This is a genomic window from Variovorax defluvii, from assembly GCF_039541515.1.
In the GTDB taxonomy this organism is placed as follows: domain Bacteria; phylum Pseudomonadota; class Gammaproteobacteria; order Burkholderiales; family Burkholderiaceae_C; genus Variovorax; species Variovorax defluvii.
In genome coordinates this window covers 55,074-167,756 of record NZ_BAABGJ010000008.1, presented here as the reverse complement: position 1 = coordinate 167,756, position 112,683 = coordinate 55,074, and the positions used below count along the sequence as shown (strand labels likewise).

The following is a 112,683-nucleotide window of genomic DNA, read 5'->3' as shown; positions in this document are numbered from 1 at the left end:
GGCGCGGGTCAAGTCCTCGGCGCAGGGCTCGGTCGGCCTGAAGCTGCGCTGGTGAGGCAGGTTGCCGACGCGAAAGACGCGGGCGGCCGATCCTCGGCGCCGATCGGTTCCAATAGCACCTTGGCGTCCGCCGCGGGCGGGCGCTGCCTCCGCCATCGCAACTGCAAACCATGGGATTCCTTCGCCATTGCCTTTTCGTCCTGTCGTGGCTTGCCGCCACGGCCTCCGCCCAGCAGCCTCCGCCGCAGGAGGCGGCCCAGCGCTTTCCCGAGGCCGCCATGAATTTCCTCGGCGCCGAGTTGCCGCAGATGGAGGCGGCGATCGCTGCCCGCGACCGCGACTACTTCGAAGAGGCCATGGGCCGCATGCTGGATTTCTCCGAGCGCTGGGGCTTCAAGTCGCAGGACAACCCGGCGCTGGGCCGCTACAGCGCGTGCACCGCGGCCGTCTCCGACTTTCTGCCGGTGGGCATGTGCCGCATCATGACCACCAGCAACGCCTGCGATCCGGGCCTGGCGGCGAGCTTCGACGCCAATCTCCGGAAGTGCCGCGAGCTGGCGGCGCGGCGTTAGGCGCGCGCAGGCCTGGACACAGGCTCGGCATCGGCTCGATGCGCGCCGGCCTCGTCGATGTCGCGGCCGGTGAAGTCCCGCAGCCATAGCAGTCCGAGCAGTGACACCAGCGTCATGCCCAGCAGGTACCAGGCCGGCGCCAGCTTGCTGCCGGTGGCGCCCACCAGCCAGGTGCTGACGAAGGGCGAGAAGCCGCCGAACAGGGCCACGCCCACGCTGTAGACCAGCGACATGCCGCTGGCGCGCACATGCTTCGGGAACATCTCGGGCAGCATGGTGATGGCGGGCACGGTCTGCACCACCAGTGCGACGCTCAGCAGGCCGACCACGGTGAAGAGCACGGCCGGGGTCGGCGAAGCGATCATCCAGAGGAAGCCCGGGTAGATCATCAGCATCATCGCCACGCGCCCCCAGACGATCAGCGTCTTGCGCCCGACCCGGTCGGAGGCCAGGCCCACCAGCGGCGAGAGTGCGAAGGACAGCAGGCCGGTCAGCACCGCGCCGAACAGGGCGACCGTGGGCGGCAGCCCGAGCTCGCGCACCGCGTAGGTCGGCATGTAGAAGGTCACCACGTAGGCGGCCGCGGTGCCGCCGAGAACGCTGAGCGTCGCCGCCAGCACCGTGCGGCCATGTTCGCCGCAGACCTCGGCCAGGCTGCTGCGCGCCTCGCGGCGTGCCGGCTGGCCGGCCGTCTCCAGCGACTCGTGCAGTTGTCGGCGGATGTACATGCCCACCGGCGCGATCAGCATGCCGAGTATGAAAGGCACGCGCCAGCCCCATGCCTCCATGGCCTGTGGCCCCAGCGCCGCGGTCAGGCCCCCGGCCACCGCCGCGCCCAGCAGAATGCCCAGGCCCTGGCTGGCGAACTGCCAGCTCGCCATGAAGCCGCGGTTGGCCGGCGTCGCGTGTTCGACCAGCAGGGTGGTGGAGGCGCCGACTTCGCCGCCGGCGGAGAAGCCCTGGATCAGCCGCGCCGCGACGATGAGGATCGGCGCCCAGACGCCGATCTGGGCGTAGGTGGGTGCGAAGCCGATCATGGCGCAGCCCAGCGCCATCAGGAAGATGGTGAGCGTCATCGCCTTCTTGCGCCCCGCGCGGTCGGCGTAGGCGCCGATCACGATGCCGCCCAGCGGCCGCATGATGAAGCCGACGCCGAAGGTGCCGACCGTCAGCAGCAATTGGTTGTAGCTGTCCAGGGCGGGGAAGAACAACTTGCCTATCACCAGTGCGAGGAAGCCGTAGATGGTGAAGTCGAAGAACTCGAGGCCGTTGCCGATGGTGGTGGCGACGATGGTCTTGCGCCGGCTCACCGGATGGCTCGGGGGCGTGCTCTGTTGCGTCATCTGGTTCGTGTCGTTCATTGTTCGGCGGGCGAATTTCGAGTCGGGTGAAAGTGGTCGAGGATACGCGGCGCGCATCTTCCTCTGCCTATCGGCAGCACGGCCGCGAAGCTGAAGGTGCCCAGGGCAGGCCCGCTTTGCGGGATCGGGCAAACTCGGGCCTGCGCGCTCGCAACCCTTCACGCAACCCCGTTCCAAGCATGTCCCTCCCACCCATCGAAATCGAAACCGGCCCCCATCCCACCGCCTCCGTGATCCTGATGCACGGCCTGGGTGCCGATGGCAACGACTTCGTGCCCATCGCCCGCGAGCTCGACCTGTCGGCGGCCGGGCCGGTGCGCTTCGTGTTCCCGCATGCGCCGGTGATTCCGGTCACCATCAACGGCGGCTATCCCATGCCGGCCTGGTACGACATCGCCATGGCCGACCTGGTCAAGCGCGAGGACGAAGCCGGCCTGCGCCGTTCGCAGGCCACCATCGAGGGGCTGATCGCCAAGGAGAAAGAGCGCGGAATCGCGGCCGGCCGCATCGTGGTCGCCGGCTTCTCCCAGGGCTGTGCGATGGCCCTGATGACCGGGCTGCGCCATGCCGAGCGCCTCGGCGGCATCGTCGGGCTGTCGGGCTACCTGCCGCTGGCCGCGACGACCGCCGCCGAGCGCCACGAGGCCAACCGCCAGGTGCCGATCTTCCTGGCCCACGGTACGCGCGACGGCGTGGTGCAGATCGAGCGCGCTGCCGCCTCGCGCGATGCGCTGGCCGCGCTGGGCTATCAGGTCGAGTGGCACGCGTACCCGATGGAGCACTCGGTGTGCATGGAGGAAATCGCCGACCTCAACGCCTTTCTCCTGCGCGTGCTGGCCTGAGCGCCCCGGACCGGCGCCGGGTGCGGCGCTGTTGCCATAGGGACTGGCGCTATAGCAGAAACGGGCGGCCCGGCAAAAATACCGCTGCGAGCATGCCGTCCGCGGCCGTGCTACCTTCCGCCCCACAAATTCACGGGTCATCACGAAATGAGCAAATTGCAGGAGCGCCTGGGAGCGCTGACACCCGCGCGCCTGAAAGGAGTTCGTCGAGGGATCGAGAAAGAGAGCCTGCGCGCGCAACCCGACGGCCAGCTCGCGCCCACGCCGCACCCGGCCGCGCTGGGTTCGGCCTTGACCCATCCGCACATCACCACCGATTTCAGCGAGTCGCAGCTGGAGCTGATCACCGGCGTCCACACCGACGTCGAGGCCTGCCTGGCGGAACTCACGCGCATCCACCAGTACACCTACCGGGTGCTGGCCGAGGCGGGCGACGAGCGGCTGTGGGTGTCGAGCATGCCCTGCCGCCTGCCGACCGACGAGACCATCCCGATCGGCCGCTACGGCTCGTCCAACGTGGGCCGAGCCAAGAGCGTCTACCGCATGGGCCTGAGCCACCGCTACGGGCGTCGCATGCAGACCATCTCGGGCATCCACTACAACTGGTCGCTGCCGGAGGTTTCGAGCGAGCAGTACTTCGCGCTGATCCGCAATTTCCGCCGCCACGCCTTCCTGCTGCTGTACCTGTTCGGCGCCTCGCCGGCGCTGTGCGGGAGCTTCGTGGCGGGCCGCCAGCACGAGCTGCTGCCGCTGGGCGAGGGCACCATGCACATGCCGTACGGCACCTCGCTGCGGATGGGCCGGCTGGGCTACCAGAGCGAAGCCCAGGCCTCGCTGGCGGTGAGCTACAACAGCCTCGACGGCTATGCCGCCTCGCTGCAGGACGCGCTCACGCGGCCCTGGCCGGCCTACGAGGCCATCGGCATCCGGAACCTGGGCGGCGATTACAACCAGCTCGCCACCACCCTGCTTCAGATCGAGAACGAGTTCTACGGCACCATCCGCCCGAAGCGGGTGATCTTCCCCGGCGAGCGGCCGCTGCATGCCCTGCGCGAGCGCGGCGTGGAATACGTGGAGGTGCGGCTGATGGACCTCGACCCCTTCGAGACCATCGGCATCAACGCCTCCACCATCCGCCTGCTGGACGTGTTCCTGCTGCATTGCCTGCTGGCCGACAGTCCGCCCGATACCCGCGACGAGATCGCCGAGCTGGCCCACAACCAGCACCTGACCGCCGCGCGCGGCCGCGAGCCGGGCCTGCGCCTGCTGCGCGGCGGGCGCGAGGTGGGGCTGACCGACTGGGGCGGCGAACTGCTCGAGGCCTTCGAGCCGATCGCGGCCGCGCTCGATGCGGCCCATGGCGTCGGGCACCATGCCGAGGCCGTGCGTGCCGCGAAGAAGGCGCTGGCCGACCCGGCCATCCTGCCTTCGGCCCGCGTGCTGGAGGCGACGCGCGCGCACGGCGACTCCTTCCTCGGCTTCGTGTCCGCTCGTTCCGAGGCCACGCGTGCCGCCCTGCTGGCGCTGCCGTTCTCGGCCGAACAGCAGGCCGAATTCGAGCGCATGACGCAGGCCTCGATCCAGGCGCAGAAGCAGATCGAGGCCGCCGACACCTTGCCCTTCGAGGTGTATCGCGAGGAATACGTCTCGCCGTCGCGGCTGGGGTTCAGGAAGCACTGGATCGACGCGCCCAGCACGCCGCTCAGCCAGCCGGCGGCCTTGTAAGGCGGAACAGATCCTTGGGATCGCCGTCGGCCGGCGCGAGCGCGATGTCCTGTCCGATGCCGTGTTCCATCGCGAGGCGGTGCAACAGGCGCAGCGCGGAGTAGTCCTCCAGCGCGAAGCCCACCGAGTCGAAGACCGTCACCTGGCCCGGGTCCTCGCGGCCGGGCAACTCGCCGGCCAGCACCCGCCACAGTTCGACCGCGGGGAAGTCGGGCGGCATCTGCTGCAGCTCGCCCTCGATGCGGGTCTGCGGCTCGTACTCCACGAACACGCGCGCGGCCGCCAGCACGTCGTGGTGCAGCTCGGTCTTGCCCGGGCAGTCGCCGCCGACGGCATTGACGTGCAGGCCGGGCGTCAGCATGTCCGGCGTCAGCAGGGTGGCGCGTGCCTTGCGCGCCGTCAGCGTGCTGACGATGTCCGCGCCTCGCACCGCGTCGGCGATGTCGGCCGCGCGGTGGACGCGCAGTGCGGGCCAGGGTGCGAGGTTGCGGACCAGCTTGTCGGTGGCAGCGGGGTCGAGATCGTAGGCCCGCAGTTCGTTGACGCCCAGCAGTGCATGGAAGGCCAGCGCCTGGAATTCGCCCTGGGCGCCGTTGCCGATCAGCGCCATGCTGCGCGCACCGGGATTCGCCAGCGCCTGTGCCGCCAGCGCCGACATCGCGGCGGTGCGCAGCGCGGTGGTCAGGGTGAGCTCGGCCAGCAGCAGCGGAAGGCCCGTCTCGACCTCGGCCAGCACGCCGAAGGCCATGACGGTGGGCAGGCCGCGCGCCGTGTTGCCGGGGTGGCCGTTGACGTACTTGAAGGCGAAATGCTCCCCGTCCGACACCGGCATCAGCTCGATCACGCCCACCGGCGAATGGCTGGCCAGGCGGGCGGACTTTTCGAACGCGGGCCAGCGCAGGAAGTCCTCGCGGATCGACTCGACCAGCGCCTGCAGAAAGGTCGGAGGGCCGAGGGTGCGGACCAGGTCCGCCACCGCGTGGATGTCGACGAAGCGTGTCAATGCCATGGCTGCCAGGGTGCGTGCTCGATATTTCTTCCGTTGTAGGGAGGTAGGCGTTCACCTACCCACGATGACCGCGATGGCTCACCGTGCGGCATCTGTCCCCCTGGACATGATCGCATCAAGCCTTCAGCCGATCCATCGATCCATGATCCACGGTCACCCCAACCCTAGCTCATTCCCTGCGCCATGACTTTCAAGACTTACCTGGTGGAGGACAACCCGGTGATCCGCGAGAACCTCGCCGGATTTCTGGAGGACCTCGCGGACGCCACCGTCGTGGCCCACGCGGCCGGCGAGCGCGAGGCCGTGGCATGGCTGGCGGGACACCGCGACGCGTGGGACGTCGCGATCGTCGACCTCTTCCTCAAGGACGGCAACGGTCTCGCCGTGATCGACGCCTGCCGACGCCGGGCGGCGCACCAGAAGGTGGTCGTGCTGAGCAACTACGCCACGCCCGACATGCGCGAGCGATCCAAGGCGCTGGGGGCGGACGCCTTCTTCGACAAGTCGGCGGAGATCGAACTGCTGCTCGACTTCTGCGAGCGGCTGAGCCACCGGGACCATCCGGGCCACTGAACCGGGCCGGGCGGCTGCGGCTTGAGCCCGAAGAGGAGCCGCAGCCAGCCGATGCGGCGGATCAGCCCGTCGGTCAGGAGCCAGCACCCGGCGACGGTGAAGGCCAGCAGCGCCGGCGGCTCCACCGCCGGTCCGAGCCCCCACGGGGCCAGCAGCATCGCGCCGGCCACGATCAGCGTCTGGTGCAGCACGTACCAGGGGTAGACCGACTCGTTCGCCCAGCGCAGCCAGGGCCAGGGGCGATCCAGGTAGCGGCGCGCGAAGCCCAGGATCGCCGCGAGTGCGGCCCAGAGGTAGAAGGCACGCAGCGTGCGCAGCAGCCAGGCCTGCGCCCCGGCGGCCCGCAGCGCCAGGTAGACCGCCACCAGCGCCACGGCCAGCGCCACGGCCCAGCGGCGCAGGCGCATCAGTGCGCCCCACAGGCCGGCGTCGGTGCCCATCCAGTAACCGTAGACGAACACCGTGAAGTACAGCGCGTGCAGGTAGCCATCGTGGAGCAGGTCGTGCGTGGCCGGAAAGCGCGGCGCCAGCACCAGCCCGTAGAGCAGCAGGGGCAGGGCGGGCAGCACCAGCAGCCGCCAGCACCGCAGCCCGGTGAAGGCGGCGCGCAGCCGCGGCGCTGCGCCCGAGGCGAGCAAGGGCTGGAGCAGCGCCACCAGCGCGCTGTAGACGAAGAGGTAGGGCAGGTACCACAAATGGTTCCAGGTCATGCCGAAGTCCGAGCCCGCGAAGGCACCGCGCGGCCAGGGCCCCATGGACCAGTAGCGCAGCAGGAAGGTGCCGAAGCCCCTCTCCACCGCCCCGCCGTGCAGGGCCTCGGCATAGGCCTGGTAGGGAACGACCACGGCCATGCCGAAGGCCAGCGGCAGCAGCAGCCGCAGCGCCCGCTCCCCCACCGCCGCCAGCGGGCGGCGCCCCCGCAGCAGGAAGCCCAGCGCCACGCCCGAGACCAGGAACACCAGGTCCATGCGCCAGATGTTCACCACCTGCATGGGGGCCTGCAGCCAGGCCGCCGCATGCGGGCTCTTCAGGTGCCAGGGCCAGGCGGCCACGTAGTACATCGCCACGTGGTACAGGATCAGCAGGCCGAAGGCCAGCGCGCGAAGCGCGTCGATGTCGTGGCGTCGGGAGTCGTCGGGGTGCATGGGAACTCCGGGGGGTAAGGGAGGCGCCCATGCTGGTCGCCGGCCGTGCCGCGGAGGCCGCCGAAGTGACGAGCCACCGGGCGCCAGGGACGAACGGCGGCCCGCCGGGACGAAATCCGGCCCGGATTCGGGAGAATGCCGCCATGCCCGCGCCCTCCGGCCCTTCCTCGACCGACCCGAAGAACCTGTTCGAGCGCTACCAACCCTACCGGCGCCGCGCCGAGGTCGGCTTCTGGGTGCTGGTGATGGCGTTGCAGGCCGCCTTCAACAGCGTGGTCGCCGTGATCGACGCCGACCGCGCCGGGCGCGCGCTGCCGGCCTGGCAGCCGGTGACCTGGGAGCTGTCCAGCCACCTGGTGTTGCTGGCGCTGGTGCCGGCCGTGCTCGCCTTCGAGCGGCGTTTTCCGCTCGGGGCTGCCGGCTTCCTGCGCCACCTGCCCTGGCACCTGGCGGCCAGCGTGGCCTTCAGCCTGCTCCACGTGGCGGGCATGGTGGGGCTGCGCAAGGCGGTCTACGCGCTGGCGGGCAGCCACTACGACTTCGGCGGGGCCGAGCAGTGGCTGTACGAATACCTGAAGGACGTGCGCGTCTACGCGCTGTTCCTGATCGCGATCCTGAGCTATCGCCTCTTCATGCTGCGCCTGCAGGGGGAGGCGCGGGTGCTCGATCCACCGGAAGCGCCTGCCGGGACGGTGTCTGCGCCCGTGCAGGAGGCGCAGACGCCGGCGCGGCCCGAGCGCTTCCTGGTGCGCAAGCTGCGGCGCGAGTTCCTGATCGCGGCCAGCGACATCGACTGGCTGCAGGCGCAGGGCAACTACGTCGGCCTGCGCGTCAAGGGCCACGACTACCTGCTGCGCGCCACCCTGACCGACTTCCTGGCCCAACTCGACCCCGCGCGCTACGCACGCGTGCACCGCAGCTATGCCGCCAACCTCGACCGGGTGGCCGAGATCGAGCCGCTGGAGGGCGGCGACGCGCGCCTGCACATGCAGGACGGCACGCAGATCCCCTGCAGCCGGCGCTACCGCGAGGCGCTGCGCGTCTGAGCAACGGCAGCGGCGACAATCCCCGCCTCCCCCGTCACCCCGCAGAGAGAAAGAAGTCACGATGGCCATCCAGTGGTTCCCCGGCCACATGCACCTCACACGGAAGGCCATTGCCGAGCGCGTCGCGGAGATCGATGTGGTCATCGAACTCCTCGATGCGCGCCTGCCCGGCTCCAGCGCCAACCCGATGCTGGCCGAGCTCACCGGCCACAAGCCCGGGCTCAAGGTGCTCAACAAGCAGGACCTGGCCGATCCGGAACGCACCCCGGCCTGGCTGGCGCACTACAACGCGCAGCCGGCCACCCGCGCCATCGGGCTGGACGCCAGCCAGGCCGCACCCGCGCGCCGTCTCATCGACGCCTGCCGCGAACTGGCGCCGCAGCGCGGCGGGCTGGCCAAGCCGATGCGGGTGCTGATCTGCGGCATTCCCAACGTCGGCAAGTCCACGCTGATCAACACCCTGGTCGGCACTCGCAAGGCCAGGACCGGCGACGAAGCCGGCATCACCAAGCTGGAGCAGCGCATCGTCCTGGCCGACGACTTCTACCTCTGGGACACGCCCGGCGTGCTATGGCCGCGCATCATCGTGGCGCAGAGCGGCTACAACCTCGCGGCCAGCGGCGCCATCGGCCGCAATGCCTTCGACGAGGAGATCGTGGCGCTGGAACTGCTGGGCTACCTGAAGCGCCACTACGCCGGACTGCTGGAGGCACGTTTCCGCATCGAAGGCGCCGCCGGCCTGGCCGACGAGGCGCTGCTCGAGGCCATCGGCCGCCAGCGCGGCGCGCTGCTGGGCAAGGGCCGCGTCAACCTGCAGAAGGCGGCCGAGATCGTGATGAACGAGTTCCGCAGCGGCACGCTCGGGCGCATCACCCTGGAGACGCCGGAGGAATTCGCGCAGTGGCTGGCGGCGGGGCAGCTGCTGGATGCGCAGCGCCAGGCGAAGAAGGAGGCGCGGGCCGGCAAGCGGGGGCCAAGGCGCGAGGGCGCGCCGCCGGCCGGCGCTTGAGCGCTGCTGCTGGCGCCGCCGTCCCGCCCGTGCTGCCAGCCCGGCACGGACAGGTCGTCGCGTACGGCCTTTCCAGCCCCCATCTCCCGCTTCTAGGTGTTGCGGCTCATTTCTTGAGCCGATTCACACGGTTTCCGGCTCACCGCGGCCGGCGGTGATGCCGCCGCCATGGACGAAGTGGACATCGAAGACCTTGGCCTCCATGGCCTCGAAAGTCGACTTGCTCACGGCCAACGCATCGTCGTGTTGCACGGACAGCGCCTGCAGGCCCGCCATCCGCCGGGCGAAAGCTTCCTGCAGGTGGATGGGCGGCAGCATCACCTTCAGCGTACGCAGACGCTCCTTGGAGATGTTGGGCATCGACGCGGCCGTGCCGCTGGCCAGCACCCGCAGGCGCTGCCGCACGGCCGGTGTCCGCAGCAGCGCCCACAGGTAGAGCGGATTCAGGCCGGCTTCGGGGCGGGGGCGCAACCGGAAGATCAGATCCGGCATCAGGATGCGGCCGCGGGTGTGCCAGACATAGGCCGGCGTGCCGACGAACTCCGGTGCGTTCTTGCGCACGAACAACAGGTCGCCGGCGCGCACCTCCCAGCGCGCGTCCGGCGCCTCGCCGGGCGGCAGGGTCTTGTGTTCGGACTCGTTGTAGAGCCCGTTGCGCAGGGCGCTCAGACGCAGCACCGCCCATTCGTCCTCGGTCTTGGGCCGATCGAGGCAGCGCGGGCTCTTGCCGCTGTCGATGCCTTCGAGCAACTCGCCCAGGGTGAACACCGGCCAGCCCTTGGGGTTGCCGGCCGGATCGCCGAACATCTCGAGCATCAGGCCCGGGCTGTACCGGTCCAGCAGCGCACGCGAACGGCGCCGCAGCCGCACCGCGCTGTCGGTGCAGCTCAGCATCTCGACCATGCGCTGCTGATGAGCCAGGTCGGGCACCGGGATGAGCGCCGCGGCCAGGTCCGCGACCGGCACGCGCTGCTGTCCGGCCGTGCCGGTCATGAAGCGCCGCATCTGGTTGCGCAAGCGCTTGCGGCGCAGGAAGTAGTAGACCCACTCCGGCAGCACCTGGGGGCCGGCGCGCAGCACGTGGAACTCGGTGGAGCCGAAGCCCAGGCCGCCGGGCAGGTCGCGCGCGATGGCCACCTTGCCGTTCTCCATGCAGGGCGTGATCTTCGCGAACAACACGTCGTTCTCGGCGAACGGCGTGTAGCCCTTGCGCACTTCCGCGAAGGGCCGGGGTCGGCACTCCCGGATGGTGCCCGAGACTTCATCCACCGCGGCCATCGGCACGAAGCCGACCTCGGTGTCGTCCCCGAGGCCGTGGGGCCGCGGCAGACGCGGATTGATCTCGCAAACTTCGCCCAGGCGGGCCAGACGTACAGGTTCCTTCATTCATCATCCTCCGCTAACAGACCGCGCAACGTCTCCAGCTCTTTCACGATCTCTGCTTCGATCGCGGCCAGTTCGTCCAGCAAGGTGCGCGGGTCTTGATGTTCCATCTGGGACTGACTCATCGGCCGGTATCGGCTGGCCGACAGGCTGAAGTCGTTGGTACGCAGCGCCGCTGCGTCGGCAAACCACCATTTCTCGTTCCATTCCTCGGCGGTGTCGCGTGCCACCCACCGTGCCCAGGCCTCGTCGCGACGGATGAAGACCTGGGACAGCTTGGGCAGGTCGTCGGCCGCGATGGGCGTGTCGTGGTTGGCATCGAGCTTGTAGCCGTCGTTCTCCACGTGCAGGAACAGCACGCGGTCGGTTCGGCCGTCGCGGCGGAAGAAGAGCACCGAGGTCTTCACGCCCGAGTAGGGCTGGAACACGCCGCCGGGCAGGCTCATCACCGCGTCGACCCGGTGCCGGTCGATCAGGTGCCGGCGCAGCTCGCGGTGCGCCACGGTCGAGCCGAACAGCACGCCTTCGGGCACCACCACCGCGGCGCGGCCGCCGGACTGCAGGCTGTCGAGCATGTACTTGAGAAACATCAGTTCGGTCGCGCTGGTGGCGCCGACCTTCACCGAGTCGACGATGCGGTCCTTGTCGATGCGGCCGGAGAAGGGCGGGTTTGCGAGCACGATGTGGAAGCCCTCGGCCGGCTGTCCCAGCTCGGCCCGGATGCGCTCGTCGAGCTGCGTGGTCAGCACGTTGCGTTGCAGGATGCGCACGTTTCCCAGGCCCCGCAGCGACAGGTTCATGGTGGCCAGGCGCACCATCTTCGGGTCGACGTCGTTGCCGAAGAAGCTCTTGTCATGCAGCGTGGCGAGCTGGCCGTCCGTGAGCCGGTCGCCGAGGCCGCGGCGGTGGACCTTGCCCTCCATTTCTGCCTCCACGATCTTGTCCGGCGAGGAGTGGGTCAGGCGCATGTGGTTGTAGGCCGCCACCAAAAAGCCGGCAGTCCCGGCGGCCGGGTCGTAGACGGTCTCGCCGACCTTCGGGTCCACCATCTCGACGATGGTGCGAATGATGTGGCGCGGCGTGCGGAACTGGCCCAGCTCGCCGGCCTGCTTCATCTGGCGCAGCACGTGCTCGAACAGATCGCCCTTGGTGTCGGCGTCGGCCTGGTCCAGCCGCAGGCCGGTCACCAGGCGCACCACCTGCGTCAGCACGGTCGGCTCGTCGATGCCCAGGCGGGCCCCATGCATGAAGTCGTGCGCCAGGGCCTCGCTGATCTCCGCGAAGAAGGGAAAGACCTCGTCGCGCACGAAGCGCACCAGCGCATCGCCCGACAGTTCTTCCGCCCACACCGACCAGCGGAAGCGGCTGCGCGGAATGTAGTGCGCGCCGGTGTGCAGTGCGGCCGAGGGCAGCCAGCCCTCGCGTGTGCCCGGCACCATCGCGTTGGCGGGGTTGCGCAGCTCCCACTCGCCTTCGAACACGCTGCGGATCGAGAGATGCAGCAAACGGGCGCGCTCGGTCGCTTCCGTGTCCAGGACCTGGATCAGGTAGAAGTAGAAGAGGAAGGAGAGCTGCTCCGTGTTGCTGACGGGGTCCGGGTAGCCGCCTCCGAACAGGTAATCGCGGATCTGGTCGATCGACCGTCGCATCTCGGCAGTCAGGGGCATGGGGGGAGGCGCTCTTCGGATATTTTGGTTGTGGCCCGCGAGTCTAAGAGGCAAACGGGGGGTATTCGCCGCCTTCAGACTCTGCAGACCCCGGGCGCAACGCCCATGCTGCAAACTAAAGGTCTCTTGCAACTGCGGGCCGCCGTGCCCTTGCGCCATGCCATCCACTCCCACGCGCCTCGAAGTCGTTCAGGCAGATCTCTCCCCCTATCGCCAAGGCAACACGGGGGTCGACTACGTGCATCGCTTCGAATCGGGCCGCCCGGGCCCGCACGTGCTCATCAATGCCCTGACCCACGGCAACGAGATTTGCGGCATGGTGGCGGCGCGGCACCTGCTGGACCAGGGCGTGCGGCCGAAGATCGGCACGCTGACCGTGAGCTTCGCTCACGTGGAAGCCTACGACGCCTTCGATGCGGACAAGCCCTTCGAGAACCGGCAACTGGTGCACAACCTCAACCGCATCTGGTCGGACGAATGGCTGGACGGTCCGGAGTACAGCCCCGAGTTGCGCCGCGCCCGCGAACTGCGGCCGGCGGTGGCTGCGGCCGACCACATCCTCGACCTGCACTCCACCAGCCAGGACGTCGAGCCCTTCTGGGTCTACCCCGGCTTCGCCCGCAATGCCGCCGTGGCGCTGGCGATCGGGCGCCCGGCGGTGCACCTGCTCATGCCGAAGGGCTTGGGCTCGGGCACGCCCCTGATCCAGCATGGCCGGCACGGGGAGGACGAGAGCACGGCCGGCGCGGCCCTGGTGGCCGAATGCGGCCAGCACTTCCTGCAGGCCACGGCGGACATGGCCGTGGCAGTGACGCTGGATTTCCTGGGGCACTTCGGCCTGATCGAGCGCGAGCCCCAGCCCGCGCCGGCGCCGCAGCGGCGCCTCGAGCTGCTGCAAACGCGGATGGTGAAGACGCCGGAGTTCCGCTTCGTGCGCCCGCTGGTGGGATTCGAGGTGTTCGCGAAGGACGCGCTGATCGCGGTCGATGGCGACGAAGAGATTCGCTCGCCCTGCGATGACTGCACCGTGCTGATGCCGGCGCGCGTGCCGATCGTGGGGCGGGAGGCCGTGTACCTGACGCGGCCCTTGCCCTTGTAGTCCTGCCCGGGGCTATTTGCCCCAGCTGTCCTTCATCCCGGCCGCCCGGTTGAACACCAGGCGCCCGCCCGCGCCCTGGCGGCTGTCCGGCACGAAGTACCCGTGCCGCTCGAACTGGAAGGCGCTGCCGGTCGCGGCCTGCGCCAATGCCGGTTCCACGTAGCCTTGGGTGACGACGAGGCTGTTGGGGTTGAGCTCTTCCTGAACCTCGCCGGCGCCCGGCTGGGCGGCCGCGAACAAGCGCTCGTACAGGCGCAGCTCGGCCGGAACCGCGTCCGCCGCCGCCACCCAGGTGATATTGCCCTTGACCTTGATCGCGTCCGCCCCCGGCGTGCCGCTCTTGGTGTCCGGCACCAGCCGGGCCTGCACCTCGACCAGCTTGCCGCCGGCATCGCGCGTGCCGCCGGTGCACTCGATGACGTGGCCGTACTTCAGCCGCACCTTGTTGCCCGGGAACAGGCGGAAGAAGCCCTTGGGCTGCACGTCCTCGTAGTCGGTGCGCTCGATCCAGACTTCGCGGCCCAGCTTGAAGCTGCGCTTGCCCATCTCGGGGTGGTGCGGGTGGACCGGGGCCGTGCATTCGTCGAGGAAGCCGGCGCCCATCCGTTCGTCCCAATCCGTGATGACCAGCCTGACCGGGTCCAGCACGGCCATGGCGCGCGGGGCGATCGGGTCCAGCGTGTCGCGCAAGGCCGCTTCGAGGCTGGCGTATTCGATCCAGCCGCCGGACTTGGTGACGCCGGATCGCTCGCAGAAGAGCTTCAGGGCCTCGGGCGTGTAGCCGCGTCGGCGCAGGCCGGCCAGGGTCGGCATGCGGGGGTCGTCCCAGCCGTCCACGTGGCCTTCCTCGACCAGTTGGCGCAGGCGGCGCTTGCTGGTGATCACATGGGTCACGTTGAGCCGCGCGAACTCGTACTGGCGCGGGTGGGGCGAGGCGATCAGCCCCCCCTCGGCCAGGCGGTCGAGCAGCCAGTCGTAGAAGGGGCGCTGGTCCTCGAACTCGAGCGTGCAGATGCTGTGGGTGATCTGCTCCAGCGCGTCCTCGATCGGGTGGGCGAAGGTGTACATCGGGTAGATGCACCAGCGGTCGCCCGTGTTGTGGTGCGTCGCCCGGCGGATGCGGTAGAGCGCCGGGTCGCGCATGTTGATGTTGGGACTGGCCATGTCGATCTTCGCGCGCAGCACGGCGGCGCCGTCGGGCAGTTGGCCATCGCGCATGGCGCGGAAGCGGGCGAGGTTTTCTTCGGGCGTGCGGTTGCGGTAGGGACTGTCGGTGCCGGGGGTGTTGAAGTCGCCGCGCGTGGCGCGGATCTGCTCCGCGCTCTGCTCGTCGACGTAGGCCAGGCCGGCGCCGATCAGGTACTCGGCCGCCCGATACATGAAGTCGAAGTAGTTGCTGGCGAAGTAGACGTGCTCGCTGGGCTGCCCCGGATGTGCCGGGTCGTCGGCCAGGGTGACGTCGTAGCCCATCCAGCGCACGGCGTCGCGGATGGCGTCGACGTATTCCTGTTCTTCCTTTTCGGGGTTGGTGTCGTCGAAGCGCAGGTGGCACACGCCGCCGTATTCGCGCGCCAGTTCGAAGTTGAGCCAGATGCTCTTGGCATGGCCGATGTGCAGGTAGCCGTTGGGCTCCGGCGGGAAGCGCAGCCGCACGCGGGCCGGGTCCTGCATGCCCTGCGCGTGGTGGGCGGCATCCCCCGGCGAACCGCCCCAACGGCGGGTGGCGTAGTGGCCCTGTTGGAGGTCGTTTTCGATGACGTGGCGCAGGAAATGGCTGGGTTTGGCGGTGTCGTGATCGGCGGCGGAAGTCATTTCTTCATTCTAGGTGGCGCTGCCACGGTGTTACTTTTAGAAGCTTTCTTCACAGAGGAAGGTGAACCTCGTTGACACTTGGCGCGTTCAATAACGCCATGGGTGCATCGCGCCCCCTCCCAAGGAGCCCTACACCATGAATCTCACCCGTTCCACCTTTTTCAAATGGGCTGCCGCCGGTGCCGTTGCGGCAGGTGCGCTTTTCACCGCCGCCTCGGCCAACGCCCGTGGCGACGTCAGTTGGTCCGTCGGCATCAGCGCACCCGGCGTGGCCGTCGGCGTTGCGGCACCCCCGGTGTATTACGCCCCGCCGCCGCCGGTCTACTACCGTCCGGCCGCTCCGGTGTACTACGCCCCGCCGCCGCCCGTCTACTATCGTCCGGCCCCGGTTTACTACGGTCCGCCGCCCGCTTACTATGGTCCGCCGCGCGGTTACTACCGCCACCATCACCACGGCTACGGCCATTGGCGCTGATCGCCGGCAGCCACGATTGCCTGCTGTCACATGACGAAGCCGGCCCCGTCGAACGGGCCGGCTTTTTCATGGGCGTCGAGGCTTCGGGCGGCTCGCTACATGGCCTTGAACAGGTGGGCGTAAAGGCGGCTGACCGGGATCTTCTCCGGGCGGCCGCGCAGAACCAGGTGCAATTTGCCGGCCTCGTCGCGATGCACCGACTCGATGCCGTCGCTGCGGACCACGGTGGCGCGATGCACCTGCCAGAACTGCCGGGGGTCGAGCTGCGGCAGCAATTGCTTGAGCGGGGTCCGGATCAGGTACTCGCGGTCGGTGGCGAGCACCCGCACGTACTTGTCGGCCGCTTCGAAATACAGCACCTCGTCGATCGGCACCATGCGCACGGTGTTGCCGGCGCTGCCGGCCTCGCTGGCGGCGATCAGCTTGAGGGGCGCCGTGCCGGTGAGGCCGGCGCTGCCGGCCGGGCTGCCTGGTCCGGCCCCGGCTGCGGCAAGCAACTGGCGCCACTGGGCGAGCGTGGCGGCCAGCGCCTCGTCGGGTGCGGCGGGCGCGGCGTCGTTGTGCGCCGGCGCCAGCGCCTGCTGCAGCCGCGCCACAGTGCGCCGCAGGCGCTCGGGCTGCACCGGCTTCAGCACGTAGTCGATGGCCTGGGCGTCGAAAGCCCGGACCGCGTATTCGTCGTAGGCGGTCACGAAGACCAGTTGCGGCATCGGCGCCTCGTCGGCCGGCCAGGCGTCGGCCAGTTCGGCGGCGGCGGCCAGTCCATCCTGGCCCGGCATGCGGATGTCGAAGAAGAGCACCTGGGGCAGCAGGCGCAGCGCCTCGCGCACCGCGCTGACGCCATCGGCCACGGTGGCCAGCAGTTCCAGTTCGGGCCAGGCGGCGGCCAACTCGGCGCGCAGGGCCTGGGCCAGCAGCGGTTCGTCTTCGGCGATGAGGGCGGTGGCTTTCATGAGGACAAGGGCAGGGTGAGGAGGGCGACGGTGCCGCCGGCCGGGCCCGGGGCCAGGCGCAGGCTCGCCTCGGAGCCGTAGACGGTGCTCAGGCGCTCGCGCACCTGGGCCAGGCCGAAGCCGCCGTCCTTCGACGACGGCGGACCGGGATCGGTGTCGATGCCCACGCCGGTGTCGCGCACTTCGATGAACAGCCGGCCTTCCTCGCGGCGGGCGGCGATCACGATCTCCCCGCCCTCGATCTGCGGCTCCAGGCCGTGGCGGATTGCGTTCTCCACCAGGGGCTGCAGCAGCAGCGGCGGCACCGGCAGCTCGCGCAGGGCGTCGGGCAGTTCGAGCCGGAAGCGCAGCCGTGGGCCCATGCGCACCGCCATCAGCGCAAGGTAGTCGCCCAGGCGCTGAAACTCCGACGCAAGCGGATGGGCCAGGGCGAGCGAACCGGCGAGCGTCACGCGCAGGTAGCTGTTCAGGCGGTCCAGCATGTCCACCGCACGCGGCGGATCGGTGGCGATCAGCACGCGCAGGTTGGCCAGGGTGTTGAAGAGCATGTGCGGCTCGAGCTGGGTTTCGAGCAGCTTGAGCCGGGCGTCGGTGGCGTCGCGCTGGGCCAGCGCGATCTCGCCTTCGAGGTACTTGCTCTTGCCGCGGGCGTAGAAGAAGTAGCACATGGCGACACTCGCCCCGATCGTGATCAGCAGGGTGGAGGCGAACTGGTCGGCCGGGAAGCGCAGGAAGTCGAGCATCGGCTTGCCGCTCCAGGCGTTGCCGATGGCATTGCCGCCCACGAAGCCGCCCACGATGCCCCCGGCGATCAGCGCCACGCCGCGCCAGCCCGGCGGCCAGGAGGTGGCGCTGCGGCCGGCGAGCAGCACGCGGCCGATGTCGATGATCAGCCAGGCGACCAGTCCGATGGATAGCGAATAGACCAGGTGCGAGCGCCACGGGCCTCGCCCCGAGAGCGTCAGCGCCGTGGCGATGAGGCAGCAGAAGACCGCGGTGAACACCCCGTGCTGCAGCACGCTGCGCACGTTGCGCGCCGATAACCTGCGCGGCAGGCCAGGGTCCACCGTGTCGCTCACCTGCGTCCTTCGTCGCGCATGGCCCGGCGCTCGCGCTCGAGCAGGCGGTCGTACAGGTGGCCGCCGGGCGCGACGAAGAACACCACTGCGCCATGGATCAGCAGGCCCAGCCCCCAGCCGAGCAAGGGATACATCGCCCAGTTCTGGCCGCGCGAGCTGGCCAGCAGCACGAGGAAGAGGTTGACCAGCAGGTAGACGGTCGCGTGGATGTACCAGCCCATCTTGGCGCCGGCGCGGCGGCGCGCGAGTCGCTCGATGCGGTCGCCCTCGGGGTGGATCTTGTCGTTCATGGTGTGGTCCTCGGAGAGTGGGATTCTTGCGGAAGAAGGCATCCAGCCCCTTTGCGGGGCAACGCGACCCCTTGCATAGCGTTAACAGGCCCTAGCGGCCGGCAGGGCGGCGCGGTCCTCGCGGATGGCCAGCTTCCACAGCCGCAGCGCACGGGCCGCGAAGCAGCCGCTGAAGGCGCCGTAGAGCAGCCCGACGGCGAGCGCGAAGCCGGTGTGCTGGTGCAGGGACGGGTGCATCGTCATCAGCACGGCCACCGCGTACTTCGTGAAAAAGATGCCCATCATCAGCGCCAGCGGCACGGCGCTGCCGGGCCGGTGGAAGACCCGGGTGGCGGGGTCGAAGCGCACAGCCGCCGGCAGCGGCCGGTGCTGCACCATCATCAGCAGCGCCGTCGCGGCGCCGGCCCAGCCGAGCAGGGCGACCGGCGAATCGCCGAAGGCCGAGAGCATGCCGTAGAAGGACAGGCCGGTCATCGCCAGCGGCATCACCGTCACCCGGGTCAGGCTGACGGTGCCGGCCAGCATCTGCTTGATGCCCAGCCAGACGAGCAGGGCGAAGAGCACGAACACCCAGCGCGGGGTGTGGAGGAGGATCTGGGACAGCATCTGCATCTTGTTTCTCCGACAGGGGTTGGAAGGTGGATCGATGGACCGGACTGTGCCGGCCGGACCCCGCGCCCGCCATGCGCTTGCGACGAACTGCCGTCCGGTGGCGCCAGTTGCAGTCCGCGAGCGCCGGATGCATGGCTCAACGCGTGCTTTACCGTGGCTTTACGGTTCGTCGGGACGGGGCGCTACGATTCCTCGCTCCACTACAGGCTGCCGCCGGCGCCGTGCCCCAGCCTCCAAGAAATGACAACCGCCACTTCCGAGCCGACCGCTTCCCTGACCGAGCCTCCCGCACCCCGGCCGCCGTCGCGCCGCCGGATCTGGCTCGGCAGCCTGGTGGCGCTGCTGGTGGTGCTGGCGCTCGGCGGCGGTGCCTGGTACCTCATCCAACGAACGAACGAGCCTGCCGCCGGCCGCCCTGGCTTCGGCGGACCCGGCTCGACGGTCGGCCATGCGGTCGTTCGGCAGCACCCGCTTGCCGTGACCATCGATGCCCTGGGCACCGTCACGCCGCTGGCCACCATCACGCTGAAGCCGCAGGTCGGCGGTGTATTGACCGAGGTGCTCTACACCGAGGGCCAGACCGTGACCAAGGGCCAGCTGCTGGCGCGCATCGACCCGCGCCCCTACGAGCAGGCGCTCGCCCAGGCGCAGGGCACGCGCGTGCGCGACGAGGCGCAACTGGAGGCCGCCCGCGTCACGCTGGCCCGCTACCGCACCCTGCTGGGCCAGGATTCGATCGCGCGGCAGGATGTCGACACCCAGGCCGCGCTGGTCAAGCAGCTCGAGGGCACGGTGATCACCGACCGCGCCGCCGAGGCCGCGGCCCGGCTGAACGTCGAGTACACCCGCATCACGGCCCCGGTGGCCGGGCGCATCGGCCTGCGCACGGTCGACCCCGGCAACACGGTCACGGCCAATGCCGCCACCGGCATCGCGGTGATCACGCAGATGAACCCGATCGACGTGCAATTCGCCGTGCCGCAGGACCGCCTGCCCGACATCCAGGCCCAGCTCGCCAAGGGCGAGGCCCTGCCGGTGAAGGCCCTGGACCGTACCCGCACCACCGAGCTGGACGCGGGCACCTTTTCCACGCTCGACAACGTGGTGGACACCGGCACCGGCACGGTGAAGGGCAAGGCGCGTTTCGCCAACGCCAGGACCACGCTGTTCCCCAACCAGTTCGTCAACATCCAGATGACGTTGCGCACCATCGACGCGCTGGTGGTGCCGGTCACCGCGGTGCGCACCGGGCCCGAGGGCAGCTTCGTGTACGTGATCAACGAGGACCGCAAGGTCTCGATGCGTCCGGTCAAGCGCGGCGAGGCGACCGTCGAGCTGGTCGCGATCACCGAGGGCCTGCAAGCCGGCGAGCTGGTGGTGACCGAGGGCGGCGACCGCCTGAAGGACGGTGCGCCGGTGATCCTGCAGGGCGAGAAGCCGGTCGCCGGCCCGCGGCCGGGCGCCTCCGGCCCGCGCGCGGCCCAGGGCGAGCGCCGGCGCCGCCCGCCGCCGCAATGAGGGCGTCAAGGCCATGATGAGCCCGTCGCGCCCCTTCATCGAGCGGCCGGTGGCCACGGCCTTGCTGATGCTCGCGATCGTGCTCGCGGGGCTGGTGGGCTTCCGCTTCCTGCCGCTGGCGGCGCTGCCGCAGGTGGACTACCCGACCATCCAGGTGCAGACCCTCTATCCGGGCGCCAGCCCCGAGGTGATGAGCCGCACCGTCACCGCGCCGCTGGAGCGCCAGTTCGGCCAGATGGCGGGGCTGGACCGCATGAGCTCGGTGAGTTCCAGCGGCGTGTCCATCGTCACGCTGCAGTTCGCGCTGGACCAGACGCTGGACGTCGCCGAGCAGCAGGTGCAGGCCGCCATCAACGCCGGCGGCTCGCTGCTGCCGGCCGACCTGCCCGCGCCGCCGGTGTACGCCAAGGTCAACCCGGCCGACGCACCCATCCTGACGCTGGCGGTGAGCAGCCGGACCATGCCGCTGACCGAGGTGCAGAACCTGGTCAACACGCGGCTCGCGCAGAAGATCAGCCAGGTGGGCGGCGTCGGCCTGGTCTCGCTCTCGGGCGGGCAGCGCCCGGCGGTGCGCATCCAGGCCGACACCAATGCGCTGGCCTCGGTGGGCATCGGCCTGGACACGCTGCGCACCGCGATCGCGGCGGCCAACGCCAACAGCGCCAAGGGCAGCTTCGACGGGCCCCAGCGCGCCTACACCATCAACGCCAACGACCAGTTGCTCACGGCGGCCGAGTACAAGAACCTCATCATCGCCTGGAAGAACGGCGCGCCGGTGCGCATGAGCGACGTGGCGCGCGTGGTCGACGGGGCCGAGAACACGCAGCTGGGGGCCTGGGCCGCGGCGCGGGCCGAGTCGCGCGAGGACCAGGGCGCCGATCTGTATCCGGCCATCATCCTGAACGTCCAGCGACAGCCCGGCGCCAACGTGATCGGCACGGTCGACGCCATCAAGAAGCAACTGCCCGAGCTGGAAGCCTCGCTGCCCGGCGCGCTCAAGGTGGAGGTGCTGAGCGACCGCACCACCGGCATCCGCGCCTCGGTGCGCCACGTGCAGATGGAGCTCGCGCTGGCGGTGCTGCTGGTGGTGCTGGTGATCTTCTTCTTCCTGCACAGCCTGCGCGCCACGGTGATCGCGAGCATCGCGGTGCCGATCTCGCTGATCGGCACGCTGGGGCTGATGTACCTGCTGGGCTACAGCCTGAACAACCTGAGCCTGATGGCGCTGACCATCGCCACCGGCTTCGTGGTGGACGACGCGATCGTCATGATCGAGAACATCGCGCGCTACCTCGAGGAGGGCGATCCGCCCTTCAAGGCGGCGCTCAAGGGGGCGACGCAGATCGGCTTCACCATCATCTCGTTGACGGTGTCGCTGGTCGCGGTGCTGATTCCGCTGCTCTTCATGGGCGACGTGGTGGGGCGGCTGTTCCGCGAGTTCGCGGTGACGCTGGCCATCACCATCCTGATCTCGGCCGTGGTGTCGCTGACGCTGGTGCCGATGATGTCGGCGCGCTGGCTCAAGCCGCAGGCGGAGGAGGGGGGGCGTTTCGGCGCGCGCGTGCACGCCTTCTTCGAGCGCGTGATCGCCCGCTACGACGGCTGGCTGCAATGGGTGCTGCGCCACCAGGGCGCCACGCTGGTGGTGGCGATGCTGACGCTGGCGCTCACGGTGCTGCTCTACGTCGCCATACCAAAGGGCCTGTTCCCGACGCAGGACACGGGCCAGCTGCAGGCCCGCATCGAGGCCGCGCAGGACGTGTCCTATCTGCGCATGGCCGAGCTGCAGAAGGCGGCGGCCGAGGCCATCCTTGCCGACCCCGAGGTGCGCAGCCTGAGTTCGGTGGTCGGCGTGGACGCGGCCAACAACACCGCCCTAAACACCGGGCGCATGCTGATCAACCTGCGCTCGGGCCGTGGCGATCAGGCAAGCGTGATGCAGCGCCTGCGCGAGCGCGTGCGCGCCGTGGCCGGCGTGACGCTCTACCTGCAGCCCACGCAGGACCTGACCATCGACGCCGAGACCGGCCCCACCGAGTTCCGCGTCGCGCTGGAAGGCGTGGACACGACGGTGGTGAACGACTGGGCAAAGAAGCTGGTGGAGCGGCTGCGCAGCGTCCCGCAGGTGCGCAACGCCACCACCGACGCCGGGGCCCAGGGCCTGGCCGCCTACGTGGACGTCGACCGCAACACCGCCTCGCGCCTGTCGGTCACCGCCAGCTCGGTGGACGACGCGCTCTACAGCGCATTCGGCCAGCGCATCGTCTCCACCATCTTCACCGAGACCAACCAGTACCGCGTGATCCTGGAGGCGCAGCGCGAGGCGCTCGCCTCGCCGCAGGCGCTGGGCAACCTGCAGCTGCGCACCGGGTCGGGGGCGCCCACGCCGCTGGCCTCCATTGCCACCATCCGCGAACAGCTGGCGCCGCTGGCGATCACGCGCGTGGCGCAGTACCCGTCGGCCACCGTGGGCTTCGACACGGCGCCCGGCGTGGCGCTGGGCAAGTCGGTGGCTGCGATCCGCGAGGCGGCCAAGGAGATCGGATTGCCGGCCAGCGTGCGGCTGAACTTCCTCGGGGCCGCGGGGGCCTACGAGAAGTCGCTGACCAACCAGCTGTGGCTGATCCTGGCGGCGGTGGTGTGCGTGTACATCGTGCTGGGGGTGCTCTACGAGAGCTACATCCATCCGCTCACGATCCTCTCGACGCTGCCCTCGGCAGGGGTGGGGGCGCTGCTGGCGCTGATGCTGACAGGCCACGACCTGGGGGTGATCGGGATCATCGGGATCATCCTGCTGATCGGCATCGTGAAGAAGAACGCGATCATGATGATCGACTTCGCGATCGATGCGGAGCGGAATGAAGGCAAAGCGCCGCAGGAGGCGATTCACCAGGCGGCGCTGCTGCGCTTCCGGCCCATTCTGATGACCACGCTGGCCGCGCTGTTCGCGGCGCTGCCCTTGATGTTCGGGTGGGGCGAGGGGGCGGAACTGCGCAGGCCACTGGGGCTGGCGATCTTCGGCGGGCTGGTGGTGAGCCAGGTCTTGACGCTGTTCACCACGCCGGTGATCTACCTGGCCTTCGATCGGGTGGGGCGGCGGTTCGGGGGAAGAGCATGAAGCGAGGCATGTCCCATGAGGGAACCGGAGTGGCCGCCCCGTTGGAAAATCAGTTGATTTTCTTCAATTCGTTTTTCAGCGCTTTCTGGATTATTTCGACATCGTTTGTTTTCTTGGCACTTTCAAATGCCGTGTCGAGGATGTTTTGTTGGCGTGGAGATAGGTTTTCTTTCAGCTTGCCGTACAAGCCTTCCAGATACTCAAATCTGTCGGTCAATGAAAGCAGTCCTTGCAGATGACCGCCAAAAGCCACAACCTCTGGATAGGTTTCCTCGTCAAGCCGGCTTTTGCTGCCGGTGGCGCAATAAAGAATGTTCAGCATTCTCTTTGGCGGACTGGCGGCAAAATGTTCTTTTGTTGTTGTGATTATTTTCTCGATCGTATTCACCGCCAGGTAGGCTGCCTTGTTGTGGTCAACTCCTGAGGTGAAATGGCTTGTTCTTTGAAGGCGCGGTCTTGCTGAGGGATTTTGAGGTTGACCAGGATTTCTCAATTCAATCGTGACACGATCGTTTTGTTTCTGTATTTGAGCGTTGAGTGATTCATTCAAAGCGACTGCAGCGGAGGAGCTGATTGTTTTTGTACTTGTGGGCTGCGTTGATGTCGATTGGATTCTTCCTCTTGGGCTGATTATCTTTGCGATCTTCTTTTTATTTGCTCGGGATGGCTTGGAGTTGGATCGTGGTGATTTTGGATAGACGATGGTTGTCGTTTCGTCGCCAAACTCAACCGCCTTGTTCCTTCTTCCTCCCTGCAGTCGGGGAGACGTCACTGCCGCGTCGCCGACTTCAGGTGCTGGATTGATGGACACCGTTTGCACATGGTGCACTTCAACAAGCGTGATCTTGCGCGGCGCGGGTAGTCTTTCTGATAATTCTCCAGTCGAGGCTCGCCGAACCGGAACCAGTTCAAAAAGATTTTTGCTTGGATCTTGACTGTCCTTGAAGTGCGTGTCTTCTCTTTTCAAGGCAATCGAAATGTCTGGATTCCGCAGTGATGCAGATGCGGGTGTGCTTCTGGATAGAGAGTTGGTCATTGGATGATTTCCTTTGTGCGTGCCATTTATCCACTATTGGTATCGGCGCGCGCGTACTGTGTGGACTTTTTTTGTGGATGGTTCCATGGCAAATCTTAAATCTGTGTGCAGCCTCGGAATTCCGCTTGCGGCCAATTTCTGGCCCGGGCGGCGCTCGCGAACCCTTTGAACGTAGCGGCATGATCCGGCGTCCGCGGCTCGAGGTTTTGCACCGACCCTCTCCCAAAGGGAGAGGGAAAGAGGCGCGCGCATGAATCTTTCCCGCCCCTTCGTCGACCGCCCCATCGCCACGGTCCTCCTGACCATCGGCCTGGCCCTGTCCGGCATCGTCGCCTTCTTCGTCCTGCCGGTCTCCCCGCTCCCCCAGGTCGACTACCCCACCATCTCCGTCCAGGCCACGCTGGCCGGCGCGAGCCCGAGCACGATGGCCTCGAGCGTCGCGACCCCGCTGGAGCGCAGGCTGGGCATCATCCCCGGCGTCAACGAGCTCACCTCGACCAGCTCCAACGGCTCGACCCGGGTCACGCTGCAGTTCGACCTCAGCCGCAACATCGACAGCGCCGCGCGCGAGGTGCAGGCCGCCATCAACGCAGCCCGCGCCGACCTGCCCGCCACGCTGCGCAGCAACCCCACCTACCGCAAGCGCAACCCGGCCTCGGCGCCGGTCATGATCCTGGCGCTGACCTCCAAGACGCGTACGCCCGGCCAGATCTACGAGGCGGTGTCGAACATCGTCAGCCAGCGCCTGTCGCAGGTCGAAGGCGTGGGTGAGGTGGAGATCGGTGGCGGCTCGCTGCCGGCCGTGCGGGTGGAGCTCGAGCCGTTTTCGCTCAACCGCATGGGCATCAGCACCGAGGACGTGCGCGCCGCCATCCAGGCCAACAACGCGAACCGGCCCAAGGGCGCGATCGAGAGCGAGGGCCGCCGGCTGCAGATCTACACCCCCGCGCCCGGCCGCCGCGCCGCCGACTACCGCGATCTGGTGATCGCCTGGCGCAATGGCGCGGCGGTGCGGCTGGGCGACGTGGCGCGCGTGATCGACAGCGTGGAGAACACCCGCACCCTGGGCCTGTTCAATGGCGAACCGGCGGTGGTGGTGCTGGTGACGCAGGCGCCGGGCGCGAACATCATCGAGACGGTGGACGGCGTGCGCGACCTCCTGCCCGAACTGCGCGCGCAGCTGCCGCAGGACATCGGCATCCAGATCGCCTCCGACCGCACCAACTCCATCCGTGCCTCGCTGCGCGAGATCGAGACCACGCTGATGATCTCGATCGTGCTGGTGGTGCTGGTGGTGGGCCTGTTCCTGCGCAAGCCGCGCGCCACCATCATCCCGGCGGTGGCGACGGTGGTGTCGCTGCTCGGCACCTTCGGCGTCATGAAGCTGCTGGGCTTCAGCCTCAACAACCTGAGCCTGATGGCGCTGACCGTGGCCACCGGCTTCGTGGTGGACGACGCAATCGTGGTGCTGGAAAACACCGCCCGCCATGTCGAGGCCGGCATGAAGCGCGTGGAGGCGGCGCTGCGCGGCGCGCGCGAGGTGGGCTTCACCGTGCTGTCGATCAGCCTGTCGCTGGTGGCCGTGTTCATTCCGCTGCTGTTCATGGGCGGACAGGTCGGCCGGCTGTTCCGCGAGTTCGCGGTCACGCTCTCGGCCGCGGTGCTGATCTCGCTGGTGATCTCGCTGACCACCACGCCCATGATGTGCGCCCTGCTCCTGCGCAGCGAGGCGGAAGAGGGCGGCGCGAAGAAGAGGCCGGGCCGCCTGCGCGCCTGGCTCGGTGGCAGCCTCGACCGCGCCTGGCGCTGGACGCTGCGCGGCTATGCCCACAGCCTGGACTGGGCGCTGGCCAGCAAGGCCGTGGTCATGGCCGTGCTGCTCGCGGTGATCGGTCTGAACGTCTACCTGTTCAACGCCATCCCCAAGGGCTACTTCCCGCAGCAGGACAACGGCCAGCTCAACGCCGGCATCCGCGCCGACCAGAGCATCTCCTCCGCCGCGGTGGGAGAGAAGCTGCGCCAGGCGGTGGAGATCATCCGCAAGGACCCGGCGGTGGACAGCGTGGTCGGCTTCTCCGGCGGCGGGCGGGCCGGCGGCGGCTTCATGTACGTCAACCTCAAGCCGCGCAGCCAGCGCAGCGAGAAGACCCAGGCCGTCATCGATCGCCTGCGGCCGCAGCTCAGCCAACTGGTCGGCCTGCGCGTCTTCCTGTTCCCCGTGCAGGACCTGCGCATGGGCGGGCGCTCCGGCAATTCCAGCTACCAGTACACGCTGAGCAGCGACAACCTGGGGGACCTGCGCAGATGGAGCGCCCGCCTCGCCGAGCGCCTGCGCCAGGAGACCGCGCTGACCGACATCGACAGCGACGATTCGGCCAATGGCGTGGAGACCTTCGTCGAGGTCGACCGCGATGCGGCCGCGCGCCTGGGCGTCAGCTCGAGCGCGGTCGACAGCGCGCTCTACAACGCCTACGGCCAGCGCTCCGTCGCCACCATCTACGACGAGCTCAACCAGTACTCGGTGATCATGGAGTGGGCCCCGCGCTTCCAGCGTGCGCCGATCGCGCTGAAGGACCTGTACGTCCCCTCGACCCTGAACACCGCGACCACCGCGAGCGGTGCGACGGTCACCAGCTCGCTGCAGCAGAAGACCGACACGGCGACCGGCACCTCCACCGCCACCTCGGCGAACCCGGGCTCGCGCACGTCGTCGGCCGGCCAGCAGATCGCGACGGCCGCTACGCCGATGGTGCCCTTGTCGGCCTTCGTGAAAATCAGCGAGCGCGCGGTGCCCAGCTCCATCGACCACCAGGACACCGAGCTGGCCAGCACCATCTCCTTCAGCCTGGCCGAAGGCGTGAGCCTGGCCGACGCGCGCCGCATCGTGGCGCAGGCCGAGGCCGACATCGCGATGCCCATCAACGTGCGCGGCAGCTTCCAGGGCACGGCGCTGGCGGCCCAGCAGTCGCAGGCGCAGCAGCTCATGCTGATCCTGGCGGCGCTGGTGGTGATCTACATCGTGCTGGGCGTGCTCTACGAGAGCCTGGTGCATCCGGTCACGGTGCTGACCACGCTGCCCTCGGCGGGCGTCGGCGCGGTGCTGGCGCTGCTGATGTTCCGGATGGAGTTTTCCATCATCGCGCTGATCGGCGTGTTCCTGCTGATCGGCATCGTCAAGAAGAACGCGATCCTCATCATCGACTTCGCGCTCGAGGCCGAGCGCGCCCGCGGCCTGTCCGCCGTCGAAGCCGTGCGCGAGGCCTGCCTGCTGCGCTTCCGCCCGATCCTCATGACCACGCTCGCCGCAGCCCTTGGCGCACTGCCGCTGGCCATCGGCTTCGGCGAGGGCGCCGAACTGCGCCAGCCGCTGGGCGTGGCGATCATCGGCGGCCTGATCGCCAGCCAGTTGCTGACGCTGCTGACCACGCCCGTGGTCTACGTGCTGCTCGACAAGCTGCGCCGCCGCCCCGCCAACGAGAAATACCTGAGCCGCGCCGCAAGCGACCCCGAGCACGCGCCCTCGCCAACCTCGCAGGGGCTGTTGTGACCGGGGTTCGCGCAGCCATGACCGCAGAGACCATGAAGCTTACGAATCTCACCTACCCCCGGCGCGCGGGCCTGGCCGCCACCATGGCCCTGGCCTGCCTGCTGGCCGGCTGCGCGGTCGGACCGGCCTACGAGCGTCCTTCCTCCGCGATGCCGGCCGCCTGGAAGGAAGCGCCCCCCGCCGAGGGCTGGCTGCCCGCCGCGCCGGCCGATGCCCTGGACCGCGGCGAATGGTGGAAGCTCTTCGGCGATCCGGTGCTCGATCGCCTGGCCGATCGCGTCCGGATCTCCAACCAGAACATCGCCGCCGCCGTCGCGAACTATGCGCAGGCCCAGGCCGTGGTGCGCGAGCAGCGCGCGGCGCTGTTCCCCTCGGTCTCGGCCAGCGGCAGCGTGCGCCGCTCCGGCGCGCGCAACACCACGCCTGCGACCAGCGCCGGCGCCGGCCTGCAGGCCGACTGGGCACCCGATGTCTGGGGCCGGCTGCGACAGGCGGTGAGCGGGGCACAGGCCAGCGCGCAGGCCAGCGAGGCCGACCTGGCCTCGGCGCGTTTGTCGGCGGTGGGCGAACTCGCGACCAACTACTTCTCGCTGCGCGAGGCCGACGCCGAGCTTCGCATCCTCGATGTCACCCTGGAGGGCTACCAGCGCAGCCTGGAGATCGCGCGCAACCGCTACAACGCCGGCATCGCGGCACAGACCGACGTGCTGCAGGCGCAGACGCTGTACGTCAACACCCAGGCCGAGCGCGTGGCCCTCCGGCGCAACCGCGACACGCTGGAGCATGCGATCGCGGTGCTGGTGGGGGCCACCCCGGCAGAGTTCGAATTGCCCGCGGCCGAATGGACACCCGTGGTGCCCGGCATTCCCACCGGCGTGCCCTCGTCCTTGCTGCAGCGCCGGCCCGACATCGCCGCGGCCGAGCGCGACGTGGCCGCTGCCAATGCGCAGATCGGCGTCGCACGCTCGGCGTACTTTCCCAACTTCGGCCTGAGCGCCGCGCTCGACAGCAGCGCGAGCCGCGTCGGCGACCTCTTCAAGGCCTCGAGCACGCTGTGGTCGCTGAGGCTCTCGGTGGCGCAAACGGTCTTCGATGCCGGCGCCATCGGCGCGCGTGTCGACCAGGCCAGGGCCAGGCAGGAGGCAGCCGTCGCGCGCTATCGGCAGACGGTGCTCGGTGCCTTCCAGGACGTCGAGGACCAGCTGACCGCCGGAGCCAGCCTGGCGCAGCAGGAGCGCCTGCGGCGGGAGGCCTCCTTGGCGGCGGACCGGACCGAGCAGCAGTTCCTCAATCGGTACCGGCAGGGGCAGGTGGATTTCACCGACGTGGTGACGGCGCAGGTCTCGGCGCTGAACGCACGCCGCGCCCTGCTGCAGTTGCAGGTGAATCGCCAGAACGCGGCCGTGGCCCTGATCCAGGCGCTCGGCGGGGGATGGCAGGCCGGGGCCATGGACGGCTGACATCGTCACAGCGGAATCCCGCTTTTTATCGCGCCGCACCGACGGTGCGATCCGTCGTTACTAGGATTTGGCGGCCGCGAGCCCTCGGGCTCCACGCGCTGGAGCCCGCATTCCCGGCCTTCACGCAGCGCGCCCGCCAGGCGGCCTTGCCCCTCTCCGCGCGCGCTGCGTGCGGGGGTTCGTGAATGACCCGAAGTCCTTTCCATGAACAGAACGCATCGCAGCCTCTGGAATCCCGCCCTCGAAGCCTGGGTGGCCGTCCCGGAGAACATTCATCTGCGAGGCAAACGCGGCAGCATCGCCAGGCATGGCCTGCCCCAACTTCGCTTGCTTGCGAGTGCCTGAATGCTCGCCTGGGCAGCACCCTCGGCTTTCGCCTGCGATGCCGGCGACGCCGCCTCGTTGGCCCGCTGCGTTGCGAACGTCTCCAGTGACAGCACCATCAATCTCACCGGCAACATCACGCTCGACCGAAACATCGGCGTGCTCGCCGGCAACGCCACGATCAACGGCGGCAACAACTACACCCTGGATGGCGCCAACACCTACCGCGGATTCTTCATCGAGTCCGGCACGGTGACCATCAGCAACCTGACCTTGCAGAACCTGAAGGCCGCAGGTGGCGATGGCGGTACGGACACGATCTCGGGGGGTGGCGGCATGGGCGCAGGGGGCGCCGTGTTTGCGCGTAGCGGTGTGCAGTTGACCTTGAACAACGTGTCGCTGGTCTCCAATGCGGCGGTGGGGGGCAACAGCGTATTGGGTAGCACCGGCTTTGTTCATGGCGGCGGTGGAGGTGGCCTGGGTGGCGCAGGTGGGGGGGCGCCCGCAGGATCACCAGGCAGCGCGGGGCAAGGGGGTGGCGGACTGTATGCGTCGGGGAATTTCAGCATCACGTCAGACGGTGCGGCGGGCGGCGGGCCGTATGGCGGCGCCGGGGGCAGGGCAGTCCCCGGTGCGGCGTCAGGTTCCCCGGGGCTCGACTACAGCGGTGGGGGTGGTGCGGGCACTGCTGGCCAATTCGACGGCAGCGCCTTTGGAGGCGCCGGCGGCTTTGGTGGCGGAGGTGGTGGTAGCGACGGCGGATGGTGCTCTTTGACCCATGGGGGTGGTGCCGGCGGCTTTGGCGGTGGCGGCGGTGGCGCATGCGGACCGGGTGGCGCAGGCGGCTTCGGTGGCGGCGGTGGCGGCAGCGGCACGGACGTCGCAGGCGCTGGCGGTTTCGGCGGTGCCGCTGGTGGGCGCAATGGCGGAGGCGGCGGCGCAGGGATGGGCGGCGCGGTCTTCGTGATGGATGGCGCCACCGTCACGATCACCGGCTCGCTCGCGATCAACGGGAATACCGTGGCCGGTGGCGTCGGCACCGTCGAGGTCCCCGGTGGGACCGAAGCTCATCGTGGATCGGCATTCGGTTCAGGCATTTTTCTTCAGGGCAACAACGCGGTGCTGAAGTTCGCCATCACCGGCCGCCACACTGTCGCCGATGTGATCGCCGATCAAACCGGCTCCGGAGGCACCGGTGCCGACGCCGCCAGCGCAGGCATCATCATGGACGGCAACGGTTGGCTGGTTCTCACTGGCAACAATACGTACAGCGGGACGACCACCATCAACGCCGGCCTGTTGCAGATCGGCGCTGCCGGCACGAGCGGCACGCTGGGAAGCGGCGCCGTGTCGATTGCCGAGGGAGCCGCCTTGATATTCAACCGCAGCGATCTCCTCGGTGTGGCCAACGATATCAGTGGTGCGGGCGCCATCTGGCATCCCGGAACGGGCACGACCATCCTGACCGGTGCCAATTCTTACACCGGCATGACGGACGTCCTGGCCGGGAGGCTGCAGGCGGGACGTCCCACCAACGCCTTCGGCATCGGCAGCGCCGTGAGGGTGTCCAATCGCGGGACGCTGGATCTGAACGGCTTCGATCAGACCATCGGCAGTCTTGCCGGGGCCGGGCTCGTCAACTTGGGCAGCGGCACGTTGACGGCCGGGACGGACAACAGCAGCACCGTCTTCAGCGGCGTGATCGGCGGCGCCGGCGGGTTGATCAAGAGGGGCTTGGGCACCATGAGCCTGTCCGGGGCGAACACCTATGGCGGTGGCACTTCCGTGACGGCGGGGACGCTGGCATTGACAGATGCAGGGACACTCGGCAGGGAGACGGGCACGACCACCGTCTCCGGCGGCACCCTCGACCTCGGCGGGACGACGCAGACCCAGTTGGCCCTTTACCAATCGGATGGCATCGTCCAGAAGGGCATCTTCAACGTCGATACCTACCAACTCACCGGAGGCACGCTGGCGAGCGATGCGACGGTTTCTGCGCGAACCCATTTCGATCTTCAAGCAGGCACGGTGAACGGGGTGCTGACCGGAGGGGCGCCACTGACCAAGACCACGCTCGGCACGGTCGTTCTCGGGGGCACCAACAGCTACATCGACACCCGCCTGAACGCCGGCACGCTGGTCGTCTCGGCCGATGCCAACCTGGGACATGCATCGGGAACATTGAACTTCAATGGCGGCACCCTCCGCGCGATCGGGGCCTTCAACACCGCGCGCAACGTCAGCCTCGGCGCGGACGGCGGCACCTGGCAGACCGATGCCGATATCGGCTCGACCGGTGCCATCTCGGGCGCAGGCGCTTTGACCAAGACGGGCGCCGGCACCTTGACTCTCAGCGGCGAGAACAGCTTCACTGGAGGTACCGACCTCAAGCAAGGGCGGCTGGCCGTGACGAACAACAAGGCCCTGGGCACCGGCGCGCTGGCCATGCACGAAGGCACCACCTTGCGCTTCGCCGCCGATGGCCTGAGCCTGGCCAACCCGATCGTCTTCACCGACGCTGTCGATCCCACCATCGATACGGGCGCCTTCACATCGACGCTGACGGGCGCCATCACGGGCCCTGGCGACCTCAGCAAGATCGGAAGCGGCACGCTCGTGCTGTCGGGCGCCAACAGCTACACCGGTGCCACCACCGTGACCGAAGGCACCCTGCGCGCAGGAGACGCCAACACCTTCAGCCCGGCCTCGGCCCACAGCGTCGCTGCAGGGGCTGTTCTCGACCTGGCCGGTTTCAATCAACGCATCGCCGGCCTGAACAACGCCGGCACCGTGTCCCTCCTCGGCAACGCGCCCGGCACCACCCTTACGGTGACGGGCCGCTATGTCGGCAACAACGGCCTGCTGCGCCTGGGTGCCGTCCTGGGCGACGGCGCCGGCGCGAGCGATCGCCTGGTCTTGAGCGGCCCCACGGCCACGGCGAGCGGGCGCACCACCGTGCAGGTCGTCAATGTCGGCGGCCTGGGTGCCTTGACCATGGGCAACGGCATCGAACTGGTGAGTGCGCTCAATGGCGCCAGCACCACGGCCCAGAGCACCAAGGATGCCTTCGCCCTGCAGGGTGGCCATGTGGATGCAGGCGCCTACGAATACCGCCTGCAGCCCGGCGATGCCCAGGGCGCCGGGGAGAACTGGTACCTGCGCTCGACCAGCACGGTGGTGATCCCGCCCCTCGTCCCTGGACCTCCTGCGCCTTCTCCGTCTCCTGCACCTCCTGCACCACCCGTACCCGACGTCCCTGCGCCGGCGCCTGCATCGGCCTCCGCACCGCCACCCGCGACGCTCCAGGTCCCCACTTACCGCGCCGAGGTGCCGCTGTTCGCGGCGCTGCCCGAGCAGTTGCGACAGGGCAATCTGGCCATGCTGGGCAACCTGCACCAGCGCATCGGTGAGGACGATGCGAAGGCAGGCGGCGCGGCCACGCCTGCCGCCGGCGAGCGTCGTGCGTGGGGCCGCGTGCTCAGCACCGGCCGCGACATCCGGCAAGGCGGCACCGTCAGCCCGCGCAGCGAAGGGCGCCTCGGCGGCCTGCAAGCGGGCACCGATCTGTGGACAGATGCGCACTGGCGTGCCGGCGTTTACGTCGGACAGCTCGACGGCGACATGCAAGTCAAAGGCTTTGCCCGTGGCGTTGCCAACCTCGCCGTGGGCAGCAACGAGCTGCGCAACCAGTTCCTCGGCGGCTATGCCACTTACGGAGATGACAGCGGCTTCTACGCCGATGGCGTGCTGCAGGCGGGTCGCCATCGCTACGAAGTCAAGCCGCAGGCCGCAACCCGTGCCAAGCGCGAGGAAGCCGTGCTGCGCGCCGGACAGCCTCTCGACGAGTTCGATCTCCGGGTGGGCCCGCGGGCCAAGGGCAAGGCCGGCAGCCTGAGTGCTTCCCTGGAACTGGGCCAATCCTTCGACCTCGGCCAGGGCTGGCAGATCCAGCCGCAGGCGCAACTCGTGCACCAGCGCCTGGACGTGGACGATGTCGACATCGCCGGTGCGCGCGTGCAGCAGGCGCGCGAGGGCAACTGGCTCGCCCGGCTGGGCGTTCGGATCAAGGGCGACATCGCCACCTCTGCAGGCCGTCTGCAGCCCTATGCACGGATGAACCTGTATCGCAGTTCGAGCGGCAACGACCGCACGCGCTTCATCAACCCGGCGGCCAGCACGTCGATCGTCAGCAGCACAGGCGGCCGCTCTACCGAACTGGCCGCGGGCTTCACATTGGCGATCAACGACGCGACCAGCCTCTACGGTGAAGCGGGAACGCTGTGGGCTTCGGGCGGGGACCAGCAAGTGAAGTCGCAGCTCAACGCCTCGGCGGGCTTGCGGGTGCGCTGGTAGGCATTCGACCAACCCTCCGCATCCCAAGCATAGGGGGTCTGCATGAATCGGGCGGAGTTTTTCATGAACAGAACACGTCGCAGCCTTCGGAGGGGGGCTACCTCTGCTGCGCCAACTGACCGGCACGTCGGGCGCCAGTGGCTTGGACTCATCCCTGGCTCCGGAGGCACCGGTGTCATACCGACCGGCAACAGCGCATTGCCGCACTGACCCATGCCGGCACTGGTCGAGTCGGCCGCAAGCTTCACATTGACGATCAGCGTGCCGAACCGAGACTGACCGGCGTCCTCGCGATAATCGGCGCTCTTCAAAGGAGCGCGCGTGGATATCGTTTTGCTGGCCAAGGCCGCCGTCATGGGCATCGTCGAGGGCCTGACGGAGTTTCTTCCCATCTCGTCGACCGGCCACCTGATCCTGGCAGGGGCACTGCTCGGGTTCGATGACGACAAGGCCAAGGTCTTCGACATCGCGATCCAGACCGGCGCGATCCTGGCGGTGATCATCGTCTACTGGCAGAAGATCCATTCGACGCTGGTGGCCCTGCCCCGCCAGCACAAGGCGCAGCGTTTCGCGCTCAACGTCCTCATCGGCTTCCTGCCGGCCGTGGTGCTCGGCCTGCTGTTCGGCAAGCTGATCAAGGCGCACCTGTTCAACGCGGTGGTGGTCGCCAGCACGTTCATCATCGGCGGCTTCATCATTCTCTGGGCCGAGAAGCGCCCGCCCGGCGCCGTGCGCATCGAGCACGTGGACGACATGACCCCCTGGGACGCGCTCAAGGTCGGGCTGGTGCAGTGCTTCGCGATGATCCCGGGCACCAGCCGCAGCGGCGCCACCATCATCGGCGGCATGCTCCTGGGGCTGTCGCGCAAGGCGGCCACCGACTTTTCCTTCTTCCTCGCCATCCCGACGTTGATCGGTGCAGGCGCCTACAGCCTCTACAAGGAGCGGGCGCTGCTGTCGGTGGCGGACATCCCGATGTTCGCGGTCGGCCTGCTGTTCTCCTTCGTGAGCGCCTGGCTCTGTGTGCGCTGGCTGCTGAAGTACATCAGCAGCCACAGCTTCGTGCCCTTTGCCTGGTACCGCATCGTCTTCGGGATCGTGGTGCTGGCCACTGCGTGGAGCGGGGCGGTGGTCTGGGCCGAGTAGCGCCGCAGGATGCACCCTGGCCCAAGCCGGGGCCCTGCGTCATGCGCCAAGAAAAAGGCCCCTCGAAAGGGGCCTTGCTTCCGGCTTCTGTACTGCGTGCGCTCAGGGGACGTTGGCAGTCAGCGCATGCACCGGCTTGCCCGATGTCGAGAGCGAGCCGTAGTACTCGACGGCGACGCCATTGGTTCCTTGCACCGGCGTGCTCTGCGGCCAGGCGGTCCAGCTGCCGTTGTGGAACAAGGTGTCGGTACGGTAGGTCGCCACCTTCCGGTCGTTGTGACACATGAGCAACTGCGCGTTCGTGACGTTGCTGTAGTTGTCGATGTCCGCCAACCCGACCGGGTCGGCGCACTGCTCGGGATGGGTCTTGTACTGGAGACCGATGGCACCCCCCGCGCCGCTGGCGTTCAAGCGCACGAAGCCCACGTCGCGACCCGGACGGCCGACGAACCAGAAGCCCGTGTTCAGGTCGACGTTGCCGGTGCGCTTCATCCCCAGCATCGTGGCGATGGAAGACACGTACGGGAGGCCCCCGACGGTGGAGCGCTCGGAGATGTCGCCGGCCGCGCAGCTCTTGTTGTTGGCTGTTCCCGGCAGACAGCCACCCACGCCCATCACGTGCACCGTGCCCTGGCCCGCGGCGCTGTTGGTCACCACCCAGTTGAACGGCTCGCCGGGCGTTTGCGGCGCCGGCCGTGTGCCCGTGAACTTGATGGCAGCGACCTGGTCTGCAAATGGCACGGTCTTCACCACCGGCAGGGTGACGCCCGACAGCGCCATCGTCTGCGGCCACTGGCTGTCACCGAGGCCGAGGTTCGCGCGCTCACCGCGGGTGTGGTCGGCCCCGAAGTAGCTGTCGTACACCCAGGTGAACAGTGGCTTCAGGTCGAAGTACACGACCTTCTTCTCGCTCTTGCTGCCGACGGCCAGCAGGCCGCCACGGGCGATACGCCCTCCGTTGACGCCGCCGTCGCGCAGCTGAAGGTAGTGGTCCTTGATCGGGGAGCTGGCATAGCCGATGGCGCGAGCATCGGCGCCGAGCATCTGCCAGGGGTGCATGCCGGTGTTCACCGCCACCGAGGTCGGCGCCGACATGCCTGGGATGTCCACGTAGCCCAGCACTTTCAGGAAGGCGGTGTTGCCCTGGTTCGGCAGGCCGGGGTAGGCTTCGCGCCATTCCTCCCACCAGCGGTAGGCCAGGTTCGTGTCCGTCCATGGCACACCTTCCGCCATGCCGGCGGTGATGATCACCGCGACCTGCCCCTTGCGGGTGGCCTTGTCCCACACCGGGACGAACAGGAATTCCGCCTTGTTGGTCATCGCCCCTGCGACCGGCAGCTTGCCTGGCGCCAGTTTGACGCTCACCTTGTTGGCGGCCGTGTTGGAACCTACGCCGAAGATCGTGCCGTCGGCGGTGCCGATCAGGCGAGACGTGCCGTTCTCGCTGCTGATGTCGTTGCTGGAGGCCACGAACATCGGCTTGACGTTGCCGGCGGGAAGGACGCCCGAAGAGCGATAGCTGCCGAAGTTCGCATGCTCGACCTCGTAGCCGCGCTGCCACTGGGGCTGCGGCTTCAACTGCCCGGTGTTGTTGGTGTACGCCGAAGTCTGGAGCGACACCACGCCGGAGCCTGAAGTCGCCCCGAAGGTGACGACGTCCGCCTGGGAGGTGGAATAGGAGCCGCCGTCCTGGCCGGTTGCGCTGCCGTGCTCGTAGATGCCCCCGATCTGGCCGAGGTTCTGAGTTCCGCCCCGCTGGATCGTGAAGTGCGGACGCTCATAAAGCTTCACGCCGCCGGCGTCGGTAGCGGCCTTGCCGCGTGTGTAGTCGATCCACGCATCCGTGCCGGCGGCGGCATACAGCGCATCCCAGTTGGCGGCGTTCAGGCTGCCATCCGCGTTGACGACATCTCCGGCCACGGGCGCGGGCGCGGGCGCGGGCGCGGGCGCTGGAGCTGGCGCGGGAGTCGGCGCTGGCGCTGGAGCGGGTGCCGTGGCAGTGCCATCGGCATAACAGGCTTTGACGACAAAAGGCGCCGGATCGCGGCCGAAAAAGGCGTTGGTGCACTGGCCGGTACCGCTCACTGTCATGCTGACCCAGGCGCTGTTGGCGCCGTAGCGCACCAGCGTCGGTGATGCAACGGCGAACGACGCGCCTTCCGCAGCCAGGCGGGCGCCAGACGAAGGAGCAGGAGCAGGGCCGGGCGCGGGGGCAGGGGCTGTCGCCACCCCTGTCTGTACATAGCATGCCTTGACCACGTACGGCAGCGGATCGCCGAAAGTGGTGTTGCTGCAGTTCAGCGAACCCGACAGCGTCTTGCTCGCATACGTATCGTTGGCACCGAAGCGGACCTCCTTCGCGGACGCGAGCGTGAAGCCTTGGCCCTCGTTGGCGACTTGGGTCCAGGATGAATCGAGCTTGTTGGCCGACCCGGCCTCCTTCGTGCTGCCCGCAGGTCCCGTTGATGACAAGACAGTTGCCGCCGCCGAGTCTGCCGACTCGCCCCCCAGGCTTGAAGCGGCAAATCCGCCACCATTGCTGCCACCTCCACCACAACCGGCGAGTGCGCCAGCTGCCACAAACAGCAGAAGCGCGCTTTTATCGACCACTTTCACTCAAATCTTTCAAATAGTGAAGAAGTCGAGGGTTATAGGTGTTAACCCTTTGTAGGACAACGCCTATTGCATTCTCTTTCTGTTGTGCCTAAACGTTTCCTGCGGCTTGTTACTAAGGTTGTGTTCACTAACGATTGCAACTGGCTGACATGCAAAAGGAAAAGCCCCGGCCGGAGCCGGGGCGTTTGCTTCGCTGAACTCAGCCGCGCATCAAGGCACGTTCGAGCTGTGCACGGACGTCGGCTTGAAGGGCAATGCGAACTTGCCGGCGAATTCGCCTTGGGCGGTGAGCGTCGGGCAGGCCCCGGCCTGGGTGCAGAAGTTGCTGCTCGGGTCCGGGTAGATCACGTCGCCGAAGCGGTAGTTGGCAATGCTCGCACCCGCGTAGTCCGCGACACTCAGGACATCGCCCTGGGTCGAGTAGTTGTCGGCCATGGTCACCATGATCGGGTCGACCCGCGAATCCTCCATCGTGCGCACGATGCTGCCGGTCGATTGGGTGTCGCCGGTGTTCGTGAGCTTGACCCAGCCCCACCGGCGGTTGGCCCGGTCGGTGAAGAGGATCATGTCGTTGATCGGATCCGCCACGCCCTGGTAGTCCTTCGCGGCCGCCAGGTGCGTGATGTTGCCGCCCAGGCCGGTGACCGTGCCGACCTGCTGGATGTCGGTGGGTGCGGGTGTCGTCGGCTTGATGCCGGCGGCATAGCGGCCCAGCGAGAACAGTTGCAGCTCGCCGCCCTCGGTGGCGATGGCCGCGCGAGAGTAGTGCGGGTCGGCGACCCAGTACGGGTAGGCGGAGATCCGCGCCTGGTCGTCCTTGCTCCAGTAGCTCCGGTTGGCGGTGGTCCACACGGCGGTGGGGCGATTGGCGAGCGTGGCGGTCTTCACCACCACCGGCATGGCCTGCGGCTTGTCCGTCAGCAGGTAGGGCCACTGGCTGGCGGCCAGCCCGACGTTCTGCGTCTCCAGGTTGGACGCGGCACTGCCCAGGTACATGTCGTTGGTGTACTTGAACAGCGGGCCGAGGTCGATGAATGCGGCGCGCTTCTCGCTCTTGGAGACCACGACTGCGACCCCGCCCTTGGCATACCGCTCGTAGTCCTCGCCGCCGGGCAGCATCTTCGCCCGGTTGTTCGCCATGGGCGAGTCGAGGTACTGGAAGCTGGAGATGTTTCCGCTCGCGTCGTACTTCAGCAGCGTGGTGTAGGGATGGATGCCCGTGGTTGCGGCGATGCCGGTCGGGGCCTTCATGTCCGAAGGCAGATCGACATAGCCGATGACCTTCATGAAGACGTAATTGCCCTGGTCGACGAAGCCCGGGTGCATCATGTCCATCCAGCCGTGCCACCAGTCGTAGCGCGCCTGGCCCGGTTTCCAGTCCTGCGGGGCTGCGCCGAGGGAGACGATGGCGACCTGGCCCTTGGTGTTCGTCACGTCCCATCCCGAGACCAGCGCGAATTCACCGCCGCCGGTGACGGCGACCGCGGTCGGGACGAAGCCGAGCTTGAAGGACGTCGATGCGCGGTTCTGTGCCGTCAGGGTGCCGACGGTGAACATCTTCGCGGGCTTGGTCGGGCTGCCCTGCGTCGCCACCAGCGACAGGCGTGTGGCCGGGGAGTCGGCGGCGTTCTCGCCGCGGTGCTCGGCCACCGGCAGATCGGCCGGGTCGTTCGTGGCCAGTACACCCTGCGCCAAGTAGTCATCGATGGAGGTGGGCAGCAGTCGGGGCTGTTGCCATAGCAACTGCGGGCGCTGCTGGAAGGTGCGCCGGTCGGTGGCCGAGTTCTGCAGCCAGCCCACCGCGGCGGTGACGCTCTGGTTCGAGGCCGGCACGCCGATGGTGGCGGCGTGGATCGAGACGAACATGTTGTTCGTCGGGTCCTCGTGGCCAAGTTGGTAGACCGAGCCGATGCCGGACATGACGCCGACGTCCGCCCGCTCGGGCAGGGTGGCCACGCCGCTCTTGCTGGCGGGAGCGCCGTACTTGTAGGTCACGCCCGCGTCGGAGTTGAACTTGTAGGCCATGGCGGCGTAGGCGCTGGGCACCACGGTGCCGGCGCTGTCCACGATGTCGCCGGTCAGGGCCGTTCCGGGTGCCGGAGCGGGTGCCGGAGCGGGTGCAGGTGCAGGTGCAGGTGCAGGTGCAGGTGCAGGAGCAGGTGCAGGCGCAGGAGCAGGAGCAGGTGCAGGTGCGGGTGCGGGTGCAGGTGCAGGTGCAGGTGCAGGTGCAGGTGCAGGTGCAGGTGCAGGTGCGGGTGCAGGTGCAGGTGCAGGTGCGGGTGCGGGTGCGGGTGCAGGACCGGCCGACACGCACGACTTCATCGTCATGAATGCCGGGTCAGTGCCGAAGAAAGCATTGGTGCACGCCGCCGTACCTGAGACTGTTTTCGTTGTCCAACGCGTGTCCGCGCCGTACTTCACCAGCGTCGGGGCGGCCACGGTGAACGAGGCGCCTTCTGTCGCGAGCACGGTGCCCGCCGGAGGGGCTGTTGCCGGTGCAGGAGCCGGCGCAGGCGCAGGCGCAGGTGCGGGCGCAGGCGCGGGCGCAGGTGCAGGTGCAGGTGCAACCTGCACATAGCAAGCCTTCGCCACATACGGCAACGGGTCACCGAAGGTGGCGTTGCTGCAAACCACTTTGCCGGAGAGCTTCTTGCTGGTCCAGGAGGAGTTCGCGCCGTACTGCACCACCGTCGTCGTGGCGAGGGTGAAGCTCTGGTCTTCGTTGGCGACTTTGACCCAGCTCGAGTCAAGCTTGCTCAGCGACTCGACTTCCTTGCCCGCGACGGTCGGTTCGGCAGTCGATGGAGCCCCTGCCGCCGTGGAGGAAGAAGCCTTTCCGTCTGTACCTTGCGCAGCCCCGAAGCTGCCGCCTGACCCACTTCCGCCGCCGCCGCAACCGGCGAGTGCGCCTGCTGCGACAAACAGCAGAAGAGCGCTTTTTTCGATCTTTCTCACACTGACTCCTCATTGACCTGAAAAAGTTGAGAAAAAGGAAATCCCTGCGCCGCAGAAAATGCGCATGGAATCCGGTGAAGAACTGAAGGGCGAAAAGGACTGGCCCGTGCAGGGGCCAGCGCGGACTCAGCACGTCAGGCGTGCCGGATCCGGTGCGGGTGTGGGCCTGGTGCGGCCGGGGATGCGGGCTGCGTCAGGCAGCGGCGGGATGGATCAGACTTCTGAGCATCGTCTTGACTCTCGTGCCAACCGGCGTGCGGCGTGGCCGTGCCGGCATGACACGGGGCGTGCAGGGCTGCGTCGGAGCCCAGGCTTCTTCATGACGCCCCGAGGCCGCGAGGCGGGTCTCGGGATTGGCCAGCATGATCGAGGCCATGAATGCGGACTGGCCCGCCGCCTTGGAAACTTCACTCAACTTGGCCCAGCCGAGCCAATGGCCCTCGGTGGGACTGACGTCGAGTTGCTGCATCAAGGATCGGCTGACCTCGAGCAACGCACTTGCAGACGTCAGGCAGAAGTACACGGCCGACGGTGCTGGATGTTCCCGGTAATCCGTTTGCTGGAACGGCAGTGCAGTGAACTCGTCCCCTGGCAGGCACTGTTGATGCGTGGCCTGGTACTGCAACCCCGTCAGCATCTGCTCGATGCTCTGCAGGGCACGTTGCATCAGTTCCGTTTCGAGTGGCGTACAAGGCATCACGAGTCTCCTGATCAAATCCGATTCAATCTGTTTAAAAGATCGTTTCTTCTGTTGTCAGTGTTGTCGGTGAAGAAGAATTCGAATAGATCCGGAGGAGCCAAGTGGCCCGATCGCGATGGGCCAACTGTTTTTGGGCCCCGGTGCGCAGGCGAATAGCCCGGCCGGCCGCGTGGCGCGGCCTGCGTTGGCGCTGCGGCGCAATGGACCAGGTGGCTCGGTGGGGGTGTGGCCGGATTGGCGCTTCCGGCGGGCGGCGGCGCAGTGGCCCGCCGCGGGTGCTCAGATGAGCTTTTCTTCGGGCGTCGAGATCTTGCGCAGCGGGCTGTGCCGCGTCGCGGGCATCTTCAGGGGATGCTCCGCATAGGTGTCGTCCCAGACGGGGTCTTCGATGCTGTCGAACACCTCGCGCAGCTTCTGGCCCCAGCTGTTGTGCACCATGCGGTAGTAGGGGTTGTCGGCGTCGATGCAGACCACCTTGTCGGTCTCCAGGCGGTTGGCCTCGTAGACCACCAGGTCCAGCGGCAGGCCGACCGAGAGGTTGGACTTCATGGTCGAGTCCATCGACACCAGTGCGCACTTGGCAGCTTCGTCCAGCGGCGTGTCGGGCGTGAGCACGCGGTCGAGTACCGGCTTGCCGTACTTGGATTCGCCGACCTGGAAGTAAGGCGTCTCGCTGGTCGCCTCGATGAAGTTGCCGGCCGCATAGACGAGGAACAGGCGCATGCCCTCGCCCTTGACCTGCCCGCCGAAGATGAAGGAGACGTTGAACTCCAGCCCGGCATGCTTGAGCGCCTCGGCGTCGCGGTCGTAGACATGGCGCACGGCCGAGCCGAGCACGCGCGCGGCGTCGAACATGCTCTTGGCGTTCCAGATGGTGATGGGCTCGCTGTCGTCGCCGTCTTCCCGGGCCTCGTGGAGCTCCTCGATCTGCAGGATCTCCCGCACCGACTGCGAGATGCTCAGGTTGCCGGCCGACAGCAGCACCATGACGCGGTCGCCCGGCTGCTCGTAGACGATCATCTTGCGGAAGGTGCTGATGTGGTCCACGCCCGCATTGGTGCGGGAGTCGGAGAGGAACACCAGCCCGGCGTTGAGTTTGATGCCTACGCAGTACGTCATGATGTCGTCTCGCACGAATCGGGCCATCGGTATCAGCCGTGATCGCGCGTCTGGAGTTTTTTGAGTGTGTAGAGCGCTTCGAGTGCTTCGCGCGGGCTCATGGCATCCGGGTCGAGCGCAGTCAGCGCGGATTCTACGGCGCTGACCGGCGACGCCTCGGCCACCGGCGCAGGCGCGAACAGATCGACCTGGGCGCGCGCTTGCTGCTGCTGGCTCTCGAGCGCCTCCAGCGCCTGCCGCGCGTGGTTGACGACCGCGGCGGGCATGCCGGCCAGCCGCGCGACCTGGATGCCGTAGCTCTTGCTGGCCGGGCCGGGCTGCATCTCGTGCAGGAACACGATGTCGCGGCCTGCCTCGGTCGCGCTCACATGCATGTTGACCGCGGCGTGGTGCGTCGCGGGAAACTCCGTCAGCTCGAAGTAGTGCGTCGCGAACAGGGTGAAGGCACGCGTGCGGTCATGCAACTGGGCGGCGATGCCCGCTGCCAGCGCCAGGCCGTCGAAGGTGCTGGTGCCGCGGCCGATCTCGTCCATCAGCACCAGCGAGTGGGCCGTGGCGCCGTGCAGGATCTGCGCGGCCTCGGTCATCTCCAGCATGAAGGTGGACTGCGCATTGGCCAGATCGTCGGCCGCGCCGATGCGGGTGTGGATGGCGTCGATGGGCCCGAGGCGGCAGGCAGCGGCCGGCACGTGCGAGCCGATGGAGGCCAGCAGCACGATGATCGCGACCTGGCGCATGTAGGTGGACTTGCCGCCCATGTTGGGGCCGGTGATCACTTGCATGCGCTGCTGAGGCCCCAGGCGCGTGTCGTTGGCGATGAAGGCGCCCGATGACTTCTCGGCCAGCCGCGCCTCCACGACCGGATGGCGGCCTTTTTCGATGTCGATGCAGGGGTGGCTCACGAAGGTCGGTGCGCGCCAGTGCAGGGTGTGGGAGCGCTCGGCCAGGGCGCAGAGCGCATCGAGCGTGGCCAGCGCACCGGCCAGGCGGGTCAGCGCGGGGACCGAGGCCTGCAGGCCGTCGAGCAACTGCTCGTAGAGCCACTTCTCGCGTGCCAGGGCGCGGTCCTGCGCAGAGAGCGCCTTGTCCTCGAAAGCCTTGAGCTCAGGTGTGATGAAGCGCTCGGCGTTCTTCAGCGTCTGGCGGCGGCGGTAGTTGTCCGGCACTTTCGACAACGCGCTCTGCGTGACTTCGATGTAGAAGCCGTGCACGCGGTTGAATTGCACCCGCAGGTTGGTGATACCGGTGCGCTCGCGCTCGCTGGCCTCCATCTGCAGCAGGAAAGCGTCGCTGTTCTCGCTGATGGCGCGCAGCTCGTCGAGCTCGGCATCGTGGCCGTTGGCGATCACGCCGCCGTCGCGCACCAGCGCGGAAGGCTCGGGGTGGATGGCTGCCACCAGCAGTTCGACGCACCCGGGCGGCGGCGAGAGCTGCGACGCCATCTGGGCCAGCAGCGCCGAATCTGCCGTGGCGAGGGCGGGCGCCAGCGCCTCGGCCTTGGCCAGCGCCATGCGCAGGGCGACCAGCTCGCGCGGCCGCACCTGGCGCAGCGCGATGCGCGCCGCGATGCGCTCCACGTCGCTGGTGTTCTTCAGCCGTTCGCGCAGCGCGCGCCAGGGCGCCACGGTCGCGCCGGACGGTGTGGTCTGCAGCGCCGCGATGGCTTCCAGGCGCGCCTGTGCATCGCTGCGGTCCCGCCGTGGTGCCAGCAGCCAGCGCTTGAGCGCGCGGCTGCCCATGCCGGTCATGCAGGTGTCGAGCAGGGAGAAGAGCGTGGGTGCCTCCTCGCCGCGCAGGGTCTGCACCAGCTCCAGGTTGCGCCGCGTGGTGGGCGGCAGCTCGATCAGTTCGCCGTCGCGCTCGACCGCGAGTCGCTGAACGTGCGAGAGCGAGCGGCCCTGCGTGTGTTCCGCGTAGCCCAGCAGCGCGGCGGCGGCTGCATGCGCGTTCGCGAGCGACTCGGCACCCCAGGCCGTGAGGCTGCTGCTGCCCATCTGCTCGCACAGCTTGCGTTCGCCCAGACCGCCGTCGAACTGCCAGGCCGGCCGCACCGAGAGCGTGAACGCGGCGCCGTTGCGTGCGGCCTTGAGACGCTGTTCGAAGCCGGGCGTGACCTCGGCGCTGTAGAGCAGTTCGCTGGGGGAAATGCGTGCGATCCAGGCTTCCAGCGCATCGGCCGGGCATTCTGCGAGGCGCAGTTCGGCGCCGGTGACGCTGAGCCAGGCCAGGCCGCAGAAATTGCGCGTGCCGGCATGCACGGCCAGCAGCAGCGAATCGCTCTTGTCCTGCAGCAGTTCGGCATCGGTCAGCGTGCCCGGCGTGACCACCCGCACCACCTTGCGCTCCACCGGCCCCTTGGCCGCACCGACCTCGCCCACCTGCTCGCAGATGGCCACCGATTCGCCCAGCTTGATCAACCGCGCCAGGTAGGTGTCCACGGAGTGGAAGGGCACCCCGCACATGACGACCGGCTGCCCGGCCGACTGGCCGCGCTGCGTGAGCGTGATGTCCAGCAGGCGTGCGGCCTTTTCGGCGTCGGCGTAGAACAGCTCGTAGAAGTCACCCATCCGGTAGAACAGCAGGGTGTCGGGGTGGTGCGCTTTCAGGCTCAGGTACTGAGCCATCATCGGCGTGTGAGGGGCTGTCGCGGGGGAGGTCATCAGGCAGGGGAGGGCGAATGCGCCGCCGGTGAAGCAGCGGGCCCCGCATCATAAAGAAGGCGCTCGTCGCCAGGACGCGCACCTGGCCGGCAGCCAGCCTGGCCCCCGATCAGCCCCCTCGGGCGGCCACCGACACCGCCTCAGACCTGTCCGCGCCGTCGCCGCGCGACCCGCACGGCGTCCACCCAGGTGTCGACGTTGAAGCGCTGGCCCGATTCCGCGATGCGGGCCCCGGTGATGGCGTGCAGCGGGATCCGGTACATGTCGCCCGGCATCTCGCCATGCCCGGTCAGCAGTTTTTTCTGGATGTCCAGGTGTGAGACCTGCATCGTGCACTCCGCCTTGCGGCCGCTCGGATCGACATAGCGCACCCGGATGCGCGGCTGCTCGTCGACCACGGAATGCTCGCCCTTGCCCTGGATGAACCACTCGGGCAGGGTGTCGGGGGCGGCGTCACTGGCATGGGCCATGCCGCCGCGCACTGTCGGAATTTCCAGCGGCACGTGCCCCGAACGCACCCGCGCCGCAGCAATGCGGCGTCCAACTTCGCGCCGTTGCGCGATCCGACCCCAGGTGATCCACATCACCAGGAAAAGTACCAGCGCGCCTGCCGCCAGCGCCAGCAACTGCCAGCGCGCAAAGCCTCCAACCATGGCGGAATTCCCTTGTCGTCAATTGCCAAGATAGTCACTAAGTACTCAGGCCAAGCGCAAATTCTCGTGGCGAGGTCCGGGGGTGTCAAACCACCGCGGGGCATAGCGCGTTCGGACAGTTGCGGGCGGCGTCGTTCTTCGTCGGCACGGGCCCCAGCCAGCCGGATCTTGCGGCACCTCTGTGGAGCGCGGAACCGGCAGCGCCACGCGGTGACTGAAGTGTCACCGCAACAGCACTCAAGGAAAGCGCACCATGCTGCCCAAAATCGGGGGATCGGCGGTTCCACCCCATTTTTTCAAGATCGACACGTCCGGCGCCGGCGTGCCGGCTGCAACACTCGACAAGCGCTATTGGACAGCCGTGGCGCAGAAGGTGAAGGCGGAGTTCAGACAGATTTATTTTCTCAAGCTGGCGCAAGTCCGTGATTTGATAAAGGAATCCATTCCTCCTGATCTTCTGCCCGTCAAGGAGCCGGGTCTGCATCAGATCGATGCAATTCTGTCCGCCGCCAGAGGTTGCGATGACGTCGACATGCCAGACGTCGCGAGACGGCTTGCCGATTTCACATCAGTCATCGTCAAAGAACTCAACTCCAAGAACAGAGACGAAATTATTTCGCACTATGGCGGGCCGCTGGGGAACCGTATTTATCAGGTGCTCACGCAAGATTACATGATCCCGATGCTCTCGTCGTTCTGGGCGCAATTCAATAGCACGGCGAACCATTGCGATCATGGCGAACGGCTGCTTGCCATGGAGGGATGTCTGAGTGCGTATTTTCAGCTCGCCGGAGAGGCCCGAGGCCAGATTGCAATGCTGACTGGCAGCGACCTTTGCCACGATTTTGGGGAGTTCACCGATTGCCATGCGGTAATGATGGACCCTGTCCCTAGATGGCCGAAATGGCAGAACCATCTCATCGAAAAAATGACGGGGGTCTTCACTCCTCGCTATCTGGATTTCAAGAAAAAAAACCCGAATGCGTCCCCGCACGATTTTATTTCGGCGGACGGAATTGTTTGCAAGAAAGTCAATGCCAGGCTGGCTCTTTTCTATTATTACGGCCAGAGAGTGGGTCGATTTTATGAAAAGGACGATTGCGAGGAGAGGGTGTGTTACAGGTTCAAGTGGTCTATGGAGGGGCCGCCTCAGGCGCCGCTGGTAATCAGCGATTTGACGTGCCATCATCCGAGTCAATATCATCATTCGCCTGCATCGGTGCTGCCCAAGGATTTTTCTGCGGCGCTCCTCTTGAAAGACAACCACGACGAACTCGAAGACACGCTCGCGTCCATCTTCTTCGAATGTTCGCAAATGACCCTATTCAGACGAGGGCAAGCATCGATCGACGAAATGACCGTGAAGGCGCTCGCGAATTGCCTGGGCTATGCCTTCGAGTTTTCCTATCCTGCGCACTTCCCCTCGCCAGACCAGGTCGCGCTGGTCAAGTTCGACGATCGCCCGGGGTTCATTGACGAGGCGCGTGCGTACTTCACCCTGCGGCCGTTGGAGGGGTAGTCTTCCGTGACGGGGTCAGCGCTGGGGCATATTCTTGACCGAGTACCCCAGGCTCACCGTCGCATCCTCCGGAATGGCCGGCATGCTCCCGTTCCATGCCTCCCAGGCGGCCCGCATCGCCGCCAGCCGGTCCGGTTCGCGCTCCGCCTGGTTCGCGCGCTCGCGCTCGTCGGCCGGGATGTTGAACAGGTACTCGTTGCCGTCGACTTGCAGGTACTTCCAGTCGCCGTCGCGCAGCGCACGTTGGCCGCGGTGGTTCATGCGCCAGTGCAGCGGTCGGTGGAAGCCCGCCGACGCATCGCGCAGCACCGGCATCAGCGACCGGCCGTCGAGCGGATAGTCCGGATCGGCCTCCGCCCCGGCTGCGTCGAGCATCGTGGCGGACCAGTCCATGGTCATGCAGTGCTGCGCGCTCTCGCCGCCCGCGCGGATCACGGCCGGCCAATGCGCGATCCAGGGCACGCGGATGCCGCCTTCGGTCAGGTCCATCTTGCCGCCCACCAGCGGCCAGTTGTCGGAAAAGCGTTCGCCGCCGTTGTCGCTGGTGAAGACCACCAGCGTGTTCTCGGCCAGGCCCTGCTTCTCGAGCGCGTCCATGATCCAGCCGATGCCCTCGTCCATGTGGTGGATCATGCGGCGGTAGATGTGGATGTTGCCGCCGGCGAGGTCGAACAGGTTGTTCTTCACCGCCGGCGCGCGGCCCGCGTCCTCGCGCGTTTCCCAGGGCCAGTGCGGCGCGGTGTAGTGCAGGCTCAGGAAGAAGGGCGCTTCCTGCGCGGCCATGCGCTCCACGTAGTCGACGGCGCGGCGCGAGAGCAGGTCGGTGAGGTAGCCCTCTTCCTGCCGGTCCTCCTCGCCCGACCAGAGGTCGTGCCGGCCGCTCGAGTCGCAGTGGGTGAAGTAGTCGACCCCGCCCGACATCGGCCCGAGGAACTCCTCGTAGCCCGAGCGCAGCGGCCCGAAGGCCGGCGGGAAGCCCAGGTGCCACTTGCCGATCAGCGCCGTGCGGTAGCCCGCATCGCGCAGCAGCGAGGGCAGCGTCGGGTGCTCCGGCGGCAGGCCCAGGGTCGTGCTGCCGCGGCTCCTGCTGTTGATCGGCTCCTCGGCCGCGCCGCGCAGTCGGTACTGGTAGCGCGCGGTCATCAGCGCGAAGCGGGTTGGCGAGCACACCGGCGAGTTCGCGTAGCCCTGCGTGAAGCGGATGCCGTTCGCGGCCAGCCGGTCGAGCACCGGCGAGACCGGGCCGAAGGCGGCATCGCGGCCGCCATAGCAGCCGAGGTCGGCGAAGCCGAGGTCGTCGGCGACGATGAAGATGATGTTGGGTCGTTGCATGGATCTCAGGGCTGGTAGCCGGATTTCTGCACCACCGGCGCCCACTGCGCGCGGTAGGCCTTGAGCATGGCGGCGGTCTGCTCCGGCGTGCTGACCACCGGGGTCATCATGGATTCCTTGAAGCGACGCTGGGTCTCCGGGTCCTGCATCACTTCGCGGATGGCCTGCGCGAGGCGCGCGACCTTGTCGCGCGGCATGCTCGCCGGCGCGAAGAAGGCGTTCCAGCCCAGGGCCGTCAGGTCGAGCCCGGCTTCCTTGAAGGTCGGCACATCCGGCGCGAATGCCGAGCGCTTGGCGCCCGACATGGCGAGGATGCGCACCTTGCCGGCCTGGTACTGCGGGATCGCCACGTCGAGCGTGTCGACCGCGATCGGCACCTGCCCGCCGATCAGGTCCGTCAGCAGCGGTGCGGAGCCGCGGTAGCCGATCACCTGCGTCCGCACCTTGGCCTTCTCCCCCACCATGAGGCCGAAGAAATGCGGCAGGCTGCCGGTCGCGGGCACGCCGACGTTGGCCTTGTCGGGGTTGGCGCGCATCCACGCCAGCAGGTGCGGCAGCTCGCGCACCGGCACCGCGGTCGACACCGACAGCGCGAACTCGTAGTCGTTGACGTGCGAGACCGGCACGAAGTCCCGATCGGGGTCGTAGCCGTTGTCCTTGAAGACCAGGGGTGCCACCACCATCACGGCGGGGTTGGCCACCATCAGCACGTTCTGCCCGGCCGGCACGGCCTTGGCCTGCTGGGCGGCGAGGCGGCCCCCGGCGCCGGTCTTGTTGTCGATGACGACCGGCACGCCCAGCTTGGGGCCGAGCTTGTCGCCCACGATGCGGGCCACGCGGTCGGTGGCGCCGCCGGGCGCGTAGCCCACGATGATGCGCAGCGGGCCGTCCAGCGGCTGGGCCGGCGCGGAGGCCTGGGCGTGCGCGAGCGGGGCGAGCGCGATGCCGCCGAGCAGGGCCAGGACGCCACGGCGGTCGAGTGTGAGGTGGGTCATGAGGGATGTCTCCGGGTGTCGTCGTTGGGTGCGGTGCGTTGCAATCGGGCGGCGCCCGGCGGGACCGCAGCCCGATCCACTTTAGAGTCGCGGCATTCGATTGATCAAATCAACCGTTCCCCGGACTTACCCCAATGACATCCTCCCCGCCAAGAACGCTGGACGAGATGCCGAGGAAGCGGCCTGCCTGGACGACGCGCTGCGGCGGCTGCAGGCGCGCGCCGGGCAGCTGTCGGGTGAAGCCGTGCTGCCCGATCGTCGACGGCGCGGGGGCGGGCGCCTTTGAAGTGCAGCAGACACGTTAGCCTCAATCGACCTTCATGCCCGTGGCCTTGACGATCTGCCCATAGCGCGCATGGCTCGTGGCCAGGCGCTGGACTGCGGCAGGTCCGGTCTCGCCGAGCGGCACCATGTCCAGCGTGGACAGGCGCGAGCGGATGTCGGGCTGTGCCAGCGCCGACGACAGGGCGGTGCGCAACGTCTGCATCACCGGCTCGGGGGTGGCGGCGGGGACCATCGCGAGGTACAGGACCTCGAACTCCAGGTCCTTCAGGCCCAGTTCGCCGACGGTCGGCACCTGCGGCAGCAGCGGCGAGCGCTGGCGGCCGGTCACGGCCAGTGGCCGCAGCTTGCCGGCCTGGAGTTGCGGCAGCAGGCCGGGCGTGGCGACGATGCCGGCCTGCACCTCGCCCGACAGCATCGCCATCACGGCCGGCGCGTTGCCCTTGTAGGGCACGTGCGTGATCTTCGCGCCGGTGGCGTTCGAGAAAATCTCGGCCGCGATGTGGCCCGGGCTGCCGTTGCCGGCCGAGGCGAAGGTGGCGGCTTGCGCTTTGCTTGCCGCAACGAAGTCCTGCAGCGTCTTCGCACCCACGGAGGGGCCGACACCGAAAGTGAGCCCCGAGGAGCTGAAGATCATCAGCGGCTTCAGGTCCTTGGCCGCAAAGGGCATCGATGCGTAGAGATGCGGGTTGATGGTGAAAGTGGTGTCGATCGACAGCAGCACCGTATAGCCGTCGGCCGGGCTCTTGGCCACCACGTCGGCGCCGATGTTGCCGCCGGCGCCCGGCCGGTTGTCGACCACGAAGGGTTGCTTGAGTTCCTTCTGCAGCACGTCGCCCAGGGCGCGGCCCAGGATGTCCAGCGGGCCGCCGGCCGGGAAGTTGGTGATGAACTTGACCGGCTTGGCCGGATATGCCGCGTCGGCATGGGCGGCGGGGCCGAAGGCCAGCGCAGCGCAGGTGGCCCCCAGGCCGAGGCGGCGCAGGGCGTCGAAGAAGGTGGGCAGGGTCATGGTGGCTTGTCTCCGGATTCAGAGTCGACTCTAGGGGGCTGCCCGCCACGGCACAACTGAAAGCTCTTCTGCCAGCTATTCCGGACGGTTATATTTCTGCAGGCATGCCATAGGGAGAGTCTGTTGTCAGCCATGAACTTTGCTCGACTCAAGCTTCGGCATCTGCAATGCCTGGCGATGGTGGCGCAGGAGCGCAACCTGGTCCGCGCAGCCAAGGCGCTCGCGCTCACGCAGCCGGCGGTGTCCAAGACCATCGCCGAGCTGGAAGACATCGTCGGCCGACGGCTTCTGCTGCGCCGGCGCCGCGGCGTGGAACTGACGCCGGCCGCGGAGGTGCTGGTGCGTCACGCGGTGGCAGCCTTGCGCGGCCTGCGCGAGGGCCTCGGCCTCGCGCTCGAACAGCCCGAGCTCGACCAGTTGCAGGTGGCGGTCGGCGCACTGCCGAACATGGCGGCCCACCTGTTGCCGGTGGCCGTCGCGGCATTGCACGACAGGGCGCCCGCGCTGCGCGTGCGCGTGGCCAGTGGCACCAACGCACAGCTCATGACGCAACTGCGCCAGGGCGAGATCGACCTCGTGCTCGGCCGCCTTGCGCAAGCCTCGGCGATGGCCGACCTGGCGTTCGAGCAGCTTTACAGCGAGCCGCTGCTGCTGGTGACGCGGGCGGGCCATCCGCTCTCTGCGCAGCGCCGCCCGAAGCTCGATGCCCTGGCCGGCTATCCGATGGTGATGCCGGTGTCGGGCACCTCGATCCGCCACACCGCCGATGCTTTCCTGTTCGCGCAGGGCATCGCGCTGCCACGCTGCCTGGTGGAGGCGACCGACACCAGCTTCGCGGTGGGCCTGCTGCAGTGTGCGGACGCGGTCTGGTTCGCGCCCCAGGGCGCGGTCGAAGGCTTTCTGGCGCGGGGCGAGCTGCGCCGCCTGGCCATCGATACCGCGAGCACCGAGGGGCCGGTGGGCCTGACGGTGCGGCGCGGTGGCGACGTGGGGGAGGGGGCACGCCTCCTGATCGAGGCGATTCATGAGGCGGTACGCCGGCGCGGCGCCTGAAGTGCGCCTTCAGGCCGGCGCGGGTTCCCCGCGCACCGCGGGCGCGCCGGCCGCCTCGGGCGCGGCAGGTGCCGCCTCGCCCTCGATGCGCAACCGCGGCAGATGCTGCGGGTACTCGCGCTGCATGAAATCGATCAGCCCTTCGCGCACCGTGCAGCGCAGGTCGAAGGCCTGCGAGGACGAGGCCGCGGTGCACAGCACGCGGATCTGCATCGTGCGCTCGCTGGCATCGGTCACGCGCAGGTTGAAGAAGCGGCCGTCGAACTCGGGCGCCGACTTCACGATGCGCTCCACCTCCGCACGCAGCGGCGCCAGCGGCATGCCGTAGTCGGCGTAGATGAACACCGAGCCCAGCAGCTGCGAACTGCTGCGGGTCCAGTTCTGGAAGGGCTTCTCGATGAAGTAGGACAGCGGCAGGATCAGCCGCCGGTCGTCCCAGATGCGCAGCACGACGAAGGTCCCGGTGATCTCCTCGACGCGGCCCCACTCGCCCTCCACCACCAGCACGTCGTCGATGCGGATGGGCTGCGCCAGCGCGATCTGCAGGCCGGCGATCAGGTTGCTGAACACCGGCTTGGCGGCCAGGCCGGCCACGATGCCGATCACGCCGGCCGAGGCCAGCAGGCTGGCGCCGACCTGGCGCGCGCCCGGGAAGGTCATGAGCATCAAGGAAGCGCCCGCCACCAGGAGGATGGTGGCCGCGGTGCGCGAGAGCACGCGCGTCTGGGTGAGCACGCGCCGGGCTTGCAGGTTGTCTGCGACGTCGTGCGGATGCTTGGCCAGCACGCCGTCGGCGATGCCATTGACGGCGCGGATCGCGAGCCAGGTCACGGCCGCGATCAGCAGCAGGCCGTTGAGGTGGCGCACGCCGGCGATGAAGCGCAGGTCGTCCGGTGCGGCCTGCCACACCATCTGCAGCGCGATCAGCGGCAACACGAAGCGCGCGGGGGCCTGGATCTTGACCAGCATGGTGTGCAGGACCGGCATGGGCCGCGCCAGGCGCCGAAGCACCATGCCGCCGATGCGGTGAACGAGAAGGGCCAGCGGCACGGCGATCAGTGCGGCCAGGCAGGGAGCGAACCAAGGTTGGGTGAGCAGGATGTCCAAATTCATGACCCCGACCTTAAGCAGTCAGGGCCGCTTCCTGTGTAGGCGCTTGAAGGATTCGGGCCGCGTCGTCGCGCAATTGCGCCGAGATGCCGATCGCCATGTCGAGTCGGCGCAGCAGCCAGGGACTGACGTCGTTCTCGAAGGGGTCCGGCAGGGGAATCGATTCGGCCACGGTGGTGGCGGCGACGCTCTCGGGCATCGAGGGGCCGGTGGTCGGCGTGCTGCCGATGAGAGCCTCGATGCGCGCCGCGGCGCGCTGCAGCGGGCCCTCGATCTCCGCCGGCGTGAGCCGGTCGCGCCGCAGCACCAGCATGGACTTGACGGCGCTCAACTGGGCCAGCAGCTGGTAGCTGTGCGCCTGCAGGTGCTCCAGTGGCTCCAGCGGCGGCTGCACGGCGCGCGGCTCGGAGAGCGAGCGCTGCGTGGCCTGCACCAGCGCCGAGAGGCTGTCGAAGGCCTCTCGGCGTGCCAGGCGCCATTCGAGTTCCGGGCTGCTCTGCACGGCGCGCAACTGGCCCAGGCCGAGCGCGAGCCGTGCATGGCGGGCCTGCGCCGTGAGGCAGCGCGCCACCAGCGAGGGGATCTGGCTGCGCTCCCACGAGGGCAGGACGTAGCAGAAGGCCCAGGCCACGCCGGCACCGATCAGCGTGTCGGCGATGCGCTCGAACAGGGCGAAGGTGGGGCTCATGCCCACGTTGAGCTGGTGGGCCTGCAGCAGGCCGAGCACCGTGGCAGCCACCGAGGTAATCAGGTACTTGCGTACGGCAAAGCCGTGCGCCACGGCCTGCGCCAGGGTCATGGCGACCAGCGTCGCCAGCGCCCCGGGGTGCGCCGACAGGAGGGCCACTGCGACCACGCAGCCCAGCAGCGTGCCGGCCACGCGGCTGTTGCGCCGCTCCAGCGTCTGCGACAGGCTGCCGCGCAGCACCACCACGATGGTCAGCAGGATCCAGTAGTCGTGCGAACCCCAGGGCATCAACACCGCGATGGCGTAGCCGGTGGCGATGGCCAGGGCGGCGCGAATCGCGTGCCGCAGCGGCGGCGCGTCCCAGCGCCAGAGCGTGAGGAAGGGCATGAGCGACCACTCCGTCGGGCTCACGAACATCTGCCAGTTGGCGCGCACCACCGCGAGGTCGGGCTCCTGTTCGCCGCGCGCCAGGGCGACCAGGCGCAGCACCTCGTCGTTGATGTGGCCGATGCGGTTGGCCAGCCCGCGCGCGAGCATGGCCGGCGTCGGGCCGCCAGGGGCCGTCGCGGGATGAGCCGGATCGTCCTCCAGGCGAATCGCCGCCAGCTCGGGACGGCGGTCGGGCGCGGGATCGGGCAGGCGCCCCAGCAGCATCGCGTCGGCGAGCGAGGCGGTCTGGTCGGCCAGCGCCTCGAGGATGCGCTGCATCTCGCACAGCGCCGCCGCATGGCCGGGGTGGGATTTGAGCGCGTCCACGTCCAGCTCGGAGGCCAGCAGCATGTCGCGCAGCTCCAGCACCATCACCAGCATGCCGGCAATGCGCTGCCGGCGCGGGGTGCGCGGCGATTCCAGCACGATGTCGCGCGTGGCCTGCAGCTGGTCGGCCAGCGCCGCCTGCGCGCCCAGCAGGCGGCCCAGCAGCGGGGCGGGCACCTCGCGCACGTCGCCGGCCTCGTCCCGCGGCGTGAACTGCCGGGCCTCGGTGCGCATCAGCGCGGCGAGGGACAGCAGGAGGTCCGCCATCGCCTGCACCCGGTAGCGCGCGTTGAGCAGATGGTTGGCCAGTACCGCGTAAAGCACGTAGAGCGCTGCACCCAGGCCGAGGTGCAGGGTGCGCTCGAGGGCCTCGTGCATGCCGCTGGGGGCGGGCGTGGCCATCGAAAAGATCATCGAGAACATGATCGCGATGGCGATCGGGATGCCGCGCTTGCCCCAGGCCATCGCCACGAAGGCCAGGAAGGTGGCGGGCACCAGCAGCAGGCCGAGCCGCAGCGGGTCCGAATGCAGCAACTGCACCAGGAAGAAAAGCGGCAGGCCGATCAGGGGCGACGGCACCATCTGCCAGAACTTGCCGCGCCGCGGACCGGGCAGGTCGGGCGGTGCGGTGACGATGACGCCGACGCCGGCCGCGGACGCCGCCGCGGTACCCAGTACCAGGTGCACGCCGCCGGAGATCAGCAGCAGCCCCAGCGCGACCGACACGCCGTTGGCGACGTAGAAGGACAGCGCCGCGCGCAGCGCGGCCTTGCCGCGTTCGGTGGCGGCGGCGGTGGCCGTGAGGGCGCCGCGCTGCGCCTGCATCATTCGCTGGAGGCGTCGCCCGGGGCGGGCGCCGCGGCAGCGGGCGCCTCGCGGCGCAGGCGCGTGAGCTTGCGCGGGGCCGGGGTCTCGGCCGTGGATTCGGCTGGCTCCGACAGACCCACCGTGCTGCGGGCATACACGCTGCCCACGGAGGGGTCGACCGCCCGCACGCGCTCGCTGGCGGCGAGCTTGTCGTCCACGCTGGCGAACTTGGAGTACTTGGCCAGCAGCGGCACCAGCTGGCCGTAGATGCGCGGCGAGCCCGCCAGGCATTCGCGTTGTTCGAGGAAGTCGGGCTCGCCCGTGAAGTTGCCGACCAGCCCGCCGGCCTCGGTCACCAGCAGCGAGCCGGCCGCCACGTCCCAGATGTTGAGGCCGGTCTCGAAGAAGGCGTCGCTGAAGCCGGCCGCGACGTACGCCAGGTCCAGTGCCGCCGCACCGGGCCGGCGCAGGCCGGCGGCGCGCGGCATCAGGTCGGCCATGATGGCCAGGTACTGCTTGAAGTTGTCGCCGGTGCGGAACGGGAAGCCGGTGGAGACCAGGCACTCGGTCAGGCGCGTGCGCTTGCTCACGCGGATGCGCCGCTCGTTCATGAAGGCACCGCGGCCGCGCGTGGCGGTGAACAGGTCGTTGCGGGTCGGGTCGTAGATGACGGCGTGCTCGATCTTGCCCTTGATCGCCAGGGCGATCGAGACGCAGTAGACCGGGAAGCCGTGGATGAAGTTGGTGGTGCCGTCCAGGGGGTCGATGATCCAGACGTAGTCCGAGTCCCTGGCGCCGTGCTCGGTGCCGGATTCCTCGGCGAGGATGCCGTGTCCAGGGTAGGCGCCGAGCAGGGTGTCGATGATCACCCGCTCGCTGGCGTGATCGACCTCGGTGACGAAGTCGTTGACCTGCTTCTGCGAGATGCGCACCGCCTCGATGTCGAGCGCGGCCCGGTTGATGATGGCGCCGGCGGCGCGGGCGGCCTTGACGGCCACGTTGAGCATGGGGTGCAGGTTGGGAGACGGCATCGGATGGGGGGAAGAACGGCGGGCGGTGCCCATGGAGGCTGCCCGGCGATGCAGGCGGCGAGAATCGTGGATTTTACCGGGTCGGGTCTTGATCCCCCGGCTCTTCGCTCCCTGGCCCTTCCATGCGTACCCGCTTCATCCTGATCCAGACCAGCCATGCCGGCAATGTCGGCGCCGCCGCGCGCGCCATGCGGACCATGGGCTTCGACGACCTGGTGCTGGTGGCGCCGCGCTGGGCCAACGTGCTTCGGCGGGAGGAGACCATCCAGCGCGCCAGCGGGGCGCTCGACGTGCTGGCCCGGGCGCGCATCGTCGACACGCTGGACGAGGCACTCGACGGCATCACCCACCTGTGCGCCACCGCGATGGTCCCGCGCGACTTCGGGCCGCCCACGCGCAGCCCGCGCGAGCACCTGGGGCCGCTGGCGCAGCAGCAGGACCAGCACGTGGCCTTCCTGTTCGGCTCGGAGCGCTTCGGCATGCGCAACGAAGACGTCTACCGTTGCCACGTGGCGCTCAGCATTCCCACGGACCCGGATTTCGGCTCGCTCAACCTGGGTGCCGCCATCCAGGTGATCGCCTACGAATGGCGGATGGCGCTGGGCGGCTTCGCGGTGCGCGAGGCCACGGCGCCGGCGCAGTTGGCCGACGCGCGGGCGGTCGCGGGAATGCTCGAACACTGGGAGCGCTCGCTGGTGAAGGTCGGCTTCCTGGACCCGGACGCGCCCAAGAAGCTGATGCCCAGGCTTGCGCAGCTCTTCAACCGCGCGCAGCCGACGCCGGAGGAGATCCACATCCTTCGCGGCATCGCCAAGGCCATGGCCGACGCGGCGCAGGGCGGGACATACAAGAAAACCCCATCGCCGGTACGCGATGAGGGCAGCCCTTAGACTGCGCAGCCCATATCGTTATCACAAGAACATTGATGTTCTCGCGCCTGCGCTCCGATATCCAGTGCATCCTCGACCGCGATCCGGCGGCCCGCTCGCGCTGGGAAGTGCTGACCTTGTACCCGGGACTGCATGCCCTGGTTCTTCACCGCGTGGCCCACTGGTGTTGGAAGCGTGGCCTGAAGTGGATCGGTCGCCTGGTGTCTTACGTCTCCCGCTGGTTGACCGGCATCGAGATCCATCCGGGGGCCGTCATCGGCGACTGCGTGTTCTTCGACCACGCCATGGGCGTGGTGGTCGGCGAGACGGCCGAGATCGGCGATGGCTGCACCATCTACCAGGGCGTGACGCTGGGCGGCACCTCCCTGTACAAGGGCGCGAAGCGGCATCCGACGCTGGGCAAGAACGTGGTGGTCAGCGCCGGCGCCAAGGTGCTGGGTGGCTTCGTGGTCGGCGACGGCGCCAAGATCGGCAGCAACGCCGTGGTGATCAAGCCGGTGCCGGCGGGCGCCACGGCCGTCGGCATCCCGGCGCGCATCATCCCGCCCAAGACGGCGGCCGCTGCGGACGCGAACGAGGCCGGCGGAAAATTCGCCGCCTACGGCATCACCCAGCAGGACGATCCGCTGTCGCTCGCCATGCGCGGGCTGATCGACAACGCGGCCAGCCAGGAGCACCAGATCGCGCTGCTGTGGCAGGCGATCGAAACGCTGTCGATGCAGGGTCAGGGCAGCCGGGACTGCGTCCCGGAAGATGCCGCCACCACGAAGTGCTTCGAGAAGCAGCGGCTCACCGAACTGGTCGGGAAGTGACGGGCACGGCCCGCCGTCTCAGCGGGCCCGGATCGCGGACTTGGGCCTGAAGGCCTTGCACACGGCCTCGTCCGTTTCCAGGTAGGGCCCGCCGATGAGGTCGATGCAGTAGGGCACCGCCGCGAAGATGCCCGGCACGACCTGCGTGCCATCCGGGTTCTTCAGCCCCTCCAGCGTCTCGGAGATGGACTTGGGCTGCCCCGGCAGGTTGATGATCAGGCTCTTGTCGCGGATCACCGCCACCTGCCTCGACAGGATGGCCGTGGGAACGAAGCGAAGGCTGATCTGCCGCATCTGCTCGCCGAAACCCGGCATTTCCTTGTGCGCGACCGCCAGCGTGGCCTCGGGCGTCACGTCGCGCAGGGCGGGCCCGGTGCCGCCGGTGGTGAGCACCAGCGAACAGCCCGCATCCACCAGCTCGATCAATGCGGCGCTGATGCGGTCCTGCTCGTCGGGGATCAGGCGTGGCTCGAAGTTGATGGGATTGCGCAGCGCCCGCTGCAGCCAGTCCTGCAGCGCGGGCAGGCCCTTGTCCTCGTAGACGCCGCTCGAAGCGCGGTCGCTGACGGAGACGATGCCGATGCGAACGGGGTCGAAGGCGGGTACTGTCATGCGTCTTCCTCGCGGGCCTGGGCGGCGGCTTCGGCCGCATGGTCTTCGGTACCGTGCACCTCGAGCTGCGCGCGCAGCAGCTGGAACAGTTCGCGGTAGGCCTTGCCCTGGCGCTGCGCCTCGCCGGGCGGGCCGTCCTTGAAGTCCTTGCGGGCCTGGCGCACCAGCGCACGCAGCTGCTGGGCGTCGGTGCCCGGGTGGGTCTCGATCCAGCCGCCGAGCGCGTCGTCGTCGGCGATCAGGCGGTCGCGCCAGCGTTCGGCGTCGTGCAGGACGGCCGCCTCGATGGCAGGACCGCGGGCCTGCTCGTCCAGGGCCGCGCGGATGGCATCGAGCGTGGAGGCATCGAGGCCGCGCATGAGCTTGCCGATGAACTGCATCTGGCGGCGCTTGCCTTCGAAGTTGGTGATGCGCCGGGCCTGCTCGATCGCTTCGACCAGCCGATCCTCGAGGCCCAGCTTGTCGAACAGGCCGGCGCGCAAGTTCAGCAGCGCCTCGCCGAGGGACTGCAGTTCGGCGCTTTCGCGCTTGAGTTCGGTCTTGCTGGCGGTCTCGCTGCCCTTGAGTTCGCGCTTGAGTTCGAGGTCGAGGTCGCTGCCTTCGGCCACGAAGGTGCCGCGGACGAAGTAGCCTTTCTTGGGTTTTCGGGGCATGGGATGGGGCCTGTGGGTGCTATTGGAAGGGGTCGCGTCAATAGACCTCGTTTGTCGCTCCCTCGGGGTCAGAAGCTGTGAATGAATCCGGCGCGCCCGAGCAGCCCGTCCAGGCGGCTCCAGTCAAGGCGCAAAGCGCAGCCGCAGCTCGGGCTACGGCGAGCATTTGCAACGCAGAGTGGGGCCGCCTGGGCGGGTTGAGCGGGCGTGGCGGATTCGTTCACAGCTTCTCAGGGGGGCGCAAGTATCATAGCCCTCCACATGAGCACATCCTCCTCGCGCGCCGATGCCGCCGCCGGCTTCGCCTACAGCCGTTCATTCTTCGAAAACCTGGTCGACACCGCCCTGGCGCATGCCAGGAAGCTCGGTGCCACGGACGCCGGCGCGGAGGCCTCCGAGGGCTGCGGCCTGAGCGTCTCGGTGCGCAAGGGCGAGCTGGAAAACGTGGAGCGCAACCGCGACAAGTCGCTCGGCGTCACGGTCTACGTGGGCCACCGCCGCGGCAATGCCAGCACCTCCGACTTCTCCGAGGCGGCCATCGCCCAGACCGTGCAGGCCGCCTTCGACATCGCGCGCTTCACGGCCGAGGACCCGGTCAGCGGCCTCCCGGACGAAGCCGACATCGCCACCGAACAGCCTGACCTGGACCTGTTCCACCCCTGGGACATCAGCAGCGAGCAGGCCGCCGCGCTGGCCCTGGAATGCGAGGCCGCGGCGCTGTCGACCGACAAGCGCATCACCAACAGCGAGGGCGCCGGCGTCTCGGCCCAGCAGAGCCACTTCTTCAGCGCCCACACGCGCGGCTTCCGCGGCGGCTACGCGAGTTCGCGCCATTCGATCTCGGTGGCGCCCATCGCCGGCAAGGGCGATGACATGCAGCGCGACGCCTGGTACAGCTCGATGCGTTCGGCCAAGGAGCTGGCCAGCCCCAAGGCGGTCGGCCGCTATGCCGCCGAGCGGTCGCTCAGCCGCCTCAAGGCGCGCAAGATCAAGACCACCGAATGCCCTGTGCTGTTCGAGTCGCCGCTGGCGGCGGGCCTGCTGGGTGCGCTGGTGCAGGCCACCAGCGGCGGTGCGCTCTACCGCAAGAGCAGCTTCCTGCTTGATTCGCTGGGCAAGCCGGTGCTGGCACCGCACCTCGACGTGGCGGAGGACCCGCACATCCCGCGCGGCAAGGGCAGCTCCGCCTTCGACGACGAGGGCGTGGCCACCCGCAAGCGCAAGGTGGTCGACGGTGGCCGGCTGGAGGGCTACTTCCTCAGCACCTACTCGGCCCGCAAGCTGGGCATGAAGACCACGGGCAATGCCGGCGGTTCGCACAACCTCACGCTGAGCTCGCGCCTGACGAAGGCGGGCGACGACCTTGACGCCATGCTCGCCAAGCTGGGCACCGGCCTCTTCGTGATCGAGCTGATGGGCCAGGGCGTCAACTACGTGACCGGCGACTACTCGCGCGGCGCCAGCGGCTTCTGGGTCGAGAACGGCAGGATCGCCTACCCCGTGCAGGAGATCACCATCGCCGGCAACCTCAAGACCATGTTCATGGGCATCGAGGCGGTGGGCGCCGATGCCTACAACTACGGCGCCAAGACGACTGGCTCCGTGCTGGTCAACCGGATGAAGGTGGCGGGCAGCTAGTTGCCTTCTAGTCCCGCCCGGCCTCGATCATCTTGCGCCCCAGCAGTGCAGGGTCGGTGAAGCACAGCTCGTGGCTGCCGGGGCACTCGACCAGCCTGTACAAGCCCAGGCGCTCCGACAGGCGCGGATGCCAGGGCAGGCTGTGGGGCAGGGCGATGTCCTGCTGGCAGTTCAGGTAAGACTTGCCGACCTGGAGCGCCGCCAGTTCGGCGCGCAGCGTCGCGGGCTCGGTGAAGGTGCGATAGGGGTGCGGGTTGAGCAGGCCGTAGGCACGCTCGGCCGTCGTCAGGTCGGCGTCATTGATGAAGGCGTCGCGCCAGATCGGGAAGGGCAGCGTGATGGCGCCGCCGTTCTGTGCTGCGATGGCGTCGAACATGGCTTTGTACTGGGGCGGCACCAGGTCGACCAGGGACTGGCCGGCCAGCGGCACGAAGGCGTTCCAGTAGACCAGCCGGCGCACGCGCTCCGGCACCAGGTCCATCACGCCGGAGATCACCATGCCGCCATAGCTGTGACCGACCAGCCGCACGTCGCGAAGGTCGCGCTCGCGGATGAAGTCGGCCAGCGATTGCACGGCGTCCGCCAGGCCGGTGGTCGCGCGCGAGTCTCCGGGCCGGTTGCCGGCCAGCGTCGGGCAGTGGACGGTGTGGCCCTGGGCCCGGATGGTCTCGGCCACGGGTTCGAGCAACTCGCCCGTGTGCCATGCGCCGTGAACGAGAACGTAGGTGTCCGCCATGTTCGTCTCCTCGAGTGGTCGGGGCCAGGCCAGCGGCCCCAGGGGTCCGGCCCCGGACTATAGAGGAGCGCTGACGCGGCGGAAAGCCGTGCCGGCGGTGCCGCACGCAGCACGGCGATGGCGCGCACATACGGCGGCGCGAAGCCGTTGCTGCGCACGCATCAGGAACAGATGCCAGCGCTGGGCGTGGCGCTCCACTTGCCCTCGATGAGGGACCGGCGACGGTGACACGCTCAGCCGCCCGACAAGGCGGCCTTGACGGCAGCGCTGACCTGGCCCATGTCGGCCTTGCCGGCCAGGCGGGACTTCACGGCGCCCATCACCTTGCCCATGTCGCCCGGGCCCTTGGCGCCCAGTTCCGCGACGATGGCCTTGACTTCCGCGGTGATTTCCTCGACGCCCATGCGCTGCGGCAGGTAGACCTCCAGCACCTTGATCTCGGCCGATTCCTTGTCGGCCAGGTCGGCGCGGCCGCCCTGGGTGAAGGCGGCGACCGAGTCCTTGCGCTGCTTCACCATCTTGTCGATGACGCCGACGATCATGGCGTCGTCCAGTTCCACGCGCTCGTCGACCTCCTTCTGCTTCATCGCGGCCATCAGCAGGCGGATGGTGGCCAGGCGTTCCGAGTCCTTGGCGCGCATCGCGGTCTTCATGTCTTCGGTGATCTGGTCCTTGAGGCTCATGGCGTTCTCTTTCTCGGTGGGCGGAAATGACAAGAGCCGCGGCAGGATGTCCCTGGCGCGGCTCGAAACTGGTTCCGGCGTGGTGGCCGGTTCAGCGTGCCAGCTGCTTAGTACAGCTTCTTGGGCAGCTGCATGCTGCGCACGCGCTTGTAGTGGCGCTTGACCGCGGCGGCCTTCTTGCGCTTGCGCTCGGCGGTGGGCTTTTCGTAGAACTCGCGGGCGCGCAGGTCGGTCAGCAGGCCGAGCTTTTCGATGGTGCGCTTGAAGCGGCGCAGGGCGACGTCGAAGGGCTCGTTTTCTTTAACGCGGATGGTGGTCATTGATGAATCGGTTGCTTGAATGTTGGCCTGGGGAAGATCGGGCCCCGGGCCGGGTTTCCTCAACACGAAAAGGGGGTGGGCCGTTGAGGGGTGGCCAAAGTTAGCCCGGCATTATAGCGTCAGAACCGGGCTTGGCCGCCAGGGCCTGGGCGCAGGCATGGGCACTGGCCCAGGCCCACTGGAAGTTGTAACCGCCCAGCCAGCCAGTCACGTCCACCACCTCGCCGATGAAGTACAGGCCGGGCTGCTGCTTCGACTCCAGCGTCTGGGACGACAGGTCGCGGGTGTCCACGCCGCCGGCCGTGGCTTCGGCCTTCTTGTAGCCCTCTGTGCCGCTGGGGGTGATCTGCCAGCGGGCGATGCGCTCGGCCAGCGCGGCGAGCGCGCGGTCGGCCGCTTCGTTGATCGGGCGCTGCAGTGCGGCGTCCTCGCCCACCCAGGCATCGGCCAGCCGCGCCGGCACCAGGCCGGCCAGCTCGTTGGCGATGCGCTTGCGGGAGCGCTGCTTGGCCTCGGCCAGCGCGGCGGTCACGTCCACCCCGGGCGCGAAGTCGATGGTGAGCGGGGCGCCGGGCTGCCAGTAGCTGGAGATCTGCAGCACGGCCGGGCCCGAAAGGCCGCGGTGCGTGAACAGCAGGTCTTCCAGGAAGGCGATGCGCTCCTTCTTGCTGCCGGTCGCGATCTCCACCGGCAGGGCCAGGCCGGCCAGGTCGGCGTAAGGGGCCCAGGCCTCGCCGCCGAAGGTCAGCGGCACCAGGGCCGGGCGCGGCGTGACCACGCGCAGGCCGAACTGCGTGGCGATCCGGTAGCCGAAGTCGCTGGCGCCGATCTGGGGAATGGACAGCCCGCCGGTCGCCACCACCACGCGGGGCGTGCGCACCTCGCCGCGGCGGGTCCGGAGGCGATAGCCCTCGCCGGGTGCGAAGCCGACCTCGTCCACGCCGCACGGTTGCCAGTGCGTCACGCCGCCGGCCGCGCACTCGGCCAGCAGCATGTCGATGATCTGCTGCGAGGAACCGTCGCAAAAGAGTTGTCCCTTGTGCTTCTCGTGATAGGCGATGCCATGCCGCTCGACCAGCGCGATGAACTGCTGCGGCGTGTAGCGCGCCAGCGCCGAGCGGCAGAAGTGCGGGTTGTCGCCGATGAAGTGGCGGTGCGGCGCGCGCACGTCCAGGTCGCGGTTGGTGAAGTTGGCACGGCCGCCGCCGGAGATGCGGATCTTCTCGGCGATGCGCTCCGCGTGGTCCAGCAGCAGCACCTTCAGGCCGCGCTGGCCGGCCAGTCCCGCACAGAAAAGGCCCGCGGCACCGGCGCCGATGACGACCGCGTCGAACGCGCCCGCCGCCTGCATCAGCCCTTGCACACGCAGAGAAGCAACATGCGCTGGCGGACCTTGGTTGAAAACGCTACTGACTTCCTCATGGCTCATGCTCTCAAAGATCGGGGCCTTTTCAAAGCCCCGGGGGGATCCAGTCCGGATGCAGGCCTGACGCCGACGAGACGCCGAGCTCGCTGCTGTATTCCGGCAGGGGCTTGTCTCTCCCCGCGGACTTAAGGTGAGATTTGCATTCAGCCGGGCTGCGGTGGCGAAGGCCAAATAAGACGCTAGGAGTGTGTCAATGACGATGCGATATCTTCGATCGCGGCATCCAAATTCGACACGTACTCGCTTGCAGCTTTCGACCAAGTCGATTTGCGCACGGTCACTTCTTCTTCGTCGGCGCTGCCCTCTTCATTGGCGCACGCTTGTCCGCATGCGGCTTCGTCTTCGTTCTGTGTGGGCGGCCGAGGCTGCTTTTGAGGTGTGGTCATGAATGCTTCGGTTTTTTCGGCACTGGTTGGCGCGGCAGCCCGAGTTCTGCGCGAATCTGGCTTTCTATGGTGCGAATCGTCGGTAGAGCGCGGATTGGCTCGTCAGCTTCTGGAAACGGCTTTGGCGTGTGCGCCATCAAACAACGAAGATTTACAAGCTTCTGAGTCAATTTGTGAAACTCAAGTTTTGAGCCGACAACGTCACGAAGAAATAGCGAACCGCTCGGAGGCTTCTCGCCATCCCGATGAATGAGTTTCCCGTCTTTCTGAAGGAACGGCGTGATCGCGAATCGTTGCCCGGATAGCCGGTGAAGGTACGGATGATGCCAACCATGCGCCAACTTATCCCGCTTGGAGGATAGGCGCGCGCATTCGTCGTACACGTTGTTCCAATACGATAGGATGGCCTGCCGATTGATCTTCGCCTTAAGAAGGTTATCCGCGAAAGTTAACTTTGATCGGAAGTTTTCTATAGACAAGAACGCTGCTGCAATGGAGTCGCCATCGCCCATCGTGCAGTGGCTCACTACGTCAAGTAGTCGTCCCTCAACATGACCCCATTGGGCAATTGCTTGGCCTAAAGCATTGTTGAAGGCCAACCATTCCATGGACGGGATCATGTTGAATTCCTACGCGTCAATCCGCCGATAAGTAAGGCGCTTGCCCCCGAGTGTTCTTGATGGTCAGTGCGCGCCACATCGGTGAAGACCGACAACACAGCGCGCGAACATCTCGAATCGCTGCGGGGAATCCTTTTGGTTGTCATCTTCGAGCTTCGAGCGCTACATGCAAGGAAGCGTGCAAATGTTCACACAGGTGTCGCCCTGCGTTGGGGAAGAAGGTGCCCGATCCTTGCTGCCCTCTGGCCCATCCTTAGACGATCCATACTGTATCGCGCCATACGCCTCGCGGCATTCAATGAAACGATGCCTGATAGAGGGCAGCGCTGAGAAGAGACCGGCGGCAGCGATGGCTTGCTTCGCAAACTCCGAACACGACACGTCGCCATGGTGCACGCGATGCGCGCAAGCATAGCCCTTGCGGGGTGATATCCATCGCTGGTAGACACCGATCAGACTGACAGCCGAAGCCGTTCCTAGTTGCATTGCCGCTTCTCCTCGCAAGATTTCACGCAAGCATGCTTGTCAATGGCCTTGCACGCCAGCGTCACCGGAATCCCAGGCACACCCATGAGCTTGCCAAACTGAGAAATTGCCGCACACGCAAGTGCGCGTCCATTTGCATCATCCGAGCCCATGCCGCATTGCATCTCGCAAGCCGTCGGATTCGCCTTCAATGTTGGCAACAGCCCTGCGGCACACTCTGGCGTCGCGCACCTTGATGTATCGGTCATGGGGCCGAACCAATGGTCAAGCTGGCGCTGCGCCTCGTAGTTAAGGAGGCCACTGGGATCGCTGTACCTCAGCGGATTGCCCCGCACATGCTCAATTCGATGAAGCCCGCCGCCCAGCCCAAGCGGGTCAGGCTGCGTATAGCGCCCAATGTCTATCAGGCTGCGGAAGTAGTTGTACCGCAGCCCTGATTCCACATCGAAATACTGGCCTGCTCCCCGCAGGTTGAAGACGAGCTCAGCAAAGCTTGTGACGCCAGGATTTGGCGTGACAGCGAGGTCGGCGAACCGGTTGTGGGCCGTCATGGGCTTGGTGTCGCCAAACGCGCTGTAAGACCATTGCCAGATCCAGGCGGTGGGGGTCCAGGTGAGGGTGTCGGCACTGTTGGTCGGACTCCATGAGGATGCACCTGCGGGCTGGGTGAAGGTGCGAACTTAGCCTTCGGCGCTGGTGAGGGTGACGGCGGTGAAGGTGGTGGCGGAGGTGGTGCGCAGGCTGGCGCTGTGGGTGTGGGTCCAGCCGAAGCTGAGGGCTCCGGCAGGACGCGTAGCATCGGCACCCCAGGTGCTGCGGTAGAAGCGACCGAAGGACAGCGGGGCGGACCCGGCGTCGGTGAAGTCGGTCTCGGACTGGAACTTCTCGGCGGTGGCCGGGAGGATGGGGTTGCCGACCGCCAGGCCGACGACGGCGGTGGCGGAATGTGACGAAGAGGGCGCGGGCTCGACGACTGCAGTGGGCGCTGCATGCGCAGGGCCAAGCAGCAGGGACTGGACGAGCGGCAGCAGGACGCACCGCCGGAAGAAGGGCTTCCAGTGCCTGCGCGTGGCCTTGTGGGTGCTTGAAGCGGCGCAATCGAACACTGCGCATGCGCGCTCCTGCTGGAGCGCCGTTCCCTGACTCATTCTTTGATCCCTGATCGCTTGTTTTTAGGAGCCGCGAATGTAAGAGGATGAAAGCAGATCTGTCAATTGCGCTGGGCCTCTGGTTCGGCACCGGCCCACGCCCGCTGGGGGCGCTGCCATCAGCCCTTCCACACGAAGGGAAACTTCAGTTGCCTGAAGAAGCCGTTCGGGACGTAGTCGCCCACCACGCCATAGCGCTCCGGCCAGAGCTTGGTGCTCTTCACCGCGGTGCCGAAGAGGTAGTCGAGGAAGGCGTAGTGCGCCGCATAGTTCCTGTCGATCGCCTCGTCGTCCTGGCTGTGGTGCCAGTGGTGGAAGTTGGGTGTGACGATCACGTAGCGCAGCGGCCCGAGGCGCACGCTCACGTTGGCATGGTTGAAGACGGCCTGGAAGCCCACCACCACGATGTAGGCGTCGATCACCTCCTTGCTGAAGCCCAGCACGTAGATCGGGGCCAGTACGAGGGTGCGCGTGATCAGCAGCTCCAAAATGTGCTGGCGCGAGCCGGCCAGCCAGTCCATGCTCTTCACGCTGTGATGCACCGCATGCAGGCGCCACAGCAGCGGCACCTCGTGGTAGGCCCGGTGCGTCCAGTACTGCACCAGGTCGGCCACCAGGATGATCAGGAACAGCGCCACCCAGAAATTGAGCCCCGCCACCCAGCCGCGGATGCCGTCGTTGGCGGCCCAGCCGAAGAGCTTGTGCACCAGCAGGTTGGTGGCCAGCAGCACGAAGCCCACGATCATGTGATTGACCACGAAGTGGTGGAAGTCGGTCTGCCACTCCGCGCGGAAGACCGGCTGGTCCTTGCGGTGGGCGAACAGCTTCTCGATGAAGATGAAGATCAGCGAGGAGCCCAGCAGGTCGAGAATGAACCAGTCCAGCCCGATGTAGGGCGTGTTGTCCGCGAAATCGTTGACCGGCACCTTGTGGCCGCCGAGCAGCGCGGCCGCCGCCACCAGCAGGAAGGCGAAGGAGGACAGCCAGCGCGAGCGATTGAAGATGATGTTGACCAGCGACAGCCCGCCCGCGATCACCAACGCCGCCAACAGCACCATGCGCATCACGTCGACGCTGTAGCTGCGGCGCAGTTCGGGTGTGCTCAGGTACTGCGGAAAGTGGAAGACCAGCACGCCCAGGAAGCAGAGGATGGCCAGCGAGAGGGCGATGGTGCCGGTGACCAGTCCCCGGCCGCGCTGCAGCTCGCCGTGGCTGTCGACGAATTCGTTGAGTTTCTCGAGCTCCAGCATGCCCCTTCTCCGGTGTTGTTATTCCGGGCGAGGATTTTAGGTCGCACGCTCGCGCACGACGACCGGCCGAAAGGCAGAGCGGCAGAGCGGCAGCGTGCCGGTCGGCTCAGGTGCCGAAACGCGTGGCGGGAAGGCCCGCCGCGGCGAGGCCGCGCAGCACGTCGCCGACCACGATCACGGCCGGGCTGCCCAGGCCGGCGCTCGCCAGGTCGAGGGGCAGGCGCGACAGGGTCGTCGAGACGTGGCGTTGCTGCGGAAGGCTGGCGTGCTGGATCACCGCGACCGGCGTCTCGCCCGGCAGGCCGTGCAGCAACTGCGTCTGGATGTGGGCCACGCCCGAGACGCCCATGTAGATCACCAGCGTGAGCCGCGCATCGCGCGCCGTGGCCGCGAGCAGGCGCCAGTCGGTCGGGTGCTCGGCGGCGGCATGGCCCGTCTTGGCATGGCCGGTGATGAAGACCACGCCCTGCGCGTGGTCGCGGTGGGTGAGCGGCACGCCCAGGCTCGTCACGGCGGCCAGCCCGGCGGTGATGCCGTTGATGACCCGCACCTCGATGCCTTCTTCGCGCAGGTGCTCCACTTCCTCGCCGCCGCGCCCGAAGATGAAGGGGTCGCCGCCCTTGAGGCGCACCACCGTTTCGCCCTCGTGCACCGCGGTGATCATCAGCCGCTCGATGAAGGCCTGCGGCGTGCTCTTGCAGCCGCCGCGCTTGCCCACGTGGATGATGCGCGCGCCGGGCCGTGCGTAGGCCTGCAGGATCTCCTCGCTCACCAGGTCGTCGACCAGCAGCACCGTGGCGGACTGGATCGCCTTGACGGCCTTGACGGTCAGCAATTCCGGGTCGCCCGGGCCGGCACCGACCAGGGTGCAACGGCCGTGATGGCCGTGATGGGACGGGTCGTTCATGCGCTCTCCAGCTCGTGGGTCAGTTGCAGGACCTGGCGGACCTGCTGTGCGATGGCGTCGGGCACCGGCGCCTGGCCCGCCAGCACGCGGCGGGTGTAGTCGGCGGTGGTGGCGATGTCGATCTCGGCCGGCAGGCCGGGCACCTCGGACAGGGTGCCGGGCTGCTGCGCCTGCAGGGCGATGCGGCGCCCGCGCACGAAGCCGTCCACCTGGGCGGTGCGGCGCGGATCGGCCGCGCTCTCGCCTTCGAGGCCGCGGGAGAGCAGGGCGGTCATGCCCATCAATTCGAAGGTGGCGGCCATGGATTCGGCGTAGGCCGGATGGGTGTAGCTGCCGACCACGACGGCCTCGCCCTCGCAGGGCTGCATCAGCTTGACCACGCTGTGGCCGGGGTTGCGCAGGCCGACCACGCGGCGCACGTCGAGCAGGCGCTTGAGGCCGGGGCTGAGCAGCTCGGTGGGTGCGAACACCACTTCGCCATCGGCGATGGATCGGACCGCGCGCAGCGGCGCCACGCCGAGCGCCGCCAGCACGTTGGACGCGAGCACGCGCGCCGATTCGGTGGCCGCGCCGTGCACCAGCACCGGCAAGCCCTCGCGCGCCAGCAGCAGCGCCAGCAGGGGGGTGAGCACCGGCAGCTTGCGTGCGCCGTTGTAGCTGGGCAGCACCACCGCCGGGCGGCTCGCGGACGGGATGCGCGCCAGGCGTGCGTGGGTGGCATCGAGGAAGCCGGCCATTTCTTCGGGCGTCTCGCCCTTGATGCGCATCGCCAGGCAGAAGGCGCCCATCTCGAGGTCGCTGATGCTGCCGTCCAGCACCTGGCCGAAGAGGTCGCGGGCCTGTTCGCGATCGAGCGGCTTGGCGCCGCGCGCGCCGCGCCCGATCTCCTTGATGTAGTGGCTGATTCCCATGGGTGCCCGGATTGTCCCGCAAGGCTTATGCCGGATCGGGAGGCCGCTTATGCCCCGGCCGGCCGCAAGTGCACTGGCCCTCATGGTTGCAGCACCAGGGCCGATGTGCCCAGGGGGCCGGCTGTGCCGACGGGTGCGGCCCGCACCATGCGCTTGAGCTCGGGCAGGCAGGAGCCGCAGTGGGTGCCGCACTTGAGCGCGCCCTGCAGCGCGGCGAGGCGCTGCGCCTCGGTGCCCGAGGTGCCTGCCAGGGTGTCGGCGATGGCGGTCTGCGTCACGCCGAAACAGCTGCACACCACCTTGCCGCGCGTGGCCACGCCGACAGGTGCGGCCGCGCCCGGCTTGAGCAGCTGGCGGCCATAGGACTGGGCCGGCAGGCGCTCCTGCAGCAGGGCCTTGATCCAGGCCTCGGCGCGGGTGTCGCCAGCCAGCAGGAAGGCCTCCAGGCGGGCATCCTGGCCTTCGCGCACCAGGCGTGCCGTGCGGCGCTGGCCATGCTTGCGATCGACGTAGCGCAGGCTGTCGTGGCCCGCCAGTCCGAGCAGCCGCTCGACACGGACCAGGAGTTCCTCGGGCGGTGCCTCGTAGGCGGCGGCGCGGAACAGCACGCCGACGCGCTGCGGCGCGCCGTCCTGCAGCGTGCCCGCGGCGCCGAAAGGCACGCAGCTCGCGAAGGGAAACGCAGCCATCAGCGCGCGCAGGGCCTCGCGCGCCTCCAGCGCCGTCTCCTGCGGCAGCCAGGCGACGGCCAGCAGAGACCAGGGCATCTCGGCCTTGAGGATCTTCACCGCCGCGTGCTTGAGCTCGGGCTGTTTCGAATCGGGGCAGAAGGCGGAGGTGGTCAGCGCGTTCACGCCGGCCAGCGGCTCGCCGGTGCTGGCGCTGCCGCCGATGAACTCGCTGCCCCAGTGCATGGCGATGAAGGCCTGGCTCAGGCCCAGCTCGGTGCTGCTCGAAACCGGCAGCAGGATCGAGCCCCGGCGCGAGGTGACGTGCACCAGGTCGCCGTCCTTCAGCTGGCGGCGTGCCATGTCCTGCGGATGGATCTGCACCGTCGGCTCGGGCACGTGGCCGAACAGGCGGCCCAGGGTTCCGGTGCGGCTCATGCCGTGCCACTGGTCACGCAGCCGGCCGGTGTTCAGCGAGAAGGGATAACGGGCCTCGCGCGCCTCGGCCGCCGGCTTGTAGGCCACGTCGGCGAAGCGGGCGCGGCCGTCGGGCGTGGGAAACACGCCGTCTTCGTAGAGGCGGGTGCGGCCGCTGGGCGCGCCCTCGGGCAGCGGCCACTGCTGCGGCGCGGCCTCGAGCATGGCGTAGCTCATGCCGGTGATGTCGAGGTCGCGGCCGCGCGTGCTGTCGCGGTGTTCGTTCCAGACCGACTCGGCGTCGGCGTACGGGAAGAGCGTGCCCGCGCGTCCGAGCCGGGCTTCCAGGCGTCGCGCGAACTGGACCCCGATCACCCAGTCGTCGCGCGTCTCGCCGGGACGCGGCACCGCGTTGCGCACGCGCGAGATGCGCCGCTCGCTGTTGGTGACGGTGCCGTCCTTCTCGCCCCAGGTGGTGGCCGGCAGCAGCAGGTCGGCGAAGCCGCAGGTGGCGGTGGTGGAGAAGGCCTCCTGCACCACCACGAATTCGCAGCGCTGCAGCGCCCGGCGCACCGTGGCCTGGTCCGGCATCGACTGTGCCGGATTGGTGCAGGCGATCCACAGCGCGCGGATCTCGCCGTCGGCGGCGGCCTGGAACATCTCGACCGCGGTCTTGCCCGGCTTCTCCGGCACCGAGGGCACGCCCCAGAAGGCGGCGACCTCGGCCCGGTGGGCCGGATTGGCCAGGTCGCGGTGCGCCGACAGCAGGTTGGCCAGGCCGCCGACCTCACGCCCGCCCATCGCGTTGGGCTGGCCGGTCAGCGAGAAGGGGCCGGCGCCCGGCTTGCCGATCTGCCCGGTGGCCAGGTGCAGGTTGACCAGCGCCGCGTTCTTGGCGGTGCCGGAGGCGGACTGGTTCAGGCCCTGGCAGTACAGGCTCAGCGTCGCGGCCGAGGTGGCGAAGAGGCGCGCGGCCTCCAGCAGGTCTTCCCTGGCGATGCCGCAGGCCTGCGCCACCCGCTCGGGCGTGCATTCGCGCACGGTGGCCTTCAGGGCGTCGAAACCGCTGGTGTGGGCCGCGATGTAGGCGGCATCGGTCCAACCCTCCCACAACATCAGGTGCAGCATGCCGTGGAAGAGCATCACGTCGGTGCCCGGCTGCAGCGCCAGATGCAGGTCGGCGATCTCGCAGGTGTCGGTGCGGCGCGGATCGGCCACGATGATCTTCATCGCGGGGTTGGCGGCCTTGGCATCCTCGATGCGGCGGAACAGGATCGGATGCGCCCAGGCCGTGTTGCTGCCGGCGATGAAGAGGCACTGCGCGTGCTGGAAGTCCTCGTAGCAGACCGGTGGCGCATCGGCGCCCAGCGTCTTCTTGTAGCCGGCCACCGCGCTGCTCATGCACAGGCGCGAGTTGGTGTCGATGTTGTTGGTGCCGATCAGGCCCTTGGCCAGCTTGTTGAAGACGTAGTAGTCCTCGGTCAGCAACTGGCCGGAGACGTAGAAGCCGACGGCGTCGGGGCCGTGCTCGCGGATCACCTGGGCGAAGCGGTCGGCGGCGCTGTCCAGCGCTTCGTCCCAGGCCACCGCCTCGAGGGAGGCGCCGCGGGTTGGGCGACGCATCGGCTGGAGCAGGCGCGTCTGGCGCGTCACGGCAGCCGCGGCAGTCAGGTGCAGCGTCGAACCCTTGGTGCACAGCCGGCCGAAGTTGGCCGGGTGATCGGGGTCGCCGCGCACGCCGGTGATGTGCGCGCCATCGGATTCGATGAGCACGCCGCAACCCACACCACAGTATGGGCAGGTGGAGCGTGTCTCTTGTTTCATCAGGCGGCGACCTTGCGCGAAACCGGCCCTGCGATCGGCCGCTCCAGATCCGTGGCGTGGCTCGCGAGCTCCTCGCCGTCCAGGTGCACCACGCCGTCCACCACCTTGACCGCGAAGCGCGGCGTGCAGCCTTCGTCAGGCGCTTTCGCGCAGCCGTCGTCCAGCCCGATGGACCAGTTGTGCAGCGGGCAGGCCACGCTGGTGCCGAACACGATGCCCTGCGACAGCGGCCCGCCTTTGTGCGGGCAGCGGTCGAGCAGGGCGAAGACCTGGTTTTCGGCATTGCGGAACACCGCCACTTCCAGGCCCGCGGGCCGGGCGACGCGCCGGGCGCCGAGCACGGGGATGTCGTCGATGCGGCAGATGGCTTTCCATTCGCTCATGGCTGCTTCTCCTTTCAGGCGGCTTGGGGGGTGGCGGCTTCGACGGCGGCGACGGGCTGGAACTGGCGCACGTCGACCGCGGCCTGGCTGGACTCGAACCACGGGTCGGGCTCGCCGTCCAGCGCGAACTGCAGGCGCTCCCACAGGGTCCGGCGGCCTTCGGCGTCTTCCAGGATGCGCTTCTTCACGTAGTCCAGGCCCACGCGGCCGATGTAGTGCACCGTACGCTCCAGGTACCAGCCCTCCTCGCGGTAGAGCTGCAGAAAGGCGCCCGAGTACTCCATCACTTCCTCGGCCGTCTTCACCTTGACCAGGAACTGCGCCACCTCGGTCTTGATGCCGCCGTTGCCGCCGACATAGAGCTCCCAGCCCGAGTCGACGCCGATCACGCCCACGTCCTTGATGCCGGCCTCGGCGCAGTTGCGCGGGCAGCCCGAGACGGCCAGCTTGACCTTGTGCGGCGAGTACATGGCCCACAGCGCGCGCTCCAGGTCCTTGCCCATCTGCGTCGAGTCCTGTGTGCCGAAGCGGCACCACTCGCTGCCCACGCAGGTCTTCACCGTGCGCAGCGACTTGGCGTAGGCGAAGCCCGAGGGCATGCCGATGTCCTGCCAGACGTTCGCCAGGTCTTCCTTCTTGACGCCCAGCAGGTCGATGCGCTGGCCGCCGGTCACCTTGACGGTCGGGATCTTGTACTTGTCCACCGCGTCCGCGATGCGCCGCAGTTCGTCGGCGGTGGTGTGGCCGCCCCACATGCGCGGGATCACCGAGTAGGTGCCGTCGCGCTGGATGTTGGCGTGGCTGCGCTCGTTGATGAAGCGGCTCTGCGGATCGTCCTTCGCCTCCTTGGGCCAGGTCGAGATCAGGTAGTAGTTGATGGCCGGGCGGCAGCTGGAGCAGCCGTTGGGCGTGCGCCACCCCATGCCGCGGTAGACCTCGGCGTGGGTGAGCCAGTGCTCCTTGCGGATCGCCTCGCGGACGTCCTGGTGGCTGGCGTCGCTGCATCCGCAGATGGCCTTCTTCTTCGGCGCGGCCGAGTAGTCGCCGCCGGCGGTGAACATCAGGATCTGCTCCACCAGGCCGGTGCAGGAGCCGCAGGAGGCGCTCGCCTTGGTGTGCTTCTTGACCTCCTCCAGCGTGAACAGGCCCTTGTCCTTGATCGCCTTGCAGATGGTGCCCTTGCTCACGCCGTTGCAGCCGCAGACCTCGGCGTCGTCGGGCATGCTCGCGGCCTTGCTGTGGCCCTCGTGGCCGGTGTCGCCGATGTTCGATTCGCCGAACATCAGCTTGTCGCGGATGTCGTGCACGCTGCGGCCGTCGCGCAGCAGCTTGAAGTACCAGCTGCCGTCCACCGTGTCGCCGTAAAGGCAGGCGCCGACCAGCTTGTCGTCCTTGATCACCAGCTTCTTGTAGACGCCGCCGAAGGGGTCGCTCATCACGATCTCCTCGCAGCCCTCGCCGCCCATGAAGTCGCCGGCGGAGAACAGGTCGATGCCCGTGACCTTGAGCTTGGTGGAGGTGAGCGAGCCCGAATAGCGGCCGATGCCGAACTGCGCCAGGTGGTTGGCCGCCACCTTGGCCTGCTCGAACAGCGGCGCCACCAGGCCGTAGGCGATGCCGCGGTGCGCGGCGCATTCGCCCACCGAGTAGATGCGCGCGTCGGTCACGGTCTGCATGGTGTCGTTGACCACGATCCCGCGCTCACAGTGCAGGCGCATCTTCTGTGCCAGCTCCACGTTCGGGCGGATGCCCACGGCCATCACCACCAGGTCGGCGGCGAGCTCGGTGCCGTCCTTGAAGCGGATGGCCCTGACGCGTCCGTCCTCGCCACCCACCAGCGCCTGCGTGTGCGCGCCGATCGCGAACTTCAGGCCGCGGTCCTCCAGCGACTTCTGCAGCAGCTTGCCGGCCACGTCGTCGAGCTGGCGCTCCATCAGCCAGGGCATGACGTGCACCACGGTCACGTTCATGCCGCGCAGCATCAGGCCGTTGGCGGCTTCCAGGCCCAGCAGGCCGCCGCCGATCACCACCGCGTTCCTGTGCGTGCGGGCGGTCTCGATCATGTAGTCGGTGTCGGCGATGTCGCGGTAGGCGATCACGCCCTTCAGGTCCTTGCCGGGCACCGGCAGCATGAAAGGGTTGGAGCCGGTGCACATCAGCAGCCGGTCGTACTCTGCCTCGGTACCGTCCTCGGCGCGCACGATGCGCTTCACGCGGTCGACCTCCACCACCTTCTTGCCGGCGTGCAGGGTGATGTTGTTCTCGGCGTACCACTCCCAGCTGTTGAGGATGATCTCGTCCACCGTCTGCTCGCCGGCCAGCACCGGCGACAGCAGGATGCGGTTGTAGTTGGGGTGCGGCTCGGCGCCGAAGACGGTGATGTCGTAGAGCTCGGGCTCGATCTTGAGCAGCTCCTCGATGGTGCGCACGCCGGCCATGCCGTTGCCGACCATCACGAGTTTCATCTTCTTCATGGGGTGGACCTTTCTGGACTCAAGCAAAGTGGGGAGGCATCGCGGCGGGCGTGGACAATCGCGCGCCATGAGCTTCGAGGTGGAGATCGGCTACAGCAGCCATCGCGGGCCGCGCCCGCAGAACGAGGACTTCGCCGGCGCGGTGCATGCGCCGCGCGGCGAGGAGTCGCGCGGGCTGATCGCCGCCATCGCCGATGGCGTGTCCACCGGCGGCCAGGGCCTGGAGGCGGCGCAGACCACGGTGATCGGCCTTCTGGGTGATTACTTCGCCACGCCCGACACCTGGGAGCCGACGGTCGCCATGGACCGCCTCATCGCCGCCCAGAACGCCTGGCTGGCCGACCACAACCGGCGGCGCCGCCACGACAGCGCCATGACCACGCTGACTGCGCTGGCCCTGCACGGGCAGAGCTACACGCTGGCCCATGTGGGCGACACGCGCGCCTGGCGCGTGCGCCAGGGGGAAGGCGCGGCCACGCCGCTGACCGTGGACCACGCGCTGGACCATCCGGACCTGCGCAGCCGCCTGACGCGCGCCGTGGGGCTGGACGACCACGTGCGCGTCGACTACATGCAGGGCGAACTGCGCGTCGGGGACTGCTTCGTGCTGAGCACCGACGGGGTGCACGGCGTGCTCAAGCCGGCGCGCGTGGCCGAGCTGGCGCTGGCCGGCAACGCGCAGCAGGCCAGCGACGCGCTGGTCGCTGCCGCGATCGCCGCCGGCACCCGCGACAACGCCACCGCGCTGGTGATCCGCGTGCTCGGACTGGACGCGCGCCAGCTGCAGGACGAGCTGGGCGACGCGCGCCGTCTCGCGCCGCCCGCGGCGCTCAAGGTGGGGGACGTGCTGGACGGCTACCAGATCACCGCACGGGTCGCCGACACCGGCGTGCACCGGCTCTACCAGGCCCGCGACGCGAAGACGCGCGCCCTGGTGGCGATCAAGACACTGCACCCGTCGCGCGCCAGCGATCCCGAGGAGCGGGCGATGCTGGCCCACGAGGCCTGGCTGGGGCAGCGTGTGGGCGCCGCCCGGCCGCCCGAGGGCGCCCGTGCCGGAGCCCGCCAGGGCGCAGGCCTTCCGATGAATTCGCAGGGCGAGGGCTTCGTGCGCGTCCACCCCCGCGCCGGCGACGCCAGTGCGCTTTACATCGTGTTCGACTGGCATGGTGGCCGCACCCTCGAGCAGATGACGCAGGGCGGTGCGCGGCCCACGGTCGCGCAGGTGGTCGCAGCCGCGGTCCAGGTCTGCAAGGCCCTCGGCCGGCTGCATCGCCATGGCGTGGTGCATCGCGACATCAAGCCCGGCAACCTGCACCTCGGCGACGACGGCCAGTGGCGCATCCTCGACCTCGGCGTGGCACTGTCCGGCCGCGAGAGCGCGGCGCAGCGCGAACTGCATGCGGGCACGCCCAGCTACATGAACCCCGAGCAATGGGAGGGCGCCTTGCCCGACGCCGGCAGCGACCTGTTCGCGCTCGGCGTGGTGCTCTACCAGTGGCTGTGCGGGCGCCTGCCCTACGGCGAGATCGAGCCCTACCAGGGTGCCCGCTACCGGCGCGACCCGGTGGCCCTGTCGCGCATCCGGCCCGACGTGCCCATGTGGCTCGACCACCTGGTGCGCAAGGCCGTGGCGCGCGATGCGCGGCAGCGCTTCGAAACCGCCGAAGAGATGCTGCTCGCGCTGGAGCGCGGCGCGGCCCGCCCGATCGGGGCCCCGGGCGCCACGCCGCTGATCCGGCGCGATCCGGCCTCGCTGTGGAAGATTGCGCTGGCCATCTCGTTGTTGTTCAACGCCCTGCTGATCTTCTGGCTGCTGTTCCTGCCGCGCTGAGCGGGGGGAGGGAAGGCGGCGGTGCATGGCGCTCAGCCTCCGACGCCGCGGCGCATCGGCCGGCCGCGTTCGACCGCCGGTGCCGCGGGCGCGGTGCGCGCACGGCCGCCCTTTTCGGCCCAGGTGCGGGTCCAGCGGATCTGCATGAAGCGCATCACGCCCAGCATCACCAGCGCCAGCACCGCGAACAGCAGAAAGCCCCAGAGGTAGGTGCCGGAATACTGCTTCGACAGGCCCATCGCGTTGGGCACCAGGCCGCCGCCGAGCGCGCCGATCTCGCCGATCATCGAGCCGGCCACCGCGGTGGTGGTGGGCCAGCGCAGCGGCACCAGTTGGAACAGGGCGCCGTTGCCCGCGCCCAGCGCCGCGAAGCAGACGATCAGCAGCAGCGTGGTGACGGCCAGCGAGCCGGAGCTCAAGCCGATCAACGCCAGCGACACGGCCGCCACGAGCAGCACCACGGTCAGCGTGTTCACACCGCCCCAGCGGTCGGAGATCCAGCCGCCCATCACGCGCACCGCCGCGGCCATGAAGGCGGCCAACATCGTCAACTGGCCCGCCTGCACCTTGCTGACGCCGAACTGGTCGTAGTAGTAGGAGGGCAAGAAGGTCGTGAGGCCGATGAAGCCGCCGAAGGTAATGCCGTAGATCAGGCTGAAGGCCCAGCCGTCCTTCTCGAACAGGCAGGCCACGTGCTCGCGCAGGCTGGCATGGCTGTCGACGTCCGGCGGCTCCTGTGCGAACAGCACCATCACGACCATCGGCACCAGGATCGCCACCGCCGCCACGCCGTAGACCGCCTGCCAGCCCAGCCACTGCGCCAGCGGCGGCGCCACCAGCACCGACAGCGCGGTGCCCACGTTGCCCGCCCCCACCAGGCCCATCGCGAGGCCCTTGTTCTGCGGCGGGAACGAGCCCGAGCCCAGCGACAGCGCCACGCCGAAGCTGGCGCCGGCGATGCCCAGCAGCACGCCCATGGCCAGCAGGTCGTTGAAGCTGTGCACCATGAAGAAGCCGAACAGCATCGCGACCGCGATCAGCCCCATCTCGACCAGCGTGGCGTTCTTGCGGCCGATGTACTGCGCCAGGATGCCCAGCGGGAAGCGCATCAGCGCGCCCGCGATGATGGGGATCGACAGCATCAGGCCCTTCTGTGCCGGGGTCAGCTGGAAGGTCTCGCTGATGAAGGGGGCCATGGCGCCGTTGAGCACCCAGATGCAGCACGAGAACGTGAAGTACAGGAAGGCTGCGAAGAGGGTGGGCGAGTGCCCCGAGTTCAGGAAGGTCTTGAAGCGGGTGGACATGGCGGTGGTTCGTCAATGCGGCATGCCGCCGCGCGGCGATGGCGCGACCGCGCGGACAGACATGGCAAGGGGAGGTGTCCGCCGGGAACCGGCGGCGCTGGAGGCGGTGAGGTGCCGGCGCTGCGGCCGGGTTGCTTCACCAAAGCGGTGCTTCGTTACACCGCGCCGTTCCTGACGCAAGACCCATGCCCACCCGGCTTGGCCTATGCTGCGCGCGCACCCTCCGCCCGCTTTTCGCCTCCGATGATCCGCCTGCTGCTTGTTTTGCCCGACGCCGAGACCGAGCCCGAGCCGCTGCTGCGCCTGCTGGCGCAGGCCGATGCGGTGGCCATCGGCACCACCACCTGCGACATGCTGGTGCAGCAGGCTTCGATGCGGGTGCCCGAGCAGCTGCTGGCCTGCCAGCCGCGGTCGATCGCCGCGCTGCGCACGGCCTTGCGGGGCGCCTGGGCCGGGGCGCCGCCCCATCCGGTCAGCCTGGTGAGCGGTCCATTGGCGCCTTCCCAGCACGAGGAATTGGTGGAGGCCGGCGTGCATGCGTGGTCGCTCGCCGCCACGCTGGATGCGCCGGCTCTGCGCGCCCTGCTGGCGCGCGCCCAGGCACGCTGGCGGCGCGAAGCCGCGCTGCGCGACACGCTGGCGCGCTCGCTCGCGCACCTGGACGAGCGCAAATGGGTGGACCGTGCCAAGGGCCTCTTGATGGCTGCGCGCGGCATCGGCGAGGACGCTGCCTTCGGCTTGCTGCGCGGCGCGGCCATGCATGCGAACCTGCGCGTGGGCGAGCTGTCGCGCTCGGTGGTGGAGGCGGCGCAGTGGGCCGAAGCCATCAACCGCGCGGGACAGCTTCGCATGCTCTCGCAGCGGCTGGCGCGGCTGGCCGCGCAGTCGCTGGCCGGCGTCGACGCGCGCCGCGGCCGTGCCTTGCGCAGCGAATCGGCGACGCGTGTGCAGGACAACCTCGCTCATCTCGCGGCCCTTCCGCTGGACGAACTGAGCAAGATGGCGCTGGCCACCGTGCGCACGGCCTGGGACAGCCTGGACGCCGCGCTCGACGCGCGCCTGTCGCCGGCGGCCCTGGTCACGATCGACGGGAGCGCGGAGGCCCTGCTGGGTGCCGCCGAGGCGCTGACCGATGCGCTCGAAACATCGGGCGGGCGGCGGGCGCTTCGGATCGTCAACCTGTGCGGGCGGCAGCGCATGCGCGCGCAGCGGCTGGCCAAGGACGCGCTGCTGGCGTCATTGCTCGGTGGGGACGAATGGCGCTCGCGCCTCGCCCCCACGATGGACGCCTTCGAAGCTTCGCTGCTCGAACTGGAGCGCGCGCCGCTGAGCTCGCCCGAGATCCGCGGGGCCCTCAGCGGCGCGCGCGACGAATGGCTGCGGCTGGTGCGCGGCGTGCGCGAGGCCGACCGGGCCGAAGGGCGCGCCGACCTGGTGCGCGCCAGCGAAGTGCTGGCCGAGACTTTCGACCGGCTCACTGCCTCGTACGAACATAGTCTGCAAGTGATCATGTCCTGAGCGCTTCGAATCAGCGGCCGGCGAAGCCTGGGGGAGAGTCAATCCATTCAGGCGACAGCCTTTTCGACGTGCGCCTGGCGGGTGTAGAGGAAGTCGATCACCGCCTTGCGCGCGTGCACGTAGACCGGATCCTCGGCCAGCGCCACGCGGTCGCGCGGGCGTGGCAGGTCGACCGCGAGGATTTCGCCGATGGTGGCGGCCGGGCCGTTGGTCAGCATCACGATGCGGTCGGACAGCAGCACCGCCTCGTCGACGTCGTGCGTGACCATCACCACCGTGCTGTGCGTCTTCTGCACGATGGCCAGCAGTTCGTCCTGCAGCCTGGCACGGGTGAGGGCGTCGAGGGCGCCGAAGGGCTCGTCCATCAGCAGCACCTTGGGCTCCATCGACAGGGCGCGGGCGATGCCGACGCGCTGCTTCATGCCGCCGGAGATCTCGCCGGGGCGCTTCTGCGCGGCCGCTGTGAGGCCGACCAGGCCCAGCGCGGCGTCGGTGCGCGCCCTGAGCTGGGCCTTGCTCTCGGTCGCCGCGAACACCCGTTCGACCGCGAGGTACACGTTGTCGAAGCAACTGAGCCAGGGCAGCAGGGAATGGTTCTGGAACACCACCGCGCGCTCGGGGCCGGGGCCCTTGATCTCGCGGTTGGCGCACAGGAGCACGCCCTGCGTGGGCGTGGTCAGGCCGGCGATCAGGTTGAGCAGCGTGGATTTGCCGCAGCCCGAATGGCCGATGAGCGTGATGAACTCGCCCTTGGCCACGTGCAGGTCGATGTCGCGCAGGGCCAGGAAGCTGCCCTTGGGGGTCTTGAAGCGCTGCTCGACGCCTTCGATCTGGATGTACTTCGCATCGGCCATCGCGCTCATGCTGTTCGTGTTGCTCACTGCAGTACCTTCGCCTTCGGCTGCGGTGCCATTCGCCTTCGGAGCGGCCGTGCGGCTCATGCCTTCACCTCTTCGAACGTGAATGCGGTGGCGATGCGGATCAGCGTGAACTCGAGCACGAGGCCCACGATGCCGATCACGAAGATCGCGATGATGATGTTGGCGACATTGAGGTTGTTCCACTCGTCCCAGACCCAGAAGCCGATGCCGACGCCGCCGGTCAGCATCTCGGCCGCCACGATCACCAGCCAGGCGGTGCCGACCGCCAGGCGCACGCCGGTCAGCATGTAGGGCAGCACGGCGGGGAAGAGGATCCTGGTGAGGATCTTCCACTCGGACAGGTTGAGCACGCGCGCCACGTTCATGTAGTCGCTGGGCACGCGCTGCACACCCACGGCGGTGTTGATGATCATGGGCCAGATCGAGCAGATGAAGATGGTCCAGATCGCGGCCGGGTTGGCCCCCTTGAAGACCAGCAGGCCGATCGGCAGCCAGGCCAGCGGCGACACCGGGCGCAGCAGGCTGATCAGCGGATTGAACATGCGCGCGAGGAAGCCGAAGCGCCCGATGGCGAAGCCGGCCGGGATGCCGACCGCGGCCGCCAGGCCGAAGCCAAGCGCCACCCGCTGAAGCGAGGACAGCACGTTCCAGCCCACGCCCTGATCGTTCGGGCCCTTGCTGTAGAAGGGGTCGCTGAAGACGGTGACCGCCTGCTGCCAGACGGCGGCCGGTGCGGGGAAGCCGTTGCTGCTGTTCAGCGCGACCAGCTCCCAGACCAGGACCAGCAGCGCCAGCCCGAGCACCGGCGGCAGCACGCGCAGCCAGACCCAGCCGAAGTCGCGCGGTGCGCGCTCCTCCGGCTCCTTGCGCACCGGCTGCGCGGCCAAGGCCGCGGCGGGCGCCACGTGGCGGGCGAGGACCGGGGCTGCCACCTGCCCCGTGGCCGCGTCGAGCGGCGAGTGAAAGACGGCACTGACCATGGGGCGCTCCTCAGACATGCAGCTTGAAGGAATCGGCGTACTGCTTCGGGTTCTTCCCGTCCCACACCACGCCGTCGATGAGCTTGCTGGTGCGCAGAACGTCCTTGGGCACCGAGGTCTTGGTGGCCGCCGCGGCCTGCTTGTAGATGTCGATGCGGTTGATCTCGGTGGCGACCTTGAGGTAGTCGGGGTGTTCCTTGATCAGGCCCCAGCGCTTGTGCTGGGTGAGGAACCACATGCCGTCCGACAGGTACGGGAAGTTCACCGCGCCATCGTTGAAGAACTTCATGTGGTTCGGATCGTCCCAGTTCTTGCCCAGGCCGTTGGTGTAGCGGCCCAGGATGCGCTGGTTGATCGCGTCCACGCTGGTGTTGACGTAGCTCTTGTCGGCGATGGTCTCGGCCATCTTGTTCTTGTTCTGCAGGCCGGTGTCGATCCACTTGCCGGCTTCCAGGATGGCGGCCGTCACCGCACGCGCGGTGTTGGGGTACTTCCTGACGAAGTCGCTGGTGGTGCCCAGCACCTTTTCGGGGTGGTCGCGCCAGACGTCCTGCGTGGTCACCGCGGTGACGCCGATGTTGTCCATGATCGCGCGCTGGTTCCATGGCTCCCCGACGCAGAAGCCGTCCATGTTGCCCACGCGCATGTTGGCCACCATCTGGGGCGGCGGCACCACGATGTTCTTGACGTCCTTGAAGGGGTCGATGCCCGCCGAGGCCAGCCAGTAGTAAAGCCACATGGCGTGGGTGCCGGTGGGGAAGGTCTGGGCGAAGGTGTATTCGCGCTTCTCGCTGGCGATCAGCTTGGCCAGCGAAGCGGCGTCGACGGCGCCCTTGTCGGCCAGCTTCTTCGACAGGGTGATGGCCTGGCCGTTGTTGTTGAGGGTCATGAGCACAGCCATGTCCTTCTTCGGGCCGCTGATGCCCAGGTGCACGCCGTAGACGAGCCCGTAGAGCACATGGGCCATGTCGAGTTCGCCGTTGACCAGCTTGTCGCGCACGCCGGCCCAGCTGGCTTCCTTGCTGGGCACGATCTTCACGCCGTATTTCTTGTCGATGCCCAGCACCGAGGCCATGACGACGCTGGCGCAGTCGGTCAGGGGGATGAAGCCGATCTTGACTTCCTCCTTCTCGGGCTTGTCCGAGCCCTGGGCCCAGACCGCGGCGCGCAGGGCCGGATCGATGCCGATCGCGCCCACGGCGGCGGCTTGCAGCACGCGGCGTCGGCTCAGTTTCGGTTTCAGCAGGTCGTTCATGGGGCGGGCTCCGGTTTCAAAGACAAATCAAAAACAAGAAAGGCGTCCACACCGCGCAAGGGCTGCTCGTGCACGAGCCCCTGCGGGTGAGGACGCCTTTGTCCGGGTCGGTTGAGGCCACATCCGCCGTTGGATGCAGCCCGGCTGAGTTACGCAAGCGGCGTGCCAGTCCGGATTGCTACGAATTTCATAGCGATTCGCCATGATTTGGCGCGGGGATGCGCCCGATCCGGGCCGCGCCCCGTGACGGGCACCCTTGTTGTGCGGTGCACCAATCGAGAACGGAACGCTCAGCGCGCGGGCCCGCCCGGGAGGTATTCGGCCATGGCCAGCACCGATTCGGCGACCTCGACCAGCCGCCGTCCCTGGCTCATCGCCGTGCGCCGCAGCATCTTGTGCGCCTCCTCCTCGCTCAGACGGCGGTGCGCCATCAGCAGGCCCTTGGCGCGCTCGACCAGCTTGCGCTCGTTGAGGGCGGCGCGCACCGTGTCGAGCTCCTCGCTCATGGCCTGCAGGCGATGCGACTGGTCCTGCACCATCTCGAGGATCGAACGTTCCAGCTGGCGGCCATAGGTCGCGGGGGTCTCCAGCGCCCGAGGCTGGCGCTCCTGGATCGGCGGCTCGTCGAAGAAGGCCGGCGAGGCCGTGCCGTCGGCGGCGGGCAGGCGTGCGAGCAGGGCCTCGTGCGCCTCCAGTTCGGCGCGGGCCTGCGCGATCCTGCGCTCGCAGATCCGGCGCAGGTCGGCGGCCAGGCGTTCCTCGATGGACTGCATGGCGTCGATGCGGCGGCTGCAGCAGTCGAACCAGGCGGTGCTCAGCTCGGGGTCCAGGACCACGCCGGCCGGTGCGGCGCAGGCGACGCGGCGCAGGCGCTCCTGCTCGGCCAGTTGGGCCGCGGGCTGGCTGCCGTGCCAGAGCGCGGCCATGCCCTCGCCGGCGAACTCGACGAAGACCTGAAAGCAGCGCTCCTGCGACTCGATCAAGTGCAGCCATTGCTGCTGACGGTCCGCGTCGTTGCGGCCCGAGGCAAAAGCGGCGCCGCCGCAGGCCCGCTCCTGGCCGGCGAACTCCTTGCCCTGCATGAAGTTGAACATCGCCACCAGCAGGCGCGAGACCTCGGGGTCGGTGGCGCCGTCCGCCGCCTCGAAGACCACCGCCAGCAGGCCCGCGATCAGCTTGACGAAGGCCGCCGTCGCCTCGGCGGCCGTGAGCTCGCCGGCGCTGATGCGGCGGCGCAGGGCGGGGAGGGCGTCCAGGCCGGGCAGGACCCAGGCGATGCGGCTGAACAGCCGCGCGCCATTGCCCACGCCGCCGGCATCCGCCTCGAGCCGGTCGAAGCAGGCGCGCACCGCTTCCTCCTCGCGCAGGCCGGCGGCGGCCTGTTCGGCGCGCTCCTCCGCGTAGCGCTGGCCGGCCGAGGCGAGGAACACGTTCGAGAGGCCGCGTTCGCGCTGCAGCGCGTGGACCAGGCGGCCGATGGTGGCGACGAGCGCACTGGTGCGTGCGAGTTGATCGAGTTCATCGATCTCGCAACGCAGGGCGGCGATCAGGAAGCTCAGGCCGGATTTCATCGTGGTGGCGGCGGGTCATCGCCCCCCGTACGGGCATGCAGCAACATTCGTGCCCCGGTTCGGCCGGGCTTCTACACTCGCCGGATGCTTCTATTGGGAATCGAGTCTTCTTGCGACGAAACCGGCGTGGCGCTCGTCGAGGGTGGCCGGGACGGATTGCCGCGTCTGGCCGCGCACGCGCTGCACAGCCAGATCGCGATGCACCAGGCCTATGGCGGCGTGGTGCCGGAACTGGCGAGCCGCGACCATATCCGGCGCGTGCTGCCGCTGGCGCAGTCGGTGCTGGCGGAAGCGGGGCGCGACCTGGGCGAGGTCGACGTGGTCGCCTACACGCGCGGGCCCGGCCTGGCAGGCGCGCTGCTGGTCGGGGCGGGTGTCGCCTGCGCGCTGGCCGCCGCGCTCGGCAGGCCGGTGATGGGCGTGCACCATCTCGAGGGCCATCTCCTGTCGCCCTTCCTCGGCGCCGACCCGCCCGAATTTCCCTTCGTCGCCTTGCTGGTGTCCGGCGGCCACACGCAGCTGATGCGCGTGGACGGCGTGGGGCGCTACGAGCTGATGGGCGAGACCATCGACGACGCCGCCGGCGAGGCCTTCGACAAGAGTGCCAAGCTGATGGGCCTGCCTTACCCCGGCGGCCCCTGGCTGGCGAAGCTGGCCGAGGCGGGCGATCCGGCGGCTTTCAAGCTGCCGCGGCCCTTGCTGCACAGTGGTGACCTCGACTTCTCCTTCGCCGGGCTCAAGACGGCGGTGCTGACGCAGACGCGCAAACTCGGCGCGGCGCTGGAGGCACGCAAGGCCGACCTGGCGGCCTCCACGCAGGCGGCGATCGTCGAGGTGCTGCTGAAGAAATCCCTGCGCGCCATCGAGGACAGCGGACTGAAGCGGCTGGTGGTGGCGGGCGGGGTCGGTGCCAATCGCGAGTTGCGGGCGCAACTGGATGCCGCCTGTGCCAAGCGCGGCGTGCGGGTGCACTACCCCGAGCTGCACCTGTGCACCGACAACGGCGCCATGATCGCCATGGCCGCTGCCATGCGCCTGCAGGCCGGCCTGCAGCAGCCGACCGGGCGCTACGCCTTCGACGTCAAGCCGCGATGGCCACTGGCGTCGCTCGGAACGCCGGAGCCGCAGTTCGGCTAGGCGTGCTCTTCCTGCCCGTGGCGGCCAGCGTCGGCAGGGGCAGCACGTCCAGCATCTTGCGCCACAGTCGAGACCACTGCGGCCAGTCGTGGCCGCCCTCGGTGGTGAACACCCGGCCGGCAGGCAGGGCGTCGGCCAGGAGCTGGTGGTTGGCGGCAAAGCGATCGGCCAGGCCGAAGCCCAGGTAGAGGGGCGGCAGGTGCCGGGCCGTCTTGTCGTCGGCGTACTGCTGCAGCCATGGCCAGAGCTTGCGGTCGACTTCTTCGTCGGGCGGTGGACCCTCGGGCGCCTTCCAGGCACGCAGGCCACCTGCCTTGTGGATTTCCGCGCCGACCGGCCGGCGTCCCAGGTAAGGCGCCAGCGTGACGATGCCGTCGACCAGGCCTGGACGGGCCAGCTCGTGGATCAATGCGCCGAAGCCGCCGATCGAGATGCCCACCAGCCAGATGGTCTTGTAGCCCAGGGCGCGCTGCGGCTGGAGCACGTCGTCGTGAAGCCGCTCGACGAAGCTCTGGTCGTAGTAGTAGGAGACGTCGGCATCGACCAGCAGGGCGTCGGCCGCCAAGTCACGCTCCCGGACGGCACTGACGAAACCTTCGCGCTCGAATTCTTCGGGCTTCAGGAAAGCCCCGGGCAGGAACACCAGCAAGGTGTCCGAGCGGGAATGGTCGGAGGCGGGCTTCAGGTGCGTGTTCATGTCGCTCCGTCAGTCGCCCGCCAACCGGCGCGGAGAACCCGGCCAAAGCTCAGCAGGCAAAAAACAGCAAAAATATGTAGGAAAAAACGCCGCTTAATGTGACGTTATTGGCACATATTGTGAGACCGCCACGAAAAAGGCCGGCAACAAAAAGTTACCGACCTGTAGCACCTCTTGCGTATTCACTACTTCTGAAACAAGGGGCCCACCTCGAAAGCGGCCCGCTTGAGGGCGGGTGGATGGTCAGTTGATGGTCAACTGTGCCACGTTGCTGACCGGCACCAGCTTGCCCAGCTTGAGAGTGAGGACGCCGTTTTCGAGCCTGGCTTCGCTGGCGGCGACGTCGATGTCCTGCGGCAGCTCGTAGGCCGCCTTGAACTGGCGCTTGGTGTCGGCCTTGCTCTCGATGCGGACCACGGCACCTTCGATGCCGATGGTGAGGTCTTCGCGGGCGAAACCGGGGACGTCCAGCGTCACGGTCCAGCTCTTGTCGTCCTGCTCGACGTTGAGCGAGCGGCGCGCGGTGAAGAAGGCATCGTTCACGAAGCATTCGAAGCTGCGGTCGAAGGTGCGCGGCGAGCGAAGGGCGGGTGCGAAAAACAAGGACATGGTCGGTACTCCTGAATCAACACAATGGGGACGAGGAATGTGCGTCCCTTACACTGCGCGGCCTGTCAGAGTGCCGCTTGCCAACCATCTTGGCGCGGCGGGAGGCCTTTCAAGATGCATTCATCCAGCTTTATTTGCCGTCGCCACGCCTTGAAATTCGCGGCCTCGGTGCTATGTGCCGCGGCCTGGCCGGCCGTGCATGCGCAGACCGTGGCGCCGATCCGGCTGGCGCTGATCGAGAGCATGAGCGGGCCCTTCGCCAACACGGGCGAGGCCGTGTTCCGCAACCTGCTGTGGGCGGTGGAGCGCGTGAATGCGCGCGGTGGCATCAAGCTGCCGGGTGGTGCCCGCTTCCTCCAGCTGGACCGTTACGACAGCAAGGGCCAGAACGAGGAGGCCTTGTCCGCGCTGCGTGCGGCGATCGACGACGGCGCGCGTATCGTCTTGCAGGGCAATTCGTCGGCCACTGCCGCGGCGCTGGTGGATGCCATCGAGAAGAACAACGAGCGCGACATCGCGCGGCGGGTGCTCTATCTCAACTACTCCGCAGTCGACCCGGCGCTCACCAACGAACGCTGCAGCTTCTGGCACTTCCGCTTCGATGCGCATGCGGACATGCGCGTGACGGCGCTCATGGAAGTCATGAAGAGCGATGCCTCGCTCAAGCGCGCCTACCTGATCGGGCAGGACTACAGCTTCGGCCAGGCGGTGCTGCGCGAGTCGAAGCGCCAGCTCGCCCAATTGCGGCCTGACGTGCAGATCGTCGGCGAGGAGCTGCACCCCATGGGTCGGGTGAAGGATTTCGCGCCCTACGCGAGCAAGATCCTGGCCAGCGGTGCGCAGGCCGTCGTCACCGGCAACTGGGGGAACGACCTCACGCTGTTGGTGAAGGCGGCGCGCGAGGCCGGCTTCACCGGCAGCTTCTACACTTTTTATGGCAATGCCCTGGGCGCGCCGGCCGCGATCGGCGACGCCGGCATCGGCCGCGTGATCGCCGTGGCCGACTGGCTGCCCAACGTGCAGACGCGCGAGTCGGAGGCGTTCTACCGGGCCTTCCGCGAGCGCTTCCCCAAGCCGGCCGACGACTACGTGCACATGCGGATGCAACTCCTGGTCGAGGCGCTGGCGCAGGCCCTGGAGCGTGCCGGCAGCACCGACGCCGTGGCGGTGGCGCGCGCGCTGGAAAAAGCCGAGGTCAGCCTGGCGGGGCAGGGCGGCCGCATGCGCGCGGCGGATCACCAGTTCCAGCAATCCCTTGTCGTCGGGGTAATGGACCGGCAGGGCAGCCCTGGCGTGAAGTTCGACGTCGAAGGTTCCGGCTACGGGTTCCGCGTGGTGCGGACCATTCCCGCCGAGCGTGCCGAGATGCCCACCAGCTGCAGAATGCAGCGCCCCTGATCGAGCCCCTGAAAGACACTGCATGCGCGAAGGCATCCGGAACCTCGAAGCCTCCAAGATCCGTGAGGTCGCCAATGCCGGGATGGGCCGGTCCGACGTGCTGGCCTTCTGGTTCGGCGAGGGCGACGAAGTGACGCCGGAGCCGATCCGCCAGGCGGCGATCGAATCCCTGCAGCGTGGCGAGACTTTTTACGCCCACAACCTCGGGCTGGCCGAGTTGCGCGAGGCCATCGCGCGCTACATGAGCGAATTGCATCCCGCCGTCGATGCGGGGCGCATCGCCGTGACTTCCGGCGGCGTGAGCGCGCTGATGCTGGCGGTCCAGGCGCTGGTGGATGCGGGCGACGAGGTGGTCGCGGTCACGCCGGTGTGGCCCAACCTGACGGCCCAGCCGGCCATCCTGGGCGCGCGGGTGCGCGGCGTGCCGCTGGTGCCGACGGCGGGGCAGTGGACGCTCGACCTGGACGCCCTTCGCGCGGCGGTGACGCCGGCCACGAAGCTGCTGGTCATCAACGCACCGAACAACCCGACCGGCTGGACGCTCACCAGCGAGGAGCAGCAGGCCATCCTCGGGCATTGCCGGCGCACCGGGACGTGGATCCTGGCCGACGAGGTCTACGAGCGGCTCTACTACGAGCCCTCGGCCAACGGCTGCGCACCCAGCTTCCTGGATCTGTCGGCACCGGACGACCGGCTGGTGGTGGTCCACAGCTTCTCCAAGAGCTTCCTCATGACCGGCTGGCGCCTGGGCTGGCTGGTGCTTCCGCCGGCCCTGGTCGATGCGATGGGCAAGCTGATCGAGTTCAACACCTCCTGTACCAGCGTGTTCACCCAGCGCGCGGGCATCGCCGCGCTGGAGCTGAGCCACGAGGTCACCCCTCGGGTGGTCTCGCACCTGAAGGCCTGCCGCGATCGCCTGGTGCCCTTGCTGGCGGCACTGCCCGGGGTCCAGGTCGCGCCGGCGCGCGGCGGCATGTACGCCTTCTTCCGGCTGGAGGGTTTCGACGATTCGCTGGCGCTCGCCAAGCGCCTGGTGGCCGAAGCCGGTCTCGGCCTGGCGCCGGGCAACGCCTTCGCGCCCGAGGCGCAGGGCTGGTTGCGCTGGTGCTTCGCCTCGAAGGACCTCGATCGCCTGTCGCAGGGCGTCGAGCGGCTGCGCGCCTGGCTGGCTTCGATCTCGCGCGCCTGAATCCCCGGCCCGGGCGGCGCGGGGGCGGCTATGTATAATCCCAAGGCTTTGCATGCCGCAAGGCGCACGGCGGGCTCAGTTCCAGTGCCCGCCGCAAGTCAAACATCCCGGAACAAGGAAATCACCCAATGATCGCAGCCTCCATCAAGGCCGAAGTCGTCAAGGACAACGCCCGCGGTGCCAACGACACCGGCAGTCCCGAAGTGCAGGTCGCACTGCTGACCGCCCGTATCAACGAACTCACCCCGCACTTCAAGACGCATGCCAAGGACCACCATGGTCGCCGCGGCCTGCTGCGCCTGGTGAGCCGCCGCCGCAAGCTCCTGGACTACCTCAAGTCCAAGGACGTCAACCGCTACGCTGCGCTGATCGCCAAGCTGGGTCTGCGCAAGTAAACCGATTTGCATGAAGAAACGCCTGGGTTAGTCCGCTAGCTCAGGCGTTTTTTGTTCGCGAATCATCCAGGAGTGCCATACAGAGCGAAGCTGTGTCATTCCAATGAAGCTTGACGCCGAGCTTCCCTGGAATGGCATCGTGTTCTGAAGGCGCTCTCCTCCGGCGGAGCCTGCGGACGACTGCAGGGCCACCCGTCAACAAAAACAGGAGCAAGACATGAGCCTCTTCAACAAAGTCAGCAAGACCTTCCAATGGGGCGGCAAGACCGTCGTCATGGAAACCGGCGAAATCGCTCGCCAGGCCACCGGCGCCGTGCTCGTCGACATCGAAGGTACCGTGGTGCTTGCCACCGTGGTCGCTTCGAAGACCGCCAAGCCGGGCCAGGACTTCTTCCCTCTGACGGTCGATTACATCGAGAAGACCTACGCCGCGGGCAAGATCCCCGGCAGCTTCTTCAAGCGCGAAGCCAAGCCCAGCGAGCTCGAGACCCTGACCTCGCGCCTGATCGACCGCCCGATCCGCCCGCTCTTCCCCGAGGGCTTCCTGAACGAAGTGCACGTGGTGGTTCACACCCTGTCGCTGAACCCCGAGGTCGACGCGGACATCGCCGCCATGATCGGCGTGAGCGCCGCGCTGTCCATCTCCGGCATTCCCTTCAACGGCCCGATCGGTGCCGCCCGCGTGGGCTACATCAACGGCCAGTACGTGCTGAACCCGGGCCAGACCGCGCGCAAGGACTCGCAGATGGACCTGGTCGTGGCCGGTACCGAAGCGGCCGTGCTGATGGTCGAGTCCGAAGCCTTGCAACTGAGCGAGGAAGTCATGCTCGGCGGTGTGGTGTTCGGCCATGAGCAGGCCGGCATCGCGATCAACGCGATCCACGAGCTGGTGCGTGACGCCGGCAAGCCGGTGTGGGACTGGCAGCCGCCGGCGGAAGACGAAGCTTTCGTCGCCAAGGTCAAGGGCCTGGCCGAGGAAAAGTTGCGCGCCGCCTACCAGATCCGCAGCAAGCAGGCGCGCACGCAGGCCCTGCGTGAAGCCAACGCCAGCGTGATGGAGTCGCTCAAGGAAAGTGGCGAAGCCTTCGATGCCGGCAAGGTCAGCGACCTGCTGTTCGCCATCGAATCGAAGATCGTGCGCAGCCAGATCCTCGCGGGCGAGCCGCGCATCGACGGTCGCGACACCCGCACCGTGCGGCCCATCGAGATCCGCAACGGCGTGCTGCCCCGCACTCACGGCTCGGCGCTGTTCACCCGCGGCGAGACGCAGGCGATGGTCGTGACCACCCTGGGCACCGAACGCGACGCACAGCGCATCGACGCGCTGGCGGGCGAATACGAAGACCGCTTCCTGTTCCACTACAACATGCCTCCCTTCGCGACCGGCGAAGTGGGTCGGATGGGCTCGACCAAGCGCCGCGAAGTGGGCCATGGCCGCCTGGCCAAGCGTGCCCTCGTGGCCTGCCTGCCGAGCAAGGAAGAGTTTCCCTACACCATCCGCGTGGTCTCGGAAATCACCGAGTCCAATGGCTCCTCGTCGATGGCCTCCGTCTGTGGCGGCTGCCTTTCGATGATGGACGCCGGCGTGCCCATGAAGGCGCACGTGGCCGGCATCGCCATGGGCCTGATCAAGGAAGACAACCGCTTCGCGGTGCTGACCGACATCCTCGGTGACGAGGACCATCTGGGCGACATGGACTTCAAGGTGGCCGGCACGACCAACGGCATCACCGCGCTGCAGATGGACATCAAGATCCAGGGCATCACCAAGGAAATCATGCAGGTCGCACTGGCGCAGGCCAAGGAAGCGCGCATGCACATCCTGGGCAAGATGCAGGAAGCGATGGGCGAAGCCAAGGCCGAGGTGTCCAGCTTCGCGCCGCGCCTGTTCACGATGAAGATCAATCCCGAGAAGATCCGCGACGTCATCGGCAAGGGCGGCTCGGTGATCCGCGCGCTGACCGAAGAAACCGGCACGCAGATCAACATCGACGAAGACGGCACCATCACCATCGCCTCCACCGATCCAGCCAAGGCGGACGAGGCCAAGAAGCGCATCGAGCAGATCACGGCGGAAGTCGAGATCGGCAAGGTGTACGAGGGCCCGGTCACCAAGATCCTTGACTTCGGCGCCCTGATCAACCTGCTTCCCGGCAAGGACGGCCTGCTGCACATCAGCCAGATTGCGCACGAGCGTGTCGAGAAGGTCACGGATTACCTGAGCGAAGGCCAGATCGTGAAGGTCAAGGTGCTCGAGACCGACGACAAGGGTCGCGTCAAGCTGTCCATGAAGGCGCTGGCCGAGCGTCCGGCCGGCATGGAATTCAACGACCGTCCCCCGCGTGAGGAGCGCGGCGAACGCCGCGAGCGTGCCGACCGCCCGCCTCGCGGTGAGCGCGCGCCGCGTGCCGACCACGTTGCCGAGGCTTCCGGCGAGCAGGCTGTGGCGGTCGAGCAGGACGCACGTCCGCAAGAGCCTGCCGGCGGCGACCGCCAGGCTTGAGAGGCGAGGGCGCTGGCGCCTTTGTCGTCATTGCAACCTGCGCCCGTTCGTGAGGATGGGCGCTCAGCCGAGAGATGCATGAAAGCCATTGAAATCACTTCCTTCGGCGCGCCCGAGGTGCTGCGCCAGGCCGAGCGGCCGGCGCCGGTGGCCGGCGCCGGCGAACTGCTGATCCGCGTGGCCGCCAGCGGCGTCAACCGGCCCGACGTTCTGCAGCGCACCGGCAACTACCCGGTGCCGCCGGGCGCCTCGGACCTGCCGGGCCTCGAGGTCGCGGGTGAGATCGTCTCGGGCGACGCCGCGGCCATGAAGGAAGCCGGCTTTGCGGTCGGCGACCGCGTGTGTGCGCTGATCGCCGGCGGCGGCTATGCGGAACTTTGCGTGGCACCGGTGGCGCAGTGCCTGCCGGTGCCCAAGGGTTGGAGCGATGCCGAGGCGGCTTCGCTGCCCGAGACCTTCTTCACCGTGTGGAGCAACGTTTTCGACCGCGGCCGACTGCAGAAGGGCGAAACCCTGCTGGTCCAGGGCGGCACCAGCGGCATCGGCGTCACCGCGATCCAACTCGGCAAGGCCTTCGGCGCGACCGTGATCGCGACCGCAGGCAGTGACGACAAATGCGACGCCTGCCTCAAGCTCGGCGCCGACCATGCCATCAACTACAGGACGGCCGATTTCGCCGAGGAAGCCAAGCGGCTGACCGGCGGCAAGGGCGTCGACGTGATCCTCGACATGGTGGCCGGCGACTACGTGGCGCGCGAGATCCAGTGCCTGGCCGAGGATGGCCGTCTGGTGATCATCGCGGTACAAGGCGGGACCAAGACCGAAGTCAACGCGGGCCTGGTGCTGCGCCGCCGCTTGACCATCACCGGCTCCACCCTGCGGCCGCGGCCGGTCGCCTTCAAGGGCGCGATCGCGAAGTCGCTGCGCGAGAAGGTGTGGCCGCTGCTCGAGAGCGGCGCCGTCAAGCCCGTCATCCACAGCGTCTTCGCTGCCGGTGGCGAGCCCACCGGTGCTGCGCAGGCCCACACCCTCATGGAATCGAACCAGCACATCGGCAAGATCGTGCTGACCTGGTGAACGACGACAGCATGACCACGAAAAAGAAACTCATCGCCGGCAACTGGAAGATGAACGGAAGCCTGGCTGCCAACGAAGCCCTGGTGACCGCACTGCGCCAAGGCATCGGCACGCCGGCCTGCGAGGTCGCGGTGTGCGTGCCGGCGCCGTACCTGTCGCAGGTGCAGCAACTGGTGGCCGGTTCGCCGATCGCGCTGGGCGCGCAGGACGTGTCGGCTCATGCGCAGGGTGCCTTCACCGGCGAGCAGTCGGCTGCCATGCTGAAGGACTTCGGCGTGCGCTACGCGATCGTCGGCCACTCGGAGCGTCGCCAGTACCACGGCGAGAGCGACGAGACCGTGGCGGCCAAGACCGCCGAGGCGCTGCGCAACGGCATCACCCCCATCGTCTGCGTGGGCGAGACGCTGGCCGAGCGCGAGGGCGGCCGCACGGAGGAGGTGGTCAAGCGCCAGCTCGCCGCGGTGATCCATGTCAACGGCCATTGCATCAGCGAGATCGTGGTCGCTTACGAGCCGGTCTGGGCCATCGGCACCGGCAAGACCGCCACGCCGGAGCAGGCGCAGGCAGTGCATTCGGTGCTGCGCGCGCAATTGCACCATGCAGCGAACGAACATGCCGCAGGCATCCGCATCCTCTACGGCGGCAGCATGAATGCCACCAACGCCGCCGAGCTGCTGGTTCAGCCGGACATCGACGGCGGCCTCATCGGCGGCGCCTCCCTGAAGGCCCCCGACTTCCTGCAGATCATCGCCGCGGCCCGCTGACGGGCCCGGTCTCCAAAGCATCCCGGAGCAAGAACAATGAACGTGGTCTTCAACATCCTCGTAGGCGTGCAGATGGTTTCGGCGCTCGCGATGATCGGCCTGATCCTGATCCAGCACGGCAAGGGCGCCGACATGGGCGCGGCCTTCGGCAGCGGCAGCGCCGGCAGCCTCTTCGGTGCCAGTGGCAGCGCGAACTTCCTGTCGCGCAGCACGGCCGTGCTGGCGGCGGTGTTCTTCGCCTGTACCCTTTTGCTGGCCTACTTCAGCCACAGCCGGCCCACCGCCGGCGGGAGCCTGATCGAGCGCGCCGCGATCGGTGCCTCGGCCCCCGCGCCCGCTCCCGCGCCTGCCGCGCCGAGCCCCGCCTCGCAGATCCCGACCGGCAATGCACCCGCTGCGCCGGCCAACAGCGTGCCTGCGCCGGCTGCGCCAGCCGCTCCCGCATCGGGCGCCGGGCAGATCCCCACGAAGTGAACGCGTCAGTCGTTTTCGCTTCTGCACCCGGCGAAAACGACCTCATTTCAGGGTAAACTCTAAAGCTGTCCGGAAAGCCAAAACCTCTTCAGGCTCCTCATGCCATCCGGACATACAAAACCGCCGTCGTGGTGAAATTGGTAGACACGCTATCTTGAGGGGGTAGTGGCGAAAGCTGTGCGAGTTCGAGTCTCGCCGACGGCACCAAATCTCGCCGACAGGAGTCTTCGCCCTCCTGTCGGCGACAAGCGGTAAAAGACCCCCGATGAACCTCGAAACCTACCTCCCCGTCCTGTTGTTCATCCTGGTCGGAGTCGGTGTCGGCGTAGCACCTCAGGTTCTCGGATACATCCTCGGCCCCCACCGGCCCGACACCCAAAAGAATTCGCCCTACGAATGCGGCTTCGAGGCCTTCGAAGACGCGCGCATGAAGTTCGACGTGCGCTACTACCTCGTGGCGATTCTTTTCATTCTTTTCGACCTCGAGATCGCCTTTCTCTTTCCGTGGGCGATCGCCCTCAAGCAGATCGGTCCGGTCGGCTTCTGGGCCATGATGATTTTTCTCGCCATCCTCGTCGTGGGCTTCGTCTACGAATGGAAAAAGGGTGCGCTCGACTGGGAATGACAAGGAATCCGAACAATGGCCATTGAAGGCGTCATGAAGGAAGGCTTCGTCACCACGACCTACGATTCGGTGGTGAACTGGGCCAAGACGGGGTCGCTCTGGCCGATGACTTTCGGTCTGGCCTGCTGTGCCGTGGAAATGATGCACGCGGGCGCTGCCCGCTACGACATCGACCGTTTCGGCATGCTGTTCCGCCCGAGTCCGCGCCAGTCCGATCTGATGATCGTGGCAGGCACGTTGTGCAACAAGATGGCGCCTGCGCTGCGCAAGGTGTATGACCAGATGCCCGAGCCGCGCTGGGTGCTCTCGATGGGCTCCTGTGCCAACGGCGGCGGCTACTACCACTACAGCTATTCGGTGGTGCGCGGTTGCGACCGCATCGTGCCAGTCGACGTTTACGTTCCTGGTTGCCCACCCACAGCGGAGGCGCTGCTGTACGGGATCATCCAGCTGCAGCAGAAGATTCGCCGCACGAACACCATTGCGCGTGCCTGAAATGAAGCTCTCCCCCAGGCTCCCCCACCTCATGTGGTTCGCCGACCCCTCCACCGGGGGCAGCGCCAGCGGCCCGGCAAAGCCGGCTCCGCGGTGTTCCCCGACTGGCCTGCAAGGCTTGACGAGACGATGACCGACTTTGCGATTTCTCCCGAGGCACTGCAGGCCCAGATCACCGAGACGCTCGGCGGCAAGGCCAAGAGCGTGACCGTCGCGCTTGGCGAGGTGACCGTCATCGTGGCGGCGGCCGACTACCTCGAGGCCGCGCGCCTGCTGCGCGATGCGCCGGGCTGCCGCTTCGAGCAATTGATCGACCTCTGCGGCATGGACTATTCCAGCTACCGCGAGGGCGAGTGGGAAGGCGAACGCTTTGGCGTGGTCTCGCACCTGCTGTCGGTGAGCCTCAACCAGCGCGTCCGGCTCAAGGTCTTCGCACCCAGCGAGGACCTTCCGGTGATCGATTCGCTGACGGGCGTCTGGAGCTCCGCGGGCTGGTTCGAGCGCGAGGCCTTCGACCTCTACGGCATCGTGTTCGAGGGACACGATGATCTTCGGAGAATTCTCACCGACTACGGCTTCATCGGCCATCCATTCCGCAAGGATTTCCCCGTCTCCGGCCACGTCGAGATGCGCTTCGATCCGGAGCAGAAGCGCGTGATCTACCAGCCTGTGACCATCGAGCCGCGTGAGATCACCCCGCGCGTGATTCGCGAAGACAACTACGGCGGCGGACTGCACTGACATGGCGGAAATCAAGAACTACACGCTCAACTTCGGCCCCCAGCACCCCGCGGCACACGGCGTGCTGCGCCTGGTGCTCGAGCTCGATGGGGAGGTCATCCAGCGCGCGGACCCGCACATCGGCCTGTTGCACCGTGCCACCGAAAAGCTGGCCGAGACGCGCACCTACATCCAGTCGCTGCCCTACATGGACCGGCTGGACTACGTCTCGATGATGAGCAACGAGCATGCGTACTGCCTGGCCATCGAGCGGCTGCTCGGGCTGGAAGTGCCGCTGCGCGCCCAGTACATCCGAGTCATGTTCGCCGAGATCACGCGACTGCTGAACCACCTGCTCTGGCTGGGTGCGCACGGTCTGGACTGCGGTGCGATGAACATGCTCATCTACTGCTTCCGCGAGCGCGAGGACCTGTTCGACATGTACGAGGCGGTGTCCGGCGCGCGCATGCACGCTGCCTACTTCCGTCCGGGCGGCGTCTACCGTGACCTGCCGGATGCGATGCCGCAGTACAAGGTCAGCAAGATCAAGAACGCCAAGGCGATCGAGAAGCTCAACGAGAACCGCCAGGGCTCGCTGCTGGACTTCATCGACGACTTCTGCAGGCGCTTCCCGACAATGGTCGACGAGTACGAGACGCTGCTCACCGACAACCGCATCTGGAAGCAGCGTACCGTCGGCATCGGCGTGGTCTCGCCCGAGCGTGCGCTCAATCTCGGCTTCACCGGCCCCATGCTGCGCGGCTCCGGCGTCGAATGGGACCTGCGCAAGAAGCAGCCCTACGACGTCTACGACCGCATGGAATTCGACGTGCCCGTGGGCAAGACCGGTGACTGCTACGACCGCTACCTGGTGCGCGTCGAGGAGATGCGCCAGGCCAACCGGATCATCCAGCAGTGCTCGGCCTGGCTGCGCGCCAATCCGGGCCCGGTGATCACCGACAACCACAAGGTGGCCGCGCCCTCGCGCGAATCGATGAAGGCGAACATGGAGGAATTGATCCACCATTTCAAGCTCTTCACCGAGGGCTTCCACGTGCCCGAGGGCGAGGCCTATGCCGCCGTCGAGCACCCGAAGGGCGAGTTCGGCATCTATCTCGTGAGCGACGGCGCCAACAAGCCCTACCGCCTGAAGATCCGTGCCCCCGGCTTCCCGCACCTGGCCGCGCTCGACGAAATGTCGCGCGGCCACATGATTGCCGACGCGGTTGCGGTGATCGGCACCATGGACATCGTATTCGGCGAAATCGACAGGTGAGCGAACGCATGACTCCCGACACACTCCAGAGCCACCAGGCCACACAGCCGCCGCTGTCGGCCGCCATCCTGGACCTCTTCGCGCGAGAAGTCGCCAAGTACCCGCCGGCCGGCAAGCAGTCGGCCGTGATGGCCTGCCTCTCCATCGTCCAGAAGGAAGAGGGTTTCGTCAGCACCCAGCGCGAGCGCGAGATCGCCGCCTACCTCGGCATGGCGCCGATTGCGGTGCATGAGGTCACGACCTTCTACAACATGTACAACCAGCAGCCCGTAGGCCGCTACAAGCTGAACGTCTGCACCAACCTGCCGTGCCAGCTGCGCGACGGCGCCGTGGCGCTGGCGCACCTCGAGAAGAAGCTGGGCATCAAGATGGGCGAGACGACGCCCGACGGCATGTTCACGCTGCAGCAGAGCGAGTGCCTGGGCGCCTGCGCCGATTCGCCCGTGATGCTGGTCAACGACCGGACCATGTGCAGCTTCATGAGCAACGAGAAGCTCGACCAGCTCGTCGATGGCCTGCGCAGTGCGAAGCCGGAGGGTGCGCAATGATGACGCCCGAGCAAGTTCTTTCGCAGTTCCGGGCCACCGGCGTCCAGACCTGCTTCCACAACCGCCACATCGAGCCCCAGATCTACGCGGGCCTGGACGGCACCAACTGGCGCCTGGCCGACTACGAGGCGCGTGGCGGCTACAAGGCGCTGCGCAAGATCCTGAGCGAAGGCCTCACGCCCGAGCAGGTGATCGCCGAAGTCAAGACTTCCGGTCTGCGCGGCCGCGGCGGCGCGGGCTTTCCGACCGGCCTGAAGTGGAGCTTCATGCCGCGCCAGTTCCCGGGACAGAAGTACCTGGTCTGCAACTCCGACGAAGGCGAGCCCGGCACCTGCAAGGACCGCGACATCCTGCAGTTCAACCCCCACATCGTGATCGAGGGCATGGCGATCGCCGCCTACGCGATGGGTATCAGCGTGGGCTACAACTACATCCACGGCGAGATCTTCGAGACCTACCAGCGCTTCGAGGAAGCGCTGGAAGAGGCGAGGGCGGCAGGCTACCTGGGCGACAAGATCCTGGGCAGCGGCTTCGACTTCCAGCTGCATGCGGCGCACGGCTTCGGCGCCTACATCTGCGGCGAGGAAACCGCGCTGCTCGAATCGCTGGAGGGAAAGAAGGGCCAGCCGCGCTTCAAGCCGCCGTTTCCCGCGAGCTTCGGCCTGTACGGCAAGCCCACCACGATCAACAACACCGAGACCTTCGCGGCCGTGCCGTGGATCATCAACAACGGTGGCGTGGCCTACCTGGAGTGCGGCAAGCCGAACAACGGCGGCACCAAGATCTACTCGGTCAGCGGCGACGTCGAACTGCCCGGCAACTACGAAGTGCCGATGGGCACGCCCTTCTCGAAGCTGCTCGAACTCGCCGGCGGCGTGCGCAAGGGCCGCCAGCTCAAGGCCGTGATCCCGGGCGGATCGTCGGCGCCGGTGCTGCCGGCCTCCATCATGATGGAATGCACGATGGACTACGACTCCATCGCCAAGGCCGGCTCCATGCTGGGTTCGGGCGCGGTCATCGTCATGGACGACAGCCGCTCGATGGTCGAGTCGCTCAAGCGCCTCTCCTACTTCTACATGCACGAGTCCTGCGGCCAGTGCACCCCCTGCCGCGAAGGCACGGGCTGGCTGTGGCGCGTGGTCGACCGCATCCACAATGGCCACGGCAAGGCCAGCGACATGGATCTGCTGAACTCCGTGGCGGACAACATCCAGGGTCGCACCATTTGCGCGCTGGGCGACGCGGCAGCGATGCCGGTGCGGGCCATGATCAAGCACTTCCGCCACGAGTTCGAGGCCTTGATCCCGGGCTATGTCCCGAAGGCACCTGCGAAGGCCTGACGAGAAACAAAACATGGTTGAAATCGAACTCGACGGCAAGAAGGTCGAAGTGACCGAAGGCAGCATGGTGATGCATGCCGCCGACAAGGCCGGCACCTACATCCCGCACTTCTGTTACCACAAGAAGCTCAGCATCGCGGCCAACTGCCGCATGTGCCTGGTCGACGTCGAAAAGGCGCCCAAACCCATGCCGGCCTGCGCCACGCCGGTGACGCAGGGCATGATCGTCCGCACCAAGAGCGACAAGGCCGTCAAGGCTCAGCAGTCGGTGATGGAGTTCCTCCTGATCAACCACCCGCTGGACTGCCCCATCTGCGACCAGGGCGGCGAGTGCCAGCTGCAGGATCTGGCCGTGGGCTACGGCGGTTCCTCCTCGCGCTACGAGGAAGAAAAGCGCGTGGTGTTCCACAAGGACGTCGGTCCGCTCATCAGCATGGAAGAGATGAGCCGCTGCATCCACTGCACCCGCTGCGTGCGCTTCGGCCAGGAAGTCGCCGGCATCATGGAACTGGGCATGTCCCACCGCGGCGAGCATTCCGAGATCGAGACCTTCGTCGGCGGCTCGGTGGACTCCGAACTCTCGGGCAACATGATCGACATCTGCCCGGTCGGCGCGCTGACCAGCAAGCCTTTCCGCTACAGCGCCCGCACCTGGGAGCTGTCGCGCCGCAAGTCGGTCAGCCCGCACGACTCCACCGGCGCCAACCTGATCGTCCAGGTCAAGAACAACCGCGTGATGCGCGTGGTGCCGCTGGAGAACGAAGACGTCAACGAGTGCTGGATCGCCGACCGCGATCGCTTCTCGTACGAGGCCCTGAACGGTCCCGAGCGTCTCACGCAGCCCATGCTCAAGCAGGGCGGCCAGTGGCAGCAGGTCGACTGGCAGACCGCGCTCGAGTACGTGGCCAACGGTCTCAAGCAGATCAAGGCCGACCACGGTGCCCACAGCATCGGTGCGCTCGTCAGCCCGCACAGCACGCTCGAAGAACTGCACCTGGCCAAGCTGCTGCTTCAGAGCCTGGGCAGCACCAACATCGATCACCGCCTGCGCCATGCCGAGTTCGCGGCCCCCGAGGGCGTGCGCTGGCTCGGCACCTCCATCGCTTCGCTTTCGAACCTTCAGCGCGTGCTGGTGGTCGGTAGCAACCTGCGCAAGGACCATCCCTTGTTTGCGCAGCGCATCCGCCAGGCGGTGCGCAAGGGCGCCGCGCTCAATGCGCTGACCTCGGCAGAACTGCTGGCAGATGACGAGGCTTGGGCGATGCCGGTGGCCTCCGCGCTCCGCGTTCCGGCCCAGGGCTGGGTGGATGCGCTGGCCGGGATCGCTGCGGCCGTGGCCGCGAGCACCGGTGTCGCCGCCCCTGTCGCCCGTTCGACCGAGCCCGGCGATGCGGCGAAGGCCATCGCCGCCTCCCTTCTGAGTGGCGAACGCAAGGCCATCCTGCTGGGCAACGCCGCAGCCCACCACGCCGAAGCCGGTGCGCTGCTGGCGCTGGCCAACTGGCTGGGTGCGCAGACCGGCGCCACCGTCGGCTACCTGACCGAGGCCGCCAACACCGTGGGCGCGCAACTCGTCGGTGCGCTGCCCGGCGAAGGCGGGCTCCATGCGGGCCAGATGCTCAACGGCGCGCTCAAGGCCGCGCTGCTGCTCAACACCGAACCCGTCTTCGACTCGGCCGCCGGCAGCGCCGCCGCCGATGCCCTCGCGCACGCCCAGATGGTCGTGACGCTGAGCCCCTTCAAGGCCAACCTGGACTTCAGCGACGTGCTGCTGCCCATCGCGCCCTTCTCCGAGACCCCCGGCACCTTCGTGAACGCCGAAGGCCGGGTGCAGAGCTTCCACGCCGTGGTGAAGCCGCTGGGCGAAGCCCGCCCGGCCTGGAAGGTGCTGCGCGTGCTGGCCAACCTGCTGGGCCTGCAGGGCTTCTCGTTCGAAACCGTGAGCGAGGTGCAGGCCGACATCGGCCTGCCTGCCGGCCTGCTCCCGGCGGACAGGTTCAGCAACGCCACCACTGCGCGTGCCGATGGCGAGCGCCGCACCGACGCGCCTGCGCCGGCCGTCGCCAGCATTTACCAGCTCGATTCGATCGTGCGCCGCGCGCCCTCGCTTCAGCTCACTGCCGATGCACGTGCCGCGCAGGAGGTGTTCGCATGATCGACGCCCTGCACGGCTTCGGCCTCGGCCTGATCGCGGCCCCCTGGTGGACCGCGATCGCCTGGCCCGTCATCTGGACCCTCATCAAGATCGTGGTCGTGGTGCTGCCCCTGATGGGCGCCGTCGCCTACCTCACGCTGTGGGAGCGCAAGGCGATCGGCTTCACGCAGATCCGCATCGGGCCCAACCGCATCGGGCCGCTGGGCCTCCTGCAGCCCATTGCCGACGCATTGAAGCTGCTGACCAAGGAAATCATTCTCCCGACGGTCGCCAACAAGGGCCTGTTCCTGCTGGGCCCGATCATGACGATCATGCCGGCCCTGGCCGCCTGGGCAGTCATTCCCTTTGGCCCCGACGTTGCGCTGGCGAACATCAACGCCGGCCTGCTCTTCGTCATGGCCATCACCTCCCTCGAGGTGTACGGCGTGATCATCGCCGGCTGGGCTTCGAACTCGAAGTACGCCTTCCTGGGCGCGCTGCGCGCCTCGGCCCAGATGGTGAGCTACGAAATCGCCATGGGCTTCGCCTTCGTGGTGGTGCTGATGGTCTCCGCCAGCCTCAACATGAGCGACATCGTGGCAGGGCAGGGCAAGGGCATCTTCGCGTCCATGGGCGTGGGCTTCCTGTCCTGGAACTGGCTGCCGCTCCTGCCGATCTTCCTGGTCTACTTCATCTCCGGTCTGGCCGAGACCAACCGCCACCCCTTCGACGTGGTGGAAGGCGAGTCGGAAATCGTCGCCGGCCACATGATCGAGTACTCGGGCATGAGCTTCGCCATGTTCTTCCTGGCCGAGTACGCCAACATGTGGCTCGTCTCGATCCTCACGGTGATCCTCTTCCTAGGCGGCTGGCTGCCTCCCTTCGAGTTCCTCGGCTTCATCCCGGGCTGGATCTGGCTCGGCCTCAAGACCTTCGCCGTGGTCACCATGTTCCTGTGGGTCCGTTCGACCTTCCCCCGCTTCCGCTACGACCAGATCATGCGTCTGGGCTGGAAGATCTTCATTCCGGTCACGCTGGTGTGGCTGGTGGTGGTCGGCGTCTGGATGCAGACCCCGTTCAACATCTGGAAGTAATCGCCATGGCTGCGAACACTGTCACGACCAACGCGCCGTTCTCGCTCAAGGACTTCCTGTCCAGCTTCATGCTGGTCGAACTGTTCAAGGGCCTGGCCATCACCGGCAAATACGCCTTCAGCCGCAAGATCACGGTGCAGTTCCCCGAAGAGAAGACGCCGCTGTCGCCGCGCTTCCGCGGCCTGCATGCCCTGCGCCGCTATGAAAACGGCGAAGAGCGCTGCATCGCCTGCAAGCTCTGCGAGGCCGTCTGCCCGGCGCTGGCGATCACCATCGAATCGGATGTGCGCGACGACGGCTCCCGCCGCACGACGCGCTACGACATCGACCTCACCAAGTGCATCTTCTGCGGTTTCTGCGAAGAGAGCTGTCCGGTCGACTCCATCGTCGAGACCCACATCCTCGAGTACCACGGCGAAAAGCGCGGCGACCTGTACTTCACCAAGGACATGCTGCTGGCCGTGGGCGACCGCTACGAAAAAGAAATCGCCGCCAACAAGGCGGCCGACGCCAAGTACCGCTGACGCGGACCGGCCCGATCCCCCGAATAAATCGAAACCGATCATGGACGTCAAGAGCGGTCTGTTCTACCTGTTCGCCGCGGTGCTGCTGTTCGCGGCCTTCCGCGTCATCACCTCGCGCAACCCCGTGTATGCGGCCTTGTACCTGGTGCTCGCCTTCTTCCAGGCCTCTGCCATCTGGCTGCTGCTGCGTGCCGAGTTCCTCGCGATCTCGCTGGTGCTCGTTTACGTCGGCGCGGTGATGGTGCTGTTCCTGTTCGTCGTCATGATGCTCGACATCAACGTCGACGCGCTGCGGCAGGGCTTCTGGAAGCACTTCCCCCTGGCGGCCGCTGTCGGCGCCTTGATCGCGCTCGAAATGGCCGCGGTGCTGATGGGCGGCTTCCGCCTGGCCGAGCCGCGCCAGCCGATGGCCAGCGGTCCGGAAACCTCCAACACGATGGAGCTGGGCAAACTGCTCTACACCGAGTACCTCTACCCGCTGGAGATCGCCGCCGTCATTCTGCTGGTGGCCATCGTCGCCGCCATCGCGCTCACGCTGCGTACGCGCAAGGACAGCAAGTACGTCAATCCGGCCGACCAGGTCCGCGTGAAGGCGCGCGACCGCGTCCGCATCGTGCAGATGCCTGTCACCCGGGCAGCCCAACCCGCGGTCGAGGAATCGGCCGCTGCCGGGGAGACCAAGGCATGACCCTCACGCTCGGACATTTCCTCTCGCTCGGCGCGATGCTCTTCGCGCTGTCGGTGATCGGCATCTTCCTGAACCGCAAGAACCTGATCGTGCTGCTGATGTGCATCGAGCTGATGCTGCTGGCGGTCAACGTCAACTTCGTCGCCTTCTCGTACTTCCTGGGCGACATGCACGGCCAGATCTTCGTGTTCTTCATCCTGACCGTGGCCGCGGCCGAATCGGCGATCGGACTGGCCCTCCTGGTGCTGCTCTTCCGCAACAAGTCGAACATCAACGTCGACGAATTGAATGCGCTAAAAGGATGAACACCCCCAGTCTTCGCGCACTTCGTGTCGCTTCGCCAACCCCCTCCAGGGGGCGCAGCCAGCGGCCCGGCAGAGCCGGTTCCGCGGCTGCCCCCGACTTGGTCAGTGCCGTGGCTTATTAGGCTGTTGAATAGAAGAACCATATGAGCGCAACTCTCTCTGCATCCGCGCTGCTCGCGGTTCCCCTGGCACCGCTTGTCGGCTCCGTGCTCGCCGGCATCCTCGGCACCAAGTTCGGCGGCAACCGCATCGGCCGCGCTGCCTCGCATTCGCTGACCATCCTGGGCGTGTTCATCGCCTTCGTGATCTCGGCCATGACGCTCAAGAGCGTGGCGCTCGACGGCGCCCGCTTCAACGAGACCATCTACGAATGGATGGTGGTCGGCGGCCTCAAGATGGAGGTCGGCTTCCTCATCGATGGCCTCACCGCCATGATGATGTGCGTCGTGACCTTCGTCTCGCTGATGGTGCACATCTACACCATCGGCTACATGGAAGAGGACGAGGGCTACAACCGCTTCTTCGCCTACATCTCGCTCTTCACCTTCTCCATGCTGATGCTGGTGATGAGCAACAACATGCTCCAGCTCTTCTTCGGCTGGGAGGCCGTGGGCCTGGTGTCCTATCTGCTCATCGGCTTCTGGTACAACAAGCCGACCGCCATCTTCGCCAACCTGAAGGCCTTCCTGGTCAACCGCGTGGGCGACTTCGGCTTCATCCTCGGCATCGGCCTCATCGCCGCCTACGCCGGCACGCTGAACTATGGCGAGGCCTTCGCCAGGAGCGGCGAGCTGGCCAGGCTGAGCTTCCCCGGCACCGACTGGATGCTGATCACCGTGATCTGCATCTGCCTGTTCATCGGCGCCATGGGCAAGAGCGCCCAGTTTCCGCTGCACGTGTGGCTGCCCGACTCGATGGAAGGCCCGACCCCGATCTCGGCGCTGATCCACGCGGCCACCATGGTGACCGCCGGCATCTTCATGGTGACGCGCATGTCGCCGCTCTTCGAACTGAGCGACACGGCCCTGAGCTTCGTGCTAGTGATCGGCGCCATCACGGCGCTCTTCATGGGCTTCCTGGGCATCATCCAGAACGATATCAAGCGCGTGGTCGCGTATTCCACGCTGTCTCAGCTGGGCTACATGACGGTGGCGCTGGGCGCCTCGGCCTACTCGGTCGCCGTCTTCCACCTGATGACCCATGCCTTCTTCAAGGCGCTGCTGTTCCTGGGTGCCGGCTCGGTGATCATCGGCATGCACCACAACCAGGACATCCGCTGGATGGGCGGCGTGCGCAAGTACATGCCCATCACCTGGATCACTTCGCTGCTGGGTTCGCTGGCGCTGATCGGCACGCCCTGGTTCTCGGGCTTCTACTCGAAGGACAGCATCATCGAAGCGGTGCATGAAAGCCACCTCTGGGGTGCCGGCTTCGCCTACTGGGCGGTGCTGATCGGCGTGTTCGTCACGGCCTTCTACTCCTTCCGCATGTACTTCCTGGTCTTCCACGGCAAGGAGCGCTACGACCAGAACCCCGACGCGCACCATGACGACCATGGGCACGGCCACGACGACCATCATCACGATCACAAGCCGCACGAGACGCCCTGGGTGGTGTGGGTGCCGCTGGTGCTGCTGGCCATCCCCTCGGTGGTGATCGGCTACCTGACCATCCAGCCGATGCTCTACGGTGAGTTCTTCAAGGACTCGATCTTCGTCGACGCGGCCAGACACCACGCGATGAAGGAACTGGCCGAGGCCTTCCATGGCCCGATGGCGATGGCCCTGCACGGCCTCACCGCGCCGCCGTTCTGGCTCGCGCTGGCCGGCGTGGTGCTGGCCTGGTACATGTACCTCGTCAATCCGGCGCTGCCGGCCGCGATCCAGCGCGCCTTCAGCCCGATCTACAAGCTGCTCGAAAACAAGTACTACATGGACTGGTTCAACGAGCACGTCCTCGCGCGCGGTACGCGCGCCCTGGGCACCGGCCTGTGGAAGGGCGGCGACCAGGGGATCATCGACGGCGCCATCGTCGACGGTTCCTGGAAGACGGTCGGCCGCATTGCCGGGGTGGTGCGCTGGATGCAGTCCGGCTACATCTACCACTACGCCCTGGCCATGCTGCTGGGCATCTTCATCCTCATGACGTATTTCGTCTGGTTCAACAGATAAGCCGCAGGGAGAACAATAAAAATGGGTACGTTGAGCCTTGCCATCTGGGTGCCGATCGTGTTCGGCGCCGTGCTGCTGGCCATCGGTCGCGATCAGCACGCGGGCATCGTGCGCTGGATCGCGCTGGTCGGTTCGATCGTGAGCTTCCTGGCCACGGTGCCGCTGTTCACGCGCTTCCAGAATGGCACCGCCGCGATGCAGTTCGTCGAGAAGGCACCCTGGATCGATCGTTTCAACATCCACTACCACGTCGGCCTGGACGGCCTGTCGCTGTGGCTGGTGCTGCTGACGGCCTTCATCACGGTGATCGTGGTGATCTCGGCCTGGGAAGTGATCACCGAGCGCGTCAACCAGTACATGGGCGCCTTCCTGATCCTCTCGGGCCTGATGATCGGCACCTTCTCGGCGCTGGACGGCATCCTGTTCTACGTTTTCTTCGAGGCCACGCTGATCCCGATGTACCTGATCATCGGCATCTGGGGCGGCCCGAACAAGATCTACGCGGCCTTCAAGTTCTTCATCTACACGCTGCTGGGCTCGCTGCTCACGCTGGTCGCGCTGATCTACCTGTACAACAAGTCGGGTGGCAGCTTCGACATCCTGACATGGCACAAGCTGCCGCTGTCGGGCACCGCGCAGACCCTGCTCTTCTTCGCCTTCTTCGCGGCTTTCGCGGTGAAGGTGCCGATGTGGCCGGTCCATACCTGGCTGCCGGACGTGCACGTCGAGGCGCCCACCGGCGGCTCCGCCGTGCTGGCGGCGATCATGCTGAAGCTCGGCGCCTACGGCTTCCTGCGCTTCTCCATGCCCATCGCGCCCGACGCCGCGCACGAATGGGCGTGGCTCATGATCACGCTGTCGCTGGTCGCGGTGATCTACGTCGGCCTGGTCGCACTGGTCCAGCAGGACATGAAGAAGCTGGTGGCCTACTCGTCGGTGGCCCATATGGGCTTCGTGACGCTCGGCTTCTTCATCTTCAACGAGCTCGGCGTGTCCGGCGGCATCGTCCAGATGATCGCGCACGGCTTCGTCTCCGGCGCCATGTTCCTGTGCATCGGCGTGCTTTACGACCGCGTGCACTCGCGCCAGATCGCGGACTATGGCGGCGTGGTCAACACCATGCCCAAGTTCGCTGCCTTCGCGCTGCTCTTCGCCATGGCCAACTGCGGGCTGCCCGCCACCGCCGGTTTCGTCGGCGAGTGGATGGTGATCATCGGCGCCGTCAAGGCCAACTTCTGGCTGGGCCTGGGGGCCGCCACCGCGCTGATCTTCGGCGCCGCCTACACGCTGTGGATGTACAAGCGCGTCTACCTGGGCCCGGTGGGCAACGACCACGTGAAGGCACTGGACGACATCAACGCCCGCGAATTCCTGATGCTGGCCTTGCTGGCGATCGCCGTGCTGTGGATGGGGTTGTACCCCAAGCCCTTCACCGACGCGAGCAATGCCTCGGTGGCCGAGCTGCTGCGCCACGTGGCCATTTCAAAGCTGCCCTGAGAGCCTGCGAGTCCCAGACTCCGAGTCCCGCCTGATACGAGAACGAGATGATTGACAAACTCAGCTGGATGACGATCTACCCTGAGCTGGTGCTGCTGGTCATGGCCTGCATCATCGCACTGGTCGACCTGTCCACCACCGACACCCATCGCACGCGCACCTACGTGCTGACCCTCCTCACGCTGGCCGTCGTGGCCGTGCTGTCGGGCATGCAGGCCACCGACGCCAAGAGCTACTATGGCTTCGGCGGGATGGTGGTGAGCGACTCGATGGGCAACTGGCTCAAGTGCTTCGCCAGCCTGGCGCTGATGGTCACGCTGGTCTACGGCCGGCCCTATGCCGCCGACCGCGGCATGCTGCGCGGCGGCGAGATGTTCACCATGAGCATGTTCGCGCTGCTGGGCATGTTCGTCATGATCTCCGGCGCCAACTTCCTGGTGATCTACCTGGGCCTGGAACTGCTCACGCTGTCGAGCTACGCGCTGGTGGCGCTGCGGCGCGACAACGCGGTGGCCAGCGAGGCGGCCATGAAGTATTTCGTTCTCGGCGCCATGGCCAGCGGCTTCCTGCTGTACGGCTTGTCGATGATGTACGGTGCCACGGGCTCGCTCGACACCACCGAGGTCTTCAAGGCCATTGCCAGCCGCAAGGTCAACCACCAGGTGCTGGTGTTCGGCCTCGTGTTCATCGTGGCGGGCCTGGCCTTCAAGATCGGCGCGGCGCCGTTCCACATGTGGGTGCCCGACGTCTACCAGGGCGCGCCCACGGCCATCACCCTGATGATCGGCGCGGCGCCCGAGCTGGCGGCCTTTGCCATCATCATCCGCCTGCTGGTGGAAGGGCTGCTCCCGCTGGCCATCGACTGGCAGCAGATGCTGGCGCTGCTGGCCATCGCCTCGCTGCTGGTGGGCAACCTGGCGGCCATCGCGCAGACCAACCTCAAGCGCATGCTGGCCTACTCGACCATTTCGCAGATGGGCTTCATGCTGCTGGGCCTGATCGCGGGCGTGGTCAACAACAGCACCTACAACGCCCAGTTCGCCTACAGCGCCGCGATGTTCTACATCGTGACCTACGTGCTGACCACGCTGGCGAGCTTCGGCATCATCCTGCTCCTGGCGCGCGAGGGCTTCGAGAGCGAGGAGATCACCGACCTGGCCGGCCTCAACCAGCGCAGCCCGCTGTACGCCGGCGTGATGGCGATCGCCATGTTCTCGCTGGCCGGCATTCCGCCGCTGGTGGGCTTCTACGCCAAGCTGGCGGTGCTCCAGGCGCTGATCGCGTCGGGGCAGGGGATGTACATCGCGCTGGCCGTGTTCGCCGTCGTGATGTCGCTGATCGGCGCCTTCTACTACATCCGCGTGGTCAAGGTGATGTACTTCGACGCGCCTGTGACGGCCAGCACCGTCTCCGCACCGCGAGACGTGCGCACGGTGCTGACGCTCAATGGCGCGCTGATCCTGATCCTGGGCATCGTGCCGGGCGGCCTGATGGCGCTGTGCGCCGACGCCATCGTGGCGACGCTGGCCGGCTGAAGCGGGCCAGCGCCGCGCCGTCGCCGTGTCGCAGAGTGCGTCCGTCTGGCTGGTTTTGCTGGTTGCGCTGCTGGCGGCCAATTTGCCTTTCCTGAACGAGCGCCTGCTCGGCGTGGTGCCGCTCGGGGCCAGGCCGAAGAAGTCCCTGGGACTGCGGCTGCTGGAACTGGTGATCCTCTATTTCCTGGCCGGGGGCATCGGGCTCCTCTTCGAGCGCCGCGCCGGCCAGATCGCGCCGCAGGGCTGGGAGTTCTACGCCGTCACCGGCGCCCTGTTCCTGGTGCTGGCCTTCCCGGGCTTCACTTGGCGCTATCTCCTCAAGCACAGGAACTGACATGGACCCCCACACTCATCACTTCGTGTATTCGCCGCCCCCCGAGGGGGCGAAGGCCCCTCTTGGGGCGGCCCGGCGGGATGCCTGACATGGACGACGCACATCTGAGGGAAGAGGGCACCGCGAGCGAGTTGCTCTTCAAGGGCAACTTCCTCCACGCCAGGCGCGACACCGTCCGCCTGCCGGACGGCAAGAGCGCCACGCGCGAGTACATCGTGCATCCCGGCGCCGTGGTGGTGGTGCCCTTGCTGGACGATGGGCGGGTGGCCATGGTGCGCCAGTACCGCTACCCCATCGAGCGCGTGATGACCGAATTCCCGGCCGGCAAGCTCGACGAGGGCGAGGACCCGCTCTACTGCGGCCAGCGTGAGCTGCTGGAGGAAACCGGCTACAGCGCCCGCGAATGGGCGCATGCGGGCGCCATGCACCTCGCGGTGGCCTATTCGACCGAGATCATCCACATCTACTTCGCCCGCGGCCTCACCAAGGGCGAGCAGCAGCTCGACCACGAGGAGTTCGTGGAGGTCTGCACCGCCACGCCGTCACAGCTCCAGGCCTGGTGCCGCGACGGCACCGTGACGGATGCGAAAACCCTGACGTGTACGCTTTGGTTGCATAACGTCATGTCCGGGGCCTGGACCTTGGCCTGGAAGCAACACGCAGGGGTCGCAGGGGGCCGATAATCCGCCCCATGAAGGTCCTTAACCTGCAATGCGCGCACGGCCATGGCTTCGAGGGCTGGTTCGCGTCCAATACCGAATTCGAAACTCAGATGGCCGGGGGGCTCGTGTCTTGTCCGATGTGTGGCGACACCACCATCACCAAGCTGCTGACGGCGCCGCGGTTGAACCTGAGCAATGCCAAGCCGCCCGCCGAGCCCAAGGCGCAGCCCGCGCAGGCGCCGGAGGCCGCCGCAGCGGACGCGCCGAACGACTCACCCGAGGCGGTCTGGATGCGCACCATGCGCGAAGCCCTTTCCAAGGCCGAGGATGTCGGACGGAACTTCGCCGAGGAAGCCCGCAAGATGCACTACGGCGATGCCGAGGTGCGCAGCATCCGCGGTGAGGCCACCGTGGAGGAAGCCCGGGAACTGGCGGAAGAGGGCGTCCCCTTCCTGTCGTTGTCGCTGCCGCCGCCGCTCAAGGAAACGCTGCAGTAATCAGGGGCGCCGCCGGCTGCATGGCCAGCCTGGCCTCGGCCAGAGCCGCCCGCAGTGCCTCGGTCCAGGCTTGGTGCAGCCGGTCGTTCACGTCGCCGGAACGCCGAACGGCGCAGATGTCGAAGTGCGGGCCGTCCTTTCCCAGCGGGATGACGCGCACCGGGTACTGCGCGAACAGCGCGCGATTCAACACCTGCAGCACCGAAAAGCCCAGACCCGCATGCACCATCGCGACGATCGCGGCGGCGCTGTCCAGCTCCATCAGGCTGCGCTTCTGCGGAACCATCCCGCGCACGAAGCGCGTGGCCATCGCGCCGGTGGTGGTGGCGCGGTTGTACCGGATCCAGTCGAGCGAGCGCATCAGCTCCGGCAGGCGCGCGCGTTCGCGCGCCGCTGAGGACGCGACGCCGCGCCCCGGCTCCCCGTTCGGCGGCGCGATGAAGACCAGCTCGCAGCGAACCAGGGGCGTCCATTCCAGCCCGCTCGGTGCGCCGCTGGCGGGACGGGCGACGAGGGCGGCGTCCAGCTGGCCGGCGCGAACCGCCTCCGTCAACTCCATGCTCGTTCCGCGCCGCAGCGCGATCTGCAGTCCGGGATAAAAGCGCCGGGTGTGGGTGATCGCCGGCGGCAGCAGCAGAGGCTGCAGCAGCTCGATCATGCCGATCTTCAGATGGCCGGCGACGCGGGTCGGTGTGCGGTGGCGCAGGGTCTGCAATGCGTCCAGCGCAGGCTGCATGGTGCCGACCAGTTCCAGCGCGGCCGGCGTCGCGCGCACCTGTTGGCCCGAGCGGTCGAAAAGCGGGCGTCCCAGGTACCGCTCGAGCTGCTTCATCTGCATGCTCACCGCGCTGGGTGTCAGGTGCATGGCCTGGGCGGCGGCGGCGAAGCTGCCTCCGCGAACCACCGCGTCGAGGGTGCGGAAGGCGTCGATCTTCATCAGAGTTTTTGATGTGCAGGGACAAA

The 112,683-nt window shown here is 67.8% G+C and carries 97 protein-coding genes, 1 tRNA gene and 1 pseudogene (1 of these 99 cut by a window edge); 51 read left to right on the top strand and 48 right to left on the bottom strand.

All coding sequences use genetic code 11. The features are described from left to right. Positions 1 to 55, top strand: partial view of an autotransporter outer membrane beta-barrel domain-containing protein gene (locus ABEA07_RS04575; protein WP_345536165.1) — the end only. 2,717 nt of this gene lie to the left of the window's left edge; the window shows 55 of its 2,772 coding nt (coding positions 2,718–2,772); its start codon lies beyond the left edge, outside the window; its stop codon occupies positions 53 to 55. 115 nt (positions 56 to 170) lie between these two features. Continuing rightward, on the top strand, positions 171 to 572 hold the full coding sequence (locus tag ABEA07_RS04570; protein WP_345536163.1) for a hypothetical protein: 402 nt from the start codon (positions 171 to 173) through the stop codon (positions 570 to 572). On the opposite strand, the gene ABEA07_RS04565 is transcribed toward ABEA07_RS04570, so the two are convergent. Then, positions 569 to 1,933, bottom strand: coding sequence for an MFS transporter (locus ABEA07_RS04565; protein ID WP_345536162.1), 1,365 nt, complete (start codon positions 1,931 to 1,933; stop codon positions 569 to 571). The genes ABEA07_RS04570 and ABEA07_RS04565 overlap by 4 nt on opposite strands. 179 nt (positions 1,934 to 2,112) lie before the next feature. Between ABEA07_RS04565 and ABEA07_RS04560 the strand changes: the two genes are divergently transcribed. Both ABEA07_RS04560 and gshA read left to right on the top strand, forming a co-directional pair. Then, on the top strand, positions 2,113 to 2,775 hold the full coding sequence (locus ABEA07_RS04560; RefSeq protein WP_345536161.1) for an alpha/beta hydrolase: 663 nt from the start codon (positions 2,113 to 2,115) through the stop codon (positions 2,773 to 2,775). 147 nt (positions 2,776 to 2,922) lie between these two features. After that, positions 2,923 to 4,500 (top strand): glutamate--cysteine ligase, encoded by a 1,578-nt coding sequence (gshA, locus tag ABEA07_RS04555; protein ID WP_345536160.1) that lies wholly within the window; start codon positions 2,923 to 2,925, stop codon positions 4,498 to 4,500. Here gshA and ABEA07_RS04550 read toward each other — a convergent pair. Further along, on the bottom strand, positions 4,478 to 5,503 hold the full coding sequence (locus ABEA07_RS04550; protein ID WP_345536299.1) for an ornithine cyclodeaminase: 1,026 nt from the start codon (positions 5,501 to 5,503) through the stop codon (positions 4,478 to 4,480). The genes gshA and ABEA07_RS04550 overlap by 23 nt on opposite strands. 189 nt (positions 5,504 to 5,692) lie before the next feature. On the opposite strand from ABEA07_RS04550, the gene ABEA07_RS04545 reads away from it, so the two are divergent. After that, the gene (locus tag ABEA07_RS04545) at positions 5,693 to 6,082 is read left to right on the top strand and encodes a response regulator (protein WP_345536159.1); all 390 of its coding nucleotides are present in this window, start codon (positions 5,693 to 5,695) and stop codon (positions 6,080 to 6,082) included. A gap of 20 nt (positions 6,083 to 6,102) precedes the next feature. Here the strand turns inward: ABEA07_RS04545 and ABEA07_RS04540 are convergent. Next, positions 6,103 to 7,227 (bottom strand): annotated as a pseudogene (locus ABEA07_RS04540) (acyltransferase family protein); the annotation flags it as partial. 143 nt (positions 7,228 to 7,370) lie between these two features. Between ABEA07_RS04540 and ABEA07_RS04535 the strand changes: the two are divergent. Continuing rightward, positions 7,371 to 8,273 carry a LytTR family DNA-binding domain-containing protein gene (locus ABEA07_RS04535; RefSeq protein ID WP_345536158.1) on the top strand — a complete coding sequence of 301 codons (903 nt, stop codon included), beginning with the start codon at positions 7,371 to 7,373 and terminating at the stop codon, positions 8,271 to 8,273. Positions 8,274 to 8,334: 61 nt separating this feature from the next. Next, positions 8,335 to 9,282, top strand: a complete 948-nt coding sequence (ylqF, locus tag ABEA07_RS04530) for a ribosome biogenesis GTPase YlqF (RefSeq protein ID WP_345536156.1) — start codon at positions 8,335 to 8,337, stop codon at positions 9,280 to 9,282. A 123-nt stretch (positions 9,283 to 9,405) separates the two neighbouring features. Here the strand turns inward: ylqF and ABEA07_RS04525 are convergent, their stop codons facing one another. Both ABEA07_RS04525 and ABEA07_RS04520 read right to left on the bottom strand, forming a co-directional pair. After that, the gene (locus ABEA07_RS04525; protein WP_345536155.1) at positions 9,406 to 10,668 is read right to left on the bottom strand and encodes a restriction endonuclease subunit S; all 1,263 of its coding nucleotides are present in this window, start codon (positions 10,666 to 10,668) and stop codon (positions 9,406 to 9,408) included. After that, the gene (locus ABEA07_RS04520) at positions 10,665 to 12,332 is read right to left on the bottom strand and encodes a class I SAM-dependent DNA methyltransferase (protein WP_345536154.1); all 1,668 of its coding nucleotides are present in this window, start codon (positions 12,330 to 12,332) and stop codon (positions 10,665 to 10,667) included. Before ABEA07_RS04520 ends, ABEA07_RS04525 begins: the two co-directional genes overlap by 4 nt. Before the next feature lie 157 nt (positions 12,333 to 12,489). On the opposite strand from ABEA07_RS04520, the gene ABEA07_RS04515 reads away from it, so the two are divergent. Continuing rightward, entirely contained in the window at positions 12,490 to 13,431 is a 942-nt protein-coding gene (locus tag ABEA07_RS04515; RefSeq protein ID WP_345536153.1) for a M14 family metallopeptidase, read from the top strand. Between the two features lie 12 nt (positions 13,432 to 13,443). Here the strand turns inward: ABEA07_RS04515 and ABEA07_RS04510 are convergent, their stop codons facing one another. Then, the gene (locus ABEA07_RS04510) at positions 13,444 to 15,243 is read right to left on the bottom strand and encodes a glutamine--tRNA ligase/YqeY domain fusion protein (protein WP_345536152.1); all 1,800 of its coding nucleotides are present in this window, start codon (positions 15,241 to 15,243) and stop codon (positions 13,444 to 13,446) included. Positions 15,244 to 15,379: 136 nt separating this feature from the next. On the opposite strand from ABEA07_RS04510, the gene ABEA07_RS04505 reads away from it, so the two are divergent. Beyond that, positions 15,380 to 15,718, top strand: coding sequence for a hypothetical protein (locus tag ABEA07_RS04505; protein ID WP_345536151.1), 339 nt, complete (start codon positions 15,380 to 15,382; stop codon positions 15,716 to 15,718). Between the two features lie 95 nt (positions 15,719 to 15,813). Here the strand turns inward: ABEA07_RS04505 and ABEA07_RS04500 are convergent, their stop codons facing one another. From ABEA07_RS04500 to ABEA07_RS04485, 4 genes are all read right to left on the bottom strand, one after another. Beyond that, positions 15,814 to 16,671 carry a LytR/AlgR family response regulator transcription factor gene (locus ABEA07_RS04500; protein ID WP_345536149.1) on the bottom strand — a complete coding sequence of 286 codons (858 nt, stop codon included), beginning with the start codon at positions 16,669 to 16,671 and terminating at the stop codon, positions 15,814 to 15,816. After that, positions 16,668 to 17,750 (bottom strand): sensor histidine kinase, encoded by a 1,083-nt coding sequence (locus ABEA07_RS04495; RefSeq protein ID WP_345536148.1) that lies wholly within the window; start codon positions 17,748 to 17,750, stop codon positions 16,668 to 16,670. The genes ABEA07_RS04500 and ABEA07_RS04495 overlap by 4 nt, the downstream gene beginning before the upstream one ends. Beyond that, positions 17,747 to 18,040 (bottom strand): 2TM domain-containing protein, encoded by a 294-nt coding sequence (locus ABEA07_RS04490; protein WP_345536147.1) that lies wholly within the window; start codon positions 18,038 to 18,040, stop codon positions 17,747 to 17,749. Before ABEA07_RS04490 ends, ABEA07_RS04495 begins: the two co-directional genes overlap by 4 nt. 81 nt (positions 18,041 to 18,121) lie before the next feature. Then, the gene (locus ABEA07_RS04485) at positions 18,122 to 18,652 is read right to left on the bottom strand and encodes a DUF6622 family protein (RefSeq protein WP_345536145.1); all 531 of its coding nucleotides are present in this window, start codon (positions 18,650 to 18,652) and stop codon (positions 18,122 to 18,124) included. 240 nt (positions 18,653 to 18,892) lie between these two features. On the opposite strand from ABEA07_RS04485, the gene ABEA07_RS04480 reads away from it, so the two are divergent. After that, entirely contained in the window at positions 18,893 to 20,170 is a 1,278-nt protein-coding gene (locus ABEA07_RS04480; protein WP_345536144.1) for an efflux RND transporter periplasmic adaptor subunit, read from the top strand. 16 nt (positions 20,171 to 20,186) lie between these two features. Next, complete coding sequence (locus ABEA07_RS04475) at positions 20,187 to 23,288, top strand: efflux RND transporter permease subunit (RefSeq protein WP_345536297.1); 3,102 nt, start codon at positions 20,187 to 20,189, stop codon at positions 23,286 to 23,288. Between the two features lie 49 nt (positions 23,289 to 23,337). Here the strand turns inward: ABEA07_RS04475 and ABEA07_RS04470 are convergent, their stop codons facing one another. Continuing rightward, entirely contained in the window at positions 23,338 to 24,324 is a 987-nt protein-coding gene (locus tag ABEA07_RS04470) for a hypothetical protein (RefSeq protein WP_345536142.1), read from the bottom strand. A 250-nt stretch (positions 24,325 to 24,574) separates the two neighbouring features. Between ABEA07_RS04470 and ABEA07_RS04465 the strand changes: the two genes are divergently transcribed. The 5 genes from ABEA07_RS04465 (at position 24,575) to ABEA07_RS04450 (ending at position 35,157) form a co-directional block, all read left to right on the top strand. Then, positions 24,575 to 27,871, top strand: coding sequence for an efflux RND transporter permease subunit (locus ABEA07_RS04465; protein WP_345536141.1), 3,297 nt, complete (start codon positions 24,575 to 24,577; stop codon positions 27,869 to 27,871). Positions 27,872 to 27,903: 32 nt separating this feature from the next. Then, positions 27,904 to 29,331 carry an efflux transporter outer membrane subunit gene (locus tag ABEA07_RS04460; protein ID WP_345536139.1) on the top strand — a complete coding sequence of 476 codons (1,428 nt, stop codon included), beginning with the start codon at positions 27,904 to 27,906 and terminating at the stop codon, positions 29,329 to 29,331. A gap of 204 nt (positions 29,332 to 29,535) precedes the next feature. Further along, on the top strand, positions 29,536 to 29,676 hold the full coding sequence (locus tag ABEA07_RS28630; RefSeq protein WP_425584075.1) for an ESPR domain-containing protein: 141 nt from the start codon (positions 29,536 to 29,538) through the stop codon (positions 29,674 to 29,676). Next, positions 29,677 to 34,011 (top strand): autotransporter outer membrane beta-barrel domain-containing protein, encoded by a 4,335-nt coding sequence (locus tag ABEA07_RS04455; protein WP_345536138.1) that lies wholly within the window; start codon positions 29,677 to 29,679, stop codon positions 34,009 to 34,011. Between the two features lie 321 nt (positions 34,012 to 34,332). Then, entirely contained in the window at positions 34,333 to 35,157 is an 825-nt protein-coding gene (locus ABEA07_RS04450; RefSeq protein ID WP_345536137.1) for an undecaprenyl-diphosphate phosphatase, read from the top strand. A 102-nt stretch (positions 35,158 to 35,259) separates the two neighbouring features. Here the strand turns inward: ABEA07_RS04450 and ABEA07_RS04445 are convergent, their stop codons facing one another. Next, positions 35,260 to 37,629 (bottom strand): hypothetical protein, encoded by a 2,370-nt coding sequence (locus tag ABEA07_RS04445; protein ID WP_345536136.1) that lies wholly within the window; start codon positions 37,627 to 37,629, stop codon positions 35,260 to 35,262. Between the two features lie 354 nt (positions 37,630 to 37,983). Further along, positions 37,984 to 39,840 carry a hypothetical protein gene (locus ABEA07_RS04440; RefSeq protein WP_345536135.1) on the bottom strand — a complete coding sequence of 619 codons (1,857 nt, stop codon included), beginning with the start codon at positions 39,838 to 39,840 and terminating at the stop codon, positions 37,984 to 37,986. Between the two features lie 38 nt (positions 39,841 to 39,878). On the opposite strand from ABEA07_RS04440, the gene ABEA07_RS04435 reads away from it, so the two are divergent. Then, positions 39,879 to 40,103, top strand: coding sequence for a hypothetical protein (locus ABEA07_RS04435; protein ID WP_345536134.1), 225 nt, complete (start codon positions 39,879 to 39,881; stop codon positions 40,101 to 40,103). 818 nt (positions 40,104 to 40,921) lie between these two features. Here ABEA07_RS04435 and ABEA07_RS04430 read toward each other — a convergent pair. The 4 genes from ABEA07_RS04430 to ABEA07_RS04415 all read right to left on the bottom strand — a co-directional run bounded on the left by ABEA07_RS04430 (position 40,922) and on the right by ABEA07_RS04415 (position 45,860). Beyond that, complete coding sequence (locus ABEA07_RS04430) at positions 40,922 to 41,395, bottom strand: hypothetical protein (protein ID WP_345536133.1); 474 nt, start codon at positions 41,393 to 41,395, stop codon at positions 40,922 to 40,924. A gap of 312 nt (positions 41,396 to 41,707) precedes the next feature. Next, positions 41,708 to 42,547 carry a proteasome-type protease gene (locus tag ABEA07_RS04425; protein ID WP_345536132.1) on the bottom strand — a complete coding sequence of 280 codons (840 nt, stop codon included), beginning with the start codon at positions 42,545 to 42,547 and terminating at the stop codon, positions 41,708 to 41,710. Between the two features lie 32 nt (positions 42,548 to 42,579). After that, complete coding sequence (mutS, locus tag ABEA07_RS04420) at positions 42,580 to 45,207, bottom strand: DNA mismatch repair protein MutS (protein ID WP_345536131.1); 2,628 nt, start codon at positions 45,205 to 45,207, stop codon at positions 42,580 to 42,582. 140 nt (positions 45,208 to 45,347) lie between these two features. Continuing rightward, entirely contained in the window at positions 45,348 to 45,860 is a 513-nt protein-coding gene (locus ABEA07_RS04415; RefSeq protein WP_345536129.1) for a hypothetical protein, read from the bottom strand. A 253-nt stretch (positions 45,861 to 46,113) separates the two neighbouring features. Here ABEA07_RS04415 and ABEA07_RS04410 point away from each other — a divergent pair, with 253 nt between their 5' ends. Beyond that, positions 46,114 to 47,379, top strand: a complete 1,266-nt coding sequence (locus ABEA07_RS04410) for a hypothetical protein (RefSeq protein WP_345536128.1) — start codon at positions 46,114 to 46,116, stop codon at positions 47,377 to 47,379. Between the two features lie 15 nt (positions 47,380 to 47,394). On the opposite strand, the gene ABEA07_RS04405 is transcribed toward ABEA07_RS04410, so the two are convergent. Beyond that, positions 47,395 to 48,711 carry a sulfatase family protein gene (locus ABEA07_RS04405; protein WP_345536126.1) on the bottom strand — a complete coding sequence of 439 codons (1,317 nt, stop codon included), beginning with the start codon at positions 48,709 to 48,711 and terminating at the stop codon, positions 47,395 to 47,397. A 5-nt stretch (positions 48,712 to 48,716) separates the two neighbouring features. Then, positions 48,717 to 49,706 (bottom strand): Bug family tripartite tricarboxylate transporter substrate binding protein, encoded by a 990-nt coding sequence (locus ABEA07_RS04400; RefSeq protein ID WP_345536124.1) that lies wholly within the window; start codon positions 49,704 to 49,706, stop codon positions 48,717 to 48,719. Positions 49,707 to 49,806: 100 nt separating this feature from the next. Between ABEA07_RS04400 and ABEA07_RS04395 the strand changes: the two genes are divergently transcribed. Then, positions 49,807 to 49,992: a hypothetical protein gene (locus tag ABEA07_RS04395; protein ID WP_345536123.1), complete on the top strand. Its 186-nt coding sequence runs from the start codon at positions 49,807 to 49,809 to the stop codon at positions 49,990 to 49,992. Between the two features lie 21 nt (positions 49,993 to 50,013). Here ABEA07_RS04395 and ABEA07_RS04390 read toward each other — a convergent pair whose 3' ends face one another. Continuing rightward, on the bottom strand, positions 50,014 to 51,000 hold the full coding sequence (locus ABEA07_RS04390) for a Bug family tripartite tricarboxylate transporter substrate binding protein (protein WP_345536121.1): 987 nt from the start codon (positions 50,998 to 51,000) through the stop codon (positions 50,014 to 50,016). A gap of 132 nt (positions 51,001 to 51,132) precedes the next feature. On the opposite strand from ABEA07_RS04390, the gene pcaQ reads away from it, so the two are divergent. Next, positions 51,133 to 52,053 carry a pca operon transcription factor PcaQ gene (pcaQ, locus tag ABEA07_RS04385; protein WP_345536120.1) on the top strand — a complete coding sequence of 307 codons (921 nt, stop codon included), beginning with the start codon at positions 51,133 to 51,135 and terminating at the stop codon, positions 52,051 to 52,053. A gap of 9 nt (positions 52,054 to 52,062) precedes the next feature. Here pcaQ and ABEA07_RS04380 read toward each other — a convergent pair whose 3' ends face one another. The 3 genes from ABEA07_RS04380 to ABEA07_RS04370 are packed head-to-tail and all read right to left on the bottom strand — an operon-like array spanning position 52,063 to position 56,445. Next, positions 52,063 to 53,166, bottom strand: coding sequence for a mechanosensitive ion channel family protein (locus ABEA07_RS04380; RefSeq protein ID WP_345536119.1), 1,104 nt, complete (start codon positions 53,164 to 53,166; stop codon positions 52,063 to 52,065). Positions 53,167 to 53,176: 10 nt separating this feature from the next. Next, the gene (locus ABEA07_RS04375) at positions 53,177 to 55,435 is read right to left on the bottom strand and encodes an FUSC family protein (protein ID WP_345536118.1); all 2,259 of its coding nucleotides are present in this window, start codon (positions 55,433 to 55,435) and stop codon (positions 53,177 to 53,179) included. Continuing rightward, positions 55,432 to 56,445: an inositol monophosphatase family protein gene (locus ABEA07_RS04370; protein ID WP_345536296.1), complete on the bottom strand. Its 1,014-nt coding sequence runs from the start codon at positions 56,443 to 56,445 to the stop codon at positions 55,432 to 55,434. The genes ABEA07_RS04375 and ABEA07_RS04370 overlap by 4 nt, the downstream gene beginning before the upstream one ends. A gap of 122 nt (positions 56,446 to 56,567) precedes the next feature. On the opposite strand from ABEA07_RS04370, the gene ABEA07_RS04365 reads away from it, so the two are divergent. Both ABEA07_RS04365 and cysE read left to right on the top strand, forming a co-directional pair. Then, a complete protein-coding gene (locus ABEA07_RS04365; RefSeq protein WP_345536117.1) occupies positions 56,568 to 57,335 on the top strand; it encodes an RNA methyltransferase in 768 nt (255 codons plus the stop codon). A 35-nt stretch (positions 57,336 to 57,370) separates the two neighbouring features. Further along, positions 57,371 to 58,147, top strand: coding sequence for a serine O-acetyltransferase (cysE, locus tag ABEA07_RS04360; protein WP_345536116.1), 777 nt, complete (start codon positions 57,371 to 57,373; stop codon positions 58,145 to 58,147). A gap of 18 nt (positions 58,148 to 58,165) precedes the next feature. On the opposite strand, the gene mog is transcribed toward cysE, so the two are convergent. Together mog and yjgA are read right to left on the bottom strand one after the other, a co-directional pair. Further along, positions 58,166 to 58,759, bottom strand: coding sequence for a molybdopterin adenylyltransferase (gene mog / locus ABEA07_RS04355; RefSeq protein ID WP_345536114.1), 594 nt, complete (start codon positions 58,757 to 58,759; stop codon positions 58,166 to 58,168). Further along, positions 58,756 to 59,412 (bottom strand): ribosome biogenesis factor YjgA, encoded by a 657-nt coding sequence (gene yjgA, locus ABEA07_RS04350; protein ID WP_345536112.1) that lies wholly within the window; start codon positions 59,410 to 59,412, stop codon positions 58,756 to 58,758. Before yjgA ends, mog begins: the two co-directional genes overlap by 4 nt. A gap of 261 nt (positions 59,413 to 59,673) precedes the next feature. Here yjgA and pmbA point away from each other — a divergent pair, with 261 nt between their 5' ends. Further along, the gene (pmbA, locus tag ABEA07_RS04345) at positions 59,674 to 61,050 is read left to right on the top strand and encodes a metalloprotease PmbA (protein ID WP_345536111.1); all 1,377 of its coding nucleotides are present in this window, start codon (positions 59,674 to 59,676) and stop codon (positions 61,048 to 61,050) included. A 7-nt stretch (positions 61,051 to 61,057) separates the two neighbouring features. On the opposite strand, the gene ABEA07_RS04340 is transcribed toward pmbA, so the two are convergent. From ABEA07_RS04340 to nirB, 15 genes are all read right to left on the bottom strand, one after another. Then, positions 61,058 to 61,786, bottom strand: coding sequence for an alpha/beta fold hydrolase (locus tag ABEA07_RS04340; RefSeq protein WP_345536110.1), 729 nt, complete (start codon positions 61,784 to 61,786; stop codon positions 61,058 to 61,060). A 233-nt stretch (positions 61,787 to 62,019) separates the two neighbouring features. Beyond that, complete coding sequence (locus ABEA07_RS04335) at positions 62,020 to 62,469, bottom strand: GatB/YqeY domain-containing protein (RefSeq protein WP_345536109.1); 450 nt, start codon at positions 62,467 to 62,469, stop codon at positions 62,020 to 62,022. A gap of 107 nt (positions 62,470 to 62,576) precedes the next feature. Next, entirely contained in the window at positions 62,577 to 62,789 is a 213-nt protein-coding gene (gene rpsU / locus ABEA07_RS04330) for a 30S ribosomal protein S21 (RefSeq protein WP_007833691.1), read from the bottom strand. Positions 62,790 to 62,889: 100 nt separating this feature from the next. Then, positions 62,890 to 64,140 (bottom strand): BaiN/RdsA family NAD(P)/FAD-dependent oxidoreductase, encoded by a 1,251-nt coding sequence (locus ABEA07_RS04325; protein WP_345536108.1) that lies wholly within the window; start codon positions 64,138 to 64,140, stop codon positions 62,890 to 62,892. A gap of 254 nt (positions 64,141 to 64,394) precedes the next feature. Beyond that, positions 64,395 to 64,601 (bottom strand): hypothetical protein, encoded by a 207-nt coding sequence (locus ABEA07_RS04320; protein ID WP_345536107.1) that lies wholly within the window; start codon positions 64,599 to 64,601, stop codon positions 64,395 to 64,397. After that, positions 64,598 to 65,221 (bottom strand): hypothetical protein, encoded by a 624-nt coding sequence (locus ABEA07_RS04315; RefSeq protein WP_345536106.1) that lies wholly within the window; start codon positions 65,219 to 65,221, stop codon positions 64,598 to 64,600. The genes ABEA07_RS04320 and ABEA07_RS04315 overlap by 4 nt, the downstream gene beginning before the upstream one ends. A 162-nt stretch (positions 65,222 to 65,383) precedes the next feature. After that, positions 65,384 to 65,707 (bottom strand): membrane protein insertion efficiency factor YidD, encoded by a 324-nt coding sequence (yidD, locus tag ABEA07_RS28625; protein WP_425584074.1) that lies wholly within the window; start codon positions 65,705 to 65,707, stop codon positions 65,384 to 65,386. Next, complete coding sequence (locus ABEA07_RS04310) at positions 65,698 to 66,258, bottom strand: RHS repeat-associated core domain-containing protein (protein ID WP_345536104.1); 561 nt, start codon at positions 66,256 to 66,258, stop codon at positions 65,698 to 65,700. Before ABEA07_RS04310 ends, yidD begins: the two co-directional genes overlap by 10 nt. A gap of 129 nt (positions 66,259 to 66,387) precedes the next feature. After that, the gene (locus ABEA07_RS04305) at positions 66,388 to 66,855 is read right to left on the bottom strand and encodes a DUF6531 domain-containing protein (RefSeq protein WP_345536103.1); all 468 of its coding nucleotides are present in this window, start codon (positions 66,853 to 66,855) and stop codon (positions 66,388 to 66,390) included. A gap of 119 nt (positions 66,856 to 66,974) precedes the next feature. Continuing rightward, positions 66,975 to 68,105 (bottom strand): sterol desaturase family protein, encoded by a 1,131-nt coding sequence (locus ABEA07_RS04300; protein WP_345536101.1) that lies wholly within the window; start codon positions 68,103 to 68,105, stop codon positions 66,975 to 66,977. Between the two features lie 106 nt (positions 68,106 to 68,211). Continuing rightward, positions 68,212 to 69,012 (bottom strand): uroporphyrinogen-III C-methyltransferase, encoded by an 801-nt coding sequence (gene cobA, locus ABEA07_RS04295; protein ID WP_345536100.1) that lies wholly within the window; start codon positions 69,010 to 69,012, stop codon positions 68,212 to 68,214. Then, a complete protein-coding gene (gene ybiB, locus ABEA07_RS04290) occupies positions 69,009 to 69,923 on the bottom strand; it encodes a DNA-binding protein YbiB (protein WP_345536099.1) in 915 nt (304 codons plus the stop codon). Before ybiB ends, cobA begins: the two co-directional genes overlap by 4 nt. 80 nt (positions 69,924 to 70,003) lie before the next feature. Continuing rightward, positions 70,004 to 72,832, bottom strand: a complete 2,829-nt coding sequence (locus ABEA07_RS04285) for a nitrate reductase (protein ID WP_345536098.1) — start codon at positions 72,830 to 72,832, stop codon at positions 70,004 to 70,006. Beyond that, positions 72,832 to 73,215, bottom strand: a complete 384-nt coding sequence (nirD, locus tag ABEA07_RS04280) for a nitrite reductase small subunit NirD (protein WP_345536097.1) — start codon at positions 73,213 to 73,215, stop codon at positions 72,832 to 72,834. The genes ABEA07_RS04285 and nirD overlap by 1 nt, the downstream gene beginning before the upstream one ends. Positions 73,216 to 73,229: 14 nt before the next feature. Next, positions 73,230 to 75,689: a nitrite reductase large subunit NirB gene (gene nirB / locus ABEA07_RS04275; RefSeq protein WP_345536096.1), complete on the bottom strand. Its 2,460-nt coding sequence runs from the start codon at positions 75,687 to 75,689 to the stop codon at positions 73,230 to 73,232. 67 nt (positions 75,690 to 75,756) lie between these two features. Between nirB and ABEA07_RS04270 the strand changes: the two genes are divergently transcribed. Continuing rightward, a complete protein-coding gene (locus ABEA07_RS04270; RefSeq protein ID WP_345536095.1) occupies positions 75,757 to 77,523 on the top strand; it encodes a bifunctional protein-serine/threonine kinase/phosphatase in 1,767 nt (588 codons plus the stop codon). A gap of 32 nt (positions 77,524 to 77,555) precedes the next feature. On the opposite strand, the gene ABEA07_RS04265 is transcribed toward ABEA07_RS04270, so the two are convergent. Beyond that, positions 77,556 to 78,827 carry an MFS transporter gene (locus ABEA07_RS04265; RefSeq protein ID WP_345536094.1) on the bottom strand — a complete coding sequence of 424 codons (1,272 nt, stop codon included), beginning with the start codon at positions 78,825 to 78,827 and terminating at the stop codon, positions 77,556 to 77,558. A 243-nt stretch (positions 78,828 to 79,070) separates the two neighbouring features. On the opposite strand from ABEA07_RS04265, the gene ABEA07_RS04260 reads away from it, so the two are divergent. Beyond that, a complete protein-coding gene (locus ABEA07_RS04260) occupies positions 79,071 to 80,345 on the top strand; it encodes a type IV pili methyl-accepting chemotaxis transducer N-terminal domain-containing protein (RefSeq protein ID WP_345536093.1) in 1,275 nt (424 codons plus the stop codon). 47 nt (positions 80,346 to 80,392) lie between these two features. Here ABEA07_RS04260 and ABEA07_RS04255 read toward each other — a convergent pair whose 3' ends face one another. From ABEA07_RS04255 to ABEA07_RS04240, 4 genes are all read right to left on the bottom strand, one after another. Further along, positions 80,393 to 81,199, bottom strand: coding sequence for an ABC transporter ATP-binding protein (locus tag ABEA07_RS04255; protein ID WP_345536295.1), 807 nt, complete (start codon positions 81,197 to 81,199; stop codon positions 80,393 to 80,395). Between the two features lie 83 nt (positions 81,200 to 81,282). Continuing rightward, the gene (ntrB, locus tag ABEA07_RS04250; RefSeq protein ID WP_345536092.1) at positions 81,283 to 82,206 is read right to left on the bottom strand and encodes a nitrate ABC transporter permease; all 924 of its coding nucleotides are present in this window, start codon (positions 82,204 to 82,206) and stop codon (positions 81,283 to 81,285) included. Positions 82,207 to 82,216: 10 nt separating this feature from the next. Beyond that, a complete protein-coding gene (locus tag ABEA07_RS04245; protein ID WP_345536091.1) occupies positions 82,217 to 83,461 on the bottom strand; it encodes a CmpA/NrtA family ABC transporter substrate-binding protein in 1,245 nt (414 codons plus the stop codon). A 290-nt stretch (positions 83,462 to 83,751) separates the two neighbouring features. Further along, complete coding sequence (locus ABEA07_RS04240; protein WP_345536089.1) at positions 83,752 to 85,032, bottom strand: nitrate- and nitrite sensing domain-containing protein; 1,281 nt, start codon at positions 85,030 to 85,032, stop codon at positions 83,752 to 83,754. An 84-nt stretch (positions 85,033 to 85,116) separates the two neighbouring features. Here ABEA07_RS04240 and tsaD point away from each other — a divergent pair, with 84 nt between their 5' ends. Continuing rightward, positions 85,117 to 86,169, top strand: coding sequence for a tRNA (adenosine(37)-N6)-threonylcarbamoyltransferase complex transferase subunit TsaD (gene tsaD / locus ABEA07_RS04235; protein WP_345536087.1), 1,053 nt, complete (start codon positions 85,117 to 85,119; stop codon positions 86,167 to 86,169). On the opposite strand, the gene ABEA07_RS04230 is transcribed toward tsaD, so the two are convergent. Both ABEA07_RS04230 and ABEA07_RS04225 read right to left on the bottom strand, forming a co-directional pair. Further along, positions 86,114 to 86,866 carry an alpha/beta hydrolase gene (locus ABEA07_RS04230; protein ID WP_345536086.1) on the bottom strand — a complete coding sequence of 251 codons (753 nt, stop codon included), beginning with the start codon at positions 86,864 to 86,866 and terminating at the stop codon, positions 86,114 to 86,116. The genes tsaD and ABEA07_RS04230 overlap by 56 nt on opposite strands. Before the next feature lie 243 nt (positions 86,867 to 87,109). Then, complete coding sequence (locus tag ABEA07_RS04225; RefSeq protein WP_345536294.1) at positions 87,110 to 87,469, bottom strand: Hsp20/alpha crystallin family protein; 360 nt, start codon at positions 87,467 to 87,469, stop codon at positions 87,110 to 87,112. 120 nt (positions 87,470 to 87,589) lie between these two features. On the opposite strand from ABEA07_RS04225, the gene ABEA07_RS04220 reads away from it, so the two are divergent. The 25 genes from ABEA07_RS04220 (at position 87,590) to ABEA07_RS04100 (ending at position 111,720) form a co-directional block, all read left to right on the top strand. Continuing rightward, positions 87,590 to 88,873, top strand: a complete 1,284-nt coding sequence (locus ABEA07_RS04220; protein WP_345536084.1) for a branched-chain amino acid ABC transporter substrate-binding protein — start codon at positions 87,590 to 87,592, stop codon at positions 88,871 to 88,873. Between the two features lie 22 nt (positions 88,874 to 88,895). Continuing rightward, the gene (locus ABEA07_RS04215; protein ID WP_345536083.1) at positions 88,896 to 90,062 is read left to right on the top strand and encodes a pyridoxal phosphate-dependent aminotransferase; all 1,167 of its coding nucleotides are present in this window, start codon (positions 88,896 to 88,898) and stop codon (positions 90,060 to 90,062) included. Positions 90,063 to 90,190: 128 nt separating this feature from the next. Next, on the top strand, positions 90,191 to 90,457 hold the full coding sequence (gene rpsO, locus ABEA07_RS04210; RefSeq protein WP_345536082.1) for a 30S ribosomal protein S15: 267 nt from the start codon (positions 90,191 to 90,193) through the stop codon (positions 90,455 to 90,457). 217 nt (positions 90,458 to 90,674) lie between these two features. Then, on the top strand, positions 90,675 to 92,960 hold the full coding sequence (pnp, locus tag ABEA07_RS04205; protein ID WP_345536081.1) for a polyribonucleotide nucleotidyltransferase: 2,286 nt from the start codon (positions 90,675 to 90,677) through the stop codon (positions 92,958 to 92,960). A 78-nt stretch (positions 92,961 to 93,038) separates the two neighbouring features. Beyond that, on the top strand, positions 93,039 to 94,037 hold the full coding sequence (locus ABEA07_RS04200; protein WP_345536079.1) for an NAD(P)H-quinone oxidoreductase: 999 nt from the start codon (positions 93,039 to 93,041) through the stop codon (positions 94,035 to 94,037). Between the two features lie 11 nt (positions 94,038 to 94,048). After that, positions 94,049 to 94,801 carry a triose-phosphate isomerase gene (tpiA, locus tag ABEA07_RS04195; RefSeq protein ID WP_345536078.1) on the top strand — a complete coding sequence of 251 codons (753 nt, stop codon included), beginning with the start codon at positions 94,049 to 94,051 and terminating at the stop codon, positions 94,799 to 94,801. Positions 94,802 to 94,837: 36 nt separating this feature from the next. Further along, the gene (secG, locus tag ABEA07_RS04190) at positions 94,838 to 95,275 is read left to right on the top strand and encodes a preprotein translocase subunit SecG (protein WP_345536076.1); all 438 of its coding nucleotides are present in this window, start codon (positions 94,838 to 94,840) and stop codon (positions 95,273 to 95,275) included. Between the two features lie 122 nt (positions 95,276 to 95,397). Beyond that, positions 95,398 to 95,482 (top strand) — tRNA-Leu (locus tag ABEA07_RS04185). A 58-nt stretch (positions 95,483 to 95,540) separates the two neighbouring features. Further along, on the top strand, positions 95,541 to 95,900 hold the full coding sequence (locus ABEA07_RS04180) for an NADH-quinone oxidoreductase subunit A (protein WP_345536075.1): 360 nt from the start codon (positions 95,541 to 95,543) through the stop codon (positions 95,898 to 95,900). Positions 95,901 to 95,915: 15 nt separating this feature from the next. Continuing rightward, positions 95,916 to 96,395, top strand: coding sequence for a NuoB/complex I 20 kDa subunit family protein (locus ABEA07_RS04175; RefSeq protein ID WP_021008163.1), 480 nt, complete (start codon positions 95,916 to 95,918; stop codon positions 96,393 to 96,395). 129 nt (positions 96,396 to 96,524) lie between these two features. Continuing rightward, complete coding sequence (locus ABEA07_RS04170; RefSeq protein WP_345536072.1) at positions 96,525 to 97,136, top strand: NADH-quinone oxidoreductase subunit C; 612 nt, start codon at positions 96,525 to 96,527, stop codon at positions 97,134 to 97,136. A gap of 1 nt (position 97,137) precedes the next feature. Continuing rightward, positions 97,138 to 98,391 carry an NADH-quinone oxidoreductase subunit D gene (locus tag ABEA07_RS04165; protein WP_345536071.1) on the top strand — a complete coding sequence of 418 codons (1,254 nt, stop codon included), beginning with the start codon at positions 97,138 to 97,140 and terminating at the stop codon, positions 98,389 to 98,391. An 8-nt stretch (positions 98,392 to 98,399) separates the two neighbouring features. Beyond that, positions 98,400 to 98,939, top strand: coding sequence for an NADH-quinone oxidoreductase subunit NuoE family protein (locus tag ABEA07_RS04160; RefSeq protein WP_345536070.1), 540 nt, complete (start codon positions 98,400 to 98,402; stop codon positions 98,937 to 98,939). Beyond that, a complete protein-coding gene (gene nuoF / locus ABEA07_RS04155; RefSeq protein WP_345536293.1) occupies positions 98,939 to 100,279 on the top strand; it encodes an NADH-quinone oxidoreductase subunit NuoF in 1,341 nt (446 codons plus the stop codon). Before ABEA07_RS04160 ends, nuoF begins: the two co-directional genes overlap by 1 nt. Before the next feature lie 13 nt (positions 100,280 to 100,292). Further along, positions 100,293 to 102,434, top strand: a complete 2,142-nt coding sequence (gene nuoG / locus ABEA07_RS04150) for an NADH-quinone oxidoreductase subunit NuoG (protein ID WP_345536069.1) — start codon at positions 100,293 to 100,295, stop codon at positions 102,432 to 102,434. Next, positions 102,431 to 103,507, top strand: a complete 1,077-nt coding sequence (nuoH, locus tag ABEA07_RS04145) for an NADH-quinone oxidoreductase subunit NuoH (protein ID WP_345536068.1) — start codon at positions 102,431 to 102,433, stop codon at positions 103,505 to 103,507. The genes nuoG and nuoH overlap by 4 nt, the downstream gene beginning before the upstream one ends. A 5-nt stretch (positions 103,508 to 103,512) precedes the next feature. Next, entirely contained in the window at positions 103,513 to 104,031 is a 519-nt protein-coding gene (gene nuoI / locus ABEA07_RS04140) for an NADH-quinone oxidoreductase subunit NuoI (protein WP_345536066.1), read from the top strand. 40 nt (positions 104,032 to 104,071) lie between these two features. Continuing rightward, a complete protein-coding gene (locus tag ABEA07_RS04135) occupies positions 104,072 to 104,719 on the top strand; it encodes an NADH-quinone oxidoreductase subunit J (protein WP_345536065.1) in 648 nt (215 codons plus the stop codon). Next, a complete protein-coding gene (nuoK, locus tag ABEA07_RS04130) occupies positions 104,716 to 105,024 on the top strand; it encodes an NADH-quinone oxidoreductase subunit NuoK (protein WP_086922746.1) in 309 nt (102 codons plus the stop codon). The genes ABEA07_RS04135 and nuoK overlap by 4 nt, the downstream gene beginning before the upstream one ends. Positions 105,025 to 105,167: 143 nt before the next feature. Then, positions 105,168 to 107,195: an NADH-quinone oxidoreductase subunit L gene (gene nuoL, locus ABEA07_RS04125; RefSeq protein ID WP_345536064.1), complete on the top strand. Its 2,028-nt coding sequence runs from the start codon at positions 105,168 to 105,170 to the stop codon at positions 107,193 to 107,195. Between the two features lie 21 nt (positions 107,196 to 107,216). Next, the gene (locus ABEA07_RS04120; RefSeq protein WP_345536063.1) at positions 107,217 to 108,692 is read left to right on the top strand and encodes an NADH-quinone oxidoreductase subunit M; all 1,476 of its coding nucleotides are present in this window, start codon (positions 107,217 to 107,219) and stop codon (positions 108,690 to 108,692) included. Positions 108,693 to 108,739: 47 nt separating this feature from the next. Next, the gene (gene nuoN / locus ABEA07_RS04115) at positions 108,740 to 110,227 is read left to right on the top strand and encodes an NADH-quinone oxidoreductase subunit NuoN (protein WP_345536062.1); all 1,488 of its coding nucleotides are present in this window, start codon (positions 108,740 to 108,742) and stop codon (positions 110,225 to 110,227) included. Positions 110,228 to 110,252: 25 nt separating this feature from the next. Further along, a complete protein-coding gene (locus ABEA07_RS04110; RefSeq protein ID WP_345536061.1) occupies positions 110,253 to 110,561 on the top strand; it encodes a DUF2818 family protein in 309 nt (102 codons plus the stop codon). 80 nt (positions 110,562 to 110,641) lie between these two features. Continuing rightward, positions 110,642 to 111,244 (top strand): NUDIX domain-containing protein, encoded by a 603-nt coding sequence (locus tag ABEA07_RS04105; RefSeq protein WP_425584073.1) that lies wholly within the window; start codon positions 110,642 to 110,644, stop codon positions 111,242 to 111,244. 8 nt (positions 111,245 to 111,252) lie between these two features. Beyond that, positions 111,253 to 111,720 (top strand): DUF1178 family protein, encoded by a 468-nt coding sequence (locus ABEA07_RS04100; RefSeq protein WP_345536057.1) that lies wholly within the window; start codon positions 111,253 to 111,255, stop codon positions 111,718 to 111,720. On the opposite strand, the gene ABEA07_RS04095 is transcribed toward ABEA07_RS04100, so the two are convergent. Then, a complete protein-coding gene (locus tag ABEA07_RS04095) occupies positions 111,701 to 112,657 on the bottom strand; it encodes a LysR family transcriptional regulator (RefSeq protein ID WP_345536055.1) in 957 nt (318 codons plus the stop codon). The two genes, ABEA07_RS04100 and ABEA07_RS04095, sit on opposite strands and share 20 nt — an antisense overlap. Positions 112,658 to 112,683 lie beyond the last annotated feature (26 nt).

Excerpts from the sequence above, each read along its gene's own strand:
- ABEA07_RS04470 (WP_345536142.1), bottom strand. The coding sequence starts at position 24,324 with ATGACCAACTCTCTATCCAGAAGCACACCCGCATCTGCATCACTGCGG.
- ABEA07_RS04390 (WP_345536121.1), bottom strand. The coding sequence starts at position 51,000 with ATGACCCTGCCCACCTTCTTCGACGCCCTGCGCCGCCTCGGCCTGGGG.
- nuoF (WP_345536293.1), top strand. The coding sequence starts at position 98,939 with ATGACGCCCGAGCAAGTTCTTTCGCAGTTCCGGGCCACCGGCGTCCAG.
- secG (WP_345536076.1), top strand. The coding sequence starts at position 94,838 with ATGAACGTGGTCTTCAACATCCTCGTAGGCGTGCAGATGGTTTCGGCG.
- rpsU (WP_007833691.1), bottom strand. The coding sequence starts at position 62,789 with ATGACCACCATCCGCGTTAAAGAAAACGAGCCCTTCGACGTCGCCCTG.
- ABEA07_RS04220 (WP_345536084.1), top strand. The coding sequence starts at position 87,590 with ATGCATTCATCCAGCTTTATTTGCCGTCGCCACGCCTTGAAATTCGCG.
- ntrB (WP_345536092.1), bottom strand. The coding sequence starts at position 82,206 with ATGGTCAGTGCCGTCTTTCACTCGCCGCTCGACGCGGCCACGGGGCAG.
- ABEA07_RS04240 (WP_345536089.1), bottom strand. The coding sequence starts at position 85,032 with ATGAAATCCGGCCTGAGCTTCCTGATCGCCGCCCTGCGTTGCGAGATC.
- ABEA07_RS04465 (WP_345536141.1), top strand. The coding sequence starts at position 24,575 with ATGAATCTTTCCCGCCCCTTCGTCGACCGCCCCATCGCCACGGTCCTC.
- ABEA07_RS04305 (WP_345536103.1), bottom strand. The coding sequence starts at position 66,855 with ATGAGTCAGGGAACGGCGCTCCAGCAGGAGCGCGCATGCGCAGTGTTC.
- yjgA (WP_345536112.1), bottom strand. The coding sequence starts at position 59,412 with ATGCCCCGAAAACCCAAGAAAGGCTACTTCGTCCGCGGCACCTTCGTG.
- nuoH (WP_345536068.1), top strand. The coding sequence starts at position 102,431 with ATGATCGACGCCCTGCACGGCTTCGGCCTCGGCCTGATCGCGGCCCCC.
- ABEA07_RS04515 (WP_345536153.1), top strand. The coding sequence starts at position 12,490 with ATGCCATCCACTCCCACGCGCCTCGAAGTCGTTCAGGCAGATCTCTCC.
- nuoL (WP_345536064.1), top strand. The coding sequence starts at position 105,168 with ATGAGCGCAACTCTCTCTGCATCCGCGCTGCTCGCGGTTCCCCTGGCA.
- ABEA07_RS04500 (WP_345536149.1), bottom strand. The coding sequence starts at position 16,671 with ATGAAAGCCACCGCCCTCATCGCCGAAGACGAACCGCTGCTGGCCCAG.
- ABEA07_RS04325 (WP_345536108.1), bottom strand. The coding sequence starts at position 64,140 with ATGCAGGCGGCGGGCGCGTTCGACGCGGTCGTCATCGGCGCCGGTGCC.
- tsaD (WP_345536087.1), top strand. The coding sequence starts at position 85,117 with ATGCTTCTATTGGGAATCGAGTCTTCTTGCGACGAAACCGGCGTGGCG.
- ABEA07_RS04340 (WP_345536110.1), bottom strand. The coding sequence starts at position 61,786 with ATGGCGGACACCTACGTTCTCGTTCACGGCGCATGGCACACGGGCGAG.
- ABEA07_RS04535 (WP_345536158.1), top strand. The coding sequence starts at position 7,371 with ATGCCCGCGCCCTCCGGCCCTTCCTCGACCGACCCGAAGAACCTGTTC.
- gshA (WP_345536160.1), top strand. The coding sequence starts at position 2,923 with ATGAGCAAATTGCAGGAGCGCCTGGGAGCGCTGACACCCGCGCGCCTG.
- nirD (WP_345536097.1), bottom strand. The coding sequence starts at position 73,215 with ATGAGCGAATGGAAAGCCATCTGCCGCATCGACGACATCCCCGTGCTC.
- pmbA (WP_345536111.1), top strand. The coding sequence starts at position 59,674 with ATGAGCACATCCTCCTCGCGCGCCGATGCCGCCGCCGGCTTCGCCTAC.
- ABEA07_RS04490 (WP_345536147.1), bottom strand. The coding sequence starts at position 18,040 with ATGAACGACAAGATCCACCCCGAGGGCGACCGCATCGAGCGACTCGCG.
- ABEA07_RS04365 (WP_345536117.1), top strand. The coding sequence starts at position 56,568 with ATGCGTACCCGCTTCATCCTGATCCAGACCAGCCATGCCGGCAATGTC.
- ABEA07_RS04475 (WP_345536297.1), top strand. The coding sequence starts at position 20,187 with ATGAGCCCGTCGCGCCCCTTCATCGAGCGGCCGGTGGCCACGGCCTTG.
- ABEA07_RS04485 (WP_345536145.1), bottom strand. The coding sequence starts at position 18,652 with ATGCAGATGCTGTCCCAGATCCTCCTCCACACCCCGCGCTGGGTGTTC.
- ABEA07_RS04215 (WP_345536083.1), top strand. The coding sequence starts at position 88,896 with ATGCGCGAAGGCATCCGGAACCTCGAAGCCTCCAAGATCCGTGAGGTC.
- ybiB (WP_345536099.1), bottom strand. The coding sequence starts at position 69,923 with ATGGGAATCAGCCACTACATCAAGGAGATCGGGCGCGGCGCGCGCGGC.
- ABEA07_RS04520 (WP_345536154.1), bottom strand. The coding sequence starts at position 12,332 with ATGCCCCTGACTGCCGAGATGCGACGGTCGATCGACCAGATCCGCGAT.
- ABEA07_RS04455 (WP_345536138.1), top strand. The coding sequence starts at position 29,677 with ATGCTCGCCTGGGCAGCACCCTCGGCTTTCGCCTGCGATGCCGGCGAC.
- tpiA (WP_345536078.1), top strand. The coding sequence starts at position 94,049 with ATGACCACGAAAAAGAAACTCATCGCCGGCAACTGGAAGATGAACGGA.
- ABEA07_RS04180 (WP_345536075.1), top strand. The coding sequence starts at position 95,541 with ATGAACCTCGAAACCTACCTCCCCGTCCTGTTGTTCATCCTGGTCGGA.
- ABEA07_RS04400 (WP_345536124.1), bottom strand. The coding sequence starts at position 49,706 with ATGACCCACCTCACACTCGACCGCCGTGGCGTCCTGGCCCTGCTCGGC.
- mog (WP_345536114.1), bottom strand. The coding sequence starts at position 58,759 with ATGACAGTACCCGCCTTCGACCCCGTTCGCATCGGCATCGTCTCCGTC.
- ABEA07_RS04565 (WP_345536162.1), bottom strand. The coding sequence starts at position 1,933 with ATGAACGACACGAACCAGATGACGCAACAGAGCACGCCCCCGAGCCAT.
- rpsO (WP_345536082.1), top strand. The coding sequence starts at position 90,191 with ATGATCGCAGCCTCCATCAAGGCCGAAGTCGTCAAGGACAACGCCCGC.
- nuoG (WP_345536069.1), top strand. The coding sequence starts at position 100,293 with ATGGTTGAAATCGAACTCGACGGCAAGAAGGTCGAAGTGACCGAAGGC.
- ABEA07_RS04415 (WP_345536129.1), bottom strand. The coding sequence starts at position 45,860 with ATGGTTGGAGGCTTTGCGCGCTGGCAGTTGCTGGCGCTGGCGGCAGGC.
- ABEA07_RS04405 (WP_345536126.1), bottom strand. The coding sequence starts at position 48,711 with ATGCAACGACCCAACATCATCTTCATCGTCGCCGACGACCTCGGCTTC.
- ABEA07_RS04480 (WP_345536144.1), top strand. The coding sequence starts at position 18,893 with ATGACAACCGCCACTTCCGAGCCGACCGCTTCCCTGACCGAGCCTCCC.
- ABEA07_RS04335 (WP_345536109.1), bottom strand. The coding sequence starts at position 62,469 with ATGAGCCTCAAGGACCAGATCACCGAAGACATGAAGACCGCGATGCGC.
- ABEA07_RS04545 (WP_345536159.1), top strand. The coding sequence starts at position 5,693 with ATGACTTTCAAGACTTACCTGGTGGAGGACAACCCGGTGATCCGCGAG.
- ABEA07_RS04255 (WP_345536295.1), bottom strand. The coding sequence starts at position 81,199 with ATGGCCGATGCGAAGTACATCCAGATCGAAGGCGTCGAGCAGCGCTTC.
- ABEA07_RS04410 (WP_345536128.1), top strand. The coding sequence starts at position 46,114 with ATGCTGCCCAAAATCGGGGGATCGGCGGTTCCACCCCATTTTTTCAAG.
- ABEA07_RS04525 (WP_345536155.1), bottom strand. The coding sequence starts at position 10,668 with ATGAAGGAACCTGTACGTCTGGCCCGCCTGGGCGAAGTTTGCGAGATC.
- ABEA07_RS04320 (WP_345536107.1), bottom strand. The coding sequence starts at position 64,601 with ATGACCACACCTCAAAAGCAGCCTCGGCCGCCCACACAGAACGAAGAC.
- ABEA07_RS04505 (WP_345536151.1), top strand. The coding sequence starts at position 15,380 with ATGAATCTCACCCGTTCCACCTTTTTCAAATGGGCTGCCGCCGGTGCC.
- ylqF (WP_345536156.1), top strand. The coding sequence starts at position 8,335 with ATGGCCATCCAGTGGTTCCCCGGCCACATGCACCTCACACGGAAGGCC.
- ABEA07_RS04200 (WP_345536079.1), top strand. The coding sequence starts at position 93,039 with ATGAAAGCCATTGAAATCACTTCCTTCGGCGCGCCCGAGGTGCTGCGC.
- ABEA07_RS04105 (WP_425584073.1), top strand. The coding sequence starts at position 110,642 with ATGCCTGACATGGACGACGCACATCTGAGGGAAGAGGGCACCGCGAGC.
- ABEA07_RS04375 (WP_345536118.1), bottom strand. The coding sequence starts at position 55,435 with ATGATGCAGGCGCAGCGCGGCGCCCTCACGGCCACCGCCGCCGCCACC.
- nirB (WP_345536096.1), bottom strand. The coding sequence starts at position 75,689 with ATGAAGAAGATGAAACTCGTGATGGTCGGCAACGGCATGGCCGGCGTG.
- ABEA07_RS04370 (WP_345536296.1), bottom strand. The coding sequence starts at position 56,445 with ATGCCGTCTCCCAACCTGCACCCCATGCTCAACGTGGCCGTCAAGGCC.
- ABEA07_RS04230 (WP_345536086.1), bottom strand. The coding sequence starts at position 86,866 with ATGAACACGCACCTGAAGCCCGCCTCCGACCATTCCCGCTCGGACACC.
- ABEA07_RS04430 (WP_345536133.1), bottom strand. The coding sequence starts at position 41,395 with ATGCAACGTGCCCTGCAGAGCATCGAGCAGATGCTGACGGGGTTGCAG.
- ABEA07_RS04160 (WP_345536070.1), top strand. The coding sequence starts at position 98,400 with ATGACTCCCGACACACTCCAGAGCCACCAGGCCACACAGCCGCCGCTG.
- ABEA07_RS04260 (WP_345536093.1), top strand. The coding sequence starts at position 79,071 with ATGATCCGCCTGCTGCTTGTTTTGCCCGACGCCGAGACCGAGCCCGAG.
- nuoI (WP_345536066.1), top strand. The coding sequence starts at position 103,513 with ATGGCTGCGAACACTGTCACGACCAACGCGCCGTTCTCGCTCAAGGAC.
- ABEA07_RS04245 (WP_345536091.1), bottom strand. The coding sequence starts at position 83,461 with ATGAACGACCTGCTGAAACCGAAACTGAGCCGACGCCGCGTGCTGCAA.
- ABEA07_RS04380 (WP_345536119.1), bottom strand. The coding sequence starts at position 53,166 with ATGAATTTGGACATCCTGCTCACCCAACCTTGGTTCGCTCCCTGCCTG.
- cysE (WP_345536116.1), top strand. The coding sequence starts at position 57,371 with ATGTTCTCGCGCCTGCGCTCCGATATCCAGTGCATCCTCGACCGCGAT.
- ABEA07_RS04570 (WP_345536163.1), top strand. The coding sequence starts at position 171 with ATGGGATTCCTTCGCCATTGCCTTTTCGTCCTGTCGTGGCTTGCCGCC.
- ABEA07_RS04560 (WP_345536161.1), top strand. The coding sequence starts at position 2,113 with ATGTCCCTCCCACCCATCGAAATCGAAACCGGCCCCCATCCCACCGCC.
- ABEA07_RS28630 (WP_425584075.1), top strand. The coding sequence starts at position 29,536 with ATGAACAGAACGCATCGCAGCCTCTGGAATCCCGCCCTCGAAGCCTGG.
- pcaQ (WP_345536120.1), top strand. The coding sequence starts at position 51,133 with ATGAACTTTGCTCGACTCAAGCTTCGGCATCTGCAATGCCTGGCGATG.
- yidD (WP_425584074.1), bottom strand. The coding sequence starts at position 65,707 with ATGCAACTAGGAACGGCTTCGGCTGTCAGTCTGATCGGTGTCTACCAG.
- ABEA07_RS04315 (WP_345536106.1), bottom strand. The coding sequence starts at position 65,221 with ATGATCCCGTCCATGGAATGGTTGGCCTTCAACAATGCTTTAGGCCAA.
- cobA (WP_345536100.1), bottom strand. The coding sequence starts at position 69,012 with ATGAACGACCCGTCCCATCACGGCCATCACGGCCGTTGCACCCTGGTC.
- ABEA07_RS04095 (WP_345536055.1), bottom strand. The coding sequence starts at position 112,657 with ATGAAGATCGACGCCTTCCGCACCCTCGACGCGGTGGTTCGCGGAGGC.
- ABEA07_RS04310 (WP_345536104.1), bottom strand. The coding sequence starts at position 66,258 with ATGACGGCCCACAACCGGTTCGCCGACCTCGCTGTCACGCCAAATCCT.
- ABEA07_RS04270 (WP_345536095.1), top strand. The coding sequence starts at position 75,757 with ATGAGCTTCGAGGTGGAGATCGGCTACAGCAGCCATCGCGGGCCGCGC.
- nuoK (WP_086922746.1), top strand. The coding sequence starts at position 104,716 with ATGACCCTCACGCTCGGACATTTCCTCTCGCTCGGCGCGATGCTCTTC.
- ABEA07_RS04265 (WP_345536094.1), bottom strand. The coding sequence starts at position 78,827 with ATGTCCACCCGCTTCAAGACCTTCCTGAACTCGGGGCACTCGCCCACC.
- ABEA07_RS04135 (WP_345536065.1), top strand. The coding sequence starts at position 104,072 with ATGGACGTCAAGAGCGGTCTGTTCTACCTGTTCGCCGCGGTGCTGCTG.
- ABEA07_RS04120 (WP_345536063.1), top strand. The coding sequence starts at position 107,217 with ATGGGTACGTTGAGCCTTGCCATCTGGGTGCCGATCGTGTTCGGCGCC.
- ABEA07_RS04460 (WP_345536139.1), top strand. The coding sequence starts at position 27,904 with ATGAAGCTTACGAATCTCACCTACCCCCGGCGCGCGGGCCTGGCCGCC.
- nuoN (WP_345536062.1), top strand. The coding sequence starts at position 108,740 with ATGATTGACAAACTCAGCTGGATGACGATCTACCCTGAGCTGGTGCTG.
- ABEA07_RS04170 (WP_345536072.1), top strand. The coding sequence starts at position 96,525 with ATGACCGACTTTGCGATTTCTCCCGAGGCACTGCAGGCCCAGATCACC.
- ABEA07_RS04300 (WP_345536101.1), bottom strand. The coding sequence starts at position 68,105 with ATGCTGGAGCTCGAGAAACTCAACGAATTCGTCGACAGCCACGGCGAG.
- ABEA07_RS04165 (WP_345536071.1), top strand. The coding sequence starts at position 97,138 with ATGGCGGAAATCAAGAACTACACGCTCAACTTCGGCCCCCAGCACCCC.
- mutS (WP_345536131.1), bottom strand. The coding sequence starts at position 45,207 with ATGACCTCCCCCGCGACAGCCCCTCACACGCCGATGATGGCTCAGTAC.
- ABEA07_RS04425 (WP_345536132.1), bottom strand. The coding sequence starts at position 42,547 with ATGACGTACTGCGTAGGCATCAAACTCAACGCCGGGCTGGTGTTCCTC.
- ABEA07_RS04285 (WP_345536098.1), bottom strand. The coding sequence starts at position 72,832 with ATGAAACAAGAGACACGCTCCACCTGCCCATACTGTGGTGTGGGTTGC.
- pnp (WP_345536081.1), top strand. The coding sequence starts at position 90,675 with ATGAGCCTCTTCAACAAAGTCAGCAAGACCTTCCAATGGGGCGGCAAG.
- ABEA07_RS04510 (WP_345536152.1), bottom strand. The coding sequence starts at position 15,243 with ATGACTTCCGCCGCCGATCACGACACCGCCAAACCCAGCCATTTCCTG.
- ABEA07_RS04100 (WP_345536057.1), top strand. The coding sequence starts at position 111,253 with ATGAAGGTCCTTAACCTGCAATGCGCGCACGGCCATGGCTTCGAGGGC.
- ABEA07_RS04175 (WP_021008163.1), top strand. The coding sequence starts at position 95,916 with ATGGCCATTGAAGGCGTCATGAAGGAAGGCTTCGTCACCACGACCTAC.